General features: G+C 73.3%; 97 protein-coding genes and 1 riboswitch (2 of these 98 running past the window's edge). Of the genes, 50 read left to right on the top strand and 47 right to left on the bottom strand.

What is annotated here, in order from left to right; translation table 11 throughout:
- Together ACTG9Q_RS23975 and ACTG9Q_RS23980 are read left to right on the top strand one after the other, a co-directional pair.
- Positions 1-328: the 3' portion of a GNAT family N-acetyltransferase gene (locus tag ACTG9Q_RS23975; RefSeq protein ID WP_455575130.1), read on the top strand. The gene continues 227 nt to the left of window position 1, outside the view; only the last 328 of its 555 coding nucleotides appear in the window; its start codon lies beyond the left edge, outside the window; it ends in the stop codon at positions 326-328.
- 27 nt (positions 329-355) lie between these two features.
- On the top strand, positions 356-1,327 hold the full coding sequence (locus ACTG9Q_RS23980; RefSeq protein ID WP_455575131.1) for a phosphotransferase family protein: 972 nt from the start codon (positions 356-358) through the stop codon (positions 1,325-1,327).
- A gap of 130 nt (positions 1,328-1,457) precedes the next feature.
- On the opposite strand, the gene ACTG9Q_RS23985 is transcribed toward ACTG9Q_RS23980, so the two are convergent.
- From ACTG9Q_RS23985 to ACTG9Q_RS24010, 6 genes are read right to left on the bottom strand one after another with little or no spacing between them, the layout of a single operon-like run.
- Positions 1,458-2,738, bottom strand: coding sequence for an ABC transporter substrate-binding protein (locus tag ACTG9Q_RS23985; RefSeq protein ID WP_455575132.1), 1,281 nt, complete (start codon positions 2,736-2,738; stop codon positions 1,458-1,460).
- Between the two features lie 9 nt (positions 2,739-2,747).
- On the bottom strand, positions 2,748-3,845 hold the full coding sequence (locus tag ACTG9Q_RS23990; RefSeq protein WP_455575133.1) for a branched-chain amino acid ABC transporter permease: 1,098 nt from the start codon (positions 3,843-3,845) through the stop codon (positions 2,748-2,750).
- Positions 3,845-4,741, bottom strand: coding sequence for a branched-chain amino acid ABC transporter permease (locus ACTG9Q_RS23995; protein ID WP_455575134.1), 897 nt, complete (start codon positions 4,739-4,741; stop codon positions 3,845-3,847). Before ACTG9Q_RS23995 ends, ACTG9Q_RS23990 begins: the two co-directional genes overlap by 1 nt.
- A complete protein-coding gene (locus ACTG9Q_RS24000; RefSeq protein WP_455575135.1) occupies positions 4,738-6,552 on the bottom strand; it encodes an AMP-dependent synthetase/ligase in 1,815 nt (604 codons plus the stop codon). Before ACTG9Q_RS24000 ends, ACTG9Q_RS23995 begins: the two co-directional genes overlap by 4 nt.
- Positions 6,549-7,367, bottom strand: a complete 819-nt coding sequence (locus ACTG9Q_RS24005) for an ABC transporter ATP-binding protein (protein WP_455575136.1) — start codon at positions 7,365-7,367, stop codon at positions 6,549-6,551. Before ACTG9Q_RS24005 ends, ACTG9Q_RS24000 begins: the two co-directional genes overlap by 4 nt.
- Positions 7,355-8,146: an ABC transporter ATP-binding protein gene (locus ACTG9Q_RS24010; RefSeq protein WP_455575285.1), complete on the bottom strand. Its 792-nt coding sequence runs from the start codon at positions 8,144-8,146 to the stop codon at positions 7,355-7,357. The genes ACTG9Q_RS24005 and ACTG9Q_RS24010 overlap by 13 nt, the downstream gene beginning before the upstream one ends.
- 457 nt (positions 8,147-8,603) lie before the next feature.
- Here ACTG9Q_RS24010 and ACTG9Q_RS24015 point away from each other — a divergent pair, with 457 nt between their 5' ends.
- From ACTG9Q_RS24015 to ACTG9Q_RS24030, 4 genes are all read left to right on the top strand, one after another.
- On the top strand, positions 8,604-9,110 hold the full coding sequence (locus ACTG9Q_RS24015) for a hypothetical protein (RefSeq protein ID WP_455575137.1): 507 nt from the start codon (positions 8,604-8,606) through the stop codon (positions 9,108-9,110).
- On the top strand, positions 9,107-10,240 hold the full coding sequence (locus tag ACTG9Q_RS24020) for an MAB_1171c family putative transporter (RefSeq protein WP_455575138.1): 1,134 nt from the start codon (positions 9,107-9,109) through the stop codon (positions 10,238-10,240). The genes ACTG9Q_RS24015 and ACTG9Q_RS24020 overlap by 4 nt, the downstream gene beginning before the upstream one ends.
- Positions 10,240-11,130, top strand: a complete 891-nt coding sequence (locus tag ACTG9Q_RS24025) for a class I SAM-dependent methyltransferase (protein WP_455575139.1) — start codon at positions 10,240-10,242, stop codon at positions 11,128-11,130. Before ACTG9Q_RS24020 ends, ACTG9Q_RS24025 begins: the two co-directional genes overlap by 1 nt.
- A 74-nt stretch (positions 11,131-11,204) precedes the next feature.
- Positions 11,205-11,345 carry a hypothetical protein gene (locus tag ACTG9Q_RS24030; protein ID WP_455575140.1) on the top strand — a complete coding sequence of 47 codons (141 nt, stop codon included), beginning with the start codon at positions 11,205-11,207 and terminating at the stop codon, positions 11,343-11,345.
- Positions 11,346-11,374: 29 nt separating this feature from the next.
- Here ACTG9Q_RS24030 and ACTG9Q_RS24035 read toward each other — a convergent pair whose 3' ends face one another.
- Both ACTG9Q_RS24035 and ACTG9Q_RS24040 read right to left on the bottom strand, forming a co-directional pair.
- The gene (locus ACTG9Q_RS24035) at positions 11,375-12,715 is read right to left on the bottom strand and encodes an FAD-binding oxidoreductase (protein ID WP_455575141.1); all 1,341 of its coding nucleotides are present in this window, start codon (positions 12,713-12,715) and stop codon (positions 11,375-11,377) included.
- Between the two features lie 488 nt (positions 12,716-13,203).
- Positions 13,204-13,398 carry a hypothetical protein gene (locus ACTG9Q_RS24040; protein ID WP_455575142.1) on the bottom strand — a complete coding sequence of 65 codons (195 nt, stop codon included), beginning with the start codon at positions 13,396-13,398 and terminating at the stop codon, positions 13,204-13,206.
- Positions 13,399-13,515: 117 nt separating this feature from the next.
- On the opposite strand from ACTG9Q_RS24040, the gene ACTG9Q_RS24045 reads away from it, so the two are divergent.
- Both ACTG9Q_RS24045 and ACTG9Q_RS24050 read left to right on the top strand, forming a co-directional pair.
- Entirely contained in the window at positions 13,516-14,349 is an 834-nt protein-coding gene (locus tag ACTG9Q_RS24045) for a helix-turn-helix domain-containing protein (protein WP_455575143.1), read from the top strand.
- A gap of 5 nt (positions 14,350-14,354) precedes the next feature.
- Positions 14,355-14,537 (top strand): DUF397 domain-containing protein, encoded by a 183-nt coding sequence (locus ACTG9Q_RS24050; protein ID WP_455575144.1) that lies wholly within the window; start codon positions 14,355-14,357, stop codon positions 14,535-14,537.
- Here the strand turns inward: ACTG9Q_RS24050 and ACTG9Q_RS24055 are convergent.
- Positions 14,534-16,129 (bottom strand): amidohydrolase, encoded by a 1,596-nt coding sequence (locus tag ACTG9Q_RS24055; protein ID WP_455575145.1) that lies wholly within the window; start codon positions 16,127-16,129, stop codon positions 14,534-14,536. The two genes, ACTG9Q_RS24050 and ACTG9Q_RS24055, sit on opposite strands and share 4 nt — an antisense overlap.
- A 50-nt stretch (positions 16,130-16,179) precedes the next feature.
- On the opposite strand from ACTG9Q_RS24055, the gene ACTG9Q_RS24060 reads away from it, so the two are divergent.
- The 11 genes from ACTG9Q_RS24060 (at position 16,180) to ACTG9Q_RS24110 (ending at position 42,927) form a co-directional block, all read left to right on the top strand.
- Positions 16,180-16,665, top strand: a complete 486-nt coding sequence (locus ACTG9Q_RS24060; protein ID WP_455575146.1) for a RipA family octameric membrane protein — start codon at positions 16,180-16,182, stop codon at positions 16,663-16,665.
- Between the two features lies 1 nt (position 16,666).
- Positions 16,667-16,800: riboswitch (cobalamin riboswitch) on the top strand.
- A gap of 73 nt (positions 16,801-16,873) precedes the next feature.
- Positions 16,874-18,124: an LPXTG cell wall anchor domain-containing protein gene (locus ACTG9Q_RS24065; RefSeq protein WP_455575147.1), complete on the top strand. Its 1,251-nt coding sequence runs from the start codon at positions 16,874-16,876 to the stop codon at positions 18,122-18,124.
- A gap of 26 nt (positions 18,125-18,150) precedes the next feature.
- A complete protein-coding gene (locus ACTG9Q_RS24070) occupies positions 18,151-19,008 on the top strand; it encodes a hypothetical protein (RefSeq protein WP_455575148.1) in 858 nt (285 codons plus the stop codon).
- A complete protein-coding gene (locus ACTG9Q_RS24075; RefSeq protein ID WP_455575149.1) occupies positions 19,005-20,063 on the top strand; it encodes a CbiQ family ECF transporter T component in 1,059 nt (352 codons plus the stop codon). Before ACTG9Q_RS24070 ends, ACTG9Q_RS24075 begins: the two co-directional genes overlap by 4 nt.
- Complete coding sequence (locus ACTG9Q_RS24080; protein WP_455575150.1) at positions 20,060-21,661, top strand: ABC transporter ATP-binding protein; 1,602 nt, start codon at positions 20,060-20,062, stop codon at positions 21,659-21,661. The genes ACTG9Q_RS24075 and ACTG9Q_RS24080 overlap by 4 nt, the downstream gene beginning before the upstream one ends.
- On the top strand, positions 21,658-22,422 hold the full coding sequence (locus ACTG9Q_RS24085; protein ID WP_455575151.1) for an ECF transporter S component: 765 nt from the start codon (positions 21,658-21,660) through the stop codon (positions 22,420-22,422). Before ACTG9Q_RS24080 ends, ACTG9Q_RS24085 begins: the two co-directional genes overlap by 4 nt.
- A gap of 128 nt (positions 22,423-22,550) precedes the next feature.
- Positions 22,551-23,585 carry an iron-siderophore ABC transporter substrate-binding protein gene (locus tag ACTG9Q_RS24090; RefSeq protein WP_455575152.1) on the top strand — a complete coding sequence of 345 codons (1,035 nt, stop codon included), beginning with the start codon at positions 22,551-22,553 and terminating at the stop codon, positions 23,583-23,585.
- 25 nt (positions 23,586-23,610) lie between these two features.
- Positions 23,611-40,008 (top strand): amino acid adenylation domain-containing protein, encoded by a 16,398-nt coding sequence (locus tag ACTG9Q_RS24095; RefSeq protein ID WP_455575153.1) that lies wholly within the window; start codon positions 23,611-23,613, stop codon positions 40,006-40,008.
- A gap of 9 nt (positions 40,009-40,017) precedes the next feature.
- A complete protein-coding gene (locus ACTG9Q_RS24100; protein WP_455575154.1) occupies positions 40,018-41,040 on the top strand; it encodes a FecCD family ABC transporter permease in 1,023 nt (340 codons plus the stop codon).
- Positions 41,037-42,101 carry a FecCD family ABC transporter permease gene (locus tag ACTG9Q_RS24105; RefSeq protein WP_455575155.1) on the top strand — a complete coding sequence of 355 codons (1,065 nt, stop codon included), beginning with the start codon at positions 41,037-41,039 and terminating at the stop codon, positions 42,099-42,101. The genes ACTG9Q_RS24100 and ACTG9Q_RS24105 overlap by 4 nt, the downstream gene beginning before the upstream one ends.
- 22 nt (positions 42,102-42,123) lie before the next feature.
- Positions 42,124-42,927 carry an ABC transporter ATP-binding protein gene (locus tag ACTG9Q_RS24110; protein ID WP_455575156.1) on the top strand — a complete coding sequence of 268 codons (804 nt, stop codon included), beginning with the start codon at positions 42,124-42,126 and terminating at the stop codon, positions 42,925-42,927.
- Here ACTG9Q_RS24110 and ACTG9Q_RS24115 read toward each other — a convergent pair.
- The 3 genes from ACTG9Q_RS24115 to ACTG9Q_RS24125 form a co-directional block, all read right to left on the bottom strand.
- The gene (locus ACTG9Q_RS24115; RefSeq protein ID WP_455575157.1) at positions 42,907-43,767 is read right to left on the bottom strand and encodes a siderophore-interacting protein; all 861 of its coding nucleotides are present in this window, start codon (positions 43,765-43,767) and stop codon (positions 42,907-42,909) included. The genes ACTG9Q_RS24110 and ACTG9Q_RS24115 overlap by 21 nt on opposite strands.
- Before the next feature lie 128 nt (positions 43,768-43,895).
- A complete protein-coding gene (rox, locus tag ACTG9Q_RS24120) occupies positions 43,896-45,323 on the bottom strand; it encodes a rifampin monooxygenase (protein WP_455575158.1) in 1,428 nt (475 codons plus the stop codon).
- Positions 45,324-45,503: 180 nt separating this feature from the next.
- Complete coding sequence (locus ACTG9Q_RS24125; RefSeq protein ID WP_455575159.1) at positions 45,504-46,478, bottom strand: DMT family transporter; 975 nt, start codon at positions 46,476-46,478, stop codon at positions 45,504-45,506.
- A gap of 72 nt (positions 46,479-46,550) precedes the next feature.
- Between ACTG9Q_RS24125 and ACTG9Q_RS24130 the strand changes: the two genes are divergently transcribed.
- The 4 genes from ACTG9Q_RS24130 to ACTG9Q_RS24145 all read left to right on the top strand — a co-directional run bounded on the left by ACTG9Q_RS24130 (position 46,551) and on the right by ACTG9Q_RS24145 (position 48,982).
- Positions 46,551-47,465: a LysR substrate-binding domain-containing protein gene (locus ACTG9Q_RS24130; protein ID WP_455575160.1), complete on the top strand. Its 915-nt coding sequence runs from the start codon at positions 46,551-46,553 to the stop codon at positions 47,463-47,465.
- 275 nt (positions 47,466-47,740) lie between these two features.
- Complete coding sequence (locus ACTG9Q_RS24135; protein WP_455575161.1) at positions 47,741-48,094, top strand: ArsR/SmtB family transcription factor; 354 nt, start codon at positions 47,741-47,743, stop codon at positions 48,092-48,094.
- The gene (locus tag ACTG9Q_RS24140) at positions 48,078-48,572 is read left to right on the top strand and encodes an SRPBCC family protein (RefSeq protein ID WP_455575162.1); all 495 of its coding nucleotides are present in this window, start codon (positions 48,078-48,080) and stop codon (positions 48,570-48,572) included. The genes ACTG9Q_RS24135 and ACTG9Q_RS24140 overlap by 17 nt, the downstream gene beginning before the upstream one ends.
- A complete protein-coding gene (locus ACTG9Q_RS24145) occupies positions 48,569-48,982 on the top strand; it encodes a VOC family protein (RefSeq protein ID WP_455575163.1) in 414 nt (137 codons plus the stop codon). Before ACTG9Q_RS24140 ends, ACTG9Q_RS24145 begins: the two co-directional genes overlap by 4 nt.
- A 212-nt stretch (positions 48,983-49,194) precedes the next feature.
- Here the strand turns inward: ACTG9Q_RS24145 and ACTG9Q_RS24150 are convergent, their stop codons facing one another.
- On the bottom strand, positions 49,195-52,755 hold the full coding sequence (locus ACTG9Q_RS24150; RefSeq protein ID WP_455575164.1) for a discoidin domain-containing protein: 3,561 nt from the start codon (positions 52,753-52,755) through the stop codon (positions 49,195-49,197).
- A gap of 267 nt (positions 52,756-53,022) precedes the next feature.
- Between ACTG9Q_RS24150 and ACTG9Q_RS24155 the strand changes: the two genes are divergently transcribed.
- A complete protein-coding gene (locus ACTG9Q_RS24155; RefSeq protein ID WP_455575165.1) occupies positions 53,023-53,490 on the top strand; it encodes a hypothetical protein in 468 nt (155 codons plus the stop codon).
- A gap of 11 nt (positions 53,491-53,501) precedes the next feature.
- The gene (locus ACTG9Q_RS24160) at positions 53,502-54,257 is read left to right on the top strand and encodes a hypothetical protein (RefSeq protein WP_455575166.1); all 756 of its coding nucleotides are present in this window, start codon (positions 53,502-53,504) and stop codon (positions 54,255-54,257) included.
- Positions 54,258-54,373: 116 nt separating this feature from the next.
- Here ACTG9Q_RS24160 and ACTG9Q_RS24165 read toward each other — a convergent pair whose 3' ends face one another.
- Positions 54,374-54,856, bottom strand: a complete 483-nt coding sequence (locus ACTG9Q_RS24165) for a hypothetical protein (RefSeq protein ID WP_455575167.1) — start codon at positions 54,854-54,856, stop codon at positions 54,374-54,376.
- 267 nt (positions 54,857-55,123) lie between these two features.
- On the opposite strand from ACTG9Q_RS24165, the gene ACTG9Q_RS24170 reads away from it, so the two are divergent.
- The gene (locus ACTG9Q_RS24170; RefSeq protein WP_455575168.1) at positions 55,124-56,233 is read left to right on the top strand and encodes a M24 family metallopeptidase; all 1,110 of its coding nucleotides are present in this window, start codon (positions 55,124-55,126) and stop codon (positions 56,231-56,233) included.
- Positions 56,230-56,679, top strand: coding sequence for an Lrp/AsnC family transcriptional regulator (locus tag ACTG9Q_RS24175; RefSeq protein ID WP_455575169.1), 450 nt, complete (start codon positions 56,230-56,232; stop codon positions 56,677-56,679). Before ACTG9Q_RS24170 ends, ACTG9Q_RS24175 begins: the two co-directional genes overlap by 4 nt.
- On the opposite strand, the gene ACTG9Q_RS24180 is transcribed toward ACTG9Q_RS24175, so the two are convergent.
- Together ACTG9Q_RS24180 and ACTG9Q_RS24185 are read right to left on the bottom strand one after the other, a co-directional pair.
- Positions 56,665-57,111: a GNAT family N-acetyltransferase gene (locus tag ACTG9Q_RS24180; protein WP_455575170.1), complete on the bottom strand. Its 447-nt coding sequence runs from the start codon at positions 57,109-57,111 to the stop codon at positions 56,665-56,667. The genes ACTG9Q_RS24175 and ACTG9Q_RS24180 overlap by 15 nt on opposite strands.
- Positions 57,108-58,229, bottom strand: coding sequence for a DUF418 domain-containing protein (locus ACTG9Q_RS24185; protein WP_455575171.1), 1,122 nt, complete (start codon positions 58,227-58,229; stop codon positions 57,108-57,110). The genes ACTG9Q_RS24180 and ACTG9Q_RS24185 overlap by 4 nt, the downstream gene beginning before the upstream one ends.
- Before the next feature lie 102 nt (positions 58,230-58,331).
- On the opposite strand from ACTG9Q_RS24185, the gene ACTG9Q_RS24190 reads away from it, so the two are divergent.
- Positions 58,332-58,628, top strand: a complete 297-nt coding sequence (locus ACTG9Q_RS24190) for a DUF1232 domain-containing protein (RefSeq protein WP_455575172.1) — start codon at positions 58,332-58,334, stop codon at positions 58,626-58,628.
- 9 nt (positions 58,629-58,637) lie between these two features.
- Here ACTG9Q_RS24190 and ACTG9Q_RS24195 read toward each other — a convergent pair whose 3' ends face one another.
- The 4 genes from ACTG9Q_RS24195 to ACTG9Q_RS24210 all read right to left on the bottom strand — a co-directional run bounded on the left by ACTG9Q_RS24195 (position 58,638) and on the right by ACTG9Q_RS24210 (position 62,833).
- Positions 58,638-59,693 carry a GDSL-type esterase/lipase family protein gene (locus ACTG9Q_RS24195; RefSeq protein ID WP_455575173.1) on the bottom strand — a complete coding sequence of 352 codons (1,056 nt, stop codon included), beginning with the start codon at positions 59,691-59,693 and terminating at the stop codon, positions 58,638-58,640.
- A gap of 98 nt (positions 59,694-59,791) precedes the next feature.
- On the bottom strand, positions 59,792-60,919 hold the full coding sequence (locus tag ACTG9Q_RS24200; RefSeq protein ID WP_455575174.1) for a sensor histidine kinase: 1,128 nt from the start codon (positions 60,917-60,919) through the stop codon (positions 59,792-59,794).
- A complete protein-coding gene (locus ACTG9Q_RS24205; protein ID WP_455575175.1) occupies positions 60,916-62,079 on the bottom strand; it encodes a sensor histidine kinase in 1,164 nt (387 codons plus the stop codon). Before ACTG9Q_RS24205 ends, ACTG9Q_RS24200 begins: the two co-directional genes overlap by 4 nt.
- 37 nt (positions 62,080-62,116) lie before the next feature.
- Positions 62,117-62,833, bottom strand: a complete 717-nt coding sequence (locus tag ACTG9Q_RS24210; RefSeq protein ID WP_455575176.1) for a response regulator — start codon at positions 62,831-62,833, stop codon at positions 62,117-62,119.
- Positions 62,834-62,997: 164 nt separating this feature from the next.
- On the opposite strand from ACTG9Q_RS24210, the gene ACTG9Q_RS24215 reads away from it, so the two are divergent.
- Positions 62,998-63,558 (top strand): hypothetical protein, encoded by a 561-nt coding sequence (locus tag ACTG9Q_RS24215; protein ID WP_455575177.1) that lies wholly within the window; start codon positions 62,998-63,000, stop codon positions 63,556-63,558.
- A gap of 65 nt (positions 63,559-63,623) precedes the next feature.
- Here the strand turns inward: ACTG9Q_RS24215 and ACTG9Q_RS24220 are convergent, their stop codons facing one another.
- From ACTG9Q_RS24220 to ACTG9Q_RS24270, 11 genes are all read right to left on the bottom strand, one after another.
- Positions 63,624-64,454, bottom strand: a complete 831-nt coding sequence (locus tag ACTG9Q_RS24220; protein ID WP_455575178.1) for a DUF4429 domain-containing protein — start codon at positions 64,452-64,454, stop codon at positions 63,624-63,626.
- Positions 64,455-64,504: 50 nt separating this feature from the next.
- A complete protein-coding gene (locus ACTG9Q_RS24225) occupies positions 64,505-65,149 on the bottom strand; it encodes an ABC transporter ATP-binding protein (protein WP_455575179.1) in 645 nt (214 codons plus the stop codon).
- The gene (locus tag ACTG9Q_RS24230) at positions 65,146-65,841 is read right to left on the bottom strand and encodes an ABC transporter ATP-binding protein (RefSeq protein WP_455575286.1); all 696 of its coding nucleotides are present in this window, start codon (positions 65,839-65,841) and stop codon (positions 65,146-65,148) included. The genes ACTG9Q_RS24225 and ACTG9Q_RS24230 overlap by 4 nt, the downstream gene beginning before the upstream one ends.
- A gap of 1 nt (position 65,842) precedes the next feature.
- Positions 65,843-68,386: an ABC transporter permease gene (locus ACTG9Q_RS24235; protein WP_455575180.1), complete on the bottom strand. Its 2,544-nt coding sequence runs from the start codon at positions 68,384-68,386 to the stop codon at positions 65,843-65,845.
- Between the two features lie 148 nt (positions 68,387-68,534).
- Positions 68,535-69,932 carry an aminopeptidase gene (locus ACTG9Q_RS24240; protein ID WP_455575181.1) on the bottom strand — a complete coding sequence of 466 codons (1,398 nt, stop codon included), beginning with the start codon at positions 69,930-69,932 and terminating at the stop codon, positions 68,535-68,537.
- Positions 69,933-70,054: 122 nt separating this feature from the next.
- Positions 70,055-70,738 carry an RraA family protein gene (locus tag ACTG9Q_RS24245; RefSeq protein WP_455575182.1) on the bottom strand — a complete coding sequence of 228 codons (684 nt, stop codon included), beginning with the start codon at positions 70,736-70,738 and terminating at the stop codon, positions 70,055-70,057.
- A complete protein-coding gene (menC, locus tag ACTG9Q_RS24250; protein ID WP_455575183.1) occupies positions 70,735-71,847 on the bottom strand; it encodes an o-succinylbenzoate synthase in 1,113 nt (370 codons plus the stop codon). Before menC ends, ACTG9Q_RS24245 begins: the two co-directional genes overlap by 4 nt.
- Positions 71,825-73,168 carry a hypothetical protein gene (locus ACTG9Q_RS24255; RefSeq protein ID WP_455575184.1) on the bottom strand — a complete coding sequence of 448 codons (1,344 nt, stop codon included), beginning with the start codon at positions 73,166-73,168 and terminating at the stop codon, positions 71,825-71,827. The genes menC and ACTG9Q_RS24255 overlap by 23 nt, the downstream gene beginning before the upstream one ends.
- Positions 73,165-74,061, bottom strand: a complete 897-nt coding sequence (locus tag ACTG9Q_RS24260; protein WP_455575185.1) for an aminotransferase class IV — start codon at positions 74,059-74,061, stop codon at positions 73,165-73,167. Before ACTG9Q_RS24260 ends, ACTG9Q_RS24255 begins: the two co-directional genes overlap by 4 nt.
- On the bottom strand, positions 74,061-74,828 hold the full coding sequence (locus ACTG9Q_RS24265; protein ID WP_455575186.1) for a TenA family transcriptional regulator: 768 nt from the start codon (positions 74,826-74,828) through the stop codon (positions 74,061-74,063). The genes ACTG9Q_RS24260 and ACTG9Q_RS24265 overlap by 1 nt, the downstream gene beginning before the upstream one ends.
- A complete protein-coding gene (locus ACTG9Q_RS24270) occupies positions 74,825-75,730 on the bottom strand; it encodes a hypothetical protein (RefSeq protein ID WP_455575187.1) in 906 nt (301 codons plus the stop codon). Before ACTG9Q_RS24270 ends, ACTG9Q_RS24265 begins: the two co-directional genes overlap by 4 nt.
- Before the next feature lie 382 nt (positions 75,731-76,112).
- Between ACTG9Q_RS24270 and ACTG9Q_RS24275 the strand changes: the two genes are divergently transcribed.
- Positions 76,113-77,465, top strand: a complete 1,353-nt coding sequence (locus tag ACTG9Q_RS24275) for a glutamate-cysteine ligase family protein (RefSeq protein ID WP_455575188.1) — start codon at positions 76,113-76,115, stop codon at positions 77,463-77,465.
- Between the two features lie 19 nt (positions 77,466-77,484).
- Here the strand turns inward: ACTG9Q_RS24275 and ACTG9Q_RS24280 are convergent, their stop codons facing one another.
- Entirely contained in the window at positions 77,485-78,930 is a 1,446-nt protein-coding gene (locus ACTG9Q_RS24280) for a KamA family radical SAM protein (protein WP_455575189.1), read from the bottom strand.
- A gap of 79 nt (positions 78,931-79,009) precedes the next feature.
- On the opposite strand from ACTG9Q_RS24280, the gene kdd reads away from it, so the two are divergent.
- The 8 genes from kdd to ACTG9Q_RS24320 all read left to right on the top strand — a co-directional run bounded on the left by kdd (position 79,010) and on the right by ACTG9Q_RS24320 (position 89,293).
- Complete coding sequence (kdd, locus tag ACTG9Q_RS24285) at positions 79,010-80,035, top strand: L-erythro-3,5-diaminohexanoate dehydrogenase (RefSeq protein WP_455575190.1); 1,026 nt, start codon at positions 79,010-79,012, stop codon at positions 80,033-80,035.
- 16 nt (positions 80,036-80,051) lie between these two features.
- On the top strand, positions 80,052-81,674 hold the full coding sequence (locus tag ACTG9Q_RS24290; RefSeq protein ID WP_455575191.1) for an amidohydrolase: 1,623 nt from the start codon (positions 80,052-80,054) through the stop codon (positions 81,672-81,674).
- A complete protein-coding gene (kamD, locus tag ACTG9Q_RS24295; RefSeq protein ID WP_455575192.1) occupies positions 81,661-83,235 on the top strand; it encodes a lysine 5,6-aminomutase subunit alpha in 1,575 nt (524 codons plus the stop codon). The genes ACTG9Q_RS24290 and kamD overlap by 14 nt, the downstream gene beginning before the upstream one ends.
- Positions 83,232-83,975 (top strand): lysine 5,6-aminomutase subunit beta, encoded by a 744-nt coding sequence (kamE, locus tag ACTG9Q_RS24300; protein ID WP_455575193.1) that lies wholly within the window; start codon positions 83,232-83,234, stop codon positions 83,973-83,975. The genes kamD and kamE overlap by 4 nt, the downstream gene beginning before the upstream one ends.
- Complete coding sequence (kal, locus tag ACTG9Q_RS24305) at positions 83,972-84,364, top strand: 3-aminobutyryl-CoA ammonia lyase (protein WP_455575194.1); 393 nt, start codon at positions 83,972-83,974, stop codon at positions 84,362-84,364. Before kamE ends, kal begins: the two co-directional genes overlap by 4 nt.
- Positions 84,365-84,534: 170 nt before the next feature.
- Positions 84,535-86,604 carry an AMP-binding protein gene (locus ACTG9Q_RS24310; RefSeq protein ID WP_455575195.1) on the top strand — a complete coding sequence of 690 codons (2,070 nt, stop codon included), beginning with the start codon at positions 84,535-84,537 and terminating at the stop codon, positions 86,602-86,604.
- Between the two features lie 319 nt (positions 86,605-86,923).
- A complete protein-coding gene (gene lnt, locus ACTG9Q_RS24315; protein WP_455575196.1) occupies positions 86,924-88,465 on the top strand; it encodes an apolipoprotein N-acyltransferase in 1,542 nt (513 codons plus the stop codon).
- A 60-nt stretch (positions 88,466-88,525) separates the two neighbouring features.
- A complete protein-coding gene (locus ACTG9Q_RS24320; RefSeq protein WP_455575197.1) occupies positions 88,526-89,293 on the top strand; it encodes a polyprenol monophosphomannose synthase in 768 nt (255 codons plus the stop codon).
- A 122-nt stretch (positions 89,294-89,415) separates the two neighbouring features.
- Here ACTG9Q_RS24320 and ACTG9Q_RS24325 read toward each other — a convergent pair whose 3' ends face one another.
- The 5 genes from ACTG9Q_RS24325 to ACTG9Q_RS24345 form a co-directional block, all read right to left on the bottom strand.
- Positions 89,416-89,760, bottom strand: coding sequence for an RNA polymerase-binding protein RbpA (locus ACTG9Q_RS24325; protein ID WP_455575198.1), 345 nt, complete (start codon positions 89,758-89,760; stop codon positions 89,416-89,418).
- Between the two features lie 238 nt (positions 89,761-89,998).
- The gene (locus ACTG9Q_RS24330) at positions 89,999-90,736 is read right to left on the bottom strand and encodes a thymidine kinase (protein ID WP_455575199.1); all 738 of its coding nucleotides are present in this window, start codon (positions 90,734-90,736) and stop codon (positions 89,999-90,001) included.
- A gap of 37 nt (positions 90,737-90,773) precedes the next feature.
- Entirely contained in the window at positions 90,774-92,183 is a 1,410-nt protein-coding gene (locus tag ACTG9Q_RS24335) for an MFS transporter (RefSeq protein WP_455575287.1), read from the bottom strand.
- Between the two features lie 142 nt (positions 92,184-92,325).
- A complete protein-coding gene (locus tag ACTG9Q_RS24340) occupies positions 92,326-93,171 on the bottom strand; it encodes an arylamine N-acetyltransferase family protein (RefSeq protein WP_455575200.1) in 846 nt (281 codons plus the stop codon).
- Positions 93,172-93,204: 33 nt separating this feature from the next.
- Entirely contained in the window at positions 93,205-94,002 is a 798-nt protein-coding gene (locus ACTG9Q_RS24345; protein WP_455575201.1) for a glycerophosphodiester phosphodiesterase family protein, read from the bottom strand.
- A gap of 67 nt (positions 94,003-94,069) precedes the next feature.
- On the opposite strand from ACTG9Q_RS24345, the gene ACTG9Q_RS24350 reads away from it, so the two are divergent.
- Positions 94,070-94,420, top strand: coding sequence for a hypothetical protein (locus ACTG9Q_RS24350; protein ID WP_455575202.1), 351 nt, complete (start codon positions 94,070-94,072; stop codon positions 94,418-94,420).
- 61 nt (positions 94,421-94,481) lie between these two features.
- The gene (locus ACTG9Q_RS24355) at positions 94,482-96,158 is read left to right on the top strand and encodes a putative bifunctional diguanylate cyclase/phosphodiesterase (RefSeq protein ID WP_455575203.1); all 1,677 of its coding nucleotides are present in this window, start codon (positions 94,482-94,484) and stop codon (positions 96,156-96,158) included.
- A gap of 242 nt (positions 96,159-96,400) precedes the next feature.
- On the opposite strand, the gene ACTG9Q_RS24360 is transcribed toward ACTG9Q_RS24355, so the two are convergent.
- Both ACTG9Q_RS24360 and ACTG9Q_RS24365 read right to left on the bottom strand, forming a co-directional pair.
- Positions 96,401-97,633 (bottom strand): tyrosine-type recombinase/integrase, encoded by a 1,233-nt coding sequence (locus ACTG9Q_RS24360; protein ID WP_455575204.1) that lies wholly within the window; start codon positions 97,631-97,633, stop codon positions 96,401-96,403.
- Positions 97,634-97,665: 32 nt separating this feature from the next.
- Positions 97,666-98,886 (bottom strand): cytochrome P450 family protein, encoded by a 1,221-nt coding sequence (locus tag ACTG9Q_RS24365; protein WP_455575205.1) that lies wholly within the window; start codon positions 98,884-98,886, stop codon positions 97,666-97,668.
- Positions 98,887-99,395: 509 nt separating this feature from the next.
- Here ACTG9Q_RS24365 and ACTG9Q_RS24370 point away from each other — a divergent pair.
- The gene (locus ACTG9Q_RS24370) at positions 99,396-100,568 is read left to right on the top strand and encodes a hypothetical protein (RefSeq protein WP_455575206.1); all 1,173 of its coding nucleotides are present in this window, start codon (positions 99,396-99,398) and stop codon (positions 100,566-100,568) included.
- A gap of 79 nt (positions 100,569-100,647) precedes the next feature.
- Here ACTG9Q_RS24370 and ACTG9Q_RS24375 read toward each other — a convergent pair whose 3' ends face one another.
- The 4 genes from ACTG9Q_RS24375 to ACTG9Q_RS24390 all read right to left on the bottom strand — a co-directional run bounded on the left by ACTG9Q_RS24375 (position 100,648) and on the right by ACTG9Q_RS24390 (position 104,247).
- On the bottom strand, positions 100,648-101,091 hold the full coding sequence (locus tag ACTG9Q_RS24375) for a DUF4383 domain-containing protein (protein WP_455575207.1): 444 nt from the start codon (positions 101,089-101,091) through the stop codon (positions 100,648-100,650).
- A 79-nt stretch (positions 101,092-101,170) separates the two neighbouring features.
- The gene (locus ACTG9Q_RS24380) at positions 101,171-102,082 is read right to left on the bottom strand and encodes a pseudouridine synthase (protein ID WP_455575208.1); all 912 of its coding nucleotides are present in this window, start codon (positions 102,080-102,082) and stop codon (positions 101,171-101,173) included.
- Positions 102,082-103,077, bottom strand: coding sequence for a tyrosine-type recombinase/integrase (locus tag ACTG9Q_RS24385; protein WP_455575209.1), 996 nt, complete (start codon positions 103,075-103,077; stop codon positions 102,082-102,084). The genes ACTG9Q_RS24380 and ACTG9Q_RS24385 overlap by 1 nt, the downstream gene beginning before the upstream one ends.
- Before the next feature lie 768 nt (positions 103,078-103,845).
- A complete protein-coding gene (locus ACTG9Q_RS24390; RefSeq protein ID WP_455575210.1) occupies positions 103,846-104,247 on the bottom strand; it encodes an STAS domain-containing protein in 402 nt (133 codons plus the stop codon).
- Between the two features lie 86 nt (positions 104,248-104,333).
- Here ACTG9Q_RS24390 and add point away from each other — a divergent pair, with 86 nt between their 5' ends.
- Positions 104,334-105,308, top strand: coding sequence for an adenosine deaminase (gene add, locus ACTG9Q_RS24395; protein ID WP_455575211.1), 975 nt, complete (start codon positions 104,334-104,336; stop codon positions 105,306-105,308).
- A 310-nt stretch (positions 105,309-105,618) separates the two neighbouring features.
- Here the strand turns inward: add and ACTG9Q_RS24400 are convergent, their stop codons facing one another.
- On the bottom strand, positions 105,619-106,329 hold the full coding sequence (locus ACTG9Q_RS24400; protein ID WP_455575212.1) for a hypothetical protein: 711 nt from the start codon (positions 106,327-106,329) through the stop codon (positions 105,619-105,621).
- A gap of 239 nt (positions 106,330-106,568) precedes the next feature.
- Between ACTG9Q_RS24400 and ACTG9Q_RS24405 the strand changes: the two genes are divergently transcribed.
- From ACTG9Q_RS24405 to ACTG9Q_RS24430, 6 genes are all read left to right on the top strand, one after another.
- Positions 106,569-107,570 carry an aminotransferase class V-fold PLP-dependent enzyme gene (locus tag ACTG9Q_RS24405; RefSeq protein ID WP_455575288.1) on the top strand — a complete coding sequence of 334 codons (1,002 nt, stop codon included), beginning with the start codon at positions 106,569-106,571 and terminating at the stop codon, positions 107,568-107,570.
- Positions 107,571-107,729: 159 nt separating this feature from the next.
- The gene (locus ACTG9Q_RS24410; RefSeq protein ID WP_455575213.1) at positions 107,730-108,698 is read left to right on the top strand and encodes a helix-turn-helix transcriptional regulator; all 969 of its coding nucleotides are present in this window, start codon (positions 107,730-107,732) and stop codon (positions 108,696-108,698) included.
- A gap of 61 nt (positions 108,699-108,759) precedes the next feature.
- Positions 108,760-109,641, top strand: a complete 882-nt coding sequence (locus tag ACTG9Q_RS24415; protein WP_455575214.1) for a sucrase ferredoxin — start codon at positions 108,760-108,762, stop codon at positions 109,639-109,641.
- A 153-nt stretch (positions 109,642-109,794) separates the two neighbouring features.
- Entirely contained in the window at positions 109,795-110,889 is a 1,095-nt protein-coding gene (locus ACTG9Q_RS24420; protein WP_455575215.1) for a DNA glycosylase AlkZ-like family protein, read from the top strand.
- A 38-nt stretch (positions 110,890-110,927) separates the two neighbouring features.
- Positions 110,928-111,407 carry an RrF2 family transcriptional regulator gene (locus ACTG9Q_RS24425; protein WP_455575216.1) on the top strand — a complete coding sequence of 160 codons (480 nt, stop codon included), beginning with the start codon at positions 110,928-110,930 and terminating at the stop codon, positions 111,405-111,407.
- A 72-nt stretch (positions 111,408-111,479) separates the two neighbouring features.
- Positions 111,480-111,935 carry a carboxymuconolactone decarboxylase family protein gene (locus tag ACTG9Q_RS24430; RefSeq protein ID WP_455575217.1) on the top strand — a complete coding sequence of 152 codons (456 nt, stop codon included), beginning with the start codon at positions 111,480-111,482 and terminating at the stop codon, positions 111,933-111,935.
- Positions 111,936-111,992: 57 nt separating this feature from the next.
- On the opposite strand, the gene ACTG9Q_RS24435 is transcribed toward ACTG9Q_RS24430, so the two are convergent.
- The 3 genes from ACTG9Q_RS24435 to ACTG9Q_RS24445 form a co-directional block, all read right to left on the bottom strand.
- Positions 111,993-113,144, bottom strand: a complete 1,152-nt coding sequence (locus tag ACTG9Q_RS24435) for an SPFH domain-containing protein (RefSeq protein WP_455575218.1) — start codon at positions 113,142-113,144, stop codon at positions 111,993-111,995.
- Between the two features lie 52 nt (positions 113,145-113,196).
- Positions 113,197-113,622, bottom strand: a complete 426-nt coding sequence (locus ACTG9Q_RS24440; protein WP_455575219.1) for an NfeD family protein — start codon at positions 113,620-113,622, stop codon at positions 113,197-113,199.
- A 61-nt stretch (positions 113,623-113,683) separates the two neighbouring features.
- Positions 113,684-114,499, bottom strand: coding sequence for a DUF3097 domain-containing protein (locus ACTG9Q_RS24445; RefSeq protein ID WP_455575220.1), 816 nt, complete (start codon positions 114,497-114,499; stop codon positions 113,684-113,686).
- A 96-nt stretch (positions 114,500-114,595) separates the two neighbouring features.
- On the opposite strand from ACTG9Q_RS24445, the gene ACTG9Q_RS24450 reads away from it, so the two are divergent.
- Positions 114,596-115,108: an RNA polymerase sigma factor gene (locus ACTG9Q_RS24450; protein WP_455575221.1), complete on the top strand. Its 513-nt coding sequence runs from the start codon at positions 114,596-114,598 to the stop codon at positions 115,106-115,108.
- A protein-coding gene (locus tag ACTG9Q_RS24455; RefSeq protein WP_455575222.1) for a VOC family protein crosses the window boundary here: on the top strand, positions 115,105-115,343 show its start. Its footprint extends 661 nt past the window's final position; the window shows 239 of its 900 coding nt (coding positions 1-239); its start codon is at positions 115,105-115,107; the stop codon falls past the right edge of the window. Before ACTG9Q_RS24450 ends, ACTG9Q_RS24455 begins: the two co-directional genes overlap by 4 nt.

Consider the following 115,343-nt stretch of genomic DNA (forward strand, 5'->3'; position numbering starts at 1 on the left):
GCGCGACAAGCTCTACACCGGCTCCGGCGCCCGCCCGGACGACGACCGGCTCCTGGACCCGGCCACCGAACCCGCCCGGGTCCGCGCCATGTTCGTCCACGCCGACTGGACCCGCCGCGGCCTCGGCCGCGCCATCCTCACCGCCTGCGAGCAGGCCGCCCACGCCGAGGGCTTCCGCTCCCTGGTCCTCATGGCCACCCTCCCCGGCGTCCCCCTCTACCGGTCCTACGGCTTCCACGAGGTCCGGCGCGCCAGCATCCCCCTGCCTGACGGCGTCAGCCTCGGCGGCGTGGAGATGGCCCGCTCGCTTGACTTCATGTCGACCTGATGCGGTGATCGGGGAAGGGAGACCACCATGGGCGGACTGTCCCAGGTCGGGGAGTGGCGGACAGCGGTGGCCGCGGCGTTCGGGCTCGGTGACGTCCTCGGACCGGCGACACCGGTGGCGGGCGGGCGATCCCACCTGATGTGGCGTCTGCGCACGTCGCGCGGCACGTGGGCGGTCAAGCGGCTGAACCGCTCCCGCGAGGACTGGTGGCTGCGCGACTACGTGGTGTCCGCCCGGATCCAACTGGACGCGCACGCCCGCGGCTTCCCCATGCCCCGTCCGGTGCACCCGCTCGACCCGGCCGCGCCGCTGCTGGCGGATGTCCGAGTCGGTGGGCAGATCGCCAGTTACCTGGTGCACGAGTGGCGCGAGGGCGGCCCGTCGACCACGGACGTCTCGGCGTGGGTCGGCACCACCCTGGCGGCCCTCCACACCCTCCCCGCCGGTGGGGCGCCCGACTGGGAGCCGCACCCGGTCGAGGAGTGGCGGGAGTGGCTGGACGAGGCGCCGGACGACTTCACCCACGCCGTGCGGGCCTACCTCCCGGAGATCGCCGAGGCCAGGGCGATGGCTGCCGACCCTGGCGGTCTGACGCCGGTGAGCACGCACCGCGACGTGAAGCCGGACAACGTCGTGGAGACGTCGGCCGGTCCGTTGCTGGTGGATTGGGACGGCGCGGGGCCCGACTACGCGGAGTGGGAGCTGACCAGGGCGGCGCTGCACTTCAGCGGCCTGGGTGAGGACCAGGCCGCGTTCGACACCGTGATCAGGTCCTACGAGGCGGCGGGCGGCCGTCGTCCGCCCGCGTCCGCGCCCGCGTTCGCGGGCCTGCTGCGCACCTACCTCGGTGGCGCCGCGTGGATGGTGTGGCGCGCCCTCGGCCACCGCCCGGTGTCGGGTCCCGAACGCTCCGCCGCGCGAGCACACGCACTGGAGTTGCTGGCCGACCTGCGCACGTCCCTGCGCCGCCTGGACAACTGGGTTGCCCGCCTGCGCTGACCGTGCGGCACCACGACGACCTGGTCCTCGGCGGTCCGACCGGGGTCGGACCGCTCCACCCACGCACACGCCACCCGTGTGTGGCGAGGACCTCCGTCGACCCGCTTGACCGGAGTTGCTCGTCCCGGCGCTAGATGTCGGCTTTGACGAACTCGTACTCGCCCGCTGACTTGGAGGTGAAGTCGTACTTCACCTTGGCCAGGCCGAAGGGCTTGGCCGGGTCCACCTTGAAGATCGTCGTCGAGCGGGGCGGGTTGCGGCTCTCGGCGGGGCCGTACTCGTAGTTGCCGGTCAGGCCGTCGAACTCGACGGTGCCCAGTTCGCGGGAGGCGGTGAGGATGCCGTCGCGGGAGAGGTCGCCGCGTTCGACGGCCTTCTCCAGCAGCGCGGTCATCGCTCGGGCCTGGTTGTAGCCGAAGGCGAAGTAGTAGTCCGGCTGCTGCTGCGGTGCGAACTGCTCGGCGCGGGAGACCATGTCCTGCATCCCGGCGACGCTGGTGTCGCCCCATTCGGTGCCCTCGGCGGCGATCAGGACGTTGGCCTCCAGGTACGGCGCGAGCGGCGACTTGGCGAGCGCGCCCACCCACGACGGGGACTGCCCGTACCAGCGCGGGGCGAAGCGGCCCTGGGCGGCGGTGCCCCAGATCTTGCCCGCGTCGGACGGGGTGGCGACCAGGAACACCATCTGGCAGCCCGCGCCCGCCAGCGCCTGGATCTGCCCGGCGTAGTTCTCGGTGCCCGCCTTGAACTTCTGGGTGTTGGTCACGGTGAAGCCCGAGCGCTCCGCGGCGAAGTCGATGCCCGCCTGGCCCGCCTCGCCGTAGACGTCGTCCTGGACCATCGTGCAGATCTTGGACTGCGGGGTGCCGCCGCCCTCGGTGAGGTAGTGCTCCATCACGTTGATGGCCTGGATCTGGTACGGCGCGCCGGTCGGCAGCAGGTTTTCCTCGCGCACCCACAGCGCGTCCAGCGACGCGGGCGCGGCCATCATTTTGTCGGCGCGCAGCAGGGGCAGCACGGCCAGTGTCGGCGCGGTGCCCAGGACCTGGGTGAGCGCGACGACGTTGCCCTTGATCTTGTTGTACTGCTGGACGGTCACGTCCGGGGCGTACTGGGTGTCCTCCTGGACGAGTTCCACCTTGTACTTGCCCGCTATGCCGCCCTCGGCGTTGACCTGGTCGAACCAGACCTTGTTGCCGGTGGTCAGCGGCTGCCCGATGACCGCGACCGGCCCGGACAGCGGCGAGAGCACGCCCAGCCGGATGGTGGTGCCGTCGAAACCGGCGGTGGCCGCGGGGGCGCCCGCCTCCCCGCCCGCGCCCCCACCTCCTCCGCCGTTGTCCCCGGCCCCGCCGCAGGCCGCGGTCAGTGCCAGTGCGGCCAGGGCCGCGGTGAGTGCCACTCGAGTCATTCGGGGCTCCTAGTACGAGAACGGCCAGGTTCGGAAATAGGTCTTCACGCGCAGCCAGATCCCCGCCAGGCCCCGGGGTTCGAGCACGAGGAACAGCACGATCAGCACCCCGAAGATCGCCTGGTTCAGGGCGAACACGCTGATGAACCCGTCGCCGCCCACCGAGGTCTGCACCCCGGGGATGACGTCGCTGTAGCGGTCGATCAGCGCGGGCAGCGCGCCGACGAAGATCGCGCCGAGCACTGAGCCGAAGACCGTGCCCAGCCCGCCGACGATGACGATGGCGATGTACTGGATGGACAGCAGCAGGTTCCACTCGTCCGGGACGATGTACTGCTGGTACGCCCCGAACAGCGCCCCGGCCACCGCGGCGATCGCGCTGGAGACCATGAACGCGCCGATCTTGTAGCGCCCGGCCCGCACCCCGATCACCTCGGCGGCCTGGTCGCGGTCGCGCACCGCCTGCAGCGCGCGCCCCGGCCGGGTGCGCACCAAGTTCTTGGCCAGCAGCGCCACCACCGCGACCAGCGCCCACACCAGCCAGAACCAGCCCTGGTTGCGCGAGTACACCTCGCCCGCGAGTTCGATGCGCGAGAGGTCCACCGGCCCGAGCGAGGTCGACGCCGTCACCGACGTGCCGGAGTTGCCGCCGGTGACCGGCCGCAGGTTGCGCCACAGGTGCTCGCCGACGAACACCAGGCCGAGGGTGACGATGGCCAGGTAGTGCCCGCGCAGGCGCAGCGTGAACGGCCCGATCAGCCCGCCGAGCGCCGCGCCCACCGCCGCGGCGGCCAGTATCCACACCGGCAGCGGCAGCCCGAGCGTGCCGCCGACGACCGCCGTGCAGTAGGCGCCCGCGCCGATGAAGAACGCGTGGCCGAGCGAGATCTGCCCGCAGTAGCCGGTCAGCAGGTTCAGGCCGATCGCGCCGATGGCGGTGATGCCGACGTAGACCAGCACCGAGAGCCAGAAGTCGTCGCTGACCACCGTGGGCAGCACGGCGAACACCAGCGCCATCAGCACCAGTCCCACCCGGGCGCCGGGGGTGCCGAACAGCCGCAGGTCCTGGGCGTACCCGCGGACGAGGTTGCGGTGCGGGCGGGCCATCAGATGCGCCGCACGTCTTTGGTGCCGAGCAAGCCGTAAGGTCTGACCAGCAGAATCAGGATCATCAGCACATACGGCACGATCACCGACACGTTGTCTCCCGCCCACGTGAACAACTGGTCCTGATAACCCCTGGTCAGCGCCTCGGCCAAGCCGATGATCAGCCCGCCCAGCACGGCGCCGGTGGGGGAGTCCATGCCGCCGAGGATCATCGCCGGGAACGCCGCCAGCGCGATGAACCCGATCGACGGCGACAGCCCGCCCGGCCCGGCGGCCAGCGTGACCCCGGCCAGCGCGGCCAGCGCCGCGGCGATCGCCCAGGACACCGCGTAGACCCGCCGCGCGCTGATGCCCTGCGCCAGCGCGGCCTCGGGGTCGAACGCGGTGGCCCGCATCGCCAGCCCGAAGGAGGAGTAGCGGAAGAAGACGAAGAACGCGACCACGACCGCGGCGGTGAGCCCGATCGTCCACAGGTCCCGCACCCCGAGCACCAGCGCGCCCGCGTCGACGGTCTGGATGTTCCACGGATTGGTGACCTGCAGGGTGTCGAACCCCCAGATCGCGGTCAGGACCGGCTCGATGACGAACAGCAGCCCAATGGTGATCATGATGACCGCGAACGGCGGCTGCCCCACCATCCGCCGCAGCACGATCCGCTCCACCGCCGCCCCGGCCACCGCCGCCGCCAGGCAGGCGAACAGGATCGCCACCCCGAAGGCCAGCGCCAGGTTGGTGGAGAAGGTGTAGCCGAGGTAGGCGCCGAGGGCCAGCAGGCCGCCCTGGGCGAAGTTGATGACCCCGGTGGACTTGTAGATCACCACGAAGCCGAGGGCGACCAGGGCGTAGGTGCAGCCCAGCGCCAGTCCCGCGAACAGGTTCTGCATCAGCGCGGTCATCGGTACATCGCCTCGATCTCCGCGGCGAACCGCTCGGCGACGGCGCGGCGCTTGACCTTCTGGGTGGCGGTCAGGTCGCCGTCCTCGTGGTCGAGCTCCCGGGTGATCATCGTGAACCGCTTGACCCGCTCCACTTGGGACAGTTCCCCGTTCGCCGCGTCCACCGCCTGCTGCACCAGGGCGCGCACCTCGGGTTTGGCGGAGAGGTCGGCGTAGGTGGTGTAGGCGATGCCGCGGCGGGTCGCCCACGCGCCGACGGTGTCGCGCTCGATGCCGATGAGCGCGGTCAGGTACTTGCGGCGGTCGCCGACGACCACGGCCTCGCGCACGAACGGGGAGACCTTGAGCCGGTTCTCGATCTCCGACGGGGAGATGTTCTTGCCGCCCGCGGTGATGATGATGTCCTTCTTGCGGTCGGTGATGCGCAGGTACCCGTCGGCGTCGAGCTCGCCGACGTCGCCGGTGCGCAGCCAGCCCTCGGCGTCCACGGCGCGGCCGGTGGCCTCCTCGTCGTCGAGGTAGCCCTGGAAGACCCCCGCCGAGCGCGTCAGGATCTCCCCGTCCTCGCCGACGCGCACCTCGACGCCGGGCAGCGCCACGCCGACCGCGCCGAGGCGGACGTCGCCGACCGGGGTCAGGGTGCAGATCGCGGTGTTCTCGGTCTGGGCGTAGCCCTCGCGGACCGGGACGCCGATGGCCCACAGGAACTCCAGCACCTGCGGGGCGATCGGCGCGGCGCCGGAGATCGCCACCCGGACCCGGGACATGCCCAGCTTCTCCCGCAGCGCCCGGAAGACCAGCAGCTCGGCCAGCCGGAGCACCACCCGGTCGCCGATGGTGGCCGCCCCGGTCATCCGGCGCGGCGCGATCCGGCGGCCCTGGCGCAGGCACGCCCGGTAGACCGCGCGCTTGAGCGGGGAGGCATCGGCCATCCGGATCTCCACCCCCGCCATCAGCTTCTCCCACACCCGCGGCACGCCGAGGAACACCGTCGGCTGCACCTCGCGCAGGTCCTGCAGGAACGCCTGGCCGCCCTCGCCGAAGTTGACCACCAGCCCGGCCCACACCCCGTCGATCACCGTGAGCAGCCGCTCGGCGATGTGGCACAGGGGCAGGTAGCTCAGCACCTCGTCGTCGGTGGCCGCGCCCAGCGCGGAGATGAACGTGCTCCCGGCGGCGACGAGGTTGGCGTGGGAGATCATCGCGCCCTTGGGCGGGCCGGTCGTGCCGGAGGTGTAGACCAGGATCGCGGTGGAGCCCGGGTCGACGGCCTCGACCGCGCGGGCGTACGCCGACCGGTTGCCCTCCCTGTCGCCGCCGCCGGTCAGCTCGGCGAAGGTCAGGACCCCGTCGTGCTCGGCCACCCGCACGCCCTTGGGGTCGATCAGCACGATGTGGCGCAGGTGGGGGAGCTGGTCGCGGACCGCGACGGCCTTGTCGAACTGCTCCTCGTCCTCGGCGACGAGCACGCTCGCCTTGGAGTGGGCCAGCAGGTAGGCGACCTCGGCGGCGGGGGAGGTGGGGTAGACGCCCATGGTCTGCGCGCCGATGCCCTGCGCGGCCAGGTCGGCCACCACCCACTCCGGCCGGTTCTCCGCGTGCACGGCGACGCGGTCACCCGGGCCGACGCCCAGCTCCCGCAGCCCGGCCGCCGCGGCGGCGACCCAGTCGGCGTACTGCGCCCACGTCCACTCCTGCCAGACCCCGCGGCGCTTGTGCCGCAGCGCGACGTCGTCGGGGCGCTCGGCGGCCAGCCGCAGCAGCCGCGCGGGCAGCGAGGCCACCTCGGTGGCGTCCACGGTCGCGGTCACGCCCCACCGCCCAGGTACGCCTCGACGACGCGCGGGTCCTCCCGGACCTCGTCGGGGGTGCCCGAGGCGATGACCACCCCGAAGTCCAGGGCCACCACCCGGTCGGCCAGGTCCATGACCAGGCGCATGTCGTGCTCCACCAGGATCATCGCCAGGCCCAGCTCGCGGCGGACCTGCACCAGGTAGCGGGCCATGTCCTCGGTCTCCTCGACGTTCATGCCCGCCACCGGCTCGTCCAGCAGCAGCAGGCGCGGCTCCATCGCCAGCGCCCTGCCCAGCTCGGCGCGCTTGGCCACGCCGTAGGGGAGCAGGCCCGCCGGGGTCCGCCGGTACGCCTCCAGCTCCAGCAGCTCGACCACGTCCTCCACGGCGGCGCGGTGCTCGATCTCCTCGCGCTTGGCTCGGCCCCACCAGGCCATGCCGGTGAGGAAGCCGGTGCGCATCAGGTGGTGCCTGCCGAGCATCAGGTTGTCCACAAGGGACAGGTGCTGGAACAGGCCGAGGTTCTGGAACGTCCTGGCGACGCCCATCCCGGCGATGGCCGCCGGGGCGCGGCCCAGCAGCGAGGTCCCGTCGAGGCGGATGTCGCCGCTCTGTGGGCGGTAGACGCCGTTGAGGCAGTTGAACACCGAGGTCTTGCCCGCGCCGTTGGGCCCGATCACCGCCAGCAGCTCGCCCTGCCCGACGGTGAAGTCCACCCCGTCCAGCGCGCTCACCCCGCCGAAGCGCAGGGTCAGGCCGGAGACCGCCAGCAGCGGCGACGTGGCGGCCTGCTCTGGCGCGGGTGCCGGTGCGGGCGCGGTCAGGCGCTCCATCGCTTCTTCCTCCGGTAGCTCTTGACCTCGGCGAACGAGCGGCGCTCGCCGTCGGCGGGGGCGCCGAGGTAGAACTCGCGGATGTCGGCGTCGTCGAGCAGCTCGGCGGCCGGGCCGTCGCGCACGACCGAGCCCACCTCCAGGACGTAGCCGTGGTCGGCGATGGACAGCGCCATCACCGCGTTCTGCTCGACCAGCAGCACGCTGGTGCCCTGGGTGTTGATCTCGGCGACGATGTCGCGGACCTGCTCGACCAGCTTCGGGGCCAGGCCGAGCGACGGCTCGTCGAGCAGCAGCAGGCGCGGGGCGGCCATCAGCGCCCGGCCGATCGCCAGCATCTGCTGCTCGCCGCCGGAGAGGTAGCCCGCCGTCGACTTGCGGCGCCTGGCCAGCACGGGGAACAGGTCCAGCACCCGGGCCTCGGACTCGCGCGCGGCGCCCCTGGCCCGCCGGGTGTGCGCGCCGACGCGCAGGTTCTCCTCCACCGTCAGCTCGGCGAAGACCCGCCTGCCCTCCATGACCTGGGCGACGCCGTTGCGCACGACGTCGGCGGGGTCCGCGCCGGTCAGGTCGGCTCCGGCGACGGTGACGGTGCCCTTGGTGACGCGGCCCCGGTGCGGCCCGAGCAGCCCGGTGACCGCGCGCAGCAGGGTCGTCTTGCCCGCGCCGTTGGCCCCGAGCAGGGCGACGATGCCGCCGGTGGGCACCGCCAGGCTCAGCCCGCGCAGCACCAGCACGACGTCGTCGTAGACGACCTCCAGATTGGCCACCGAGAGGATCGGGTCCCTCGCCTCTGCCAAGACCCCTCCTGAAGTGAACCGGGTCACACGTCTTGGGACCGTAGACCGGTTTCGTCTTTGCCGACAAGAGGCCACGGCGGCGGTGTTCGGCGGTGTCCTGACCGTGACCTTCGGCGTCAGTGGCGGAACAGGATGGACCGGCGGGGGCCGCCCGCGGAGAACGGTGACGATCTTGCCGGGGTCGCGCGGACGGCTCCGCCGCCGGGCGCGACGCGGGCGGGTGTCCGGAAGCGGGGACGGCCTGGCCGCCCGCACTCGGTAGTTGACCATGCAACTGACGTCGCTTTTGCCGAACCCGCGCGACATCCTGTCCAGTTCGGTCCGGGGTGGACTGTCTATAAAGGACGATCCAGATAAGGGCTGGGCAGGGCGCTGGGTGAACGCTACGATGTACGCTCCGGCCCGGCGGACGCAGGGGGAGGGCTCGGCGAGAAGCATGGTCACTCGACGCGCGTACCGCCGGTGGCGGGCGCTGGTGGCGGACCTCCCGCTGCCCGACCCGTTCACCGTCGCGGGCCTGGTGCAGGCCATCGCCGCGCGCCGCGGGCGGCCCATCGACATCGGCACCCTGCCCGGCGGCGCGAGCGCGCAGACCTGCGGCGTCTGGTTCCAGCTCGTCGACCGCGACGTGATCCTCGTCGAGGAGAACACCAGCGCCTTCCACCGCGACCACATCGTCCTGCACGAGCTGGGCCACCTGCTCTGCGACCACAACGGCACCGGTGACCGCGCCACGGACCTGAGCCGCTTCCTGCCCGACCTCTCCCCGGACCTCGTGCGCCGCATGCTCAACCGCACCGCCTACACCAACGACGAGGAACAGGAGGCCGAACTGGTGGCCAGCCTCATCCGGATCACCGCGGAGGGCCGCGCGCCCGGGACCGAGCCCGGGGTGCTCGGCACCCTCACGGCCGCGCTCGGCCTCGGCCGGGGCACCCGGTGACCCCGCCGGACCTCAACGCGTTCGGCAAGCTGGTGGTGCTCTCCGGGTGCGTGGCGCTCTGGGTGGCGCTGCTGCTGCGCCTGCCGGGCGCGCGGCACTCCCAGCCCCAGCGGCGCCTGCTCATCGCCGTCGCGGGCCTGGCGGGCTCGGTCACCGCCTACCTCGACCCCATCACCGCGATCCTCAACCGCAACTACGTGTTCGGCTACAGCTGCGGCATCGCGATGAACATCTGGGGCGTCGTCAGCTCGGCGTTCATCCTCGACTTCGTCCTCGCCGCGCTCGCCCGGCGCAGGCCGCTGCTGGTCTACGGCGGCGCGGTCGTGGTCAGCGCCGCCCTGCTGGCCCTGGACACCGGGCCGGTCTCGCAGGCCGGGTGCGTCACCTCGATCGCGGTGCCCTGGTACAGCCCGTTCTGGTGGCTGCTCTCGATCGCGCACGTGGTCGCCGTCGCGCCGTGCGCGCTGCTGTGCGCCCGCTACGCCCGGCTGGCCGACACCCGGCCGCTGCGCGTGGGCCTGGGGCTGCTGGCCGCGGGCTTCGCGTCCTCGACGTTCTTCTGGTCGGCGGCCGTCCTCGGCTACCTGTTCACCGGCTGGTCCTGGCTGGGCTCGGCCTTCCCGCTCAACATCGGCGTCACCACCTGGCTGATGGTCGCCGGGGTGCTCGTGCCGGTCGCCGCCCGGACCGTGCGCGCCGTCCGCGAGGCCAGGGACCTGCGGGCGCTGGGCCCGCTCTGGGCCGACCTGACCAGCGTCGTCCCGCACGTGCGGCTGCCCGCCTCCGCCGTGCCGCGCCGCTCCATCGACTTCCGGCTCTACCGGCGGGTCATCGAGATCCGCGACGCGCTGATGGTGCTGCGCGACCACGCCGACCCGGCCGAGATCGCCGCCGCCAGGGCCAGGGCCGCCGCCGCCGACCCGGCCGAGCGTGACGCCCTGACCACCGCGTACTGGCTCTCCTCGGCCATCGCCGCCCGCGGCGCGGGCGCCCCGCCCGCCGAGAGCCCGACACCCGCCGACGACATCCCCTCCGACGACTGGGCCAGCGAGATCGCCTTCCTCCGCACGCTCGCCCGCCTGCGCGAGAGCGAGCTGGTCGGCGCGGGCGAGCCCGCCGAGCCGCGGTGATGGCCGCGCACCCCGCCGCCCAGCCACCCGCGCACTCCGCCACTCAGCCAGCCGCCCAGCCCGCTGCTCAGCCAGCCGTGCGCTCCGCCGCCCAGCCAGCCGTGCGGTCAGGCGCGCGGCTGGGTGCCATCGCCGCCAGCACCGACGGGTTCACCTTCGGCGTGCTTGACGCGCTCGGCCTGCGACCGGACGCGCACTGCCTCGACCTCGGGGCGGGCGCCGGTTCCGTCGCCGCGGGCCTGGTCGAGCGCTGCCCGGCGGGCCGCGTGGTGGCCGTGGACGTCGACACCTCCCACCTGGGCGGCTCGCCCGCCGAGGTCGTCCAGGCCGACATCACCGACCCGGCGTTCGCGCCCGGCGCCTTCGACCTGGTGCACGCCCGCTTCGTGCTCTGCCACCTGGCCGCGCGCGACGAGGTGCTGGCGCGGGCGGCGGGCTGGCTGCGTCCCGGCGGCTGGCTGGTGGTCACCGACCCGTTCCAACTGCCGGAGGAGACCGCGCCGTTCCCGGTGGTCGCCCGCATCATGGCGGCCTACCGGGCGACGCAGCCCGGCGCGGACCTGACGTGGGTGCGCGGCGTGCCGTCGCTGATGGGCGCCGCGGGGCTGGCCGACATCGAGTTCGCCGCGCGCCCGGCCTGCCTGGGCAACCTCGACCGCGACCGCTGGCGGCCGTTGATCGAGCACGCCGCCCCGGCCCTGCTGGCCGGGGGCATGGTCACCGAGACCGACCTGGCCGAGTTCCGCTCCCGGCTCGGGGAACCGGCCTTCGTGGACATTCCCCAGGTCAGCTTCACCGTCTGGGGCAGAAGACTTGCATCGCGACCGGAGTCGATCTTGTTACCGGATGAACCGGTTTCGCCCGAAAATCCGGCATCCGGTGTCGAATAGTGGAATCGCGCTCGCCCTGCGACCTCTTGTGTGGTCCCCTCAGAAGGGTCAACACCTGACGATCGGAGGGCACCATGACCACCACTGAGGCGGTGCCCGGCAGCAGCGAGACCCCCACTGACTGGGTCATCGGCGGCCGGGCGACCACCTGGCCACGTCCCCGCACCCCGGAGGACGACGACTACGAACCCACCATCGTTCGCGGTTTGGACTGAACAAGCGGTCCCCTGGGCGGCCCGACCGGTCACCCAGGGGCACTGAGCATGACATCGCCCGCGAAGACCCCATCAGGGTCCACGCGGGCGCGGACGGCGCCTGCCTGACGGGTCCGCGCGCTGTCGAGGTGCGCCTGCGGCTGGGTCGCGCTGGCGACCATGCTGGGCGCGGTGAGGCCGGTGTCCCACGGGGACAGGGCCGCCCGCACGACTGAGCAGTGCTCGACGGCCGTCGCGGTCGACGCGGCGTCGGTGGCCGCCCCGCGGCCGACGTAGGAGAACCGGGCGTCGAGGTGGTCGAGCAGGCCGCCCGCCGGGTCGGGCTCGGCCAGGGCCCCGCCGAGGTGGCGCAGCTCGGCCGACAGCAGCGGTGAGCCGGAGCCCTCGCCCGCCACCCGCAGGAACTCGGTCACCCCGTCGCGGCCGATCTCGTCGAGCAGCAGGTGGTCGCCGGTGATCCGCACCGGACCCGCCGGGTGCTCGTGGGCGAACAGGGCCGCGGCCGGGCCGTCGACCCGCCAGGTGTCGCGCAGGGGCGCGGCGATGGCCCGCAGCGGGTCGAGCAGTTCCGCGACGTCGCTTTCCGCGGTCGCGCCGCCGTGGATGACGCCCGCGACGCAGACCACCGGACCCGGCGCCCACGGCACGGCCGAGCCGGACAGGACGCGCAGCGTCGTGCACGCCTCGCGAGGCGCGTCGACGGTCCAGTCCCGCCAGAGGGTGACCAGCCGGTCGGCGTGCTCCAACGGCCAGTAGGCGGCGCCGGTGACCACGCCGGCGAGGGGAAACAGTGCCAGTTCGATGGCGGTGACCACCCCGAACCCGCCTCCGCCGCCGCGCAGGGCGTCCAGGAGGTCTCGGTCGGTGTCGGCGTCGGCGCGCCGGATCGCCCCGTCCGCGGTGACCAGCTCGATGGCCCGCACGGCGTTCGCGGCCAGCCCCTTGGACCGCCCGTGCAGGCCCACCCCGCCGCGCGTGAGGTAGCCGACGACCCCGACCGAGGGCGTCGTGGGGTGCACGGCCGCGAGCCCGTGCCGGGCGGCCTTGGTGACGACCTCCCGCCAGACCGCGCCCGCCGGGACGCGCGCCAGGAGGGTGTCGGGATCGATGGTGACCGGTTCGGCGAGCGCGGTGCGGATGAGCAGCGAGCCGGGCATGGGTCGCTGCGTCGCCGAGCCGTGCCCTGTGGTGTGCACGCGCACGGACATGCCCTGGCCGGTGGCGTAGGCGACGGCCGCGGCGGCCTGCTGGGCGGACCGGACGGTCACCGCCGCTGCCGGGTCGGGGGGCGCGGCCAGGTTGGCGGTGCGGACCGCCTCGGCGAACACGGCGTCGCCAGGACGCCCCAGCCCGCCGTCGAGCGTCGTCATCGGCGATCTCCTGTCCGGTCCGCGCCAGCGTGACCCCCGGGCTCCCAGGAGGTCATCCGCGATCGTGCGCAGTTGGGACGGAGGTGTCGAACGCACGTTCGAGCCCGTGATAAGGTCATGCCGCTCGGATCGAACGTCGTCGGGGAAGGGCGGCAGTTCGTCCATCCGGGCAACGGCCCGTCTTGGCGAGGGGACTGGACCACCCTCGCCAAGGCGGGTGCCGTTGTCTGTGGGAGTTTGAGCCCGACAGTGTCAGGTCATTCCAGTGGGTCATTCCATTGTGGAGCCCGGCCGGTGCGGGAGGGCTGGGGGAGTGTCCGCACCGGCCGGGGGCTGGGGTCGCCGGACGACGAGTCCGGTCAGGTCGAGGGGCAGGGCGCGTGCCTGCGCCGAGTGGCGGGTGGTGTGGGGGCGGCGTGGCGGGAGAGCGGGGCTGGCGTTCCAGCGGCGTCGGGTCTGGCGGCAGCGCAGCCAGCGGAGCGGGCCGGTCATGTGGTGGGGCCTTCGTGGTGGGCCAGCATCTCGCCGATCGCCAGGCCGATCTTGCGGCGCAGGTCCCGGGCCGCCTCCGGGTTCTTGGTGGTGAACACGCCCTCGGTCCACATGAACAGGTATCCCGACCTGACATCGATGGTGAGGACGTCGGTGTCATCGATGTCGTCCTGAACGGTCCACCGGCCCATGTGAGATCTCCTTGCCTGCTGTGTTGACGTCAACAGTTTGACTGATGACAGCAAGAGCGACAATTCCCCGATTGGGGGACAGGAAGCCCGTGCTGGTGGCCAACTAGGCTCTGATACATGTCCGTCAACGCCCGTGCCGCCGCTCGCGAACTGGGTGCCGAGCTGCGCATCGCCCGCGAGAACGTGGTCTTGTCGCAGCGGCAGTTCGCGGCGCGGCTTGGCGTGAACAACGCGACGGTCTCGCTGTGGGAAGCTGGGAAGCGCACGCCGTCCGAGCGGGACCTCCTGCGCGTGCTCGACGCGCTCGACGTCGTGGGCGACAGTCGGGAGCGGGTGCTGGGCAAGTGGCGCGTCGCCTCGGAGCGTTCCGGTGAGCTGGTCGCGAGTTCGTCCGGCCGTGCCCACCTGGATCAGCTCATCGACCAGGAGCGGGCGGCGCGGCGCATCACCACCGTGTCCCCGTTGGTGATCCCCGGCCTGTTGCAGACCAGCGACTATGCCCGCGCCACCCTTGGCTCCGGGCCTGGCGTGGAGAAGATGGTCGCGTTGCGGATGGGGCGCGCGGACGTTCTTCGCGGGCGGGAGCCGGTGCTGCTGCGAGCCCTGATCGCCGATGACGTGTTGACAACGCCGGTCGCGCCGCGCGATGTGATGGCTGACCAGCTTCGCCACCTGCTGAAGATGGCTGACCTGGCGAACGTCTCCATCCAGTTGATCGAGACCCATCGAGGCGGATTCTGGCCGCACCTGGCAGGCCCGTTCGTTCTGATCGAGTTCCCCAGTGCCTCCCCGATCGTCCATCTGGAACACCTGGCGGCGGCCGTGGAGCTGTGGGAGCCCGCCGACGTGCGCCGATTCGCGTCGGCTGCGGACAGGATGACGGAAATGGCGATGTCACCGACGCGGTCGGCCGAGGTCATCGCCGATCTTGTCGATGGAATGGAGGCATAGACCTGATGGGGTCCGCTCGAAGCGGTGCGCGGTGGCGGAAGTCCACCTTCTCGGACCACACGACGTGTGTTGAGCTGGCACACACGCTGAATGCGATGCGGGACAGCAAGAACCCGGCTGGACCCGTGCTCTCGGCCGACGCGTCCGCGCTGGTGCGGGCGGTGCGCGGCGGGTTCCTCACCCCCTAGCCCCAGATCCTGCGCCCCGCGAGCCAGGTGCCCAGCACCGCGATGCTCGCGGGGCGCTCGGCTGTCGTGGGGTCGGCGGACAGGTGGACCAGGTCGGCCTGCCTGCCCGGCGCGAGGGTTCCTCGGTCGCGCTCGGCGAATGCCTGGTAGGCCGGGCCGGAGGTGTAGGCGGCCAGGGCGGTCTCGGGGGTCAGGCGCTCACCTGGGGTCCAGCCGCCTGGCGGTTCACCGTTGAGGGTCTGGCGGGTGGTGGCCACTTGGATGCCGTCGAGGGGCTTGAGGGAGTCGACCGGCCAGTCGCTGCCGAAGGACAGGTGCGTGGTGGCGGCCAGCGTCCGCAGGGGGTACTGGGTGGCGGCGCGCTCCGGGCCCAGGCGGGGGATGGTCAGTTCGGTCTGGGCCGGGTCGAGCTGGGCCCAGAACGGCTGGACGTTCGCGATGACGCCCAGCCTCCTGAACCGGGGGAGGTCGGCGGGGTCGACCAGCTGGATGTGGGTGATCACGGGTCGGCGGTCGCGGGGCGGGTTGGTGTCGACCGCGTGCTCGATGGCGTCCAGGGCCAGCCGCACGGCCGCGTCGCCGATGGCGTGCAGGTGCAGCTGGAAGCCGTCGGCGTCGAAGGCGGCAGCCGCCGCAGGCAGCTCGGCGCGGGGCCAGACCGGGGCGCCGTGGGTGCACGAGTGGGCGTAGGGCGCCAGGAGGGCCGCTGTGTCGGTCTCGATCACGCCGTCGGTGAAGAACTTCACCGTGTTGGCGGTGACCAGCCCACAGGCCAGCCCGTTGACCCGGGCGCGTTCGGCCTGGAACAGGGGGCGCTGGTCGCGCCACGAGGCGGGGTCGGCGCGCAGGGCGAGGGCCACGCGGAGGCCGGGAGTGGACAGGTAGGCGTCGGTGAAGCCGGAGTCCAGGTCGACCCAGGCGTCTTGGACCCAGGTGACGCCCGCGGCGGCGTAGGACTCGGTCGCGTGGCGGACGGCGGCGCGCAGGTCCCGCCCGTCCGGGACCAGGCGGAGCACCAGGTCGCAGGCGGCCCACTCGCGCAGGGTGCCGAGCGGGTCGCGGACGATGCCCTCGACGTCGGAGTCGACCACCCCGGCGCGGTCCAGGGCGACCGAGTTGCACCAGAGGGCGTGGTAGTCGCCCGCGCGCAGGACCACCGGGCGGTCGGGGACGGCGGCGTCGAGCCAGCGGGCGTCGTAGACGCCGCCGGGGGCCAGGGTGGGGTTGTAGCCCGCCCCAACGATCCACGGAAGGTCGGGGTTGGCCGCGGCGTAGGCCCGCACGGCCTCGACGATCTCCGCGACGCTCGCGCAGTCGGCGACGAGCGGGCCTTGACGCTCCAGGCCGCCGAGGATGGGGTGGGCGTGGCCGTCGCCAAAGGCGGGCATGAGGACGCCGCCCGCCAGGTCCACGGTGAGCGCCGCACGACAGGCCAGCGCCGCGTCACCGAGCGCGTGGACGACCCCGTCGCGGACCGCCAAGGCCGTGGTCCTGCCGGTCCCCACGGTGCCGGTCCCCACGGTGCCGCCGATACCCATGGTGCCGCCGGTGAACACTGTGCCGCCGGAGAACACGATGTCGACATCGATCACCCCGATATAGTCCCCGGCGGGCAGGGACGGCGCGGTGGACGGGGTGGGGCATGGACGAGATCCGGCTGTGGAACGGCGAGGCGGAGTCGACCCCGGAGTACCGGACCCTCGTGTTGGAGCAGTACCGGATCTACGTGGAGATGGCCGACCGGATCGGCACCCGGCGCTCGATGGCCAACACCTTCTTCCTCACCCTCAACAGCTCGGTGTTCACCCTGTTCGGCGTGTTCTGGGCGGGCAAGCCCACCGACGGCGAGTGGTGGCTGGCCCTCCCGCTGCTGGCGCTGATCACCCAGTGCGCGGCCTGGTTCTACCTGGTGCGCTCCTACCGCCAGCTCAGCAAGGCCAAGTACCAGGTCGTGGGGATGCTGGAGGAGCGCCTGCCCGCCTCGCCGTACTGGAACGCCGAGTGGACGGCGTTGAAGCACGGCACGGACCGCTCGACGTACTGGCAGTTGACGCACCTGGAGCAGTGGGTCCCGCTCTCCTTCGGCGTGCTCTATGTCATGGGATTCATCGCCGCGATGTTCGCCTGAGCAAGTATCATCAGCGCTCGAGTAATCGCAAACCGCGTCCTGCGGGGGAAGTCCGGTCGAAGTCCGGCGCTGACCCGCAACGGTAGGCCACCACCGGTGGCGAGCCCGAACACCCGCCGGGCGCGGGCTGCTCCGGACACCGTCGAGGACAGCGGGTCGGAGTCCCGGGCACCGGGCTTCGTTCGCGCCTTGGGATGAGAGGCGTGAGATGAGCGGGCGTATCGCCGCTATCGCGTTGTTCCTGCTGGTGGGGGCCGCTCCGGTCGCCGTGGCCGACGACGGGCCCGCGCCCGCCGGGGCCGCCGCGGGCTGGCTGGCCCGCCAGCTCACGGGCGGCGACCACATGGAGACCGTCTTCGACGGCACCGCCTACCCCGACCACGGCCTCACCGCCGACGTCGTGCTCGCCCTCGACGCGGGCGGCGCCGCGCAGGACCACGCCGCCGCCGCGACCGAGTGGCTGGCAGGCAACGCCGCGGCCTACCTGGGCGACGGCACGACCGAGGCGTACGCGGGGGCGCACGCCAAGCTCGCCCTCGTCGCCCAGGCCCAGGGCGAGGACCCCGCCGCGTTCGCCGGGGTCGACCTGATCGCCCGGCTGACCGCGCTGCGGGCGCCGTCCGGGCGGTTCACCGACAAGTCCGCCTACGGCGACTTCAGCAACGGCATCACCCAGTCGCTGGCCGTGCTCGCCCTGCACCGGTCCGGCGGCGCGCCCGCCACCGCCGTCGACTACCTCGCGGGCAGCGCGTGCCCCGACGGCGGTTTCCCGCTGTACCTGGAGAAGGCGCCGTGCGCGTCCGATGTGGACACCACGGGGTACGCCGTGCAGGCGCTCGTCGCCGTGGGCCGGGAGCCCGCCGCGGCGCTGGACTGGCTGGCGGGCAAGCAGCAGGCCAACGGCGGCTTCCCCGGCAGCGGCCCGACGCCGGGCGTCAACGCCAACAGCACCGGCCTGGCCGCCACCGCGCTCGCCGCGGGCGGGCGCGCGGCGAGCGCGGACAAGGCCGTCGCGTACCTGCTGGGCCGCCAGGTCGGCTGCACGGGTGTCGCGGCCGACCGCGGCGCCATTGCCTACGACGCCAGCGGTTTCGCCGCCGCGACCGCCGCGCGGGCGACCTCGCAGGCCATCGCGGGCATCACCGGGGTGTCCCTCGACAAGGTCAGCGCGGACGGCGCGTCGGCCACGGCCCCGGTGCTCGCCTGCGCCGCCCCGCCGGTGACGACCACGGTGACCACCGCGCCCCCGGCGACGACCTCGACCACCGCCACGACCGCGACGACCGTGGCGCCGACGACCACCGCCGCGCCCACCACCACGACCACGGCCCCCATCGCCGACACCGACGACCTGGCGAACACCGGTGTCGAGGTGGGTCCCGCCGTGGGGGTCGGCGGGCTGCTCGTCCTCGGCGGCGCCGGTCTGCTGCTGCTCGGCCGACGCCGACGCCTCTCGTGAGCCGCCCGCTCGTGGGCCACTCTCTCGTGGGCCGGTCTTCCGCCGCGCTGGCCGTGCTGGCCGCGGCGGCGTCCACAGTGGTCTGGGCGCCTGCCGCGGCGGCTGCGGCCTGCTCGGGGACCACCGGGGTGACCGTGGTCGTCGACTTCGCCTCGCTCGGCGGGGGAGCGCAGGTGGGGTGCGCGCCGGGTGACCCGTCGAGTGGCCTGCGGGCCTTGAGCGGAGCGGGCTACGGGTACACGTTCGCGAGCAGGCAGCCGGGTCTGGTGTGCCGCGTTTCCGGCAAGCCCGCCAGCGACCCGTGCGTCAACCCGTCCCCGGCCACGGCGTACTGGTCGTACTGGTACGCCGTGCGGGGCGGGTCGTGGGTCTACAGCTCGACGGGCGCGGGCTCCCGCGACCCGGCGCCGGGCACGGTCGAGGGCTGGGCGTTCGGCGCGGGCAGGCCGCCCGCGACCCCGCCGCCCGCCGCGCCCCGGCCCCCGGCCCCCCAACCGCCGCCCCCGGCGCAGCCCGCGCCGAAACCGCCCACGCGGACCGCCGCGCCGCCTGCCCAGCCCGCCGGCACGGCGGAACCGACGCAGCGCCCCCCGGGTCAGCCGCCGATCTCCGGCCGGCCGGGCACACCGACGTCAACCGCGGTGTCCTCGACCAGCGCGACGGCGACCTCCGGAGCCCCAGCGACCGAGACAGCGACTGGGACGACCGAGACGACTGGGACGACCTCGACAGGCCCGGTGACCGCCGAGATCGAGCCCAGCGCTGGTGAAGCAGCCGGCGAAGGGAGCGGGATGGTCTCGTTCCTGGTCGGCGGCGGTGTGGTGGCGGTCCTCGCCGGGCTGGCCATCGGCGCGGCGCGCAGGCGGGCCAAGGCCGACCTGTGACCATCCACCCCGGGGCCTGGTGGCTGTGGGCGCTCGGCCTGGCCGCGGTGGCCGGGCGCACGACGAACCCGCTGCTGCTGGCGCTGGTCGCGGTGGTGGCGGCCTACGTCGTCATGCGCTGCCGGTCGAACGCGCCCTGGGCCTCGGCCTACGGGATGTTCCTCAAGCTGGGGCTGATCGTCATCGTGATCCGGGTGCTCGTCCACATCCTCGTCGGCGGCGTCACCGGGCCGACCGTGCTGTTCACCCTGCCCGAGGCGCCGCTGCCGGACTGGGCCAGCGGCATCCGGCTGGGCGGTCCGGTCAGCGCCGAGGGCGTGGCGCACGCGGTGTACCTGGGGTTGCAGTTGGCGGTGCTGCTCGGCTGCGTGGGCGCGGCCAACGCGCTGGCCAACCCGAAGCGGCTGCTCAAGACGCTGCCCGCGGCGCTCTACGAGGTGAGCGTGGCGGTGGTGGTGGCGCTGACGGTGGCCCCGCAATTGGCCGTGGCCGCGCGCGACGTCCGGCGGGCGCGGGCGCTGCGCGGCGACCCGGTGCGCGGGCGGCGGGCCATCCGGACGCTGCTGGTGCCGGTGCTGGAGGACGCCCTGGACCGCTCGCTCACCCTGGCCGCGTCGATGGACGCGCGCGGCTACGGGCGCACCGCCGGGCAGCCGCGGCGCACCCGGCTGCTCACCTCCGCGCTGGTGGTCGGCGGGCTGCTGGGCCTGTGCGTCGGGGCGTACGGCCTGCTCGACGCCAGCGCCCCGGGGTTCGTCGGGCTGCCGATGCTGCTGGTGGGCGTCGGGCTCGCGGTCGCGGGGCTGCGCGTCGGCGCGCGCCGGGTGCTGCGGACCCGCTACCGACCCGACCGCTGGACCGCGCCCGGCGTGCTGATCGCCGCGTCCGGGCTGGCCGCCACCGCCGCGACGGTGGCGGCGGAGATGCTGGGGGTGAACCTCGTGCCCGCGACGGTGCCGTTGGAGTTGCCGCAACTGCCAGTGCTGCCCGCCATCGGGGTGCTGGTCGGGCTGGCGCCGGTCGCCCTGTTCCGGCGCGCGGAGGTGCCCGCGTGATCCGGTTCGAGGACGTCTCCATCGCCTACGCCGACGCCACCGTCCTGTCCGGTGTGGACTTCGAGGTGCCCGAGGGCGAGCTGTGCCTGGTCGTCGGCGGGACCGGCGCGGGCAAGTCCACGCTGCTGCGCGCGGTCAACGGCCTGGTCCCGCACTTCACCGGCGGCACGCTGACCGGGCGGGTGCTGGTCGACGGGCGCAGCACGCGCGATCACCCGCCCCGCGAGCTGGCCGACGTGGTCGGGCTGGTGGGCCAGGACCCGTCGGCCGGGTTCGTCACCGACACCGTCGAGGAGGAGCTGGCCTACTCGATGGAGTCGCTGGCCGTGCCCGACGCCGTGATGCGCAAGCGCGTCGAGGAGACCCTGGACCTGCTGGGGCTGGCCGACCTGCGCTCCCGGACGCTGTCGACCCTGTCCGGCGGCCAGCAGCAGCGGGTGGCCATCGGCGCCGCGCTGACGGCGCACCCGCGCGTGCTCGTGCTGGACGAGCCCACCTCGGCCCTGGACCCCGGCGCGGCGGAGGACGTGCTCGCCGCCCTGCACCGGCTGGTGCACGACCTGGGGATGACCGTGCTCATCGCCGAGCACCGCCTGGAGCGGGTGGCCCAGTACGCCGACCGGGTCCTCTGGCTGCCCGGCGGCGGCGCGCCCCCGGTCATCGGCGACCCGGGGCCGGTGCTGGCCGGGGCCTCGGTCGCGCCGCCGGTGGTGCGGCTGGGCCAGCTGGCGGGCTGGGCCCCGCCGCCGGTGTCCATTCGGGACGCCCGCCGTAAGGCGGGCCCCCTGCGCGAGCGGCTGACCGAGCACCTTCCGCCCGTCGGCGCGGCCCCGGCGGGTCCGCTCATGGTGGCCGCCACGGACGTCAGCGTCTCCTACGGCGCGTTCACGGCGGTGCGCGGCGCCGGGCTGAGCGTGCGGGCGGGGGAGCGGGTGGCGCTGATGGGCCGCAACGGCTCGGGCAAGTCCAGCCTGCTGTGGGCGCTGCAGGGGACGGGGAAGCGCTCCGGCGGCACCGTCGAGGTGGCGGGCGTCGACCCGGCGACGCTCAAGCCCGCCCGCCGCCGCGCCCGGGTCGGCCTGGTGCCCCAGCGGCCCGCCGACCTGCTGTACCTGCCCACCGTCGCCGCCGAGTGCGCCCAGGCCGACCGGGAGTCCGCGCGCCCCGCGGGCACGTGCCGGGCCATCCTGGACGACCTGACGCCGGGCGTCCCCGACGACGCGCACCCGCGCGACCTCTCCGAGGGCCAGCGCCTGGCCCTCGTGCTCGCCATCGCCCTGGCCCCGGCGCCCGACGTCCTGCTGCTCGACGAGCCCACCCGCGGCCTGGACTACCCGTCCAAGACCCGCCTGGCCGCTGCCCTGCGCGCCCTGGCCGACTCCGGCCACGCGGTCGTGCTGGCGACCCACGACGTCGAGTTCGTCGCCGAGACCGCCACCCGGGTGGTGGTCATGGCCGAGGGCGAGGTGGTGGCCGACGGCCCGGCCGCCGAGGTGGTCACCGCCTCGCCGGTGTTCGCCCCGCAGGTGGCCAAGGTGCTCGCGCCGCAGCCGTGGCTGACCGTCGCCGACGTCCGCGCCGCCCTGGAGCCGGTGTGAACCCCGTGCGGATCGGGCCGCGCGGCGCGGTCGCCGTCGTGCTGTCGGGGGTGCTCGGCGTCGCGGCGTTCGCCTGGCCGCTGCTGATCGACCCCGGCTCGGGCCTGGCCCACGGCGGCGACGCGCCGCTGACCTTCGCGCTGCTGCTGCCGCTGGCGCTGGGCGTGGTGCTGGCCGAGGTCAGCGAGGGCGGGATGGACGCCAAGGCGGTGGCCATGCTCGGCGTGCTCAGCGCGCTGGGCGCCGCGGTGCGGACGGTGGGCGCGGGCACGGCCGGGGTGGAGACGGTGTTCTTCCTGATCGTGCTGGCCGGGCGGGTGTTCGGCCCGGGGTTCGGCTGGGTGCTGGGCAACACCACGCTGTTCGCCTCCGCGCTGCTGACCAGCGGGGTGGGGCCGTGGCTGCCGTACCAGATGCTGGGCGCGGCGTGGGTGGGCATGGCCGCCGGGCTGCTGCCGCGGGCGCGCGGCTGGGTGGAGCTGGTCCTGCTGGCGGTGTACGGGTTGGTCGCGTCCCTGGTCTACGGGATGCTGCTGAACCTCTCGTTCTGGCCGTTCGCCGTCGGCGCGGGGACCGCGGTGTCCTTCGTCCCCGGCGATCCGGTCGCCGACAACCTCGCCCGCCTGGTCACCTTCAGCCTCGCCACCTCCCTCGGCTGGGACATCGGCCGCGCGCTCACCACCGTCGTGTTGGTCCTGGCCACCGGCACGGTCCTGCTGCGCGTCTTCCGCCGGGCGGCCCGGCGTGCCACCTGGATCTGAGGGGTCTGGTGTGGCGTAGCCCGCTGTGACGGCTCTTTGGGACATCACCCGATTAGGTTATGTTAGGCACGCCTTACTAAGGCTTGCTTAACCGAGGCGTCGGGGCGTCGTTGTCCGAAGGGAAGTCCATGTCCAGCATGTCCACCATCCGGGGGGCGAGGCGGTCGCGCCTGGTCGCCGCCGTTGCCGCCGCGGGTCTGGCGCTCGCCGGATGTGGCGGTGGCGCCGCCGAGCCGCCCGCGGGCTCCAGCGCCGCCCAGCCGCCCGCCGCGGGCAGCGCGCTGCCGGTGACCGTCGAGCACAAGTACGGCAGCACGACGGTGACGAAGGCCGACAAGATCGTCACCCTCGGCCTGTCCGACCACGAGATCGTGCTGGCGCTGGGCGTGAAGCCGGTCGGCGCGGTGGACTGGTTCGGCGAGCGGCCCTTCGGCGTCTTCCCCTGGCAGAAGGAGAAGTGGGGCGAGACCGAGCCCGCCATCGTCGGCGTGCGCGACGAGTACGATGTCGAGAAGATCATCGAGCTGCAGCCCGACCTGATCGTCGCCCAGTACAGCGGCATGAACAAGGAGCAGTACGACACCCTGTCGAAGCTGTTCCCGGTGGTGGCCCAGCCCAAGGAGTTCGCCGACTACGCCGCCCCGTGGCAGACCATGACCCGCGCGGTGGGCACCGCGATGGGCAAGGCCGACGAGGCCGAGGCGCTGATCAAGGGCATCGACGACAAGTTCGCCGCGGTGCGCGCCGAGCACCCGGAGTTCGCCGACAAGACCGTCGTGGTCGCCGACGCCTTCCAGCCCGGCACCTACTCCGCCTTCGCCGCGCACGACCCGAAGGTCGTGTTCATGAACGAGATCGGCTTCGCGTCCCCGCAGGCGGTCAAGGACGCCCCCAAGGAGAAGAACGTCATCGACGTCGCCTCCGAGGGCCTGGACCCCCTCTTCGAGGCCGACCGGCTGATCTGGCTGACGTCGGACCCCGAGGCGGAGAAGCGGATCAAGGCCGACCCGCTCTACGGCAAGCTCAAGGTCGCCGCCGAGGGCCGCGACCTGTTCGTGCCGTACTCGGAGCCGCCGGTCGGCGCCGCGGTGTCGTTCAACACCGTGCTGAGCATCCCGTACGCCATCGACAACATGGTCCCGCTGCTCGCGGGCAGGTCCTGACCAAATCAGTCTGAAAGGGACAGTGGTGTCGATCTCCGCGGCCGGTTTCCCGTTCACCGGCGCCCAGCTGGGTGTCTGGCAAGCACAGCGCATCGACCCGGACAGCGCGGTGTTCCGCGTGTCCGTGGTGGCGGAGATCAGCGCCACGTCCACCCCGGTCGACGTCGACCGCCTGGCCGCCGCGGTGCGCCGGGCGGTCGACGAGACCGAGTGCCTGCACGTGCGTTTCGCCGAGGTCGACGGGCAGCCGCGGCAGTTCCCGGCCGACACAGGGGGCTGGCCGCTGCCGGTGGTCGACCTGCGCGGCGAGGCGGACCCGGAGGCCGCTGCCCGGCGGTGGCTGGCCGAGGACCGCGCCCGCCCGATGGACCTGGGCGCCGCGCCGCTGTTCCGCCACGCCCTGCTGCGCCTGGGCGACGATCGGGTGTGGTGGGGCATCGGCGGGCACCACCTGCTCTACGACGCCACCGCCACCGTCTTCATCGTCACCCGCGCCGGGGCGCACTACTCGGGCAGGCCGGTGCCGCCCGCGCCGTCGTTCACCGCGCTGCTGGAGTCCGAACAGGACTACCTGGCGAGCCCGGGGTTCGCCGCCGACGCCGAGTTCTGGGCCGAGCAGCTGGCGGGCGTGGGGGAGCCCGCCCGGCTGCTGGAGCGGGCGCCGACGCCCGCCGACAGCGCGCACCGCGAGACCCTGTGGCTCGACGTCGAGCGGTCCGAGGCGCTGCGCGCGGTCGCCGCCGCGGGCGGGGTCCGGCTCTCGCGGCTGCTGATCGCCGCCGTCGCCGCCTATGTCCACCGCGCCACCGGGAGCCAGGACGTCCTGCTCGGCTTCCCCGTCGCGGGCCGCACCGACCCGCTCGCCCGGGTGACGCCCGCGATGCTGGCCAACATCGTGCCGCTGCGGCTGCCGGTCACCCCCGGCGACACCGTCGCCGACCTGCTCGACCGCACCGCGGCGCGGGTCAAGGCCATCCTGGGCCACGCCCGCTTCCGCGGCGAGGAGGTCGCCCGCCGGGTCGACCCCGCCGCGGGCCTGCACGGCATCGTCGGGCCGTCGGTCAACGTGATCCCCCACCACCCGCCGCTGGAGTTCGGCGACCACCGGGTCGAGGTGATCCCGTTCTGGTACGGCCCGGTCAGCGACCTGAGCGTGGCGGTGTACGACTCGGCCGAGGGCCAGCCCACCCGCATCGACCTCGACGCCGACCCCGGCGTGTGCACGCCCACGGAGTTGGCCGCCCACGCCGCCCGCCTGGCCGCGGTGCTCGCCGCCCTCACCGACCCCGCGCGGACCTTGGCAAGCATCGATCTCGCCGCGCCCGAGGAGCGCGCGCAGGTGCTGGCCTTCGGCGCCGACGAGTGCGACTCGCCCGAGGTGACCTGGCCCGAGGCGTTCGAGCGGCAGGTCGCCGCGCGGCCCGACGCGGTCGCCGTGGTGTGCGAGGACACCGTGCTCACCTACGCCGAGTGCGACGCGCGGGCCAACCGCCTCGCCCGCCTGCTGGCCGCGCGCGGGGTGCGGCCGGAGGACGTCGTCGCGGTCGCCGTGCCGCGCTCGGCCGACCTGGTCGTGGCGCTGCTGGGCGTGCTCAAGGCCGGGGCGGCGTACCTGCCGCTGGACCTCGACCACCCGGCCGAGCGCCTGGCGTACATGGTCTCCGACTCCGGCGCGGTCGCCGTGCTCACCGGCGGCGGCGAGCTGCCCGACCTGGGCGTGCCCGTGGTGGACCTCGCCGACCTGGCCGGGCACGACCCGGCGCCGCTGGAGGTGGCGCTGTCCCTGGACTCCGCGGCTTACGTCATCTACACCTCCGGCTCGACCGGGCGGCCCAAGGGCGTGGTGGTCACCCACGACGGCGTCGGCAGCCTGATCACGACCGCTGTGGAGCGGCTGGGCGTGGACCGGGACAGCCGGGTCGCGCAGTTCGCCTCCGTCGGGTTCGACGTGGCCGTTTGGGACCTGGTCATGGCGCTGGGCACCGGCGCGCGGGTGATCGTGGTGCCCGCCGAGCGCCGCGTCGCCGGACCGGAGCTGACCGGCTACCTCACCGAGCACGGCGCCACCCACATGATCCTGCCGCCGTCGCTGGTCGCGGCGCTGCCGCCGGGGTGCGAGCTGCCCGAGGGCGGGGTGCTGGTGGTGGGCACCGAGATGGTGCCGAACGAGCTGGTGGCGCGCTGGTCGGGCCGGATGCGCGTGGTCGTCGCCTACGGGCTGACCGAGGCGACGGTCAACTCCACGCTGTGGCTGGCGCGCGCGGACTGGGAGGGCACGGTCCCGATCGGCGTGCCCGACCCGAACACCCGCTGCTACGTCCTGGACTCCGCGCTGCGCCCGGTCCCGGTGGGCGCGGTGGGGGAGCTGTACGTGGGCGGGCGCGGCCTGGCCCGCGGCTACCGCGGCAGGCCAGACCTGACCGCGGGGCGGTTCGTGGCCGACCCGTTCGGGCAGCCGGGCGCGCGGATGTACCGCACGGGGGACCGGGCGCGCTGGCGCGCCGACGGCAACATCGACTTCCTGGGCCGCTCCGACGGCCAGCTCAAGATCCGCGGCCACCGCGTCGAGCCGGGCGAGGTGGAGAACGCGCTGATGACGCACCCCGCGGTCGCCGCCGCGGCGATCGCGGTGCGTAAGGACCACCGGGGGACCGCCCGGCTGGTCGGCTACATCGTCGGCTCCGGGGACGTCACCCCCGCCGAGGTGCGCGCCCACGTCGGGGCGCTGCTGCCGGAGGCGATGGTGCCCACGGCCGTCGTGGTGCTCGACCGGCTCCCGCTGACCCCCAACGGCAAGACCGACACCGCCGCGCTGCCCGACCCGGACTGGACGGCCACCACCTCCGACGTCGCGCCGAGCACGCCCGCCGAGTCGGCGCTGGCCGGGTGCTTCGCCGCGGTGCTGGGGCTGGACGCCGTCGGCGCGCACGACGGGTTCTTCGACCTCGGCGGCGACAGCATCGTCGCGATGCAGCTGGTCAGCCGGGCCCGCGCGGCCGGGCTGGTGATCACCCCGCGGCAGGTGTTCCAGCACCGGACCGTCGCCGCGCTGGCCGCCGTGGCCACCCCGGTCGCCGCGGTCGAGGCCGAGTCCGGCGTGGGCACAATCCCGGTGACCCCGATCGTCGGGTGGCTGCGGGACCTGGGCGCGGCGTCGGTGGACCGGTTCCACCAGTCGGTCCGGGTGCGGGTGCCCGCCGCGCTGGACCTGGCCGGGCTCACCGCGGTGGTGCAGGCCGTCCTGGACCGCCACGACGCCCTGCGCGCTCGCCTGACCCCGGACTGGGAGCTGCGCGTCGCCCCGGTGGGCGCGGTCCGCGCCGCCGAGGTGATCGAGGTGTCCGACCCAGAATCCGACCCAGAATCCGACATCGAACCCGATGCCGTGGCCGCGCTCGACCCGGCGGCGGGGGTGATGCTGCGCGCGGTGTGGTCGCCCGCCCGGGGCACGCTGCTGCTCGCCGTGCACCACCTCGTCGTGGACGGCGTGTCCTGGCGGATTCTGCTGGAAGACCTGGCGACCGCGTGGTCCGCGGTGGCCGAGGGCCGCTCCCCGGAGCTGCCGCCGGTCGGCACGTCACTGCTGGGCTGGGCGAAGGCTCTCAACTCCGCGTCCTACGAAGGTGAACTGCCGTACTGGCGCTCTGTTGTGGACAGTCCTGACGCGACGATCGGCGCACGTGCGCTCGACCCCGCCGTCGACCTCGCCGTGACCGCGCGCAGCCGGGACATCGTCTTGGACGCCGTCACCACCCTGCCGCTGCTGACCACGCTGCCCGCCGCGTACCACCTGGGCGCTCACGAGGTGCTGCTGACCGCGTTCGCCGTCGCCGTGGCGCGGTGGCGGCGCGGGCGCGGCTCCCGGGTGCTGGTCGACGTGGAGGGCCACGGCCGCGAGCCCATCGCCGGGATCGGCGAGCTGGACACCACCCGCACCGTCGGCTGGTTCACCAGCGTGCACCCGGTCGCCCTCGACGCGGGCGCGGTCGACTGGACCGAGTTCGCCCAGGGCGGCCCGGTCGTGGGCCGCGCGCTGGCACGGGTCAAGGAGCAGGTGCGCGCGGTGCCCGGCCACGGCATCGGCCACGGCGTGCTGCGCCACCTCGACGGGCACGCCGAGCTGAACCACACCCCGCACTACCTGGTCAACTACCTGGGCCGCTTCCCCAGCCCCAGCGGCGACAACCCCAGCGGCGACTGGACCCCTGACGGCGCGCTGGGCGCCGGTCCCGACCCGGCCATGCCGCTGGGCCACGCCGTCGAGCTCAACGCCGTCGTCGCCGACGACCGCCTCACCGCGGCCCTGTCCTGGGCGGGCGGGGTGCTCACCGATGCCGACGCCACCGACCTGGCCGAGCACTGGCTGAGCGCCCTGCGCGGGCTGGCCGCGCACGCCGCCCGCCCCGGCATCGGCGGGCACACCCCGTCGGACTTCCCGCTCGCCGCCCTCGACCAGTCCACAGTGGACGAGATCGCCGCGGCCGTCCCCGGCCTGGTCGACGTCCTGCCGGTCACCGCCGCCCAGCGCGGCATCTACTTCCACTCGGTCACCACCGCGCAGGACCTCTACACCGTCCAGCAGGTCATCGAGCTGACCGCGCCCGCCGACCCGGCGCGCCTGGCCGAGGCCGTCACCGCGCTGGTCGCCCGGCACGCCGCCCTGCGCACCGGGTTCGTCCGCACCGAGGACGGCCGCGTCCGGCAGGTCGTCGTCTCGCCGACCGACATCGCGGTCACCGCCCTCGACGGCGACGCCACCGCCATCGCCGCCCGGGAGCGCGCCGCCGGGTTCGACCTGGCCACCCCGCCCCTGCTGCGCTGCGCGCTGGTCGGCGGCACCCGGGTCGTGCTGACCCTGCACCACCTCGTCGCCGACGGGTGGTCGGTGCCGCTGATGCTGCGCGACCTGCTGGCCCTGCTGCACGGGCGCCCCCTCGCCCCCGCCGCGCCGTACCGCGACCACATCGCCTGGCTCGCCGGGCAGGACCAGGAGAGCACCCGGGCCGCGTGGCGCGCCGCGCTCGACGGGGTCACCGAGCCCACCCGGCTCACCGCGCCGGGCGAGGCGTCCGGGCAGACCCGGCTCATCGACGTGCCGCTGTCGGCGGCGCACTCCGTCCTGGCCCGCGCGCGCGAGCGGGGGCTGACCGCGAGCACCGTCGTGCACGGGGCGTGGGGGCTGCTGCTGGCGGCCGAGACCGGCCGCGACGACGTCGTCCTCGGCAGCACCGTCTCCGGGCGCAACACCCCGGTCCCCGGGGTGCAGGACATGGTCGGGCTGTTCATCAACACCGTCCCGGTCCGCCTGCGGGCCACCGCCGCCGAGCCGGTCGCCGAGGTGCTGGCCCGGCTGCAGGACGCCCAGGTCGCGCTCCTCGACCACCAGCACCACGGCCTGGCCGACATCCAGCGCGAGGCGGGCGTCGGCGAGCTGTTCGACACCCTCGTCGTGGTCGAGAACTACCCGCTGGACCCCGCCGAGCTGCGCGCGGCCGGGATCGCCGACGTCCAGGTGCACGACGCCACGCACTACCCGGTGTCGCTGATGGCCGTCCCGCACCCCGGGCGCGGCCTGGCCCTGTCGCTCGAACACGACCCCGCCCGGGTCACCGCCGAGGCCGCCGACGCCCTCGCCCAGCGCCTGGGCCTGCTGCTCGACGCCTTCGCCGCCGACCCCGACACCCGGGTCGCCGCCGTCCCGCGCACCGCCGACCCGGCCACCGGCCGCCTCGACGGCGACACCGTCGCCCTGCCGGAAGCGTCCCTGGTGGACCTGTTCGAGCAGGCAGCCGCGCGCACGCCGGACGCCACCGCGGTCACCGCCGAGGACGGCGGCCTCACCTACGCCGAACTCGACCAGCGCGCCGAGGGCATCGCCCGCGCGCTGCGCGACCGGGGAGTCGTCCCCGGCGACGTGGTCGCCGTGGCCGCGCCGCGCTCGCCGGGCTGGGTCGCCGCCCTCGTGGGCGTGCTCAAGGCGGGTGCGGCGTACCTGCCGGTCGACCCCGACCTGCCCGCCGCGCGCCGCGACTTCCTGCTCGCCGACTCCCGGGCCAGGCTCGTCATCGCCGACGAGGACGTGCCCCGCGACATCGAGCGCGTCGGCTTGGGCGCCGACGGCACGGGCACCGGCCCCAAGCCCGGCCCGGACCACGGCGCGTACGTCATCTACACCTCCGGCTCCACCGGCACCCCCAAGGGCGTGGAGGTCACCCACCGGGCCGTGGTCAACCAGCTCGCCTGGATGGAGGGCGTGTTCGGCCTCGGCGCGGGCGACCGCGTGCTGCAGAAGGCCCCCGGCGGCTTCGACGTCGCCGTCTGGGAGCTGTTCTGGCCTCTGGTGCGGGGCGCGACCGTCGTGCTGGCCCGCCCCGGCGGGCACCGCGACCCGGCCTACCTCGCCGGGCTGATCCGCCGGGAGCGGATCGCCGCGGCGGAGTTCGTCCCGTCGATGCTGGGCGCCTTCCTCGACGTCAGCCCGGGTCCGCTGCCCGCGCTGCGGCTGGTGTTCAGCGGCGGCGAGGCGCTCTCCGGCGAGCTGGCCCGGCGCTGGGTGGAGACCACCGGTATCCCCCTGCACAACCTGTACGGGCCGACCGAGACCACCATCGGCGTCACCGGCCACACCTACGCCGACGACGAGCCCCAGGTCCCCATCGGCCACCCGGTGTGGAACACGACACTGCACGTCCTCGACCGCCACCTGCGCCCGGTCCCCGCCGACACCCCGGGCGAGCTGTACGTCGCGGGCGTGCAGCTCGCCCGCGGCTACCTCGGCCGCCCCGGCCTGACCGCCCAGCGGTTCGTGGCCAACCCCTTCGCCGCCGACGGCTCGCGCCTCTACCGCACCGGTGACGTCGTCATCCGCGGCGCGAACGGCGCGCTGACCTATCTGGGCCGCACCGACGACCAGGTCAAGATCCGCGGCAACCGGGTGGAGCTGGGCGAGGTGGAGGCCCGCGTGGCCGCGCTGCCCGGCGTCGCCCGCGCCGCCGCCGCCGTGCGCGGCGGGCGGCTCGTCGCCTGGGTCGTGCCCGAGCCAGGCCACACCCTCGACGCGCGCGGCCTGGCTGCCACCGCGGCCGAGACGCTGCCCTCGGCGCTGGTCCCGGCCGCCGTCACGGTGGTCGCGGACTTCCCGGTCACCACCGCGGGCAAGCTCGACCGCGCCGCCCTACCCGACCCGGCCGCCCACGCCGAAGCGCCGGTCGAGCGCGCGGACGGCCCGGCGGGGGTCCTGTGCGAGGTGTTCGCAGGCGTGCTCGGCGTGCCCTCGGTCGGCCCCGACGACGACTTCTTCGTCCTCGGCGGCGACAGCATCCTGTCGATCACCGTGTCCACCCAGGCCCGCCGCCGCGGCCTCGACGTCAGCCCGACCGACGTCTTCACCCACCGCACCCCTGCCGCCCTGGCCGCCTGGGTGCCCGCCGAACCGGCCGCCGCCCCGGTCGCCGACTCCGACGGGATCGGCGACGTCCCGCCGCTGCCGATCGTGCACCAGCTGCGCGAAGACGGCGGCGGCATCGACCGCTTCGCCCTGCCGGTCCTGGTCCGCACCCCCGCCGGAGCCACCCTGCCCGCGCTCACCACGGCGCTCGCCGCGCTGCTCGACACCCACGACGCCCTGCGCCTGCGGCTGACCCGGATCGCCTCGGTGCTCTGGACGCAGGAGACCACCCCGCCGGGCAGCGTGGAGGCCGCCGACCTGATCGTGCGCGTCCCCGCCGCCGGACTGGACGACGACGCCCTGCGCGCGGCCATCGCCACCGAGGCCGACGCCGCCGCGGACCGGCTCGCCCCGGACGCCGGGGTCGTGCTCCAGGCGGTGTGGTTCGACCGCGGCGCCGAGCCCGGCAGGCTCGCCATCATCGCCCACCACCTGGTGGTCGACGGCGTCTCCTGGCGCATCCTGCTCGGCGACCTCGCCCGCGCCTGGGCGGGCCTGCCCCTGGAGCCGGTGCCCACCTCGCTGCGCCGCTTCGCCCGCCTCGCCCACGAGCAGGCCGCAGCCCCGGCACGCCTCGGCGAACTCCAGCACTGGGCCGCCACCCTCGCCCCCGGCGCCGACCTGCTCGACGCCTCCCGGACGACCCCCGACACAGCACCGGCCCTCCTTGGTTCCGGCGCGGGCCTGTCCGGGACGACGGTTGCCGACGCCGCCGTCCACCGGGTCACCCTGTCCATCGCGCAGACCCGACCGCTGCTCACCGCCGTTCCCGCCGCGTCGGGAGCCGACGTCACCGAGGTGCTGCTGGCCGCGCTGCGCACCGCCGTGCACCGCTGGCAGTCCGCCCCCACGCCCGAGCTGCTGGTCGACCTGGAGCGCCACGGCCGGGAACCGCTCGACGGGGTCGACCTCTCCCGCACCGTGGGCTGGTTCACCAGCGTGCAGCCGGTGCGCCTGCCGGTCGCCGAGACCGCGGCGCGGACCCTGGCCGCCGTCCGCGACCGGGTCCGCCAGGCCCCCGACCGCGGCCTCGGCCACGGCCTGCTGCGCCACCTCAACGCCCAGGCCGCCCCGGTGCTGGCCCGCATGGCCCGCGCCCAGGTGCTGTTCAACTACTACGGCCGCTTCGCCGCGGGCCACGACGCGGACTTCAGCCCCGCGCCCGAGCCGCTGACCGTGCTCCCCGACGCCGACCTGGCCCTGCCCTACGCCCTGCAGATCGACGCCGTCTGCGACGACACCCCCGACGGCCCCGCCCTGAGCGCGACCTTCACCCACGGACCTACCCTGAGCGCCGCGGACGTCCAGGCACTCGCCGACGCCTGGACCCACGCGCTGGGTGAGCTGGCCGCACAGGTCACGCCCGCCCGGTACCCGGGGCTGCGACTGCTGGACCTGACCGACGCCGAGGTCGACCGGATCGAGTCCCGGGGTCCCGTCGAGGACATCTGGCCGCTGTCGCCGCTGCAGGAGGGCCTGTACTTCCACGCGGGCTACGACCAGGGCGACATCGACGTCTACACCGCCCAGGACTCCTACGACTTCACCGGCGGCATCGACACCGACCGGCTGCGCGCCGCCTTGCGCGCCCTGGCCCGCAGGCACCCCAGCGTCCGCGTCGGGTTCACCAGCGACGGGCTGTCGCGCCCGGTGCAGTTCGTCGCCGCCGACCCGCCGATCCCGGTCACCGAGGTCGACCTCACCGACCTGACCGCCGAGGCCCGCGCCGCCCGGGTCGACGAGCTGCTGGCCGCCGACCGCAACACCCGCTTCGACCTCGACACCCCGCCGCTGCTGCGGGTGCTCGTCCTGCGCCTCGGCGAGTGCGACCGCCTCGTCGTCAGCCACCACCTGCTGCTGTGGGACGGCTGGTCGGCGGGCATCTTCACCAGCCAGCTCCTGGCCCTCTACCGCGACCCCGACGCGACCCTGCCGCCCGCGGGCACCTACCGCGACTACCTCGCCTGGCTGTCCGAACAGGACGCGAGCGCCGCGCGAACGGCTTGGCGCACCGCGCTTTCCGGGCTGGAGGAGCCGACGCTGGTGGCGGCGTCGGCGGGTTCGCATCCCGCCATCCCGCGCCAGTGCCGCGCCGAGTTGTCCGAAGTGGACACCCAACGGCTCCGCGACGCCGCCCGCGCCGCCGGGGTCACGCTCAACACCGTGCTCAGCGCCGCGTGGGCGCTGGTGCTCACCGCGGCCACCGGCCGCGACGACGTCGTCTTCGGCACCACCGTGGCCGGGCGGCCCGCGGGCATCGACGCCGTCGAGTCCGTCATCGGCATGTTCCTCAACACCGTGGCGCACCGGGTCGCGCTGCGCCCGGCCGAGCCGGTGGCCGCCCTGCTGCGCAGGCTGCAGGACGAGCGGACCGCCCTGATGCCCCACGACTACCTCGGCCTCGGCGAGGTCCAGCGCGAAGCGGGCCACGAGCGCCTCTTCGACACCCTCTACGTGTTGCAGAACTTCGCCGACGAGGACGGCGCCGCCGCCCTCATGGCCGAGCACGGCATCGCCGCCGGGTCCGGTGTCGACGCCACGCACTACCCGCTGACCATCGTCATCACCCCCGGCGCCCGGCTCAAGGTCAAGCTCGACCACCGCCCCGACGTGATCGACGACGAGCACGCCGGGACCATCCTCACCCGCTTCCTCACCGTCGCCCGCGGGCTCGTGGACAACCCCGACGCGCTGGTCGGCACGCTCGACCTGCTCACGGCGGGGGAGCGGGCCGAACTGGCCGCCGAGTGGGACGCCAGCGCCAACCCCGTGGTCGAGCGCACCGTCGCCGAACTGCTCGCCGAGCAGGCCGCCCGCACCCCGGACGCCACCGCGCTCGTCTTCGGCGAGCAGCGCCTGACCTACGCCGAGCTCGACGCCCGCATCAACCGGCTCACCCGGCTGCTGCTGGCCAGGGGAGCGGGGCCGGAGAAGGTCGTCGCCCTGGCGCTGCCGCGCTCGGTGGAGATGGTGGTCGCGCTGTTCGCGGTGCTGCGCGCGGGCGCGGCATACCTGCCGCTGGACCTCGACCACCCCGTCGACCGGCTCCAGCTGATGATCGACGACACCGACCCGCTGTGCGTGCTGACCACCTCGGCCGTCGCCGCGGGCCTCACCGCCGAGGCCGTGTGCCTGGACCAGACGGATGTGGCGGCCTACGACGGCGCCCCGGTCGAGGTGGCGCCCTTCAGCCTGGACCACCCCGCCTACGTCATCTACACCTCCGGCTCCACCGGCCGCCCCAAGGGCGTCGTCACCCCCTACCGCGGGCTGACGAACATGCAGCTCAACCACCAGGAGGCCATCTTCGGCCCGGCCATCGCCGCGGCCGGGGACCGCAGACTGCGCATCGCCCACACCGTCTCCTTCGCCTTCGACATGTCCTGGGAGGAACTGCTCTGGCTGGTCGAGGGCCACGAGGTGCACGTCTGCGACGAGGACCTGCGCCGCGACGCCGAGGCGCTGGTCGCCTACTGCCAGGCGCACGAGATCGACGTCGTCAACGTGACCCCCACCTACGCCGCGCTGCTCATCGAGCAGGGCCTGCTGCGCGGGCACGTGCCGCCGCTGGTGCTGCTGGGCGGGGAAGCGGTGTCGGACTCGGTGTGGACGACCCTGCGGGACACCGAGGGCACCTACGGCTACAACCTGTACGGGCCCACCGAGTACACGATCAACACCCTCGGCGCCTCCACCGAGGACAGCGCCACCCCCGCGGTCGGGCGGGCCATCTGGAACACCCGCGCCTACGTGCTCGACCCGCACCTGCGCCCGGTCCCGCCCGGCACCCCCGGCGAGCTCTACATCGCGGGCATCGGCCTGGCCCGCGGCTACCACGACCGGCCCGCCCTGACCGCCGACCGCTTCGTCGCCGACCCCTTCGGCGCGCCCGGCACCCGGATGTACCGCACCGGCGACCTGGTGCGCGCCCGCCGCGACGGCATCCTGGACTTCCTCGGCCGCACCGACGACCAGGTCAAGATCCGCGGCTACCGGGTCGAGCTGGGCGAGGTCACCTCCGCGGTCAGCGCCTTCCCCGGCGTCGCCCACGCCGCGGTGATCGCCACCGGGCAGGTCAAGCGCTTGGTGGCGTACGTGGTGTGGTCCGGGCAGGAGCGGCCCGACGAGCTGCGCGCGCACCTGAAGACCCGGCTGCCGGACTACATGGTCCCGGCCGCGGTCATGGCCGTCGAGCGCATCCCGCTGACGGTCAACGGCAAGCTCGACGTCCGCGCCCTGCCCGCCCCGCGCATCGAGGCGGGCGCCGCCCGCAGGGAACCGGCCAGTGAAGCCGAGCGGGTGCTCTGCGAGCTGTTCGCCGAGGTCCTGGGCGTGCCCGGGGTCGGGCCGCTGGACAACTTCTTCGAGCTGGGCGGGCACTCGCTGCTGGCCACCCGGGTGATCAGCCGGGCCCGCACCGCGCTGGGCGCCGAACTGGCCATCCGCGACCTGTTCGACGCGCCCACCCCGGAGGAGCTGGCCCGCCGCGCCGCGCGGACCGGTCAGACCCGCCCGGCCCCGGTCGCCGGGGCCCGGCCCGCCCGGCTGCCGCTCTCACACGCCCAGCAGCGGCTGTGGCTGCTCCAGCAGTGGGAGGGCGGCTCCCCTGCCTACAACTTCCCGCTGTCGGTGCGGCTGCGCGGCCCGCTGCACGTGCCCGCCTTCCGCGCCGCCGTCCGCGACGTCGTGGGCAGGCACGAGGCGCTGCGCACGCGCATCGGCGTGCACGAGGGGGTGCCGTACCAGCACATCGTGCCCGCGGCCGACGCCGACCCGGCCTTCGAGCTGGCCACCGTCGCCGACCTCGCCGCCTTCGTCCAGGAGCGCGTCGAGCGGCCCTTCGACCTCGCCGCCGAACTGCCGATCCGGGTCTCGGTCGGCCGCATCGGCCCCGACGACCACGTGGTCGTCGTGCTGCTGCACCACATCACCACCGACGAGTGGTCCGACCTGCCGTTCCTGCGCGACCTGGGCACCGCCTACACCGCCCGCGCCGCCGGTCGGACCCCGCAGTGGGCACCGCTGCCGCTGCAGTACGCCGACTACACCCTCTGGCAGCACCGCCTGCTCGGCGACCCCGCCGACCCGGCGAGCCTGGCCGCGCGCCAGCTCGACCACTGGCACCGCGCCCTCGACGGCGCGCCGGAGGACCTGGAGCTGCCCGCCGACCGCGCCCGCCCCGCCCGGCCGACCTTCGCCGGTGGCGAGGTCGAGTTCGCGGTGGCCGCCGACGGGCTGCGGGCGGTGGCCGCCGACACCGGGGCCAGCATGTTCATGGTCCTGCACGCCGCCGTCGCCGCCCTGCTGCACCGCCTCGGCGCGGGCACCGACATCCCGCTCGGCGCCCCGGTCGCCGGTCGCACCGACGACGCCTTCGACGACCTGGTCGGGTTCTTCGTCAACACCCTCGTGCTGCGCGCCGACGTCTCCGGCGACCCGGCGTTCACCGAGCTGGTCGGCCGGGTCCGGGAGACGGCGCTGGCCGCGCTGGACAACCAGGACGTGCCCTTCGAGGCGGTCGTGGAACGGGTCAACCCGGCCCGCTCGCCCGCCCGCAACCCGCTGTTCCAGGTGATGGTCGGCTACCACTCCCGCACCGGCGACGGCCCGCGCCTGGGCGGCCTGCGCACCGAGTGGGTCGAGCACGAGACCAAGGCGGCGAAGTTCGACCTGGTCTTCAGCTTCACCGAGCACCTGGACACCGGGCGGCTCGCCTGCCGCCTGGAGTTCGCCCGCGACCGGTTCGACCCGGCCACCGCCGCCCGCCTCGGCGAGCGGCTGCGCGGCCTGCTCGCCGCCGCGGCGGCCGATCCCGGCGGCAAGGTCAGCGCCCTCGACGTGGTGACCGACGCCGAGCGCAAGCAGGTGGTCGACCAGTTCAACGCCACCGACCGGGCCGTGCCCGCGCTGACCCTGCCGGAGCTGTTCGCCCAGTGCGTGGCGGCCGGGCCGGGCAAGACGGCCGTGGTTGACGCCGCAGGGGTCACCGACTACGCCACGCTCAACGCCGACGCCGACCGGGTGGCGGCGCTGCTGGCCGCCGCCGGGGTGGGGGAGGGCTCGGTGGTCGCGGTCGCGGTGCCGCGCTCGGCGCGGATGGTCGCCGCCGTGCTCGGCGTGCTCAAGCTGGGGGCGGCGTACCTGCCGCTGGACCTGGCGCACCCGGCCGACCGGATCGCCTACATGCTGGCCGACTCCGGCTCGGTCGCCCTGGTCGCGACCGAGGAGGAGGCCGCGCGCGTGCCCTCGGTCGAGGGCGTGCGGCGGGTGCTGGTGGACGAGCTGCCCACCGCGCCCGCACCCGGGTACCCGGCGCTGACGCTGGAGCACCCGGCGTACGTGATCTACACCTCCGGGTCGACCGGGCGGCCCAAGGGCGTGGTGGTGCCGCACGACGGCATCGCCAGCCTGGCCGCGACCGCGGTCGACCGGATGCGGCTGACCCCGGACAGCCGGGTGCTGCAGTTCGCCTCGGTCGGGTTCGACGTGGCCGTCTTCGAGCTGACCATGGCGCTCACGGTCGGCGGCGCGCTCGTCTTCTGCCCGGCCGACGCCCGGGTGGCCGGGCCCGCGCTGACCGACTTCCTGGCCGCGCAGCGGATCACCCACATGATCCTGCCGCCGTCGCTGGTGGCCGCGCTGCCGCCGGACTGCGACCTGCCCTCGGGCTCCACGATCCTCGTCGGCACCGAGACCGTGCCGCCCGCGGTGATGGAGCGCTGGGCGGGCCGGGTCAACATCCTGTGCGCGTACGGGCTGACCGAGGCCACGGTCAACTCCACCCTGTGGCAGGCCGAGCCCGGCTGGACCGGCGCCATCCCGATCGGCGTCCCCGACCCGAACACCCGCTGCTACGTGCTCGACGAGTACCTGCGGCCGGTGCCGCCGGGGGTCGTCGGCGAGCTGTACGTGGCCGGGCGCGGCCTGGCGCTGGGCTACCTCGGCAAGCCGGGGATGACGGCGGGCCGGTTCGTGCCGTGCCCGTTCGGCCCGGCGGGCGCGCGGATGTACCGCACCGGCGACCGGGCGCGGTGGCGCGCCGACGGGAACATCGACTTCCTCGGCCGGGTGGACGACCAGGTCAAGGTGCGCGGGTTCCGCATCGAGCTGGGGGAGATCGAGACGGCCCTGGCCGCCCACCCCGCCGTGCGGCAGGCGGCCGTGGTCGCCGACCGCGACGGCGACATCGTGCGGCTGATCGGCTACGTCGTCCCCAGCACCGACAGCACCGCAGGCACGGATAACACCGGCAGCACGAACAGCGCTGTCGTCACCGGCAGCACGGCAGGCATCGACAGCACCGGTGGCACGGCAGACACGAACAGCACCGACAACACGGCTGGCACGGCGGGCGCCGACAGCACGGCAGGCACCGGCGGCACGGACAGCGCAGTCGGCGCGATCGGTGCTCTCGACCCGGTGGCGCTGCGGGCCCAGGTCGCCGAGACGCTGCCGGAGTACATGGTGCCGACGGTGGTCGTGGTGCTCGACGGGCCGCTGCCGCTGACGCCGAACGGCAAGCTCGACCGGCGCCGCCTGCCCAAGCCGGACTTCGCCGCGCTGGCCGGGTCCGAGCGGCCCGCCAGCGCCGCCGAGGAAGCGCTGGCCGCGCTGTTCGCCGAGGTGCTGGGGCTGCCCAGGGTCGGGGTGCGGGACGGGTTCTTCGAGCTGGGCGGGCACTCGATGGCCGCCATGCGGCTGCTCGGGCGGGTCCGCTCGGTGCTGGGTGTGGACCTGTCGATCCGCGACGTCTTCGACGCGCCCTCGGTCGCCGCGCTGGCCGCTCGCCTCGCCGGTGCCCGGCCAGGGCGCCCGCCGCTGCTGGCCACCGGCATCACCGGGCCGCGCCCGCTCGCCCCGGTCCAGCGGCTCTACGCGAACGGTGCTCGCTATGACCACTCCCTGCTGCTGCGAGCACCCGACACCTTCGAGATCACCGCTCTGAGAGCAGCGCTCTCGGATGTGGCCTGCCGTCACGAGCCACTGCGAACAGTGCTCTCCGACGCAGGTCAGACACCCGGCGACGGGCCGGAACTGGAGATCGCGCTGGGCGCCGACGTGTCCGAGGTGGCACGGGAGCCGGTGAGCACCCCGTGGCGAGCGGTCCTGGTCGCCGAGGACGCCGTCCTGCTGCTGCTGCGGTACGCGGTGGTGGACGAGTGGTCCGTGGTGCCGCTGGCGCGCGATCTCGGCACCGCCTACGCCGCCCGCTCGGCAGGCGTCGCGCCCTACTGGTCGCCTCTGCCGGTCTCCTATGGGGACTACACCGACTGGGCCCACCGCGTTCTCGCCGAAGGACAGGCGGCCCAACTGGCGTACTGGCGCGAGGAACTGGCCGGGCTGCCGGACGCGGGACTGTCCACCGCCCGCGGCTCCGGGACCGGCGACTCGGTCGCCTTCACCCTGGACGCCGACCTGCGGACCGGCCTCGACCAGCTGGCCTCGGCCACCGGGACCAGCCTGTTCATGCTGCTGCACACCGCCTTCGTCGCCCTCGCCGCCCGGCACGGCGCCGGGACCGACCTCGGCATCACCGCCCAGGTCGCCGGGCGCGGCGACGACCAGCTGGTCGACCTCGTCGGCGCGTTCGCCAACCAGGTCGTGCTGCGGGTCGACGCCGCGGGGGAGTTCCGCGACGTCCTCGCCCGGGTCCGGGCGGCGACTCTGCGCGCCCTGGACCACCAGGACGTGCCGCTGACCGACGTGCTCGACGCCGTCGGGCTGCCCAGGCCGCGGCTGGCGGTCGTGCACCACGAGCAGGCGGCGCTCGGCGGCGTCGGGGGCCGGGTGGACGCGGTGCCGACCGGCGTCGCGCACACCGACCTGACCCTCAGCGGCTACGAGACCCCGGCGGGCCAGCCGGTGCACTGCTACCTGGAGTACGCCGACGACCTGTTCGACCGGACGACCGTGGAGGGCTGGGCGGGGGCGCTGCTGGAGATCCTGCGCGCCAATGCCGTTGCAAGGCAAGGCTAGGCTTACCGCATGGCAGTCGAGTCCCCTCCGGTGAAGCGCGGGCCCGCGCGCGTCACCGGGCTGCTCGCCGCGCTCGGCGTGCTGGTGCTGGCCATCGCGCTGAGCACCTGGGTGGGGCTCAAGGACATCCCGTTCTCGACGGTGTTCACCGTCCTGCTCGACGGCGACGGCTCCACCGCGGCGGTGACCATCCGCGACGTCCGCCTGCCCCGGGCCCTGCTCGCCGTGCTGGTCGGCGCGGCGCTGGGCCTCTCCGGGGCGGTCATGCAGGCCCTCACCCGCAACCCGCTGGCCGACCCCGGCCTGCTCGGCGTGACGATGGGCGCCTCCACCGCGGTCGTGCTGGCGATCTCCTTCGCCGGGGTGGGCAGCGTGCTCGGACACGTGTGGTTCGGCATGGCGGGCGCCGCGCTGGCCGCGTTCGTGGTGTACGCGCTGGGGTCGGCGGGCAGGCAGGTCGCCACACCGGACCGGCTGGTGCTGGCCGGGGCCGCGGTCTCGGCGGTGCTGCTGGCGGTGAACTCGGCGGTGCTGCTGCTCAACCCCGCGGCGTTCAACCAGTTCCGCTTCTGGAACGTCGGCTCGTTGGCCGGGCGCGAGGTCGGGGTGCTGCCGACGGTGGTCTGGTTCCTCCTCCCCGGGATCGTCGTCGCGGCGCTGATGGGTCGCGCGCTCAACGCCCTGGCGCTGGGCGACGCGGCCGGGCGCGGCCTCGGCGCGAACGTCGGGCTGATCCGCGGGCTGGGCGCGGTCGCGATCACCGTGCTGTGCGGGGCGGCGACGGCGGCGGTGGGCCCGCTGGTGTTCGTCGGGCTGGTGGTGCCGCTGGTGGCCCGGCTCATCGTGGGCGCCGACCAGCGGTGGGTGCTGGCCTACTCCGCGGTGCTGGCGCCGACGCTGCTGGTGGTCGCGGACGTGGTGGGCAGGCTCGTGGTGCAGCCGGGGGAGCTGCAGGTCGGCATCGTCACGGCGGTCCTGGGCGCGCCGGTCTTCATCGCGCTGTGCCTGCGGAAGCGGGTGGGGAAGTGGTGACCGCCCAGGTGACCTCCGGCCGCGTGACCTCCGGCGTGCTCGTGCGCGGTTTCGGCGGGCGGGTCAGCTTCCGGGTGGACCCGCGCGTGCTCGTCGTGGCCGGTGTCCTGGTGGCGCTGGCCTGCGTCGTGTCGGTGCTGGCCATGACGATGGGACGGGTGTCGCTGAGCGTGGGGGAGGTGGTCGCCGCGCTGCTGGGCGGCGGCACCCCGGTCTCCGAGACGGTGGTGCTCAGCCTGCGGCTGCCGCGGGCGCTCACCGGGCTGCTGGCCGGGGCCGCGCTGGCCGCCAGCGGCGCCCTGCTGCAGAGCATCACCCGCAACGTCCTGGGCAGCCCGGACTTCGTCGGGATCACCACCGGGTCGGCGACCGGCGCCCTCGTCACGATCATCCTGCTCGGCGGCGGGCTCCACCAGACCTCGGTCGGCGCCCTGGTGGGCGGCCTGGCCACGGCCGCGGTCATGTACGCCCTCGTGCTGCGCCGCGGGCTGCAGGGGTTCCGGTTCGTCCTGGTCGGCGTCGGCCTCTCGGCGCTGCTGCTCGCGGTGAACGCCTACCTGATCACCCGCGCCACCCTGTACGACGCGCTCGCCGCGCAGGAGTGGCTCACCGGCAGCCTCAACCTGCGCACCTGGCCGCAGGTCATCGCGGTCGCGGTGGCGGTCGCGCTGCTGCTGCCCCTGGGCGCGCTGTGGTCGCGGCGGCTGACCGTGCTGGAGATGGGCGACCCCATCGCGGGCGCGCTCGGGGTGCCGAGGCAGAGCACGCGGCTGGTGCTCATCGCCGCGGCGACCGGGCTCGCCGCCGTGGCGACCGCGGCCACCGGCCCGATCGCCTTCGTCGCCCTCGCCGCCCCGCAACTGGCCCGCGCGCTGACCCGGGCCACCGGGCCCGCGCTGCTCACCTCCGCGCTGATGGGCGCGGTGCTGCTCGGCGCGAGCGACCTGGCCGTCCAGCGGATCTTCGGTTCGTCGCAGCTGCCCGTCGGCATCGTGACCAGTGCCGTCGGCGGGCTCTACCTGGCCTGGCTGCTGGCCGCGCGCTGGCGCGGCCGGTCATGACCCATCGGAAGAAGGCGGCATTGTGACCCGGTTGACCGCGGAGAACCTGACCCTCGCCTACGACCGCCGCATCGTGGCCAGCGCGCTGGACGTCGTCATCCCGGACGGCTCGTTCACCGTGATCATCGGCCCGAACGCCTGCGGCAAGTCGACCCTGCTCAACGCCTTCGCCCGGTTGCTGGCGCCCACGGTCGGCCACGTCCTGCTCGACGGCCGCATGATCTCCGACTACCGGTCCAAGGAGGTCGCCCGGCGCCTCGGGCTGCTGCCGCAGTCCTCCACCGCGCCCGGCGGGATCACCGTCGGCGACCTCGTCGCCCGCGGCCGGTACCCGCACCAGAAGCTGCTGCGGCAGTGGTCGCGGGCCGACGAGGACATCGTGCGCGAGGCGATGGTCCGCACCGGGGTGCTCGACCTCGCCAACCGCCCGGTCGACGAGCTCTCCGGCGGGCAGCGCCAGCGGGTGTGGCTGGCCCTGGTGCTCGCCCAGCAGACCGACATCCTGCTGCTGGACGAGCCCACGACGTTCCTCGACATCGCCCACCAGTTCGAGGTGCTCGACCTCTGCGCCGACCTCAACGAGCGCGAGGGCCACACCCTGGTGGCGGTGCTGCACGACATCAACCAGGCCTGCCGCTACGCCACGCACCTGATCGCGCTTCGGTCCGGCGGGGCCGTGGCCGCGGCGGGCAGGCCCGCCGACATCGTCGACGCCGACCTGATCGAGGACGTGTTCGGCATCAGGGCCAGGGTGCTGGACGACCCGGAGACCGGCACGCCGATGATCGTGCCGCTCGCGCGGACGTCAGCCCCGAGCCTGGCCTAGCTTCCAGTAGCCGGAGAACGACACCTGCCTGCGGTCCATGCCGCACTCGTGCAGCAGGTGCCTGCGCACCTTCGCGACCAGGCCCGCCTCGCCGCACAGCCAGGCGAAGTCGGCGTCGGCGGGGGGGTCGGCGGCGAGTGCTTTGAGGATCTGGTCGCCGTGCTCGCCTTCACGGCGGAGCACGACGGGCTGCACGGCGCTGGCGATCGGGTCGATGTCGAAGTCGGCGGCGACCTCGACGTAGACGCGCAGGTCGGGAACGTCGGCGGGCAGGGACTCCAGGATGGCCGAGAGCGCGGGCAGCGCGGCCTCGTCGGCGACCAGGACCTGCGGGTTCACCGTCGGCGCCTGGTAGCCGGAGCCGCCCGCGCGGAAGCCGACGACGTCGCCCTGCCGGGCGGTGGCCGCCCAGCGGGTGCCGGGACCGCCGTGTTCGTGGAGCACGACGTCGACGTCGATCTCGCTGACCGCCGGGCGGTGCGCGCGCACGGTGTACCAGCGCAGCTCGGGCCGCTCGTGCTCGGCGACCCGGTGCACGGCCTGCCGGGTGTTGAGCCGGTGCGGGTCGGGCATGACGAGGCCCGCGGCGGGGCGGGGGAGGAGCAGGCCGAAGTACTCGTCGGGCCCGGTGACCCGGAAGTCGGCGAACTCCGGGGCGTGGAGGGTGATCCGGCGCTGGTAGGCGCTCAGCTCCTCGGTCCCCCCGACCCGCGCGGTGAACTGCACCGGCGCGTCCCGCCTGCGGGCGGGCGCGGTGACCAGTGCGTTGACCTTGTCGACGAGCTTCATCTGCAGCCGATCCATCCCGTGCTGGCCGAGCATCCGGCTCTCCCTCCCCATGGCTTAGGTGAGCCTAACTTAAAAACCCGACCTCGACCACGCGCCACCGTGCCCGCTCTCGTCACACCGCCCAGGGCAAAGCGGCGGGCGCTGCCGGCAGATTCATGACGACAGCGCCCGCCGCGCGCTCAGTTGACCGGGCCGCCGAACCACGTGGGCAAGTGGTCGAGCAGGTCTTGCTGGTTGTCGCCGACCCAGGCCACGTGGCCGTCCGGTCGCAGCAGGACGGCGGGGGCGTCCAGTTCCTCGCTGACGTCGACGACGTGGTCGACGCGGTCCGACCAGCCCGCCACCGAGAGGGTGCCGGTCTGGTCGAGCAGGAGTCCGCGGCCGTCGCGCATCAGCTCGTAGAGGCGTCCTCGCTTCAAGTCCACGTCGCGCAGGCGCCTGCCGAGCAGGTCGTGGCCCTCGCCGAAGTCGTAGCGGACGCCGACCGCGGTGATCTTCTCGATCAGGTACCGGTTGACGTTCTCGAACCTCATCAGCTCAGCCAGCAGCCTGCGCACCGCCTGGGGGCCCGGCTCCAGGGACATCAGTTCCGCCTGCGCGCGGGTGCTGTCCAGCACCGAGGCGGCGACCGGGTGCCGTTCGGCGTGGTAGGAGTCCAGCAGGCCCTCCGGCGCCCAGCAGCCGATCTCGGCGGCCAGTTTCCAGCCCAGGTTGAACGCGTCCTGGATGCCGAGGTTGAGGCCCTGCCCGCCCAGCGGCGGGTGGACGTGCGCCGCGTCGCCCGCCAGCAGCACCCTGCCGACCCGGTAGCGCTCGGCCAGCCGCGTGGCGTCGCTGAAGCGGGACAGCCAGCGCGGGGAATGCACGCCGAAGTCGGTGCCCGCGAACACCTGGAGCTGCCGCTTCAGCTCATCGAGGGTCGGCGGGACCGAGCGGTCCTCGGCCACCCCCTCGGCGGGCACGACGATGCGGTACACCCCATCCCCGGACGGTCCCGCGCCGAACCCCTTCTGGGTCTCGCGGACCTTGGCCACCACGGCGGCCAGCGTCTCCGGGTGCTCGGTCACCTCCATCTCGCCCAGCAGCCACTCGGTCTTGGCGGCCTCGCCGGGGAAGCCGACACCGAGCAGCTTGCGCACCGTGCTGCGGCCGCCGTCGCAGCCGACGAGGTAGCGCGAGCGCACCCGCGTGCCGTCGGCCAGTTCGACGCTCACCCCGTCGTCGTCCTGGCTGAGGCCGACCAGCCCGCACCCGCGTCGAATCTCGGCGCCGAGCCCGGTGGCGTGCTCGGCCAGCAGGCGGTCGGTGGTGGGCTGCGGGATGCCCAGGACGTAGGAGTGCGCGGTGTCCATCCGCTCGGGCCACGGCTCCGCGATGCCCGCGAAGTACCCGCCGAACACGAACTTCGTGCCGTGCTCGAGGAACCGCTCCAGCAGACCGCGCTGGGCCATCACCTCGATGCTGCGCACGTGGAGGCCGAGCGACCGGACCTGCTTGCTCGGCTCCGCCTCCTTCTCCAGCACCAGCACACGCACGCCGTGCAGCCGCAACTCGCCCGCCAGCATCAAGCCGGTCGGTCCGCCGCCCACCACGATCACGTCGATCACGAATCCCCCACTCACCGAAGTATGCGTTCCAGCCAGCTGTCGCACGACAGGGCGCGGATGCGTTTCCGCAGGTCCTGGCTTCGGCCGGAGATTCTGCAGCACACCCTGGGCCTTGCCGCAAGACCCCCTGTGCGCTATAAGTTGAAGAGGGCAGGGGGCGGCCTTCGCCCACTGACCGACTCACGCGTCACTCGTCCGGCTGGCGGCGACCGGCTGCTTCGGACCGTCGGGCCGGGGTGAGCCTGCGTCCCGGTTCCCGGGCGGTGTCCGTCTCACCTGTACGACGGCTACGGACGACAGGATCAGCAGGCCACCGGCCAGCTGTACGGGGGTAAGGAACTCGCCGAGCGCGACCGTCGCCAGCACCGTGGTGACGACCGGCTCGAACGTGGACAGGATCGCCGTGGTCGAAGGCCCCGTGCGCTGCAGGCCCGCGAAGAAGGTCAGCATCGCCAGGACGGTGGACACGACCGCGATGCACACGAGCCAGAACCACCCCCGCGGCCCGAAGCCGAGATCGATCCCACCGGTCACGGCGGCGCGGGCGGCCAGGGCGAAGGTGGCCCCGGCCATCACCAGAGCGGACAGCGCCACCGGTGGCATCCGGTGCACGACGGTATCCGCGACCAGGATGTAGACGGTATAGGTGAGAGCGGAACCGAACGCCAAGATCGCCCCGAGCGGGTGGAACTGCATACCGCCGGTACCGACAAGGACGAGCAGCGTTCCGCAGCAGGTGGCCACCAGCGCGACGCACCGTCCGGGCGTCAGGCGGTCCCTGCCCGTCAACGCGGCCGTGAGGGTGACCAGCACCGGGTAGGTGTAGAAGACCAGCGACAGCAGCGAGGCGTCCATCAGTTCCAGGGCGGAGAAGTACAGGCTCGCCTGGGTGGCATACCCAAGCGCACCCAGCCCCAGGGCCAGTACCAGCAGACCCGGAGCCCTGCGTGCGGGACTCATCGCCCGGCCAGGGCTCGTCGGGTGGCGTCGCGGACCCGGTCGCGGAAGCAGCAGCATCGTCAGCAGGACGGCGGCCAAGCCGAAGCGCACCAGCAGCAGTGCACTGGGTGAGACGCCCGCGGCGTACGCGAGCTTGCCGAAGATTGCCATGGCGCCGAAGCACGCGGCTGACAGCAGGCACAGTGCGGGACCCATGCCTCCAGCATCAGCGCGTCCACCCGTCAGGTCCAGCGACGATTCACACACCTGATTGATTAGGATTCCCGCATGATTATCTGGGACCTCCGGCGACTGCGCCTGCTGCGCGAGCTCGAGCAACGAGGAACCCTCGGCGCGGTGGCCGTGGCCCTCGGATACAGCCCCTCCTCGGTGTCGCAGCAGCTGGGCATCCTGGAGAAAGAGGTCGGCACGCGCCTGCTGGAGAAATCCGGCCGCGGCGTGCGGCTCACCGACGCAGGGCACCTGCTCGCCCACCACGCCGGTGTCCTGCTGACAGCAGGCGAGGCCGCGTCGGCGGACCTTGCGGCACTGGCAGGGGAGACACGGGGCACCGTCCGCGCGGGCGGCCTGCAATCAGCGACTCGTCGACTACTGGTCCCCGCGGTCGCGCGCATGATGGTCGAGCACCCGCGGGTGCGCACCGAGGTTTCCGAGCTCGAGCTCGAACAGGCGCTGCCAGACCTGCGACTCGGAGCGCTCGACCTCGTGATCAGCGACGAATACGACGGTCACCCACGTCCCCGACCCGCGGGCCTGCGGTTCACGCTGCTGCACGAGGAACCGCTCAAGCTGGTCCTCTCACCCAGGCACCCGCTGGCCGAACGAGGGGGACCCGTCGCCTTGTCCGCACTGCGGAATGCGGCCTGGGTGGTTTCCGATCGCGGGACCGGCCATCACGACATGGTCGTGGGGAACTGCCGCACCCTCGGCGGCTACGAGCCCGACCTGCGACACCGCTCCAACGACGCCGACGTCCAGCTCGAACTCGTACGCACCACCGGAACCGTCGCGCTACTGCCTGCACTGACTCTCCCCACCTCGGACGCGGCTCTGACGATCCGTGACATCGCCGAACAAGAGCTCAAACGGCGACTCCTCGTCGTCCTCCGAGAAGGCCCCTCAGCTCCCGCGCTCAGGGCCTTCTTGACCGTCGTGGAAGACCAGGCTCGCAATCTCGCTTAGCACGCGATAATCTCCCGGCGGCCAGCATCATACTATTAACTATTCACTATCAAGATAAATTGATAGTTTCACAACGACTTCGCCAAGTAGGAGCGGCACGAACGAAAGTAAAGATCAAAAGCAGCACCTACAGGAGGGGGACTTGGGGCGGCAGCGTTGAGTGCGGTGGTGACGCTGGCTGTGGTGGACGCCTACGCGGGGATGTTCGACGAGGTTGACGGCGGGCCGGTGTGCAGGCTATAAAACCAAATGGTTATAGAACTGCGAGGTTATCAATGAGCGCAGACGTGTTGGACGCGACGTTCGCGGCGTTGGCCGACCCGACTCGGCGGGCGATCCTGGCCCGGTTGGCGGTGGGGGAGGCGACGGTGACGGAGCTGGCCGAGCCGTTCGCGATGAGTCAGCCCGCCGTGTCCAAGCACCTCAAGGTGCTGGAGCGGGCCGGGCTGGTGTCGCGGGGGCGGGACGCGCAGCGTCGGCCGTGCCGGTTGGAGGCGCGGCCGCTGCGGGTGGTGGCCGAGTGGCTGGAGAGCTACCGGGGGCGCTGGGAAGGGCGCTTCGGGCAGCTCGACGCGCTGCTCGCCGAGTTGGAGCAAGCAAAGGATGAGGGACATGTCGGTAATGCGTAACGTCGGCGAGGTGTCGCTGGCCACGCCGTCGGCCACCGAGATCGTGCTGACCAGGTCGTTCGCGGCGCGCCGGAGCACGGTGTTCGACGCGTGGACCAAGCCTGAGCTGCTGCGCCGCTGGTTCGGCGCGGACGGCTGGCACCTGGTCACCTGTGAGATCGACCTGCGGGTCGGCGGCGCCTGGCGGTTCGTCTCGCGGGGGCCTGGTGGTGAGGAGATGGGCCACGGCGGGGTGTACCTGGAGGTGGACGTGCCCGCGCGGCTGGCGCAGACGGAGTCCTATGACGACCAGTGGTTCCCGGGGGAGGCCAACCAGGCGCTCGACTTCACCGAGGCCGGCGGCGCCACGACGGTGACGATCACGATGTCGTTCCCGAGCCAGGAGGTGCGGGACGCGGTGATCGCCTCGCCGATGCGCGAGGGCGTTTCCCAGGGCATGGCGCGCCTGGACGCGGTGCTGGCGGGGGTGGCGGCGTGAACTGGACGCTGGAGGTCATCGTGGTGCCGGTCTCGGACGTGGCCAGGGCCAAGGATTTCTACGCTGGCACGCTCGGTTTCGCCGTCGACCACGACACCGTGGTCGGCGAGGGGCGGCGGATGGTGCAGCTGACCCCGCCCGGCTCGGGTTGCTCGATCGTGGTCAGCGACTTCCTGGTCGACACGCCGCCGGGGGCGCTCAGGGGGCTGCAGCTGGTGGTCAAGGACGTCCGCGCGGCGCGGGTGGTGCTGGTGGAGCGCGGGTTCGACCCGGGCGAGGTGATGCTGGTGGGTCAGGAGGGGATGCGCCCGGCGGCGGAGGGCGACGACCTGAACAACCAGGGCTTCCTGTTCTTCACGGACCCGGACGGCAACGGCTGGGCGGTCCAGCAGATCACCGCGCGTTCCTAGTGCCCCGACCCGGAACCTTCACCATGTCTCGACACGCCCACGACGCGCCTGGCCGCGTTGCCGCAACGCCTCCGTACAACCAGTACGACGCCGTCCCGGCGCCTTGCCAGCCACGCCGTGGACACGCCGATACACGGCCAAGGTTCCGGGTCGGGGCACTAGCGGGGCCGGGTGCCGCCGGACCGAGGGGGTCCGGCGGCACCCGCGCGCGGTCAGTTCACCGTGATGGTGAAGGTGGATGTGGTGTTCTTGATGTTGGTGTGGTTGTTGCTCATGCGCAGGTTGGTGAAGGTGACCGATCCGACGGCGGGGCCTTGGCCCGCTTCGGGCATCTCGTTGGCCCAGATGCCGAAGCCGGACTTGGCGTCCCAGGCGTCGCCGCTGCGCTGGGCGCCGCTGATGGAGATGTTGGTGAAGGTGGTGTCGCGGACGGGGAACTGGGGCTGTCCGCCGGAGTAGTTGGTCTGGAACATGATGCCGCTGTAGGTGGGGTCGATGATGTCGATGTCGGAGACGCGGATGCCCTGGAAGACCTTGGAGGCGGAGAACACCCAGATCGCGGGGAAGGTCTGGTTGCCCCAGAAGTGCCCGCCCGCGCGGACGATGGAGATGTTCTCGATGCGGGTGGGCGGGCTGGCCCCGAAGCCGTTCATGGGGTAGCCGAAGTCCAGGGAGCTGATGGTGATGCCGGAGTAGACCAGGGTGTCGGCGATGTGGATGTTGCGGAAGGTGTTGGCGTAGCCGCCGTAGACGGCGATGCCCGCGGCGCGCCAGGTCAGGATGGAGGTGAGGTTCTCGTAGACGTTGTCCTTCATGTCGGCGCCGCCCGCGTCGATGGCGGAGAACAGGGCGAAGCTGTCGTCGCCTGAGGCGCGGGACTCGTTGTTGACGACGTGGTTGTTGGTGGAGCCGTTGGTCATGTTGATGGCGTCGGCGAAGATGTTGCGGATGCGGCTGTTCTTGATGGTGACGTGGTCGGTGTTGGCGCCCCAGTAGAGGCAGATCTGGTGTTCGGCCCAGATGTCGTCGATGGTCATGTTGGCGACGTTGGCGAAGTCGAAGACCTTGCCGGGGCCGTCGATGCGGCTGGTGTAGTTGCCGAAGTAGGCGAATCCGGCGAAGGTGGAGCCGTTGGCGGTGGCGTCGGCGCGGAAGCCGACGTCGGTGTTGTCCTGGTTGGCGGGGGCGTGGAAGCGGGTGTACCAGGGTCCGGCGCCGATGATGCGGACGGCTTTGCCGTAGACCTGGAACTTGCTGCTGGTCTGGTAGTCGCCGCGGGGGAGGTAGACGCCGGTGAGGGTGCCGGTGGTGTCCATGCGGACGCGGTCGATGGCGTTCTGGACGTCTTGGTGGGTGGTGCCGGTGGGGACGGCGTAGCGGGCGGGGTCGGGGTTGGCGCGGGGGGTGGCGTTCTCGAGGCTGATGAAGTCGATGGCGTAGGTGCTGGTGTTGGCGGGGTCTTTCTGGAGCTTGATGGTGCTTCCGGCGGGAACGGTGGTGTCGAGCAGGAGGTTGGCTTCGTCGTAGATGTGGCGGGGGCCGCCGGAGCCGGGGTTGTTGTTGGGGCTGGCCTCGGCGCCGTAGAGCCAGGCGTAGCGGGAGGTCAGGGGGATGGTTTTGTGGAAGGTGTTGTTGATGTAGACGTTGAGGGTGGCGTTGGTTCCGCCGCCGCCGGGGGCGTCGGGGATGGAGAAGCGGGTGACGAGGGTGTTGGTGGTGGCGCGGGTGGTGAACTGGACGTAGGCGCCGGTGGTGTTGAGGGTGACGGCGCGGCGGCCGGAGGCTTCTCCGGCGAGGTCGCCGACGGTGCGGTTGGGGCCGACGCGGGTGGCGCCGCCGCCGGTGGTGGCGTCTTCGGCTTCGTACATGTCGTAGGGCATGTTGGCGCCGCGGCCGACGTAGAGGGGGTGGGTGGTGGTGTTGTTGGCGCGTTTGACGGGGAGTTCGTTGGTGTCGTCGGCGAGGACGGTGCGGATGGTGTGGCGGCCGTTGGCGGCGGTCCAGGTGCCGAGGGTGACGGGGGCGGTGGTGGCGCCGGGGGCGATGGCGCCGGTGTGGGCGGCGGTGAGGGTGCGGATGGTGGCGCCGGTGGCGTCGAGGATGGTGAGGGTGATGCCGTGGGTGCCCGCGGCGGTGGCGGTGGTGCCTTGGTTCTTGATGGCGACGGTGAAGGTGACGGTGTTCCCGGCGGCGGGGTTGGTCGGTGACCAGCTGACGGGGGCGGCGATGATGTCGGAGCTGGCGACGGGGGTGACGGTGACCGGGGTGCCGGTGTGGGAGTTGTTGGTCTCGTTCTGTTCGGTGACGGTGTTGGCGGGGTCGACGGTGGCGCTGAGCGGGTAGGTGCCCGCTTCGCGGGTGCCGATGCCGGTGGTGGCGGTGGTGGTGGCTCCGGCGGCGAGGGCGGGGACGGTGGCGGTGCCCGCTTGGGTGCCGCCGAGTTGGAAGGCGGTGGTGGTGGCGGGGGAGGCGACGGTCCCGGTGTTGCGGATGGTGGCCGTCAGGGTGATGGGGTTGCCTTCCACGGGGGTGGCGGGGCTGGCGGTGACGGCGGTGATGGTGAGGTCGGGGTTGGGGGCGGGGGCGCCGATGACCTGGAGTTCGGCGACCTGTCCCGCGGGGGCGCCGCTGTTGGCGGTGAAGCGCAGGCGGAGGTCGGCGGTGGTGGCGGCGATGGGGATGGTGACGAGGTTGCTGGCGGCGGGGTCGAAGGTGTGGGTGCGGGCGGGGGAGAGGGTGGTGAAGCCGGTGGCGGACTGCTCGCGGCCTTGGATTTCGATGGTCTGGGTGCGTCGGGCCCAGATGGGGTCGGGGTTGAGTCGGATGACGACGGAGCTGAGGCGGGCGTTGCTGCCCAGGGCGACGGTGAGGGTGGCGGGTTGGGTGTCGCCTTCCCAGTAGGTGGCGGTGTTGGCGTCGGTGGCGTTGGCGGCGACGAAGGTGTGGATGTGGCCTGAGGCGGTGATGGGTTTGCCGGGGGCGAGGTCGCGGTCGGTGGTGGAGCCGCCGCGGGTGACGGTGTTGCTGTTGGGGGACTGGTTGCCCGCGGCGTCCTTGGCGCGGACGAAGTAGGTGACGGCGGAGCCGGTGGGCTGGGTGTCGGTGTGGGTCAGGGTGGTGGCGGGGACGCTGGTGCGCAGTTCGTTGTTGGCGTAGATGTCGTAGCCGGTGACGCCGACGTTGTCGGTGGCGGCGGTCCAGGTGAGGCGGATCTGGCCGGTGGCGGGTTCGGTGTAGGCGAGGTTGGTGGGGGCGGTGGGGGCGGTGGTGTCGCCGCCGGTGGGGCCGTGGACTTCGAATTCGGCGAGTTGGGCGGCGGGCCAGGCGGTGTTGGCGGTGACGGTGACGCGGACGTAGCGGGTGCTGACGGCGGGGAAGGTGATGGTGACGGTGTTGGCGGTGGCGGGGGTGAAGGTGTGGCCGCGGGTGGCGGTGAGGTCGGTGAAGGTGGTGCCGGTGGTGCTGCCTTGGACGATGAGGGTTTGGGTGCGGGCTTCCCAGTGGGTGGGGAGTTTGAGCACGACGCGGTCGACGGGGACGGCGGCGCCGAGGTCGGCTTGGGCCCATTGGGGGAAGGCGTTGTTGCGGCTTTCCCAGTAGGTGGCCTGGTTGTTGTCGCCCGCGTTGGCGGCGAGGTAGGGGGTGGTGGCGCTGCTGGCGGTGATGGTGGCCGCGGCGGCGAGGTCGGGTTCGGCGGCGGCGGTGCCGCCGGGGGCGAGGACGGGGGTGAGGGCGACCGCGAGGACTGCGGCCAGCAGGTGACGCGCTCTCATCCATACTCCCTGAATTACGAGATCATGCTAGGAAGTTGCACCGCGCTGTAGGTTTCTTGCGGCAGGGTGCTCCAGGGTTACAGAAGCGTGACGAGCACGTCAATGACGGGTACGCCCGGTGATGACCGGGATGGTGATGGCAGCGGTGGGTAGCGGTTGCGCCCAATGGCCCAACCCCGGCCCCGCGCCGTTTCACCCCGCGATCGCGGGGGTAGCCCAGTTCACGACGTCAACACGCGACTTTTCCTTTCCGACCAAGGAGATCCGATGTCCACTGGAGCGATAATCGGCATCGTCGTCGCCGCGATCGTCGTGCTGGCCCTGTTGGTCCTTGCCGCCGTCCTCATGCGACGCAAGCGCTCGACCCTGGAGTTGAAGCCACTGCAGCCGCAGGCCAAGGCGCAGTTCGCCCAGCGGTGGGCGCTGGCTCAGGAGCAGTTCGTCGACCGGCCCGGCGCCGCGCTGGCCGAGGCGGAGCGCATCGTCACCGACGTGATGACCGAGCGCGGCTACCCGGCGACCGTCGACCACGACCGCCGCGAGGCCGACCTGGCCCGCGGCAGCAGCGTCGGGGAGAACTACCGCGCCGCGCACTCGGTCCTGGCGCGCAGCACCGATCACGACGGCGCGGTGTCCACCGAGGACATGCGCGAGGCGATGGTCCGCTACCGCACGCTGTTCCAGGACCTCATCGGCGAGAGCACCGGCCACAGCCCCGCCCGCGCGGGCCACTAGGAGGCGCCACCATGCCCAACACCACCGACCGCGACGGCGAGCGCGTGACGCCCTCCCCCCGCGAGCGCGCTGTCGACCCCCACCAGTCCGCTGACCCCCGCCAGGCCACTGACCCGAGGCAGGCCACTGACCCGAGGCAGGACGACTGGCGCCAGGCCGTCGACCCCCGCCAGGGCGTCGACCCCCGCCAGGGCGAGGGGCGCCAGGCCGTCGACCCGAGGCAGGGCGCCGAGGCGCGCCAAAGCGCTGAGGCGCGTCAAGCCGCCGACTCGCGGCAGACCGTCGACGGGCGCCAGGGTGCCGACCCGCGGCGGGGCGCCGACGGGCAGCAGACACCCGACCCGCGCCAGGCCGACGCCCGGCACAGCTCCGAACACCGCTCGGACGCCACCCACCAGGAGCCCGGCCGCGCCCGTTCCGACGAGCGCTCCACCCCGGGTGAGGCGGGCACCGACGCCCGCCACGCAGGCAACGGCACGCGTGAGGGCAAGTCCCCGGCTGCCGCCGCCGGGCAGCAGCGCAAGCAGCTGTTCACGCCCCAGGAGGCCGAGAGCTACCGCAGCCGCTGGCACCGGGTGCAGGGCGGTTTCGTCGACGACCCGGGCGAGGCCGTCGAGGAGGCCGACAAGCTGGTCGTGGACGCGCTCAAGTCCCTCGCCGAGCACAAGCGCACCCTGGAGGGCTGGCGCGAAGGCGCCGAGACCGAGGACCTGCGCCAGGCGCTGCGCAGCTACCGCGCGTTCCTCGAGCGCCTCCTGGAGGTCTGACCAGGACCGCCGAACACCCTCGAACACCGGCCGGGCCGCGGGCAACCGCGACCCGGCCTTTTCGCGTGCGGATCAGCGCACTGGGGTCCAGCGCACTGGGGTCAGCCGCAGTGGGGTCAGCCGCAGTGGCGGTCGGCCCACTTCTGGTGGGCGATCCAGCCGCCACTGTTGACCCGCGCGCCGAAACTGATGCAGGAGTTCGGCGCGTAGATGCGCACCGGGCCCGCGTAGTAGGCGAAGGAGTGGGCGCAGTCGGCCTTGCGCGTGGCGGTGTCGGTGAAGCCCGAGCACAGGCTGGTGCTGCCTGCGTTGGGGATGTCGGAGGCGGACTTCGAGACCGCCACCGCCATGCCCGCTGCCTGTCCCCATGAGCCGCCGCGGGTGCGGTTGACCACGCAGTTGGTGGTGCCGTTCTCCAGGTACACGTCGACCTGGGCGAAGCCGTTGCCGTAGGTGTACTCGCCCACGAGCGTGCCGTTGCAACCGTGCGCCGCCGCCGCGGGCGTGGCCCCGGCCACCGCGCCCGCCGCCATCAGCATCGCCGCCGCCACGGCGGCGAGCGGGCGAACGCCCCTGGTGCGGTTCTGTGCGCCGAACATCGGAATCCTCATCGCGACCTCTCTGTCGTTGTGCGCCGAAGGTGTCACGACCGTGTGCTGCCGCCCCGGCTTCCCAGGATGGTGCGCCCTCTCCACGCCCTGACGCCGACGTTCGGCGACTCGGTCACTCGAATGGGCGATCAGTCGGTGGTCTCACCCTCTACTTGAGGGTTGGCCTCACCCTCAACTTGATGTTGAGCATTGGCGTCGACCAGCGGTAACAGTCGAGACGACGAGCGATCCGGGCGCTGGGGATAAGGTGATCTCATGTCAAGCACCGACCCCGAGATGCTGCGCGGACGACTGGGGCGCGCCCGGCGGGCGGCCCAGGACGCCGGGGTGGACGCGCTGGTCATCGGGCCCGGCTCGGACCTGCGCTACCTGCTCGGCGAGCCCGGTTCGTCCTTCGAGCGGCTCACCTGCCTGGTCCTGCCCGTCGAGGGCGAGGCCGTGCTGGTGGTGCCGAAGTTGGAGGCCCCCGGCTACGCCGCGCTGCCCGGCCTCGGCGCGCGGCTGGCGACCTGGGTCGACGGCGAGGACCCGTACCGGCTGGCCGCCGAGGCCATGCCCGGCGCCGCCCGCGTCGCCCTGGGTGACGTGCTGCCCGCCCTGCACGTGCTCGGGCTGCGCGCCGCGCAACCGGCGGCCGAGCAGGTGTTGGCCGGGCCGGTGCTCGCCGAGCTGCGCATGCGCAAGGACGCCGCGGAGATCGCCGCCCTGCGCGAGGCCGGAGCGGCGATCGACCGGGTGCACGCGCGCATGGGCGAGTGGCTGCGGCCCGGGCGCACCGAGGCCGAGGTGGCCGCCGACATCGCCGCGGCGATCGTCGCCGAGGGCCACGCCCGCGCCGAGTTCGTCATCGTCGGCTCCGGCCCCAACGGCGCCAGCCCGCACCACGAGGTCTCCGAGCGGGTCGTCGAGGCCGGGGACGTGGTGGTCGTCGACATCGGCGGACCCACCGCGGCGGGCTACAACTCCGACAGCACCCGCACCTACAGCCTCGGCCCGCCCCGCGAGCCTGGCGTCGCCGAGGCTTATGCCGCGTTGCAGGCCGCGCAGGAGGCGGCGGTGGCCGCGGTGCGGCCCGGGGTCAGCGCCGAGTCCGTCGACGCCGCCGCCCGCGCCGTGCTCGAGGAGGCGGGGCTGGCGGAGTTCTTCATCCACCGCACCGGCCACGGCATCGGCCTGGACGTGCACGAGCACCCCTACATCGTCGCCGGGAACGGCCTGGCCCTGGCGGAGGGCATGGCCTTCAGCGTCGAGCCCGGGGTGTATTTGCCGGGGCGGTGGGGGGCGCGCATCGAGGACATCGTCGTGGTCACCGACGACGGGGTCGAGGCGCTCAACCGGCGCCCCCACGGGCTGGCGGTGCTGTGACCGAGCTGGAGCCCATCGACGCGGCCATCGTGCGGGTGCTCTCCGCCGACGGCCGGTGCAGCTTCACCGACCTGGCCGAGCGGGTCGGGCTGAGCGTGTCCGCGGTGCACCAGCGGGTGCGCAGGCTCGAGCAGCGCGGCGTGGTGCGCGGCTACACCACCCGCCTGGACACCGAGGCCATCGGGCTGCCGCTGACCGCGCTGATCTCGCTGACCCCCATCGACCCGGCCGCCCCCGACGACTACCCGCAGCGCCTGGAGCACATCTCCGAGATCGACTCCTGCTACTCGGTGGCCGGGGAGGAGTCCTACGTGCTGCTGGTGCGGGTGGCGACTCCGGCGGCGCTGGAGGAGTTGCTGCGCAAGATCCGCGAGGCGGCGAAGGTGTCCACGCGGACCACCGTGGTGCTCTCCACCCCGTACGAGGGCCGCTCACCGGCGCTCTAGGGCGAAGGTGGCCACCAGCAGCCCGGGTTCGGGTTCGACGGTGCCGGTGCGGGTGAACCCGAGCCGCTCGTAGAGGGTGACGGCGGGGGTGTTGGCCGCGCCCGTGGAGACCGTCACCGGGCCGGTGGTGGCCGCCAGCAGGGCGCGCAGCAGCGCGGTGCCCAGGCCGCGGCGGAAGAACCGCGGGTGCACGCACAGCCGGTCGATGTCCACCGGGTCGCCGTCGCCGCCGGTCCAGCCCAGCACCGCGTCCGGGGCGCCCACGCCGAGCCAGCGCAGCGGCAGGGCGCGCAGTTGCGGCAGGGTCTCGCGCAGCGCCGGGATCGCCTCCGAGCCGATCAGCGCGGCCTCGACCCGGTAGGCGGCCAGCACCACCTCGTGCGCGGTGGCGGCGGTGTCGTCGTCGGTCAGATCCAGCTCGCGGACGGTCACACCCGCGTTTCTACCCGCTGCGGGGCGAGGTAGGCGCGGTGCCAGAGCATCTCCACCGGGCCGCGGTCGAAGCGGCGCGTCCACCACGCCGCCCCCGCCATCAGCAGCGCCGAGACCAGCACCCACATCGCGGCGGTGAACCCCACCCCCAGGTGCCCGAACCGCTGCGCCAGCCCCAGCCCCCACGGGTAGCACAGCGCCGAGGCGATCAGGTTCTGCCCGATGTAGCCGCTGAGCGCGCAGCGCCCCACCGCCGTCACCCCGCGGCGCAGCGGCCCGGCCTGCGCCCGCATCCGGTGCACCAGCGCGGTGACCAGGCCCAGGATGCCGAACGCCACCAGCGGCGCGCACAGGTAGCGGTCGACGAGGAACCACTGCGGCCCGGCGGCGGCGCTCAGGGCGTTCAGCGGCACCCCCAGCCCCAGGCCCCAGCCCATCAGCCGGGCGCGGAGCACCCGGCCCGCGTCGGTGTCGGCCAGCGCCCCGGCCCGCCACAGCCGCGCGCCCGCCAGGAACAGCAGCGTCGACAGCGGCAGGATCAACAGCCCCTCCGAGCGCAGCGCCACCACGTGCTCCAGGCGCATGGCGACCTGGCCCCACCAGGTGTCCGGGCTGGGCAGCGCGCCGCCGCCGATGCCCGCGCCCGAGCCGACCAGGACCGCGGTCAGCAGGCCCACCAGCGCGAGGTGCGCGGTGGCGGTGGCGATCATCCAGGCGCGGAGCACCCGCGTGGAGCGGGCCAGCAGCGCGGCGACGATCACCGAGACGATGGCGTAGAAGACGAGCACGTCGCCTTCGAAGAGCAGCACGTAGTGCAGCGCGCCCTCGAGGAACAGCAGCGCCGCCCGCCACAGGTACCAGCCCGGCCAGCGGGCGCCCCTGCGCCGCGCGGAGTCGTGCTGGATGGCCAGGCCGACGCCGAACAGGATCGACAGCAGGGCCAGGAACTTGCCGTTGCTGAGCGTGCGCAGGACCGTCTCCAGCGCGCCGCTGTCGGCGGTGTCGGTGATGAACCCGGCGAAGCCGCGCGGGTTGGTGAAGATCCAGATGTTCATGCCCAGCGTGCCCAGGATCGCCACTCCGCGCAGCGTGTCCAGGGCTGTGACGCGTGCGTTCACTGCCCATCCCCCCTTGATGTGTCCCCGACGCTAGGGCGGCGCGGGGCGGGGGTCGTCCGTCGTTGGGTGGAGATACGGGTCGGCAGTAGGGATGATCGACGGGTGGATGACTTGTGGTCGACGCTGGGCGTGGTCGCGATCGTGCTGATCGCGGTGATGGTGGTGGTCGTGGTGGCGCTGGTGGTGGGGCTGGTGCGCAAGCACCGGGCGGTGCACCGGCCGGAGACGCCGTTCTCGGCGAAGTTCAGCTACTGGGCGTCCATCGTCTACACGGTGGTCCCGGTGGACCTGCTGCCCGACCCGATCCTGGTCGACGACATCGGCGTGCTGTCCGCGGCGTTGCTCTACGTCGGGCACGTGACCCGCAAGATCGCCCGCCGCGACCGCCGGATTCCCTAGCCGGATTCCCTAGATGCTCGGCGCCGGGTGCAGCTCGCCCGCGGCGTCGGGCAGGCACGCCGCCGCCGGGTGCTCGGTGCCCAGGAACTCGCCCAGGCACGCCCCGAACTGGGCGTGGCCCGCGGCGTTGGGGTGGAAGGACTCCTGCAGGGCGTGGTTGGCGCGGACCTCGTCGCGCAGGTCCTCCCAGCGCACCGCGAGGCGGGCGAACCATTCCTTCGCCGGGTCCAGGTGCGCGCACGCCTCGCGCCCGACCCCGGCGCGGGAGAGGTCGAGGAAGCGGGCCCCGCCCTCGTGGGCGGCGCGGCGGATGCCGTCGGTGATCTCGGGGACGACGTGCTCGCGGACCCAGGCGAGGTCCTCGGCGCGGAACGGGCAGCCGTTGAGGTTGCGCAGCTCGGGGAGCATGTCGGGGCTGACCGGGGCGGCGTAGGACTGCAGGACCAGGGCGTAGTCGTCGGGGGAGTAGCCTGCCTGGCGCATCACCGCGTGGATGTCGCGGAGCACCCCGACAGTCTTGGGCACCATCGCCGCGACCCGCTCGCGCCACTGCTCGCCCACCTCCTGGGCGCAGCCGGGCCGGTCGGGGTCGAACCAGGCCTGCACGCAGGCGTCGAGCACGCTGGAGAAGCGCGGCTCGTCGTTGGCGCCGACGGCCACGGCGATGGCGACCACCCGGTTCTCACGGGCGATGACGCCCAGGCGGCGGGCCTGCGAGGACTCGCCGTACTGCTCGCCGTCACCGAGCCCGACCTGGGTGGAGTTGGCGCCGGAGCAGGCGAGGTTGACCGCCGTGTCGACGCCGCGCAGGCCGGTGTGGTGGATGGAGGCGTTCGCCGAGCGGTGGCACCAGTTGTTGTCGCGGCCGTCGGTGCCCGCGACGTAGTCGCCCGCGGACTCCCCGGACAGGGTGCTGTCGCCCATGGCCACCACGACGCGGGGGACGTTGACCGGCGGCGCGGGCTCCGGGGGCAGCGGTGGGGCGGGGTCGTCGAGGAGGAAGAACGCGCCGATCAGGGCGGAGACCGACAACAGGACAGCGGGCCACAGAATCCGGCGGTTCATCACCGGCGAGTCTAAAGGGGGGAGGAACCGAATACGCCAGAAAGGGCCACAGCAGGGCATAAGCCCGCCGAGCCCACGTCCGGCTCCGCCTCCAAAAGCTAGTGATCTAGCTCATCGCTGCTCCTCTGTGGGGGAAGCGTCGCCTCGACCAACCATCCGCCGGACGCCGTGGGGCCTGCCTGGAGCCGGCCACCTCGCTGCCGGATTCGGTCCCGCAGGCCGGCCAGGCCCGACCCGGAACCGCCCAGGCTCAAGCGTTCCCGCGTCGATGGCCCGTTTTCCACGCGCACGGTGAGACCACCGCGCTCACCAGTGATGAGGACGCGTACCGCAGCGCCCTGTGCATAACGCAACGCGTTTGTCACGCTTTCCTGCACCACGCGAAAGGCGAGATGTACCGCCTGCGGCGCGGCCCCCTCATGATCGCCGTCGTATCGGCACGTCACGTCCAGTCCGCTGACCGCGGCGTGCGCGACAAGGTCCTCGACCAGCGCGAAGTCGGTGTCGCCGAGATCGGTGCCGCCCAACAGGTCGACGAGGCGTTGTAGGTCCATGCGACCTTGGCGCGCTGATCCGGCGATCGCGTCGAACACCTGCCGCGTGCGCACCGGGTCGCGGTCGGCGAGCCGCTGACCGGCCGCCGCTTGGATGATCATCACACTGATCGCATGTCCGACGATGTCGTGCAGTTCGGCCGCGATCCGGGCGCGTTCGTGCCGCAGCGTCAGGTCGGCGAACAGTTGCTGTTCTTCGGCCAGTTCCTGGGCGCGGCGGGCCAGTTCATCGGCGGCCTCCCGGCGCAGCCGCAACACGGTGCCCGCGACGAAGCCGGGCACGTTCAGCGTCAACAGCGCCACCGGACTGGTGTGCAGCACCAGCCACAGCGTCATCAGATACGCCGCCAGCACCAGGGCGACCCCCCAGGCGGCCCGTCCGCTCCAGGCCAGTGCCGCGACCGCGGCGAGTAGCGGCATGATGATCAAGGCGGAATCGGGGAAGAAGCCGTACTCCTGCAGCATCGCCGCCGCCAGCCATAGGGTCGCGCCGATGATGGCCACGGCCCGTTGATGACGGTGCCACAACAGCAATGTCAGGCCGCTGGCCAGCAGCGTCCCTGTGAAGGCGTTGCCCGCGAGGGTCGTCGGCCAGCCGTGTAGCGCGGTCTGCAGCGCGATGACAGCGACGAGCAGGACCGTTGCTGCCTGCTGCCACGGATGGCTCTTCACGCGCGTACCGGCAATTGCGCCATGACGTGGGCGTGACCGCGTGTCACCTTGACCTCGACGGAGCCACCGAGCAGCTTCGCGCGTTCGCGGGCGCGGGCGACCGCCGCCTTGAGGGAACCTGCCCGGCCCACCGAGCCATCGATCCGCAGTTCGACGGTGTCCTCGTCGAAGTGCACGTGTACCTCGGTGTGGTCGGTAAGCGCGGTGACCAGGTATTCGACAATCCGGTAAGCGGACAGCTCGACCGTCGCGGGCAATGCTCGCGGGTCCCCGCTGATGGTGAGCAGGCCCTGCGGCGCTTGGTGTCGGGTGAGCAGGGCGTCGAGATGCGCCACGGTCGGCGTCGGCGCCAGCTCGACCTCGCCGCCGCGCAGCAGGCCGACCAGCGCTCGCATATCGTGCATGGTCTGCCTGCTGTCATTCTCGATGGCCACGAGCAGTGCCTTCGCCTGGGCCGGTGGCAGCCCACGGGCTGATTCGGCGGCGGCGGTGAGCTGGTCGAGCCGTGTTTGCAGCAGTTCGTCGAGCTGCCGCACCAACTGCGCCCGGTCGTCGGCCACCGACAGCGCCGCCCGCTCAGCTCGCAATTGTCGTAGTTCCGCATCGCGTTGCTTGAGTTGCTGATTGAGCACGCCGCGCTGTCGGGTGGCCCGCCCGATGCCGAAGACGATGAGGATGACCGCCGCGGCGAACGGCAGGGCGCCGAAGCCCGCGGTCGCATCGACGATCAACACCGCGGCCGCCAGCACGCCGCTCAACCCGCACACCAGCCATGCGGTCGCCCGTTCGCAGGCGAGCGCGCCGAGAAATGCCAGCACGAACGCGATCGGCAGGCCGGCGCCACAGCGTGTGACCCAACCGAATATCAGATCGTGCAGGAACATCGCGGCGGTGATGAACACGCCGACCGCGAGTACGCTGCGGCGCCACCAGAGTAACGGCACCGTCGTCAGCGTGAACCCTGGAATGAGCCAGGCCGAGTGCGTAGTCATCGGATGCAACGCCTCGCCCGCGATGATCTCGAGCGCGAGTTCCGCGTCCGTAGTGAGTGCGTTGAGTGTCATCAGCGCCACGCCGAGGACGGTGAGGACGCCCGCGAGCACCCAGTCGTGTGGTTTGGCCCCGCGGAAGACCGCACCGAAGACCGCACCGACGCTCATGCTGCAACCTTCATTCGTGTGGATCAGGCCGCACCGCTCACCGGCGTCGTTGCTGCCATGGCGCTGCGGCGAATCCGGTTTGGTAGGCGACCACGACGGCCTGCACTCGATCACGGACGCTGAGCTTGCCGAGAATGTGTGCCACGTGCGTCTTCACCGTAGTCTCAGCGACCACCAATTCGGCCGCGATCTCGGCATTGGACAGGCCATGCGCTATGAGGCGGAGTACGTCCAGTTCGCGTTCGGTCAAGGAGGCGAGCGGCGCAGGCACCCCTTTTTGCCGTGGTGCGGCGACGAACCGCTCCACCAGCCGGCGGGTGATCGCGGGTTCGATCAGCGAGTCGCCGGTCGCGGCGGCCCGGACGGCAGCGATCAGCCGCGTTGACGGCGCGTCCTTGAGCAGGAATCCGGCCGCACCGGCGTGCAGCGCGCGGTACACGTACTCGGTTTGATCGAACGTGGTCAGCACGACGATGGTCGGCGCGTTTCGGTGGCGGCGGATCTCCTCGGTCGCGGCGAGGCCGTCCATGCCGGGCATGCGAATGTCCATCAGTATCACGTCCGGCCTGTGCAACTGCGCTTGCCGGATCGCCTCAGTGCCGGTGTCCGCCTCGGCGACGACCTCGATGTCGTCCTCTGCCTCCAGGATGACGCGGAACCCGGTGCGCACCAGGGTCTGGTCGTCGGCGACGAGCACGCGGATCTTCTCGGACACATTCCGATTGTGCCCGGTCCCGGGCACACGCGGGGTCATCCCCGCGGACGATGCGCGCGCCGAACATCGTCCATAGGAGGGACGAGGACGACACTCGCCGATCCCTACCGTCACACCAACACGACCCGCCGACGAAGGGGTAGCGCTCTGCGTCGAAAGCAGCGCCACCTCCAGGCTTCGGATGAGAAGAAAGTTGAATCATCATGGGATTTGTGATGGTTGTGTGCACGGGCATGATTTCATTCGGCGAGACCGACTACGACGGAGGCAGTGGATCGGACGAGATCTATCTCATCACGAATATCTTCACCAAAGAGGCGGGGCAATCGCGAGTTCGCACGCAGATGATCGGCGTCTTCGAACCGGTTGACGCCGGCGGCACGTTCCCGACCACCCGGATCTTGTACATGGGCGAGGCCAAAGACATGACCTTGACCGCGACCTGCATGGAGCAGGACTACGGGGACCCCGACGCATTGGCCGCCGAGACGCATCAGGTCGCCGAAGCGGCCGCCGCAGGCGCCAAAGCCGCTGGATACGACGTGCCGGACTGGGCGCCAGGCGTGCTCGCCGAAATCGCGAACGCTCTTTTCGGCACCGGTGACGACAATCTGGGAACGGCGAGCGAGTACCTCCCGGCCGCTCGCCTCGAACAAATGGTCAATGCCCCTGAGCTGGACGAGCGCGGAATCAAGTACAAGTTCTTCACGATGCACACCGGCGAGGGCTCGACGTACAAGTTCTACTTCAACGTGATCCGGTGAGTTCCAACCCAGGCTTGCCCGTCGGTCTCGTTCGCTGAAGACGCGGGGACGACGTGTGGGGCGTGTCAGAGCCTGCGGAGGAGCCTCTGCTTGGCCTCGGTGAACTCCTCCTCGGTGAGCACGCCGTCCTTGCGCAGCTCGCCGAGCTCGCGCAGCCTGCGCAGGACCACGTCGGCCTCGGCGGGCGGCAGCTCCGCGGGGTCCTCGGCGGCGAAGGGGTGCGGCAGCCGCGCGGCCACCGCCGCGGCCAGCAGCGCCGAGAGGCCGATGTCCTTCTTGAACCCCCACAGCCGCAGGCAGTTCACGTCGTGGGCGGGCTCGGGCACCGGCATCCCCCGCACCCGGAAGCGCACCATCGACGTCGTCCACTCCACCCCGACCAGGTCGCCCACCGGCAGTTCGCGGGGCCCGGCGGAGCGTTTCACCTTCTCCGCCGCCCACCCCCACTCGATGCGCACCCGCTCCCCGTCGAAGGAGGCGTTGCCGTCCTCGCCGTCCACGCTCAGCGGCACCCGCGGCGTGGGCAGCAGGTACTCCCCGACCGGCCCGTCGGCCATCCCCGCCACGGTGCGGGCGTCGCGCACCGCCTCCACCAGGGCCGCCGCGGTCGCGGTGGACTCCGGGCCCACGGCCAGGCGCAGCGGGTCGGCGGGCCCGGGCAGCCGCCCGCCGGTGACCTGCCGCAGCGCGTCGGCCCCCGGGCGGGGGTGCAGGCGCAGCGAGCCGCCCTTGCGCCCCGGTTCCCACCCCAGCGCCGCCACGGCGGTCAGCGGCACGCGCAGCTCGCCCAGGGCGCCGCGCAGCGGGTGCGCGCCCGCTGCCGGGGCGATCCGGATGGTGTCGAAGTCGAAGGTCCACGTGCCGTCCTTCGACGCCACCTCGATCGTGCCCAGCACCGTTGTCCGCCCCTCCCGAACCGTGGTCGGGGCCACGCTAGCGGAACCGCTCAGGCGGCGACGCGGCCTTCGACGAGGGCCAGGCGCCGGTCGGCGACGTGGTGCACCTGGTCGTGGTGGGTGGCGACCAGGACCGCGGTGCCGGACTCGGCGGTGCGGCGCAGCAGCCCGAGCACGGCCGGGACGCTGCCGTGGTCCAGGTGCGCGGTCGGCTCGTCGGCCAGCAGGACGGCGGGGCGCCCGACGACGGCGCGGGCCAGGGCGGCGCGCTGCTGCTGGCCGAAGGACACCTCGCCCGGGTAGCGCTCGCCCAGGGCGCCGATGCCCAGCTCGCCGAGGATCTCGGTGACGCGGGCGTCGACGTCGGCGGCGCCGGACAGGCGCAGCGGCAGGGCGACGTTCTCGGCCAGGGTGAGTTCGGCGGCCAGCCCGAGCGCCTGGGGCAGGACCGCGCAGTCGCGCCACGGCGGGGCGGCCTCGACCAGGCGCCCGCACACGGTCACGGTGCCGGTGTCGGGGCGGTCGAACCCGCACAGCACGGCGAACAGGGCGCTCTTGCCCGAGCCGGAGCGCCCGGAGACGGTGACGACCTCGCCCGCGGCGACGTCGAGGTCGACCCCGCGCAGCACCGGCAGCGGGCCGTCGGGGTGGGCGAAGGCGCGGGTCAGGCCGCGCGCGGTCAGCGGGGTGCTCACGCCGCCTCCTCGACGCGGCCCTCGCGCAGGCGGATGAGCAGGTCGGCGCGGGCGATCACCTCGTCGTCGTGGGAGGCCACCACGACCGGGACGCCGTCGGCGACCAGGCGGGCGATCACGTCGAGGACCAGGGTGGCCGAGGCGGCGTCGAGCTGGGAGGTCGGCTCGTCGGCCAGCACGACGCCGGGGCGGCGGGCCAGGGCGCAGCCGAAGGCCAGGCGCTGCTGCTGCCCGCCGGAGAGCGCCCCGATCCGCCAGTGCGCGGTGCCGGGGATGCCCAGCCAGGTCAGCGCCGACTCGGCGTCGTCGGCGGGCACCCCGGCCGACTCCGCGGCCGCGCGCAGGTTCTGCCCGACGCTGAGGTGGGCGATGAGGTTGTCCGGCGGGTTCTGGACGACCAGGGCGATGCGGTCGCGGCGCAAGCGCCTGCGCTGCTGGTGGCCGAGGCCGCCGACGTCGCGCCCGGAGACGGCCAGGCGCCCGGCGGTGGGGGTGTCGATCAGGCCCAGCACGCGCAGCAGGGTGGACTTGCCCGAGCCGGAGGGCCCGGCGAGCACGGTGAGCCCGGCGGCGGGCACCGCGGCGCTGACCTCCTCCAGGGCGGGCACCGGCCCGGCCGGGGTGGGGTACTCCACCCGCAGCCCGGTGACCTCGAACAGCGGGACGGGCCCGTCGTCGAACAGCGCCGCCAGCTCAGCCACGGATCAGCTCCCCCACTCGGGCGGTGGTCACCGACCGCACCGCCGACCAGCACACCAGGGCGACCACGACCAGCGCGGTGGCCAGGGTGGTCGAGACCAGTCCCACCAGGTCCGGGGCCGCGGCGAGGGGCCGCAGCCACGGCGAGGGGTCCAGCATGGGCGCCGAGACCGCGGTGCACGCCCACCCCGCGGCGCTGCCCGCCAGCACCGAGAGCCCGGCCAGCGACCCCAGCTCCAGCAGGTGCGAGGCCACCAGGGTGCGCGGGCGCAGCCCCATGCGGGTGGCCAGGGCCCCGGCCAGCGCGTTCTGCCGCCGCCGCACCTCCACCGCCAGCAGCAGCGCCGCGGCGGCGACCACGGCCAGCACGAACCCCAGGGCGGTGACGAAGTCGAAGGTCCAGCGCACGGTGAGGAACGGCAGCCCGTCGAGGGCCTCGGTCTTGGAGCGGGCGCGCAGGTGGTGGATGTCGGCGGCGTCCAGGCGGGCGACGAGGGCCCGCACCGGTTCCGGGGACCACACCTGCCAGACGTCGATGTCGCCGGGGTCGGGCACGGCGGTGGTGGCCACGACGTAGCCGCGGCCGGTGCCGATCAGCGGGAAGGACGGCAGGTGCCCGACCGGGCGGACGTCACCGACCCTGGGCAGGGTGGCGGGGGTGCCCGGGGCGGTGCCGACCCGCAGCGCGGGCACCGGGCCGCCTGCGCCTGCGCCGGTGAGCAGGGCCAGCTGGGCGGCGAGGTCATCGGGGTCGCCGTCGACCCAGGCCGAGCGGGTGAAAGTGGCCGGGTCCACGGCGATGATCACGTCGCGGCCGCTCTTGACCACGCCGACGACGGTGGCGCGGTCGGTGATGTCGGCGGGCAGCCCGGCGGGGTCGGTGGCCACCCGGGTGGGGATCTGGGCGGTGGACTCCGCGCCGACGAAGAGCCCGGACTTGGTGTCGAAGGCGTCGTCCTGGGCGGTGGCGATGCCCACCCCGACGGTGAGCGTGCCGACGGCGAGGACCCCGACCAGCAGGATGCCGATGGCGGAGCCGGTGGCGGCGGCGAGCCTGCGCACGGCCAGCTGCGCGGCGGGCACGCGCCACCACGCCAGCCGGTGCGAGGCGCCCAGCGCCCAGCGGGTCAGGCGCACCGCGACCAGCGCCACGGTCAGCACCACCAGCAGCGGGAACGCCAGCCCGACGGCGTCGGCGGTCTCCGGCAGCGGCTGCCCGAACGCCAGCCGGGTCGGGGTGGCGTCCAGGCGCGCCCACGCCAGGTAGGCCAGCACCGCGGTGCCCAGCTCCCACGGCAGGTGCCGCAGGCCGCAGCCGTGGCGGCGGCGCGCGGGGGCCTGCAGGGCGCGGTGGGTGTGGGCGCTGGTCACGGCGACGACGACGAGCAGCGCCGCGGCGAGCACCCCGGTGGCCACCACCGCCGAGAGCGCCGCGGTGCCGGGGGTCAGCGCGGGGGACGGGGCGTAGAAGGGCAGGGTCAGGCGGGCGATGAGCCAGCCCGCGACCGCCCCGAGCAGCAGCGGCGCGGCCAGCTCCAGCACCGCCCGCAGCCCCAGCGCCAGGGGCCCGGCCCCGCGCGACCACAGCAGCCGCAGTTCGGCGCGGCGGCGCTGGCACCACTGCACGGTGACCGCGGCGACCCCGGCCAGCCCGACGAGCAGGCTGATGACGGTCAGCGGCAGCACGGCCCCGCCGACGGTGGCGCCGGAGTCGCGGGCGGCCTGCACCGGCCGGGCGAAGTAGGTGTCGGTGCGGACCAGGGCCGCATCGGGCAGGTCGGCCTTCAGGGCGCTCAGCGCCGCCTCGCCGCGGGCGACGACGTCGGCGCCCTCCTCGACGGTCTCGGGCAGCCGCGGCAGCGGGAAGCGCACCGAGACGGTGACCGAGTTCCCGCTCAACGGGCCCATCGCGGCGAGGAAGCCCGCGCGGTCGGGGAAGAACACCACCGCGGCGTTGCCGCCCTCGGGGGCCAGCGGGTTGAGCACGACCTGCTCGCGCTCGGAGCACCAGTAGCCGGGGACCGGGTCGGTGATGTCGTCGTAGATCGCGGTCACCGGGGGCAGGGTCCCGCCGATGGGGCGCTCGCCGAGGGTGACCTGGCCGTTCTCGGCGACGCTGCGCGGCACCCACAGCCCGTCGCGGGAGCCGCCCTGCAGCACGGTCAGGTTGTCCATGGCGCCTTCGCGCCACCCGAACCGCGCCCACGGGTGCGGGCCGTTGAAGTCCCACTGGCGCACCGGGGAGTAGAGGGCGCCGACAGCGGTGGGGAAGCCGTGCTCGGCGCCGCGGCGGGCGGCGGTGTCGAGCACGGTGGCGCCCGCCGCGGCGGTGACCCGGTTGTTGTCGGCCACCGGGCCCACCGACTGCGGGCACAGCCTGCCCGCCTGGTAGCTCACCGCGGCGTTGCCCGCGGAGTCCGCGTGCAGCACCGCGGCCGCGCCCACGAAGGTCAGCAGCAGCGCCGCGACCACGGCGACGAGCACCGTCAGCGGGCTCGACAGCGCGGCGCGCGGCGCTGATCTCCAGGGCAGCTGCATGGCTGGGGACGCTACCCGGGGTTCCTCCGATCGGGTGGCGTCGCGATGATTTCGATATCCACCGAACTCCGTTCGGCCGCCCGCCGCTGGGCGCTCTGGCCCAGGCACCGTGCCCAGGTCAGAGCGCCCAGCCCACAGCGCGGGCGGGTTACGCGCGCGGGCGCAGGTTGCGGGGTTCGGCGCGGTCGAGGTCGCTCACCTCGAGGTCGGCCACCCCCGTGCCGGTGGCGGTGAGGGTGTCGACCCCGGCCCAGCGGCGCAGGGCGGCGGTGGCGGTCTCCCGGTCGGGGGCGGTCAGGGCGGCGATGTTGGCGCCGTGGTTGGCGCCGGGGGCGGTGAAGGTGTGGGAGTCGACGCGGCTGGGGGTGAACGCCTCGGCGCCCCACGGGTCGTTCTCGCCGTAGACGAAGAGCATCTGCGAGGAGCGGGTCCGCACCCAGTGGTCGATGTCGAGCATCGGGCGGGGCCGGTGGCGCGAGCGCAGCTCCTCGGGCAGGGCGGCGTTGGCCGAGTACAGGCCGGGGTGGTTGGTCAGGCCGTCGAGGTGGCGGAAGCGCAGCGACGCCCAGCCCAGCTCGGTGGCGGCCTGGTAGTAGTACGGGGTGTAGGGGGAGACGCCCTCGTCGGAGTAGAACGACCAGCCGGCGATCGAGTCGATCCACTCGTAGAGCTCGTCGGCGGTGGCGCCGGGGCCGGGCACGTCCGCGCAGGCGGCGGTGCCCGCGTACTGCCAGAACGCCCACACCGTGTCCAGCACGGTCATCTCGAAGGCGCGGTCGACGCTGCCGAGGATGGACTCGAAGGTCCAGCCGTTGGCGGCGGCGTCGGCGCGGTAGCGGGCGACCATGTGCTCGCGGTGGCGCAGGGCCTGGGCCTGCACCCCGTCGAGGCGGGCGCGGCACTCGGCGGTGCCGACGGTGGCGAAGAACCGGTCGTAGGCGCCGTCGGCGGGGTTGACCCGGTCGTTCGGGGCGACGTAGGCGACGACGCCGTCGACGTCGGCGGGGTAGTAGCGGCGGTGGTAGACCGAGGTCATGCCGCCCTTGCTGGCCCCGGTGGAGATCCAGTTGGCCGGGTAGATCCCGTCGAGGGCGCCGACGATGCGGTGGTGGTCGGTGGCGCCCTGCCAGATGGTGAGGGTGTCCCAGTCGGCCGGTTGCGGGCGTGAGGGGCTGAAGAAGCGCTGCTCGACGGAGATCTGGTTGCCGTCGAGCAGCCGGGTGGGCTCGGAGCGGAACGGGTTGGCGGGCATGTTGTAGCCGGTGGTGTGCAGCACCATCGGCGCGTCGGTGTCCCGGTGCAGCAGCTGGAAGCGCTGCTGGAAGGTGGCCCCGTCCGGTCGGGTGTGGTCGACGGGCTGGGTGTAGGTCAGCAGGAAGAACCGGTAGCCCGCGGGCGGGGTGGGTGACTCCGAGACCACGGTCAGGCCGGGTACGGCCCGCAGCCGCTCGGCGATGTCGGTCTCGGCGCGGGCCGGGACCGCGCCCAGGGTCATGACCGAGACCGCTGCCAGGCCCGCGGCCAGGGTTCTGGTGCGAGGGGACACGCCTGCTCCTTCTCGTGCGAGGGCGCCCCGGGCTCCGCCGGTCGGCGGTGGGGCGGGCGCCGAGTCTTCCCGCCCCACCGCCGGGGGCGAAAGGGGCCGACCCGCCCATCTTCGCACCCGGGTTACTCCGCGCGGGTGACGGCGATGGCGTGGTAGCCGTGGCGGCGGCGCGCCTCGGCCAGGCCGAGCCCGGCGGCCAGGCCCGCGCGGACCGCGTCCTCGGTGTCGAGCACGCGGCGTACGGTCTCACCCAGCCGCTCGATGAGCGCGGCGGGCACGACCAGGGCGCCGGAGCCGTCGGCGACGACGACGTCGCCGGGGCGGACCCGCACACCGGCGACGGTCACCGGGGTCTGGGTGGCGGCCATGCGGGCGCGGTTCTTGCCCGACTTCATGTAGGTCCCGCGCGCCCAGATCGAGTAGCCCAGGGCGGCGCTGGCGTCGATGTCGCGGCAGCAGCCGTCGATGACGGTCCCGGCGATGCCGGTGGCGGTGGCGGCGTGGGAGAGGATGTCGCCCCACACGGTGCAGGTGGTGATGCCGCTGTTGGCCAGCACCACCACCGACCCGGGCGGCACGTCGTCGATGTAGTCCGCGGCCGGGGCGGGGGTGCCGGGCTCGACGGGCTCGAACTGCACGGTGAACGCCGGGCCGAGCACCGTGCCGGTGCCGGATCGGCGGGCCAGGCCGGGCAGGCCGCCGTCGACCCCGGCGATGTCGAGGGCGTCGGAGACCCCGGCGGTGCCCGCCTCGGCGAGCAGCGCCCGCAGGTCGGGGTCCATCGGCCCAGGGTTCACGGGGGTCATCGGCTCAGCTCCGTCTCGCGCACGGTCACCAGGGCCCCGGTCGGGCGTACCCCCACCCCGGGGGCGTCCAGGGGGCGCACGCGGCGGTCGGTGGAGTAGGCCAGGGCGGTGTCGACGCCGTCCTCGGCGTAGTAGTGGGCGCTCGGGGCGCAGTCGCTGGCCCAGGTCATGTTCGGCAGGGTGGCCAGGGCCAGGTTGGTCCAGCGGCCGACGCCGAGGTCGTACTTGGCGCCGACGAAGGTCGGGATGCCCGCCTCGGCGCACAGGTCGTGCACCCGCAGCGCCTGCCCGATCCCGCCGACCCGCCCGACCTTGATGTTCATGGCGCGGCAGGCGTTCATCGCCACGGCCACCTCGGCCTCCTCGACGGAGCGCACCGACTCGTCCAGGCACACCGGCACCTCGACGCGGGCCTGCAGCTCGGCGTTGGCGGGCAGGTGCTCGCGGATGAAGGGCTGCTCGATGGCCAGCGGCCCGGCCGCGGCCACCTCGCACAGCAGGTCCACGTCGCCGGCGCGGTAGGCGGCGTTGGCGTCGGCGATGATCGGCACGTGCGGCAGGGCCGAGCGCAGCGCCCGCACCGGGACCACGTCCCAGCCGGGGCGGATCTTGACGCGCACGCGGGCGTCGCCGCGCTCGTGGTGGGCGGCGACGGCGGCGACGAGGCTGTCAACGTCCTCGGTGAGGCTGACGGTGCCGCCGGTGGGCACGTCGCGGAGCGCGCCGCCGATCACGGTGCACAGCGGGGCGCCGTCGAGGCGGGCGCGCAGGTCCCACAGCGCGCACTCCACCGCCGCCTTGGCCTCCTCGTGGCCGCTGATGTGCGCCCACAGCGCGCCCACGGTGCGCGGGTCGTGGTCCTCGGCGGCGAAGAGCAGCGGCGCCAGGTAGGTCTCGATGAGGTGCCAGGCGGTGTCGATGGTCTCGTAGCTGTAGTAGGGGGTCTGCATCGCGGTGCACTCCCCGTAGCCGGTCTCGCCGTCGGCCTCGGCGGCGACGACGAGCTTGGTCCACTCCCGGATGGTCTGCCACCGGTTGGAGAACGGCGCGGCCAGCTCCGCGCGCACCCACCGCAGCGTCAGCCGCTCAACCCGCACCGCTGCCCCCACCGACGCCGTCCTCTCCGAAACCGCGCACCGCGACCTTCACCCCGCCCTGGAACACGTTGACCTTCGCCTGCTGGCCTGCCTTGGCGCCGAAACCGTGAAAACGACCGGCGAACAGGAAGCTGTCCAGGCTCACCGCCATCGGCACCACCCGCCCGGTCGGGTCGGGCACCGGCACCCGGGCCGGGGGGACATAACGCTGCACCACCCAGCCCTCGCGCACGCCCTGGCCCAGGCGCTGCCGCCAGTGGGTGCCGCTGACGGCGTGGCCGATGGTGACCCCGTCGCCGCGGATGTCGTAGTGCTCCTTGATCACGTAGCGGCCGCGGTGGTCGGCGAGGTGGGCGAGCACGTCGGCCTCGACGTGCGGGTGGGTCATGTCCGGGGCCAGCTTCGCCGACCACGGCAGCAGCCGCGCCGCCACCGCCTGCTCCTCGGCGCTGAACTTCGCGGCGAAGGTCTGCACGCACGCCAGGGCCAGCTTGCTCTCGGCGACGAACCGCGCCGCGAACGGGTTGACGTGCACGAAGCGGGCGTCCAGCGCGGCGCGCCAGGTGCTCTCGCAGTCGGCGGCCAGGCGCCGCCACCCGGCGGTGTTGACCTTGTTCCAGGCCAGGGTGGCGCGCCGCCCGGCGAAGGAGACCCGCTCCCCGTCGACCTGGACATCGCGCGGGTCCGCCAGGAACGCCTCGACGCCGAGGCCCTGGCAGCGGGTGATGAGTTCCTCGGACTCGCGGTTGGGCGCCCCGCGGGGCTGCAGCACCGCCAGCACCACCTCGTCGCGGTCGAGGCCGCCCTCGGCGGCCGCGGCGAGCAGCGCGTGGACGAACACCCGGTCGTCGGCGAACCCGCCGGGCCGGTGGGCGGTGTCCAGCTCGCCGTAGACGGTGTCGACGAGGGCGTTGACCCGCGGGGTGAACAGCGTCCCGGCGGGGGCGTCGGCGTTGTTCTCCAGCACCACCGGGGCCAGGGTGTCCTCGGCCAGGTAGCCGTCGAGGCGGGCGATCCACACCCGCCCGGAGAGCCGCGCCGGGGCCAGGCACAGCGCCAGCTCCGCCGGGCGCAGCCGGAAGTACGCCTGGACCTGGCGGTCCTCGACGAACAGCGCCAGCAGCCTGCCCAGCAGCCGCGCGTAGCCCTCCACGTCGGCGGCGTGCCCGGGGACGCGGGCCCGCTCGACGAACAGCGGCAGCGGCGGCACCGCGAAGTCCTTGTTCGCGTGCACCGGGGAGACCGCGGCGACCGTGCGGGCGATGGCCTGCGCGCGGCCCGGGTCGGCGGCGACCAGCGCCAGCGCCCGGCCCTGGCGCACCCAGTCGATCATCCCTCGGTCCACCGCACCGCCGTGGCGGCGGCCTCGCCGCGCGCCTCGGTGAAGTAGCGGGCCACCAGCCGCGTGGTCACCGGGTTGTCCGGGCCGCACTCGACGCCGTCGATGGAGGCGACGGGGCCGAACTCCAGCCCGGTCCCGCACAGGAACGCCTCCGCGCAGCCGGTGACGTCCTCGGCGCTGAGCTTCACCGCGGCCACCTGCACCCCGAGGGCGGGCGCGGCGGCGAGCACCCAGGCCCTGGTGATGCTGGGCAGCACCTGATCGCGCAGCCGCGGCGTGCACAGCACGCCCTCGCGCAGGGCGAAGAACGTCGCCGTGGGGGCCTCGCTGAGGCTGCCGTCGGGGGCGCGCAGCAGGCAGTTGTCGTAGCCCTCGGCCTTGGCGCGCAGCAGCGCCACCCGCGGCCCGGCGTAGGCGGAGATGTTCTTCGCCGCCGCCGGGAACGCCTGCTCGGGCGGGCGCTGCCAGGAGCTGGTCGCCAGCCGCAGCCCCGTGCCCTGTGCCAGCCACGGTTTGCGGCCCATCGGCGCCACCGACACCGTCAGCAGCGGCTCGGCGGCCGCGCCGAGCAGGCCGGGGTTGCCCGCGCTGACCGCGATCCGCGCGTAGCAGTCCTCGGCCAGCCCGTTGACCTCGGTGAGCCGGTCGATGATGGCGGGCACCTCGGCGACGCCCGGGTCGGCGAGCAGCATCAGCTCCAGGGAGCCGCGCAGCCGCGCCAGGTGCTCTTGCAGCAGCCAGGGCCGCAGCCCGCCGCCGGTCTGGGTGTAGAGGCGCACGCCCTCGAACACCGAGACCCCGTAGCGCAGGCCGATGCTGTCCATGCGCAGCGTGGCCCGCTCGGCGGGCACGTACTCACCGCCGTGGTAGACCGTGCGCCCCATCAGGCGGCGGCGTGGCGGAACTGCGGCTCGGCCGGGTCGTAGTGCTCGTGCAGGATCATGTCGAAATGCCGGTGCCGCAGCTCCAGGGCGGTGGCCAGCGCCTGGCGGGCCTGCTCGCGCAGCTCGTCGGTGGCGCAGTAGCGGCGCAGCAGCTCGCGGGCGGCCTCGGCGTGCTCGTCCTCCAGGTCGCTGACCGCGCCGTCGGCGCCCGCGGCGGCGTCGGCGGAGGCGTGGTGGACGAAGAACTCCACCCCGTGTGGCGGCAGCCCGTAGACCTCGCGCATCACCGAGAGCATGCTCGCCCCGCCCGGGTTGACGATCGGCGGCTGGCCCTCCATCAGCAGCAGCACCGAGGCCACCCCGGCGGTGAAGTGCGCCGAGCCGTTGCAGACCGAGACGTTGTGGTCGATGACCGCCCGGGTCTCGGCGGCCACCGGCGCGGACTCCAGCTCCGCGCGGCTCACGCCCACGGCGGCGGCGAAGTCGGCGAAGGTGTCCAGGTGCCGGGAGGAGTTCGACAGCGCACCGGTCTCCTCCTCGTAGACGTTCTCCACCAGCAGCGCGCGCAGCCGGTAGTCCTCGACCTTGCTGGCGATGCCCAGGATGTTGCGGGTCCACATGCTCTTGATGGGCCAGCGGTGCAGGGCGAAGTGGCGCAGCAGCGCCTCGGTCGCCTTGCCCGCGAGGATGGTCTGGTAGAGCGGGCTGGTCATCTTCCGGCGCGCCCGGATCATCGCGTCCAGTTCACCGACGAAATCGTTGCTCACGTCAACCCTCGTTTGTGGTTCGCCAGTTGCCCGGCGCCGTCGAACAATTCCCGCAGGCCATTCGAGTCGTACTGGGAAATCTCATTCAGGTTCAGGTTCAGCAGCGCGCTGATCCGCGCGTCGGGCAGACCGTCGGCGAGGGCGGCGCACTCGGCCTCGATCGGCAGGGTGCCGTCGCACAGCGGCCACGGGTCGATCCCGGGCGCCCCGCCGGCTTTCAGATAGGACACGAACAGCTCGGTGCGCAGGTTTCCGCCGCCTTTGCCGATGCTGCGGATCGAGCCGTCGACATAGGACGCGCCATTGGCGAGCGCGGCGAGGGTGTTGGCGAAGGCCAACTCCAGGTTGTTGTGCGCGTGGAATCCCAGCGCCACCCCCGTCCCGCCGGAGACGGTGCGGTAGAGCCCGCCGACGTCGGCGGGCAGCATGCTGCCGTTGGAGTCGGCCAGGTAGACCACGTCGGCGCCGAGGCGCTCGGCGTGGGCGGCGGCCTCGCGCAGCCGGGCGGGGGCCTGCTCGCTGGCCCGGGTGAGGTTGACCGACACGGCGATGCCCGCCTCGCGCAGCGCCGCGACGTGCCCGGCGCAGGCGGCGACGTCCTCGACGGTGGTGACGAGGCGGACCATCGCCACCCCGTGGCGGGCCAGGGCGGGCAGCGCGGCGGGCGGGCAGCTCTGGGGGCGGGCCATCACGACCAGGCCCGCGGTGGTGGCCGCGGCGAGGGCGTCGAGGTAGGCGGGCGGGCAGCTCGCCGACGGCCGCTCGGCCGCGCCCGCGGCGGGGGTGAAGTAGCCGACCTCGATCAGCGGCAGCCCGGCGCGCCCGACCGCCTCGGCGACGCGCGCCGCGGCGGCCTCGGTCCAGGAGTGCCGGTTGAGGTAGCCGCCATCGCGCAGGGTCACATCACAGAATCGGACATCCCGGATAAGCGTCCCACTGATTTCCTCCCGCACGAGCCGACCCCCTGAAATACCGTGGTGGAGGCGGTCGGCAGGGAAAGGGTCGAGCCTTCCAACGGTCCGCCCCATTACCGTTGTGCGGTGTGTCCTTGTCGCGATCGTAACCAGGCCCGTTCGACAGGCGCAAGGAATGGAACCGGCCAGGTGGCGCAACGCCGACGGCCTTTCCTTGCCCGCTATTCACCCGTTCGGCGGGACCGGTGACTCCGATTGTGTGCATCGCCCGCACCCGGGCGTCTCCCGGTGTTGTCGAGCGGTAGGGTCCGGCGTCATCGGCGCGGCCCCCATCGTGTGTCGCCGATTCCGCAGAATGCGAGGAAATCCCATGAACGCCGACGCGGCGGTGCTCCACCGGACCGATCTGCGGGCGGTGTTCGCCAAGGACGAGCGCGCCGCCGAGCGCGTCGGGCTGGAGATCGAGAGCGCGGTCGTCGACCCCGGCACCGGCAAGGCCGCGCCCTACGACAGCGGCGTGCGCGGGGTGCTGGCCGCGGTGGCCGAGGAGTTCGGCGGCACCCGGGAGTTCGACGGCGAGCACCTCACCGGGGTGCGCGCCGACTCCGGGATGCTGATCACCCTGGAGCACGGCGGCGCCCTGGAGTACGCCTCCGCCCCGGCTGAGGACCTGGTCACCGCCGTGGAGGAGCTGCGCGAGACGATGGGCCGGGTGGCCGAGATCGCCCGGGGCCGGGGGCTGGCGATCCTGCCGGGGGCGGTGCTGCCGTTCAACAGCGTCGCCGACGTGCCGTGGGTGCCCAAGCCGCGCGGGGCGCTGATGCGCTCGCACTTCGCCGCCCTGGGCGCCGAGGGCGCCGGTGGCGCGCCGGTGATGGCGCTGACCCTGTCGACGCAGGCGACCCTGGACTACGTCTCCGAGGCCGACTTGGCCGAGAAGCTGCGGCTGGCGGTGGCCGCCTCCCCGGTGGCCGCGGCGCTGTTCGCGAACTCGCCGCTGGAGAACGGGCGCCCCACCGGGCTGCAGTCCGGGCGCTGCCGCCACTGGCTGAGCACCGACCCGGCGCGCTGCGGGGTCGTGGTGCCCGCGCTGCGCCCGGACATGGGTGTCGACGACTTCGTCGACTGGGCGCTGACCCTGCCGATGATCTTCCGCAAGACCCCGTCGGGGGAGTACGCGCCCGCCCCGGCCCGCCCGTTCGGGGAGCTGCTGGAGCACGGCTTCGGCGACGGCACCCACCCGGGCGGGGAGGACTGGTACTCGCTGCTGTGCCAGATCTGGACCGACGTGCGGGTCCGCCAGACCCTGGAGATGCGCGCCCCCGACGGCCCGGCCTACGCCGATGTCGCCGCGGTGCCCGCGTTCTGGGTGGGGCTGCTGTACTCGGCGACGGCGCGGGCCGCGGCGGGGGAGCTGCTGGCCGGTCTCACCGCCGAGGACGTGGCCGCGGCGAGCCGCCAGGTGCCCGAGCGCGGCCTCGACGCCACGCTGGCCGGGACGCCGGTGCTGGAGCTGGGCCGCGAACTGGTGCGCCTGGCCGGGGTGGGGCTGCGCGAGCGGGTCGAGGCGGGGCTGGAGTCCCCGGCGGCGCCGGGGTACCTGGCTCCGGTGGAGGAGGTCGCCGCGACCGGGGTGTCCTTCGCCGACCAGGTCGCGCGCCGCTGGGAGACCGAGTTCGGCCGCGACCCGGCCCGCTACGTCGCCGCCTACCGGGTGCCGTAGCGGGCCGGGCGCGGCTTCGTCAGCCCGCCTCGTGGTCGGGGTTGTCCTTCCAGAACTCCCGGCCCGAGTGCGCCAGGGTGCCGATCGGGTCGTAGTAGGGGTAGCGGCGGCTCAGGATGGCGTGCGCGTCGGCGGTCTCCATGCGCTCGGTCCCGGCCCGGTAGTTCTTCGTCCAGTAGGAGATGCCCAGCTCGCGGTCGTACTCGGCGATCTGGTGCACCCACCGCTTGCCCACGTAGGGCACGTCGCAGATGATCCGCGGGGTGGCGTAGCCCGGCAGGTAGCCCATGATCGCGTGCTGCAGCTCCTGGGCCTCCCACACCGCCAGCCGCCAGTGCTCGGCGTTGGGGATCATGTCGCACATGTAGAAGTAGTACGGGAGGATGTTGGCCTCCCCCTGCAGCGCGAAGCACAGGTCCAGCAGCGCCTCCGGCGTCGCGTTGACCCCGCGCATCAGCACGCCCTGGTTGCGCACGTCGCGCACCCCCACCTCCAGCGCCGTGCGGGCGGCCTCGGCCACCAGCGGCGTCACCGACTGGGCGTGGTTGACGTGGGTGTGGATGGCCAGGTTCACCCCGCGCCGCGCCGCGGTCCGCGCGACGCGCTCCAGGCCCTCGACGACGGCGGGCTGCAGCCAGTGCTGGGGCAGCCCGGCCAGGGCCTTGGTGGCCAGGCGGATGTCGCGGACGGTGTCGATGTCCAGCAGCCGCATCAGGAAGGACTCCAGCTGCTTCCACGGCACGTTGGCCACGTCGCCGCCGGAGACCACCACGTCGCGCACCCCGGGGGTGCGGCGCAGGTAGTCGATCATGGCGTCCTGGCGGTCGACCGGCTTGAGCAGCAGCTTGTGCTTGTCGACCTGGGCGGTGGAGTTGCCGACGAGGTCCATGCGGGTGCAGTGCCCGCAGTACTGCGGGCAGGTGGAGAGCAGCTCGGCGAGGACCTTGGTGGGGTAGCGGTGGGTCAGGCCCTCCACCACCCACATCTCCGCCTCGTGCAGGGAGTCCCGCGAGGAGTGCGGGTGGCTGGGCCACAGCGGGTCGCGGTCGGAGGCCACCGGCAGCATGTAGCGGCGGACCGGGTCGGCCAGGAAGGCGTCGGTGAACTCTCCCGGCGCGGCGTGCGGGGCCATGGTGTTGAGCATCTGCGGGGGCAGCAGCATCGACATGGTGGCCATGCGGGCCTGGTCGTCGGCGAGGTCGTCGTAGAAGGGCTCGGCGAGCAGCCCGCCGGTGACCGCGCGCAGCTGCTTGGCGTTCTTGACGCAGTTGACCCGCTGCCACTGCGCGTCGCGCCACTGGGCGTCGGTGACGTGCGCCCAGCCGGGGAAGCGGCGCCAGTCGGGCTCGACGAGCTCCTGGCGGACGTAGGTGTAGGGCTGGTCGCCCGCGGCCCGGTCCAGAGCCTCGGACACGCTGGTGACCGGGGTCCCCGGTTCGCCAGCTGCTTCACGCAGCGCAGTCATATGTACTCCTCGCCGGTCGGGTGGCGTAAAGATATGCTGCCAGATGACACTCCAGACGTAAATTTTCCAGGAGGCTGTGGTGACGGTGGCCCGGACGAGCTCGCCCTACGGGCTGCACAGGGTGCAGTCCCCTGCCGGGGTGCTGCCCCAGCAGGCGTGGCGGCTGGACCCCGACCCGACCCCGCGCGCCGACGAGGTCGTCGTCGCCGTCGAGCGGCTCAACCTCGACGCCGCCTCCTACCGGCAGCTGCGTGAGCAGCACCGCACCGGCGCGGCCGTGCGCGCCGCGGTGCTCGACATCGTCGCCGAGCGCGGCAAGATGCAGAACCCGGTCACCGGCTCCGGCGGCATGCTGCTGGGCACCGTCGCCGCCGTCGGCCCGGACTCCCCGCTCGGGCTCGCCGTCGGCGACCGCGTCGCCACCCTCGTCTCCCTGACCCTGACCCCGCTGCGCATCGACGACGGGCTCGCCGACTGGGACGGCGAGAGCGAGCAGGTGCCCTGCCGCGGCACGGCGGTCCTCTTCGGCCGCTCCATCGCCGCGGCCCTGCCCGCCGACCTGCCCGACGCCCTCGCCCTGGCCGTGCTCGACGTGTGCGGCGCCCCCGCCCTGACCGACCGCGTCGTGCGCGAGTACCGCGCCCCGTCGGTGTGCGTGCTCGGCGGCGGCGGCAAGTCCGGGTCGCTGTCGCTGGCCGCGGCGCGCCGCGCCGGGGCGCGCAGGCTGGTGGCGCTGGTGCCCACCGAGGCCGAGGCCGCCGCGGTGCGCCGCGCCGGGCTGGCCGACGAGGTCGTCCTCGCCGACGCCCGCGACCCCGTCGCCGTCGCCCAGGCCATCGGCACCCCCGTCGACGTCACCGTCGTGTGCGTCGACGTGCCCGGCTGCGAGCACGGCGCCGTGTTGGCCACCGCCGACGGCGGCACCGTCATCTTCTTCTCCATGGCCACCTCCTTCCCCGCCGCCGCCCTGGGCGCCGAGGGCCTGGCCGCGGACGTGCGGATGCTCATCGGCAACGGCTACGTGCCCGGCCACGCCGAGTTCGCCCTGGACCTGGTGCGCGCCGCGCCCGGGGTCCGGGCGCTGTTCGAGGCCCGCGCGCACTGAGCGCGACACTGTCACCGTGACCACCACCCTGCTGACCGGCGGCCGGATCCACTCACCCGCCGACCCGCACGCCACCGCGATGGCCGTCGCCGACGGCGTCGTCGTCTGGCTCGGCCAGGACTCCGTCGGCGCCACCCTGCACGGCGACGCCGACGAGACCATCCACCTCGACGGGGCCTTCGTCGCCCCGGCCTTCGTCGACGCCCACGTCCACGCCACCAGCGCCGGGCTGCTGCGCACCGGCCTGGACCTCACCACCGCCCCCACCCTCACCGCCGCGCTGGACACCCTGGCCGCCCACGTGCGCCGCCACGGCCACGCCGCGGTGTGGGGGCACGGCTGGGACGAGACCACCTGGCCGCAGCAGCGCCCCCCGACCCGCGCCGAACTCGACGCCGCCGCCGACGGCGCCCCGGTGTACCTCTCCCGCGTCGACGTGCACTCCGCCCTGGTGTCCACCGCCCTGCTCGAGCGCGTCCCCGACGCCAAGGCCGCCGACGGCTTCCACCCCGACGGGCCGCTGACCCGCGAGGCCCACCACCACGCCCGCCGCGCCGCCCGCGCCGCCATCACCGACACGCAGCGCGCCCACGCCCAGCGCGAGTTCCTGCGCCACGCCGCGGCCATGGGCATCGCCTGCGTCCACGAGTGCGCGGGCCCGGACATCTCCGGCGCCGAGGACCTCGCCGCCCTGCTCGCCCACGCCGAGGACACCGAGACCGCCCTGCCCGAGGTCATCGCCTACTGGGGCGAGCGCGGCCCCGCCGAGCTGGCCGCCACCCACCGCGTCCGCGGCCTGGCCGGGGACCTGTTCGTCGACGGCGCCCTCGGCTCCCGCACCGCCGCCCTGCGCGCCCCCTACACCGACGCCCCCGACACCCACGGCGCCCTCTACCTCGACGCCGCCGCCATCGGCGAGCACCTGCGGGTGTGCACCGAGGCGGGCATCCAGGCCGGGTTCCACGTCATCGGCGACGCCGCGGTCGACGCGCTCATCGAGGGCTTCGCCCGCGCCGAGCAGCACCTCGGGCGCCTGGCCGTCGCCGGGGCCCGCCACCGCGTCGAACACCTGGAGATGGTCACCCCCGGCCAGGCCCAGCAGCTGGCCCACTGGGGGGTCATCGCCTCGGTGCAGCCGCTGTTCGACGCCCACTGGGGCGGGCGCCACGGCATGTACGCCACGCGCCTGGGCGCCGAGCGCGGCACCACCCTCAACCCCTTCGCCCAGCTCGCCGCCGCCGGGGTCGTCCTGGCCCTGGGCTCCGACGCCCCCGTCACCGCCGTGGACCCGTGGGCCGCGGTGCGCGCCGCGGTGCACCACCGCACCGACGGGCACGGCCTCTCGCCCCGCGCGGCGTTCACCGCCCACACCCGCGGCGGCTGGCGCGCCGCCGGGGTCGACGACGGGCTCACCGGCACCCTGGTGCCCGGCGCGCCCGCCACCTACGCCGTCTGGGACGTCGACGAACTCGCCGTCGCCGCCCCCGACGCCCGCGTGCAGCGCTGGTCGACCGACCCGCGCTCGCGCGTGCCCGCACTGCCCCGCCTCGACCAGGACGCGGGCCTGCCCACCTGCCTGCGCACCGTGCTGGCGGGCCGGGTGCTCTACGACCGACAGGAGGACCATGGGGCTGCTTGACCTGGACCCGGCCGTGGTGGCCACCGCGCGGGAGCTGGCCGCCCGCGCCGCCGCCCCGGTGATCGACCTGGCCCGCGCGCACACCACCGTCGCGGTGGAGCGCGCCACGCTGCGCCTGGCCGGGATCACCGGCGCCGACACCACCCACCGCGCCGGTGACGTGCCGTGGGTCAACCGCGTCGTGGACACCGTGCGCGAGCACTGCGGCCTGGAGCACGGGGTGGCGCTGCCGGTGTTCCACGCCCTGCGCGAGCACAACCTGCCCAGCCTCACCGAGCTGGCCGAGGCCACCGCCGCCGGGCAGGTCACCTACCGGCTGCCACAAGGCCGCGACGCCACCCGCGCCGCCAAGGCCGCCCGCACCGCCGTCACCCGCGGCCTGCGCACCGTCGACCGCAACCGCGCCCAGCGCGACAAGCTCGTCACCCGCCTCGGCGACCCGCCCCAGCGGCCCTGGATCTACCTGATCGTGGCCACCGGCGACATCGACGAGGACGTCGTGCAGGCGGCCAACGCCGCCCGCGCCGGGGCCGACGTCATCGCCGTGATCCGCTCGACCGGGCAGTCGCTGCTGGACTACGTGCCCGAGGGCGCCACCCACCACGGCTTCGCGGGCACCTACGCCACGCAGGAGAACTTCCGCATCATGCGCGCGGCCATGGACGAGGTGTCCGCGGAGGTCGGGCGCTACGTGCGGGTCACCAACTACGCCTCCGGGCTGTGCATGCCCGAGATCGCCGTGCTCGCCGGGCTGCAGCGCCTGGACATGATGCTCAACGACTCCATGTACGGCATCCTCTTCCGCGACATCAACCCCATCCGCACCTTCGTCGACCAGCGCTTCTCCCGCCAGGTCCACGCCCGCGCGGGCATCATCATCAACACCGGCGAGGACAACTACCTCACCACCGACGACGCCGTCGACGCCGCCCACACCGTCACCGTCTCCCAGCTGCTCAACGAGCACTTCGCCCACGAGGCCGGGCTGCCCGACGAGCTGCTCGGCCTCGGGCACGCCTTCGAGATCAACCCGAAGGTCCCCGACTCCTTCCGCCTGGAGCTCGCCCACGCCCTGCTGGCCCGCGAGCTGTTCCCCGACGCGCCGCTGAAGTGGATGCCGCCGACCAAGCACATGACCGGCAACGTCTTCGACGGCTACCTGCTCGACGGGTTCTTCAACCTCGCCGGGGTCCTCACCGGCCAGTCGATCCTGCTCGTCGGGATGATGACCGAGGCGGTGGTCACCCCGTTCCTGTCCGACCGCGACCTCGCCCTGGCCAACGTGCGCTACGTGCTGCAAGCCGCCGGAAGCCTGCGCGAGGACTTCCGCCCCGCCCCCGACGGCCTCATCGTCAAACGCGCCCACCACGTCCTCGGCGAAGCCGTCGACCTGCTCGGGCGCATCGTCGAGGAGGGCCTGCTCCCCGCGATCGGCAAGGGCACCTTCGGGCTGATGAAACGCCCCGCCGACCTCGGCAAGGGCGCCGACGGCGTCATCGCCAAGGCCGAGGGCTACACCAACCCCGCCGCCGACCTGCTCGAAGAAGGTGCCCCCGCGTGAAGCGCCACGTCCGCCCCTACGGCGACACCACCGGCGACGGCATGGTCCAGGTGTCGTTCACCCTGCCCGTCCCGCACGGCCCCCGCGCCGAGGGCGCCGCCGCCCAGCTCGCCAACAAGATGGGCATCGACCCCGCCCTCGTCGTCCACAGCCACCCCATCGGCGGGGACTTCACCTTCTTCGTCGTCTACGGCTCGGTCTCCCACCTCGTCGACCTCGACGCCGTCACCATCGTCGAGCGCGAATACCCCCTGCTCACCCCCAGTGAGATCAACACCGCGGTGAAGAAGACCCTGCGCCGCAAACTCGTCGTCGTCGGCGCCTGCATCGGCACCGACGCCCACACCGTCGGCATCGACGCCATCCTCAACATCAAGGGCTTCGCCGGGGAGAAGGGCCTGGAGTACTACCGCGAACTGCGCGTCGTCAACCTCGGCGCCCAGGTCACCGTCCCCGAACTGGTCAAACGCGCCCGCGGGGAGAAAGCCGACGCCGTGCTGGTCTCCCAGGTCGTCACCCAGCGCGACGCCCACATCCTCAACACCCAGGAGATGTCGGCGGCCTTCCGCGAAGCCATGGGCGAGCGCAAACCCCTGCTCGTGGCGGGCGGGCCCCGCTTCGACCCGCTGATGGCGGGCGAACTCGGCGTCGACCGCGTCTTCAGCCGCGGCACCACCCCCGGCGAGGTGGCCAGCTACCTCGTCCACGCCCTCACCAGGAAGGACCCCGTCGGAGCATGAGCGCCCAGGTCGGCATGAGCGTCACCCACCGCCGCTACGTCCCCCACGGCCACGCCCACTACGGCGGCAGCCTCGTCGACGGCGCCTACGGGCTGGGCCTCTTCGGCGACGTCGCCACCGAGCTGTGCGTGCGCGCCGACGGCGACGAAGGGCTCTTCGCCGGGTACAGCGAGGTCACCTTCGCCGCGGCCGTGCAGGCCGGGGACGTCATCGAGGCCACCGCCACCCTCGTGCGCGTGGGCACCCGCTCCCGGGAAATGGACTTCGAGGCCCGCGTCCTGTGCCGCGCCGCCCCCGACCGCGGCCCCTCCGCCGCCGACGTCCTCGACCCGCCGCTGGTGGTCACCCGGGCCCGCGGAACCGTCGTCGTGCCCGCCCCCCAACCCTGACCCCACGACCCGCCGATCTTGCGCAATACCGGCATCACGGCTGCGCCGTGCGAGTGATCTTGGCCCGTACTGGGCCGAACGGACCACCGCGCGCTTGCCCCGGTCGGCCCTTCGCTGATAACAACCGGACCCACACCAACCAGTCAGACCCGGGGCCACAGCGGAGGACCATGCCCACCGAACTCGTCGAGATCGACCACATCCTGGACCACCTCCCGGCCCAGGTGTGGGACCTGCTCGGCGACCCCGTGCTCTACCCGCGGTTCGTCCGCGAGATCGCCGCCTGCGACCCCGCGGGCAGCGGCGCCCCGTCCGGGCGCGGCGCCCGCTACCGGGTCCGCTACGCCCTGCGCGGCGACGCCCCGGTCCTCGACGAGATGGCCGTCCTCGTCCACCGCCCCGGCGAGCACCTGGTGCTCGTCGGGCCCGCCTGGCAGGGCGGGCACCTCAGCGTCCGCCTCACCCCCGAGGGCCGCGCCCGCACCCGGGTGCAGGTCGTGCTGTCCCTGCCGGAGAACCTCACCGCGGGCACCGTCCTCACCGCGCCCTGGCTACGCAAACGCCTCCGCCGCGCCTTCACCCTCATCGACGACCACCTCGCCGGGCGCGCGCTCACCGTCTCCCCGACCCGCATCGACGCCACCGCCCGCGGCGGCTCGGCGGTCACCACCGCCCGCGTCCTGGCCCGCGCCGGGGTCATCAGCGCCGCGCGCCCCGACCTCCTCGCCCGCCAGCTGGGCACCGTCGCCCGCTGGGGCGCCACCCTCGTCGGCGGCTACCGCTCGGCCACCGTCGCCGCCCCCGCCACCCTGGCCATCATCGACGAACAGGGCGAACGCACCTACGCCGAGATCCAGGACCGCGCCACCCGCCTGGCCAACTCCCTGGCCGCGCGCGGCGTGCGCGCCGGGCGCCGCGTCGCGCTCATGTGCCGCAACCACGCGGGCATCGCCGAGGCCGCCGTCGCCTGCGGCACCCTCGGCGCCGACGTGCTCATGCTCAACACCGGCATGTCCGCCGACCAGGTCGCCGACGTCGTCGAGCGCCACCGCCCCGTCGCCCTGCTCGCCGACGACGAGTTCGCCCCCCTGTTCCACCACCTGCCCCCGACCCTGCGCTACATCTCCACCTGGAGCGCGGCCCCCTCCCAGAACACCCTGGCCAACCTCGTCGCCGCGGGCGAGCCCACACCGCTGCGCGCGCCCCGCCACGCCGGGCGCGTCATCGTCATGACCTCCGGCACCACCGGCACCCCCAAGGGCGCCCGCCGCCGCAACCCCTCGGGCCTGAGCGCCGCGGCGGCGATCCTCTCGCGCATCCCCCTGCGCGTGGGGGAGCGCATGTTCGTCGCCGCCCCGCTGTTCCACACCTGGGGGCTGGCCGCCCTGCAGCTGGGCACCCCCCTGCGGGCGACGGTCGTGGTGCGCCGCCGCTTCGACCCCGAGGGCACCCTCGCGGCCATCGCCGAGCTGCGCTGCACCTCCCTGATCGCCGTGCCGGTCATGCTCCAGCGCATCCTCGACCTGCCCCACCGCGTCCGCGCCCGCTACGACACCAGCAGCCTGCGCGTGGTCGCCACCAGCGGCGCCCCCCTGCCCGGCGCCCTGGCCACCGGGTTCATGGACGCCTTCGGCGACATCCTCTACAACCTCTACGGCTCCACCGAGGTGTCCTGGGCCAGCATCGCCGACCCCGCCGACCTGCGCGCGGCCCCCACCACCGCCGGGCGCACCCCCCTGGGCACCAAGGTCGGCATCCTCGACGCCGACGGCCACCCCCTGCCCCCCGGCGTCGTCGGGCGCATCGCCGTGGGCAACGACATGCTCTTCGAGGGCTACACCGACGGCGCCGGGGCGGAGATGCACGACGACCTGATGGTCACCGGCGACCGCGGCTACCTCGACGCCGACGGGCGCCTGTTCGTCGCGGGCCGCGACGACGACATGATCGTCTCCGGCGGGGAGAACGTCTTCCCCCGCCCGGTGGAGGAACTGCTGCTGAGCCTGGAGCAGGTCCAGGACGTCGCCGTGGTCGGCGTCCCCGACCCCGACCACGGCCAGCGCTTCGCCGCGTTCGTCGCCCTCAAGCCCGGCGCCCGCCTGCACGCGGGCGACATCCAGGACTTCGTCCAGGCCCACCTGGAGCGCTACTCGGTGCCCCGCGACGTGGTGTTCGTCCCGAAGGTGCCGCGCAACGCCACCGGCAAGGTCGTCAAGAACCTCCTCGCCGAACAGGTCTGAGCCCCCCCCCCCCCGGGGGGCCCGCGCCGTGCGTCGGCGCGAGCCCCCCGGGCACGGGATTGCGCGGCACCCGCGCCCGGCAGTTGGCCTTCACGGCCCCGACGCCGAGCACCGGAGGACCGGTGACCCTCCACGCCGACCCGCCCGCCGCCGGGGCGCTCCTGCGCCTGGGTGGGGTCGTCGACGCGCGAGCCTGCGCGGACGCTACGGCGGACCCCCCTGACATGACGACGCGGCTCCTCCCGGCCCCAGCGGGCCTCGACCCTCACCGGACGACACGGCCACCAGTGGCGCGCGCGACCGCCCGTAGGCTGTGCTCGTGGCCGCCCCCACCGTCGCTTCCGAGGTCGACCAGCCCCCAGCACCCGCGCCCCGCGCCCGCGTGCTGCTCGCGGGCCGCGTCGCCGCGGCCGTCGCCGGGGGGCTGCTGGTGTTCCTGGCGTTCCCGCCGCGGCCGACGTGGTGGCTGGCGCCCGTGGGGTTCGCCGTGCTCGGGCTGCTGCTGCGCCGCGCCCGCGCCCGCGCCGGGTTCGGCTACGGGTTCGCCTTCGGCATGGCCATGATGACCCCCCTGCTGGCCTGGACCGGCGAGTTCGTCGGCCTCGTCGCGTGGCTGCCGCTGGCGGGGGTGCAGGCGCTGATGGTGGCGGTGGCGTGCGCGGCGATCGCCGTGGTGGGCAGGCTCACCGGGTGGGCGCTGTGGGCGGCGCTGCTGTGGACGGCGGGGGAGACCCTGCGCGCGGTGTTCCCCTTCGGCGGGTTCCCGTGGGCCAAGGTCGCCTTCAGCCAGCCGGAGGGCTGGTACCTGCCGCTGGCCGCGCTCGGCGGCACCCCGCTGATCGCCTTCGCCGTCACCCTCACCGGCTTCGGCCTCGCCGAACTCCTCGGCAGCCGCAGGCCCGCCGCCGCCCTGGCCGTCGTCGTCCCCCTGCTGGCGGGCCTGGCCTACACCCCGCTCGTCGGCACCGACGCCCAGGACGGGCACCTCACCGTCGCCGCCGTGCAGGGCAACGTCCCGCGCGCCGGACTGGACTTCAACGCCCAACGCCGCGCCGTGCTCGACAACCACGTCGCGCGCACCGAGCAGCTCGCCGCCGACGTCGCCGCCGGTCGCCTCCCGCGCCCGGAGCTGGTGATCTGGCCGGAGAACGCCTCCGACATCGACCCCTACCGCAACCCCGACGCCCGCGCCGCCATCGACCGCGCCGCCCGCGCCATCGGCGCCCCGATCGCCGTGGGCTCGGTGCTCGTCGACCCCGACGGGCGGCCCCGCAACACCGTCATCCTCTGGACCCCGCGGGACGGCCCGGTCGCCGAGTACACCAAGCGCCAGCTGCAGCCCTTCGGCGAGACGATGCCCTGGCGCGGGTTCTTCCGCCTGTTCACCGACTACGTCGACCGCGCCAACAACTTCCGCGCGGGCACCGCCCCGCAGATCTTCACCGTCGGCGGGGTCCGCCTGGCGGTGGCCACCTGCTACGAGGTCGCCTTCGACGACGTGGTCCGCGAGAACGTCGCCCTGGGCGCCAACCTGATCGCGGTGCCCACCAACAACGCCACCTTCGGCCGCACCGAGATGACCTACCAGCAGCTGGCGATGGACCGCGTCCGCGCCGTCGAGCACGGCCGCGCGGTGATCGTCGCGGCCACCAGCGGGGTCAGCGCCATCCTCGCCCCGGACGGGTCGATCGTGCGCTCGACGGGCCTGTTCACCCCGGATGCCCTGGTCGAACGCGTCCCGCTGCGCACGGAGACTACGATGGCGGACCGACTGGGTGCCTGGCCCGAGCGGGTCATGGTGGTCGTGGGCCTGGCCGCGCTGGCGAGCGCCCTGATCGCGGGCAGGCGCGCACGACGCTGACCCACCCGGCACCGACCGACGCCGCCCGGGGAGAGCCGGGCGCGAGAGCAGAGGACATCCATGGCCGACCAGCGCCACGACCACGGCCCGCTCGACCCTGTGCTGGTGGTGATCCCCACCTACAACGAGCGCGAGAACATCGGGCCCATCGTCGAGCGGCTGCACGCGGCCCTGCCCGAGACCCACGTGCTCGTCGTCGACGACGGCAGCCCTGACGGCACCGGCGACCTCGCCGACGCGATGGCCGCCGCCGACCCCCGCGTCAACGTGCTGCACCGCACCGAGAAGGCCGGGCTGGGCGCGGCCTACATCGCCGGGTTCGCCTGGGCGCTGGAGCGCGACTACGCCGTCATCGTGGAGATGGACGCCGACGGCTCCCACGCCCCGGAGGACCTGCCGCGGCTGCTGGGCGCCCTGGACGGGGCCGACCTGGCGCTGGGCTCGCGGTACGTGCCCGGCGGCAAGGTGGTGAACTGGCCGCGCAGCCGGGAGGTCCTCTCCCGCGGCGGCAACCTGTACTCCCAGCTCGCCCTGGGCGCGAAGGTCCGCGACATCACCGGCGGCTACCGCGCGTTCCGCCGCGCGGTGCTGGAGAAGCTCAAGCTGCACAACGTGGCCTCGCAGGGCTACTGCTTCCAGATCGACCTGGCGTGGCGCACCATCGAGGCGGGGTTCACCGTGGCGGAGGTGCCGATCACCTTCGTCGAGCGCGAGCGCGGCGAGTCGAAGATGAGCGGCAACATCGTGCGCGAGGCGCTGTGGCGGGTCACCAAGTGGGGGCTGCGCCGCCGCGGCCGCCAGCTGCAGGCCCTGCTGCGCCGCCGCTGACCCCGGCCCGCCTCTCCCGCTCCAGGTCCCGGACGCGGGAGGGGCGGTCCGGCCCGTGAGACAGGGGACGGCCGCCCGGTGGGGGGAGGTCCGGGCGGCCGTCGTCTTCAGGGGAACGTGCTTTACGCCGAGCGGCTGCGCCGTCCCTTGAGCTCGGCGAGGCGCTCGGTGAGCAGCTCCTCCAGCTCGGGGATCGAGCGGCGCTCCAGCAGCATGTCCCAGTGGGTGCGCGGGGGCTTGGTCTTCTTCGGCTCGGGGCTGCTGCCGTCGATCATCTTCGATTCGAGGCCGTGCAGGCGGCACTCCCACACCGAGGGGACCTCGGCGTCGTCGGAGAAGGGGACTTCGAAGTCGTGGTTCTTCGGGCAGGCGTACCTGACCGTCCGGCGCGGGGCGAGGTCGTGATTGCGGTCAGTCTCGTAGCTGACCGCTCCCAGCCGGCTACCACGAAGCACACGGTCGGCCATGGCGGCGTCCTTTCACTCGGCTCAACAGCAGAGCCTGGGTGTTGCTCACCCTGTGCAACGAACGGTACGGGCAATAGATTCCCGAGTACGTATCACGATCGCACAGGGTGACATGTTTCACCCGTCAACAACTGCATCCACCCTAGGGATGCCCCGTGGTCGGGTCCATGACTCGTTATCGCCACCACGTCTTCAGTAGATCACCCCTACGGGGGATAGCTGTGACGGGGCTTGTCGGTCACGCGAAGGACAGCTGCCCCTGCACCCCGGGAGGCACACCCAGGTCACCCAGCCGAAAGTGACGCCTGCACAACACCTGGTAACGCACCGTAGCGGGGTCGTGGTCGGTGACGGAGTCACGGTGCGTGCCCGGGTGAGCGGTGTCGGCCACCAGGACGGTGTCCCCGGCGCGCAGCACCCGCCCCTCGGCGACGCGGGCGTTGAACCGGGCGGGCAGCCCGCACCAGCACAGCACGTCGACCTGGACCGGGCGCAGCTCGTCGGCCAGCTCCACCAGCCGCCGCGCCCCGGGGAACAGGTGGCTGCGGAAGTCGGTGGCGATGCCGAAGCAGTACACGTCGACCTGGGCGTCGTCGGCCAGCTCGGCGAGCTGGTCGACCTGGGCGGGGGTGAGGAACTGCGCCTCGTCGACGATCAGGTAGTCCACCCGTTCCCCCAGCGCCCACCGGGCCGACACCAGCTCCCGCAGGTCGGCGCCCGCGTCGAGCTCGATGGCCTGGGCGGCGATGCCGATGCGGCTGGTGATGCACGGGCGCCCCGAGCGGTCGCGGGAGACCAGCCGCAGCCCCTCACGGCCCTGCCGGGACTGGTTGTGGTCGACTTGCAGCGCCAGCGTCGACTTCCCGCAGTCCATCGGGCCGTAGTAGAAGCGCAGGTGCCCCACCACCGGCAGGGCGCGCCGCGGCACGGAGGACAGCGCGTCGGTCGGGTCGGGGTCGGCGGTCGTGGAGGTCACGGGCCCAAACCCTAGTGTCCCGGCCCGCGGCCGCCGATCACAGGACCTTCGGGACCGGGTTGCCCACCGCGGCGATGGCCCGGCGCACCGGCACGAAGTACAGCAGGACGAACCCGATGATGAAGAACCCCACCAGCGAGATGATCGCGTAGCGGTAGGAGCCGGTCGCCTCGGCGGTGACGGCGAAGACCAGCGGCCCCAGCCACGAGGTGGCGCGCTCGCCGACCTCGTAGACGGCGAAGTACTGGGCCTGCTTGCCCGGCGGGATCATCTGGCTGAACAGCGACCGCGACAGCGCGTTGGTCCCGCCCAGCACCAGCCCGATGCCCCCGGCGACGGCGTAGAACTGCAGCTGCTGCCCGGCCTGGACGAAGAACGCCGCCCCCAGCACCACGATCCACACCAGCAGGCTGCCCATGATGGTGCGCTTGGCCCCGTGCACCCGCGCCACCCGCCCGTGCAGCACGCCGCCGAAGTAGGCCACGAACTGCACGATCAGGATGGTGGTGATGAGCACGTTGGTGTCGAACTTCAGTTCCTCGCTGCCGTACTGGGCCGAGAGGTTGGCCACCGAGGCGATGCCGTCGGTGTAGATGAGGTAGGTGCCCAGGAACGCCAGGGTCAGCGGGTAGGTCCTGGCGTGGCGCAGGGTCTGGCCCAGCTCGCGGAACCCGGCGGTGATGACCGAGCCCTGGGCTGCGGTGATGGTGGAGCCCTGATCGTGCGGGGCGTGGGAGCGCAGCGCGCGCAGCGGGATGAGGGTGAACCCGGCCCACCACAGCCCGGAGGTGAGGAAGGCGATGCGCGCGGCGTCCCCGGAGCTGATGCCGATGTCCTCCCCGAAGATCACCAGCACCAGCTGCAGGGCCAGGGCGATCCCGCCGCCGAGGTAGCCGAAGGCCCAGCCGCGGGTGGACAGCGCGTCGCGCTCGTCGGCGGTGGCGATCTCGGGGATGAACGAGTAGTAGATGGCGATGGAGGTGCCGTAGCCGATGTTGGCCAGGATGAACAGGCCCGCCCCGAGTTCCCAGTTGGTACCGGTGACCAGGGCCATGGCGACGGTGGCGCCCGCCCCGCCGAAGGCGAACCCGGCCAGCAGCTTCTTCTTGTTCGGCGAGCGGTCGGCGATGGCGCCCATCAGCGGCACGATCAGCACCTGGATGACGGTGGCGAAGGAGAGCAGGTACCCCCACAGCGACCCGGTGGCGAACTCCAGGCCGAAGACGCTGATGTCGCAGTCGCGCAGCTTGTCCCCGCCGGGGCAGGGCTGCGGGCCGTTGCGGGCGGTGTCGGCGGCGGCGGCCTCCGCGGCGACGGCGGTGAGGTAGAGGGCGCCGAACACGGTGGTCACCGAGGTGGGGAACACCTGGTTGGCGAAGTCGTACCAGACCCAGCCGCGCTGTTCGCGCTTGCGCGCGCCCTCGTCCGCGGTGGTGCCCTCAACCATGCTCACTGCGCGCCTCCGGTCCCGCCCGTGCCGGAGATCACGCCCGGCCACGGCGGAGACTACTGTCCCGCCCGCCCGGGGCGGCCCGCCGAGTCCAAACAGTCACCAGCACCGCCCGGCCCCACCCGCCACGGCGCGCCGCTCAGCGCTTCTCCCACGTGCCGAGCACCACCGCCAGCTCGGCCTCGTCGAGCTCGACGCCCAGCTCACCCAGCAGGTCCCCCAGCTCCCCGGGCGCCACGACCCGGGTCTCGGTGTCCCCGTCGGCGTGGCGCACGGTCAGCTCCCGCCCGATGAGGCTGGTGGACATGCCCGGCCGCAGGTGCTTGACGATCAGCCTGCCCGGGAACGGCGAGTCCGGGCCGGTGGCGGTGTAGTGGTGCGCCAAGTCGACGTCGACCGGGCGCAGCGGCGCCTCCCCGGGGTCGAACTCGTGCTCGGCGCTCCAGCCGCTCTCCCCGTCGCGGGTCAGCACCCAGCGCCTGTCGGGCAGCGCCAGCAGCCGCGTGCGCCACCCGGCCTGGTCGACCTCGGCGCCGTCGACCAACGGCATCGGCACCCACATGCTCGCCCCGAACCCCACGTCCACCAGGTGGTCGACCCCGTCGACCTCGACCAGCAGCATCAGGTGCGTGCGCGCCCCGGAGCCCTGCGGGTGCACCCGGGCCAGGTGACGCCGCACCGTGAAGCCCAGGCGCTCCAGGGCGGCGGCGAACACCGTGGCGTGCTCGAAGCAGTAGCCGCCGCGGCGGCGCCCCACCAGCTTCGCCGCCGACTGCGCCAGCCCGACCCCGGGATGGGCGCCGGTGAGCACGTCGACGTTCTCGAACGGGATCGCCGCCACGTGCGCGACGTGCAGGCTCCGCAGCGCCGCCGCCGACGGCGCCAGGCGCGGCCTGCCGACACGGGTCAGGTAGGCGTCGAGGTCCAGCGCGTCGACGCCCCAGTCGGCGGCCGCGAGCGGGTCATAGTCCAATGCGAGTGTCACCGGGGCAGCTCAGCACCTCCACCGCGCTGGAGGTCAAGCACACGCCCACAGGCCGCGTTCGATCAGCACGTCCTTGAGCACCCGCGGCCGGTCGGTCATCAGCCCGTCGACCCCCAGGTCGAGCAACTGGCGCATCTCGGCGGGCTCGTCGATGGTCCACACGTGCACCTCCCCGCCACGGCGCCGCGCCGCGGCCACCAGCCGCCGGTCGACCACCGTCAGCGCCCCGTGGCGCACCGGGACCTGCGCCAGCGGCGGACGCCCGGGGGAGCGGCCCAGCGGCAGCGCGGGCAGCCGCCCCGACGCCCAGAACACCACCATCGCCCGCATCCCCATCGAGGTCAGCACCGCCGGACCCGCCAGGCGCCGCACCCGCGCCAGGCGCGCCTCGGAGAACGAGGCCACACACACCCGGTCGGCGGCGCCGGTCCGCTCGAGCACCCGCAGCAGCGGCCCGACCGCCGCGTCGACCTTCACGTCGATGTTGAGCCGCGCCTCGGGCAGCTCCTCCAGCAGGTCCTCCAGCCGGGCGATCGGCTCCCGCCCGCCGATGCGGGCCCGCCGCACCGCCGACCACGGCAGCGCGGCGACCTCGCCCCCGGTGTCGGTGGTGCGCTCCAGGCGCGGGTCGTGCTGCACCACCACCACACCGTCGCTGGTGACGTGCACGTCGGTCTCCAGGTAGTGGTAGCCCTCCGCGGCCGCCCGGCGGAACGCGGCCAGGGAGTTCTCCATGCCGTACATGTCCTGCCCGGGCACGGTGGAGTGCCAGCCCCGGTGGACGAAGGCCCGCGGGTGGGGGCCGGTGAGGAACCCGTGTGGTGTGGACACCCGCCGAGTCTGCCGCAGCGGCGTGGCGCTGGGGTACACGCGGGGTGTCGGGATAGCGTCTGCGCCCATGCTGGTGAACATCCCGCCGGAGCGGCGCGCCCAGGCGCGGCACTGCGGCTGGTGCGGGGCGCCGCTGCCCGGCGGCGCGGGCGCCGGGCGCCCCCGCCGCTACTGCGGGCAGCCCTGCCGCCAGCGCGCCTACGAGCGCCGCGGGGTGGTGCGCCGCGGCGGGCTGCCCGAGGACGCGGTGGTCCTCTCGGCCGCGGAACTGGCCGACCTGCAGGACCGGCTCTTCGCCCTGCGGTGCGCCGCGGAGGACGTGGTGAGCGCCGCCGCCGACGGCGCCACCCCCGCTGAGCTGGCCGAGCTGGCCGCGCGCATCGGTTTCGCGGCGAAAGCGGCCGAGCGTCTTCGCTGACCATCACCCGTCCACTACGCTACGTGCCCATGTCCCCACGTGAACGGGTGAGGGTGGCGGGGTGACGGATGACAAGGCCGCTCCGGCGGCGATACTCACGGCCACCGACACCGCCTACGCGCTGACCGACGAGCACGGCCGGGTGTTGTGGGTGAACCCGGCGATGGCCGCGCTGCTCGGGCTGGACTTTGCCCAGAGCAAGGGCCGGTCGCTGACCGCGCTGCTGGCGGGCGCCCCCGACGAGCCGCGCGCCGAGGACGTGGTGGTGCCGCTGCCGGGCCCCTCGGGCTACCGGTGGCTGGAGATCCGCTGCACCGCCGTCGAGGACGGCAACCTGCTCTACCGCGCCGTCGACGTGACCCACTGGCGGGCCCGCGAGCTGGAGATCGGCGGCCTCTCCGGCCGCCAGGACGAGCTGCTGCGCCTGGTCGACGAGGATCCGCTGACCGGGCTGCCCAACCGCCGCGCCCTGACCAGGGAACTGGAGCGCCAGCTCTCGCTCGGCGCGCGCGGGGCGTTCCTGCTGCTGGACCTCGACCACTTCAAGGACGTCAACGACCTGCACGGGCACCCCATGGGTGACAAGGTCATGTGCACGCTGGCCTCCCTGCTGCGCGACCGCATCGGCAGCCGCCAGGTGCTGGGCAGGCTCTCCGGCGACGAGTTCGCCGCGGTCCTCTCCGGCATCGACGCCCACGCCGCGGTCACGGTGGCCGACCGGCTGCGCAACGCCATCGCCGCGGTCCCGCTCACCGGCGTGGCCGGGGCGGGGCGGATCACCGTCAGCATCGGCATCGCCCCGTTCGACTCCGGGGTGTCCTGGCAGGAGGTGCTGGCCAACGCCGACATGGCCCTCTACGCCTCCAAGGCCGCGGGCCGCAACCGGGTCACCGTCTACGAACAGGGCCACTACAAGGACACCGCCCTGCGGGTGACGGTCATCGAACGCGTCCGCGCCGCCCTCAACGACGGCGGGTTCGTCCTGCACGCCATGCCGATGGTAAAGCTGACCAGCGGCCGCGTCATCGGCCACGAGCTGCTGCTGCGCCTGGAGGACGGCCGCGAACCCACCCTGGGCCCGGGGGAGTTCCTCCTCGCCGCCGAACGCAGCGACCTCGTCTGCGAGATCGACCGCTGGGTCGCCGGGCAGGCCATCCAGACCCTGGTCGAGCACCCCTACCCGGGGCTGCGGTTCAACGTCAACGTCTCCGGGCGCACCCTGGAGGACGAGGACTTCGGCGACTTCGTCCTCGACCGGCTCACCGCCGCCGGGGTGGCCCCGGGCCGGCTGGGCTTCGAGATCACCGAGACCGCCGCGGTCACCAACCTCGACGCCGCCCGCAGCCTCTCCCAGCAGCTGCGCGCCTCGGGCTGCCGCATCACCCTGGACGACTTCGGCTCGGGCTTCGGCTCGTTCGTGCACCTCAAAGAACTGCCCATCACCGGGTTGAAGATCGACGGGGAGTTCATCCACAGCATCGACTACGGCAGCCGCGACACCGTCCTGGTCCAGGGGCTGGTGGAGATCGCCCGCGGCCTGGGCCTGTCGGTGGTGGCCGAGTGGGTCGAGCGCGCCACCCAGGTCGAGGCGCTGTCCCGCCTCGGCGTGCGCGTCGCCCAAGGCTTCCACCTCGGCAAACCCGAACCGCTGGCCACGCTGCTGGCTCGCCCGCACGGCACCTGGATGCGCAGGCCCACCCTCATGCAGGACCTGCAGACCCTCGAATCGGGCAGCTGACACACCGCCGGCCCCCACGGGAGGTGAAACTCCCACGGGGGCCGGAACGGCGTTCGGTGCGCCTACCGCGCCATCACCGGGCAGCCCATCACTGGCGGCCCATCACTGGGCGGTCTGAGCGGTCTCCCACTCCCGATCACTGCGGATAGCCATGACACCATCCCCCATCCGTGTCCGCGCCGCACACACCCCCTGGCATCCGGGTCAGCCCACCGGCTTTCCCGGTGCGGCGCGTGACAATTCTACCGCGAACGCGGAGACGGCTGCGGCGATCCGGGTGAACCCGATCCGCTGATCGGGTGGGCGCCCAGGACATCCCCCACAAGATCAACCGCACTGCGGCCGGGGTCCCGCGCGGCGCTGTTGTACACCTGCTCGGTCGTATCGATGCTCGTGTGCCCCACATCGGCCTGCACGTGCACCAACTGCGCACCCGCCTCCACCGCCGTGGTCACATAGAAGTGGCGCAACGCGTGCGGGTGCATCGCCTCGGCCACATCCCGCAGCGGAGCACCCGCCGCCCCCGCCAACCGCCGCAACAACTGCCACACCGCCTGACGCTGATACCGCGCCCCCGTCCGCGTCCGCAGCAACGGACTCGGCGCCCGGCCCTGCTCACGCCGCGCGGGCAACGACGCCCCCGGCTCCGCCGCGTCACGCACCCGCAGGTAATCGGCCACCGCCTCCTCGGCCAACGCGTGCAGGTACACCACCCGCGTCTTGCCGCCCTTGCCCCGCACCCGCAGCGCCCGCCGCCCCCGCGTCACGTGCAGATCACCCCGGTCCAACCCGCAGATCTCACTGACCCGCAACCCCAACGTGAACAGCGCCACCACCGCCCGCGCCCGCGCGGTGTCCAACGGCCCCGCACCCCGCCGCGGCGCCGCCGCGGTGTCATAGAGCGCCCGCACCTGCGCGGTCGTCAACGTGACCGTCCCACTCGCACTGCCCGCGGGCACCGCCAACCCCAGCCTGCGCCGATCCAACGCCGCAGGATTCCCCTCCACCAACCCCACATCGGCCAGGTGCGTGTACAGCGCCTTCACCGTGGCCAACATCCGATCCCGCGTCGCCACCGCCGCCTCGGCCTCCTGCAACGCCGCCAACCACGCCTTCACATGCGCCGAGCGCGCCACACACGGGTCCACCCCCCGCGAGGCACACCACCGCAACCAGTGCAGCTCCCGCAACCGCCCCCGCGGCGCGGGCGGCGGACCGGCCCGCCGCGGAACATCGCGCACCCCCAGCGCCGCCGCGTACCGGGCCACGGCCACCGCCCACCCCTCGGGCTCGTCGCGCTGCCAGTCCCGCAGATCCGCGGCACTGACCGGCAACCCCAGCCCCTCGGCATACGTGCGGCGCGTGCCGAGGTTGCCGTACCCGGCCAACCACTCGGCGACCTCACCCAACAACCGCACCGGGTCACCCACCCCCGGCCACGGACCGCGCTGCGCGAGAAGAAGATCACCGGCCACCCCCGAACCCTATCCGGGCCCCCGACCCCCACTCACGGCCGCAACACCACCGGCAGGGACTCGTAGTTGGCCATCAGCGCACTGCTCGTGCGCCGCAACCCCCCGACGGGAACCGCCAGGCGCGCCCGCGGGAACCGCGCGGTCAGCTGCCCGATCGCGATCTGCACCTCCATGCGCCCCAACGCCGCACCCAAGCACTGGTGCGGCCCATACCCGAAGGCCAAGTGTCCGCGCAGCTCCCCGGCGGAGCGGTCACCGCGCAACGAGTCCGCCTCCGCCCACCGACACCGGTCCCGGTTGGCCGAGGACTGGGACACCAACACCACCTCCCCGGCCGGGATCGTGGTCTCCCCATAGGTGACCGCCTCGGTGCTGACCCGATAGGTCACGTGCTTGCCCGGCCCGTCCAAGCGCATCAGGTCCTCGACGACCGGGGCCACCAGCTCCGGACGCTCACCCAGCTCCGCCCACATCCGCGGCTCGCCCAGCAGCCAGCGCGCGGCGTTGCCGATCACACTGGTGGTCGTCTCGTGCCCGGCGACCAGCAGCAGCGCCGCGGTGCTCACCACCTCCCGCGCGCTGAGCCGGTCGCCACCGTCGGAAGCGGCGATCAACGCCGAAAGCAGGTCATCACCCGGACACCTCTGCCGCTCCTCGATCAACCCCGACAGGTAGGCGACCATCGCCCCCGACGCGTCACCGGCCTGCCCCGGCGGCGCGTCGATCAGCACGGTCGTCCACGCCCGCAGATCACCCCGGTCGGCCTCGGGGACCGCCAACAGCTCACAGATCACCGTCAGCGGCAGCGGGAACGCGAACTCCGCCACCAGGTCCACCGGCCCCGACACCCCGGCCATCCGATCCAACAACCGCGCGGTCACCGCCGACACCCGCGGCCGCAGCGCCTCCGTGCGCGCCGCGGTGAACGCCGCCCCCACCAGCTTGCGCAGCCGCCGGTGCCGCGCCCCGTCACTGAAGAGCATGCTCGGCCCGAACAGCACCCCCAGGTCGCTGCCCTGCCCGGTCACGGCCAACTGCCCGCCCATGACCCGGCCCACCACCTCGGAGTCCTTGCTCAACCGCGGATCGGCCAACGCCGCCCGCGCCTCGGCGTACCGCACGACCACCCACACCCGCACCCCGTTGGGCAAATGCGCCAAATGGACCGCACCCGTCTCCCGTAAGCGCTCGTGCACTTGGTGGAAGTCCTCGGAGTAATCGGCGCCGAACAGGCCATTGGTCACACTGGTCACGACTCGCCCTTTCCGAGGAACCCATACCGCCGAACAGCGCAAGAATCCACCCCACGCCGCACCCGAGCAGCCGTCACACACCCGCTGACCAGGCATGACGCTCGCCCCCGCCGTCGAGCGCCCTCTTCACGCTAGGGCGCGAACCCCCCAGTGTCATTCACCCTTTCGCCTTCCCTTGGCTCCCCGATTGCCCATTGCCGAAACGCCTCCCACTCGACGCCGGGAATGAAATTCACCGGCAATCGCAGCAGCCCGCAGACCAGGGGAGAGGGCAGGACTGCTGCCGCCCCGGCGACAGGGGTCCCTCCCAGTCCGCGCGAGTCCTCAGGGGGGGCTTCTTTTGCGGGCTCGCGCCGGCGCGGACCGGCTCATGCCGGCACTGGTTGCTCCGTTCGGACCCCTGCTGGTAGGTCAGCTACAAAAGGACTGTTCTGTAGCTGACCTGGGTTCGAGTTGTAAAACTCAAACCCTGTGTTGTGGTTAATGAATCAAAACCATAGGCTGGGGGAGTGATTGAGGCAGTGATCGACAAAACCCCCACCGGCCTCTGCGGCTTCAGCCGCTGCCGCGCACCCCTGCCCGCCCCCGGACCCCGCGGCGGACGCCCCGCCGAGTACTGCCCCGACCGCGACTGGCCCGGCGGACGCACCTGCCGACAACTCGCCGCCGCCGAAGACGCCCTCCGCGCCCTCGGCGACCACGACGCCCCCGGCACCGGAGCCCTCACCGCCACCGCCGCCGTCCTCGTCGACGCCCTCGACCGCGCCACCGACCCCCTGCGCGAACTCCTCACCGCCACCATCGACGTCCGCACCGCCGCCACCACCGCCCTCGCCGACGCCGACACCCGCGTCACCACCGCCGAAGCCACCGCCGCCGAAGAACGCGGCCTACGCCAAGCCGCCGACCAGCGCGCCACCCAAGCCCACACCGACGCCGAAACCGCCCGCCACCAAGCCCAACAAGCCCTCACCGAAGCCCACAACTGCCGCGAGGAAACCACCGCCGCCCTCGACCGCCTCCGCGCCGCCGACGCCGCCCGCACCCGCGCCGAACGCGACAAAGCCGCCGCCCAATCCGCCGCCACCGCCGAACACGACCACGCCCGCCACGCCCTCCACGAAGCCAAGACCGAACGCGCCCGCGCCGAAACCCTCCGCGCCGACCTCGCCACCGCCACCGCCCAACTCACCGCCACCACCACCGAACTCACCACCACCCGCGACACCGCCACCAAGGCCACCGCCCGCGCCGACGCCGCCCACACCGAACTCACCCACACCCAAGCCACCCTCACCCACACCCAGAACGCCCTCACCGACGCCCACACCACCCTCGCCGCCACCCGCGCCGAACTCACCGAAACCCGCACCCACGCCGCCGCCGAACGCGCCCGCGCCGAAACCGCCATCGCCACCGCCCGCGACGCCGCCACCACCGCCCACACCCGCGCCCAAGACGCCCACACCGAACGCGACACCGCCCGAACCGCCGCCCGCGACCTCGAAGACCGCCTCCGCGCCGACCTCGACCGCGCCCACACCGCCCACGACACCGCCCAAGCCGCCGAGGGGCGCCTCCGCACCCAACTCGACGCCATCCGCGACGCCCTGCTCAACCCCGACGACACCACCCTGCGCCCACGCCTGCTCGCCGCCCTCACCACACCAGCCCAACCCTGACCCCACCCCACACACGGCAAACGGGCCGCGACCCGCCCTAAGTCGAAGTCACGGCCCGTCGGCCACAACCACAGAACACCTACCGCCGAGCACCCCGCGGGCTGGCCACCAGCAGACCCAGCGCGATCATGCCCACGCCCAGGAACAGGTGCAGCCAGTTGTCCGCGCCATTCAGCGGCACGAAGTTCGCGGCACTGTGGTGATCGATGAACAAGCCGTACAGCCACAGCACCAGGTAGACGACACCGCCACCGATCAGGTACGCCCGCGCACCCGACAGCGTCCGCGCCATCGCCAGACCCGCGACACCGAAGAGCAGGTGCACCAGGTTGTGCAGAATCGACACCTGGAACACACCCAGCAACAGCGCCTCGGACTCATGGCCCGCGAAACCGAGGCTGTCATAGTTCGTCGTGATGCCAGGGATGAATCCCAGGACACCGACCAGCAGGAACACCGCCCCGACCGCCATGGCCGCGAGCTGGCCAGGGTGCCGGGTGCGGGTGGCGGACATGTCACTCATGAGGGTCCTCCTCGACGTGCCTAGGAACCCAGTGTGTACCCCCAATCGGGAGAAATCACCCATCCCAAAACACCGACAGTCACCCGGCAGGCCACGCCGACAACGACAACCCCGACACGAACCGCCGCTCCACCCCCGACACCGGATCGGTGAACTCCACCGACCGCGCCAACAACTGCATCGGCGCCGAGAAATCACCCGGCGCCCGCTCCGCCACCACCGGAAACAGGTCATCACCCAGGATCGGCACCCCCAACCCCGCCATGTGCACCCGCAGCTGATGCGTCCGCCCCGTCTCCGGCACCAACCCGTACAACCCCACATCCCCCCGCCGCGCCACCGACACCACCCGCGTCACCGCGTTCACCGGCCCCGCCACCTCCCGCGCCGCGTGCACCCCCCGCTCCTTCACGATCCGACTCCGCACCACCGTCCCCACCTCCGGCCCCACACCCCGCGCCACCGCCCAATACTCCTTGCGCACCAGACGATCCCGGAACAACGACTGGTACACACCCCGCATCTCCGGCCGCACCACGAACACCAGCAACCCCGCCGTCATCCGATCCAGCCGATGCGCGGGCGAGAGGTCCGGCACCCCCACCATCCGCCGCACCCGCACCAACGCCGTCTCCGCCACGTGCGACCCCCGCGGCGTCGTCGCCAGGAAATGCGGCTTGTCCACCACCACCAGGTCCTCGTCCCGGAACACCACCGACACCTCGAACGGCACCGGCACCTCCACCGGCAGGTCCCGGTGAAACCACACCGACCCACCCCGCACGAACGGCGCGCCCACCCCCACCGGACCCGACTCCGACCACACCTGCCCCTCGGCGAACATCGCGTCCACCCGCTCCGCGGGCACCGGCAACCGCTCCACCAGGTGATCCCGCACCGTCGCCCACGCGTCCGACACCGGCATCCGCACCCGCACCGCGTCCACCCCGCCGCGCTGGGGGAGAGGGGAGCGCACCTTCCGCCGCGCCATCACTCCTCCGATAACTCAGCCGACTCAGCCGGCCCGGTCAACTCGGTCAACACCCGGTACGTCCGATTCGACGCCGCCGCGGCCCGCCGCTGCGTCCCCGACGCCTCAATGTAGTTCTGACTCGTGTTCAGGCTCGCATGGCCCAGCAGCGCCATGATCTCCACCGCGTTCGCCCCGTCCTCGGCCAGCCGCGTCGCGAACGTGTGCCGCAGCGCGTGCAGGTTCGCCCCCGCCGGGACCCGGTCGCGCACCCCCGCCCCGGCGAAACACGACCGCACCAGGTAGTCCAGCGCGCCCCGCCCGATCCCGGCCCCGTCGGAGCCCAGTAGCAGCGGCGACTCGGGGGAGAAGGACACCGTCGGGAACCGGCGCTCACACGAGTCCAGGTACGACTCCAGCACCCGCTCCAGCGGCGCCTCGATCGGGATGGACCGCTCCCGGTTCGCCTTGCCCCGCACGAACAGCCGCTTCTCCCCGGCCCGCCCCACCACCGACGAGCGGCGCAGCGCCCGCAGCTCCGCCGAGCGCAACCCGGCCACCAGCCCCAGCGCCACCACCGCCAGGTCCCGCTCCGGCCACGGCTTGCGCGCGCGCCGCGCCCCCTGCGCCACCGCCGCCAGCAGCGCCTCCGGCGTGCCCTCACCGCGCAGCGGCTTGGGGGACAGGGGAGTGGGTCGCGGCCGCCCGATCGCGCCCATCGGGTTGCCCGCCATCAGGCCGTCGGCCACGCAGAACTGGAAGAACTGGTTCCAGGTCGACCAGGCGCGCGCCACCGAGCTGCGCGCGTGGTCGTCGGCGAAGGCCCCGAACGCCGCCCGCAGCGGCGCCGCGAGCACCTCGTCGAGCGCGATCTCCTCGACCGCCGCCCCCAGCTCCTCCGCCAGCCGGGCGTTCACCCCGGCCAGATCCCGCCGGTAGGCGGCGGTGGTGTGGGGGGAGTCCTTGCGGGGTTTGCGCGCCACGAAGAACGCGTCCTGCGCGTCGATCAACTTCACCGCACCTGAATACCGCGTCCCACCGACACCCGGCGAACCGCCACCCCGCGATCACCCGTCCGAGCACAACCAGTGTGCTGCATAATGACGGTTATGCACGACTCGACACTCGGAGAGCTGGGTCGGATCACCCGTGGCCGATACGTCACGGTGACGTTTTTATGGGTGCCGTCCGAGACGGCCAACCGGGGATGGCGTCGCCACGCACGCCGATCCGCCCCTCATGCGTGCCTCCTGAAGCCGCTCAGGCGACAGTGGGTCCGAAGATCATCGGCGAACATCGGGAAGTCGATGCGTACGCGCCATTCGGACGGTCGGCGGCCTGAGGCGGCCTGGCAAGCGAACGACGGCTCGGCGAGCCACTTCTGGACATCGTCCCAGGTCGCTGTAAGTTCGATAATCGACATTATGTTAAGTAGATGATTCGGAGAGGTCCCCTCAACCGCTCCCCGGCCTCCGGCTCGCCACAGAACTCCTGGTGCGACCAACCACGCACCACTTCATGCTGGAGGACTCGCTCTGGCGTCGGCCAGGCCGCCGACCACACGTCCACGCGTACTCGCCCGGCGCCCCAGGATGTCCACACCGCGATCGTCACCAGGACCATGTTCTGGCCCCCAGCGTCCCGAGCCGCACAGGGCCGCCGGCCGCGAATCGTGTCGCCGTTTCATGCCGGGCGCGCGTGCCGGCTGGTGCACGTGGGATCGCGGAGATGACCACCGGTCAGGTGTGGCAGGCGCGGCGGCTATGCGGCCTACTCCCCCGCGTTCAGGCGATCAGCCACTCCGAGCAGTTGTGGTTGTGGACCGGGCGGGTGCGCTGGGCGGCTGGGGTGATGGTGAAGACCTGGTCGAGGCGGGACAGGCGCAGGCCGGTGAGGATGGGTCCGCCCGCCAGGACGGTGAGGTGGCGGCCGCGGGCGGTGCAGGCGTGGTGGGCGCGAACCAGGGCGGCGGTGCTGGCCCAGCTGAGGTGGGTGACCTGGGTGAGGTCGACGACGAGGTGGGTGGTGGGGTCGGCGCTGGTGGCGGCGGTGATGAGGTGGTCGTGCCAGGGCGCCTCGGTGGCGAGGTCGATGTGGCCTTCGGCGTGGATGGTGCGCACGGTGCCGCTGCGGCGGGTGGTGACGCTCAGGTGGCGGGCGCGGGGGTGGGTGAAGCGCAGCGGCACGGCGGGGCCTTCCGGAGTGATTGGTGGCTGTTGTGTCCTTGATCCCGGTGGGGCCGGAAAGGTTGCCATGGGGTATTGGTTTCTGTGTGCGGGACTTGGTGGGGTTGCCGAAGGCTCATCTGCACGTGCATCTGGAGAGCACGGTGCGGGCGTCGACGTTGGCGGTGTTGGCGCGCCGGTACGGGGTGTCGGTGCCGCGGGTGCCGGAGGGCGGGTTCGGTGGGTTCCGGCAGTTCGCGGACCGCAACGCGGTGGTGCGGTCGTGTCTGCGGGAGCCGGAGGACTTCGCGCGGGTGGCGCGGGAGTTCTGTGCCGATGAGGCCGCTGATGGGGTGCGGTACGCGGAGGTGACGTTTTCGGCGTTGTCGCACGGGGAGCGGTTGGGGGCGCCGGGGATGCCGTTGGCCGCGGTGGTGGCGGGGTTGGCGCAGGGGTCGGCGGAGCACGGGATCGTGGTGCGGCTGATCCTGGATCATTCGCGGCGGCGGCCGGTGGCGCGGTTGGCGGCGACGGTGGAGGCGGCGTTGGGGTATCCGGGGGTGGTGGTGGCGGTGGGGTTGGCCGGTGAGGAGCGCTATCCGCTGGCGCCGTTCGCGTCGGTGTTGGCGCAGGCGCGGGCGGAGGGGTTGCGGATGGTGCACCACGCCGGGGAGATGTGTGGTGCGGAGAGCGTGCGGGAGGCGTTGCGGTTGGGTGCGGCTGAGCGGATCGGGCATGGATTTCGGGCGGTGGAGGACGAGTCGGTGGTGGCGGAGTTGCGGGAGCGGGGGGTGGCGTTGGAGGTGTGCCTGTCGTCGAACAACGTGTTGGGGTTGGTGGGGTCGTGGGCGGCGCACCCGCTGCCGCGGTTGATGGCGGCGGGGGTGGCGGTGTCGTTGAACACCGATATCCCGGATGTGGCGGAGACGTCGTTGAGTGGGGAGTTCGCGCGGGCGCGGGCGCGGTTCGGGTGGTCGGATGAGGTGGTGGCGGGGGTGGCGTTGGCGGCGGTGGACGCCTCGTTCGCGCCGGTGGAGGTGAAGGAGCGGGTGCGGGCGGAGATGGCGGCGTGGTGGGGCTGAGCGCCGGTGCCCGTAGTCGGGCATTGAGGGCGTCCACCGGTTCCCCGGTCACTGGGGACGTCACCGGGCACGTCATCGGAGCGACGGCGGGGCGCGCGCTGATCGCTGGCGCCTGTTCCTGAGGCAGATCGGGGACGGACTTCGTCGGCCCTGACCACAGTTCGCCAGCGAGGCGTCGGGATGCCACTCCCCTGGCCTGGGCCAAGGAGCGCACCGATCTCAACCCTGACCTCGGCGGCGGGCGTGCTGTCTCGGTTGACTGCGGCCTGTCGTTGACTGCAGCTTCGCGCCTGGAGCACGGGTGGGCCGGTCAGGGGATGGTGGCGCCGATGGTGCGTCGGTAGTGGTCTTCGAGGTCGGCGTCGGGGGCGCCGGGGGTGGGGCCCATGACGGTGGCGGCGAGGGCGCGGATGGCGGTGTGCCAGTGGGCGAGGGTGGCGGCGACGTGGTCGGTGGGGACGCCGTGGTGGTCGAGGGTGAGGTGGGTGCTGGCTGGTCCTGGGGTGAGGTGGAGGTGGGCCTCTCCCCCGTGGTCGGTGTGGAGGTGGCGGTGGGTGGGGTGGTGTTCGGTGTGGGCGGGTCCGAGGGTGTGGAGGTGGGGCCAGATGTCGGTGGGGGTGGCGGTGAGGTGGCGGTCGAAGTGGACGCGCCAGGTGGGGCCGTCGGGTTCCGCGGTGCCGCGGAGGAGGTCGAAGCGGGCGGTGTAGTGCTCGTGGAGGGTGGTGGGGTCGGGTGTGGGGATGCCCGCGGCGGTGGCGAGGCGGTGGTGCCAGTGGGTGGCGTGGGTGGCGGCGGCGGGTCGGTCGTCGAAGGTGTGGGTGAAGACGAGGAGGCTGCCGGTGCTGGTGGGGGTGAGGTGGAAGCGCAGGGTGTCGGTGGGGGTGGTGATGGTGAGGTCGGGGGCTGGTGGGAGCCAGTGGTCGAGGTTGAGGGTGTTCCAGGCGGTCTCGGGTGGTTGTGGGAGGTGGAGTTGCAGGCGCAGGACGCAGTGGCCCGCGGCGGTGTGCAGGGTGGCATCCATGGGTCGTTGTCCTCGTGTTCTGCGGTGGTGGTTCCCAGTGTGGCGCTGGTGGGGCCCGGGTGTGGATGTTGTGGGCCTGCGAATAGTCGAACAAGATCAGTTCGGCGGCAGGGCAGTTGGTGGAACCAACGATTGTGGCGCGACGTAGTACCAATGGCGTCTCGGGCGATTGGTCGGCGCCGTTCGCCCCGCGAGTCGAGTGGAAGGCGGTGGGAGTGGCCATCGATCTTGTCGATGCCGTGAAGTTCTGGGAGCCGGACCCTGGGTGGTTGAACACGGCGAGCCATGGCATCCCGCCCCGTCGAGCCTTGGACGCGCTCGTCGAACCCCTAGACGAGTGGCGTCGCGGGGCGCATGGGTGGGCGCCGTGGGATAAGTCAACGGGTCGTGCGCGTGAGGCATTCGCACAGCTGGTTGGGGCGGACGTGGCTGACATCTCGGTGGGCGCTTCCGCATCCCAGGTGATCGCCCCCGTAGCGGCGTCGCTCCCGCGCGGTGCGCGCGTGGTCGCCCCGGACATCGAGCAAACATCCAATTTGTTCCCTTGGCTCGCCAACGATCTCGACGTCCGGATGGTGCCGCCATGTGACATTCCCGAAGCGATCGACAAGAGAACGGACGTCGTGGCTTTCAGCGTCGTGCAGTCCGCGACGGGCGAGGTCGCGCCCGTCGCGGAGATTGTCGCGGCGGCGCGCGCCAACGATGCTCTTGTCGTCGGTGACGCCACTCAAGCGGCGGGGTGGCTGCCGTTGGACGCGAAGCAGTTCGACGTCCTCGCGGTTTCTGGTTACAAATGGCTGATGTGCCCCCGCGGGACAGCCTTCTGCTATTTCAATGCCCGAATCCGCGATCGTATTCGCCCAATCGCCGCCAATTGGTATGCGGGACAGGGGGACGCCTCTTATGGTCCTCCCCTGAGGTTGGCCCCGGACGCGCGCCGGTTCGACATCGCCGTGCCGTGGTTTTCTTACGTCGCCGCGGCGCCAACTCTCGAACTGCTGGTGGAGATTGGCGTCGAACCGGTTCATGAACACAATCTTCGTTTGGCGAACCTGTTCCGCTCAGGTCTTGGCATGGATCTTGGCGACACTGCGATTGTGTGCACATCCATCCAACACGCAGCCGAGAGGCTCGCGGCCGCCGGGATCCGGGTGTCGTCGCGCTTCGGTCGGACGCGGGTCGCTTTTCATTTGTACAACACAGACCGTGACGTCACCAGAGCCCTCAGGGCGTTGGCATGAGTTCTCCTGCCCGTGTGTGCCCGACCCCTTTGCCGTGAATCCCTGTCGGGGGGTCGCTACTGGTGCGTTGAGTGTGCGGTCGTTGAGGTCGGGGTCGGCGTGGGCGGGGCAGGGTTGTTGCGGACCGGTGTTGTCCGGATGGGGTGGGATGCTGGGGGCATGTTGGAGACGTCGGCGCGGTTGTTGCGGTTGTTGTCGCTGCTGCAGACGCGGCGGGAGTGGTCGGGTGGGGAGTTGGCGGGGCGGTTGGGGGTGACTGACCGGACGGTGCGCCGGGATGTGGACAAGCTGCGGTCGTTGGGGTATCCGGTGCATTCGGTGACGGGGACGGCGGGTGGGTACCGGTTGGGGGCGGGTGCGGCGCTGCCGCCGTTGTTGCTGGATGACGATGAGGCGGTGGCGGTGGCGGTGGGGTTGCGGACGGCGGCGAGTGGGTCGGTGGCGGGGATCGAGGAGACCTCGGTGCGGGCGTTGGCGAAGTTGGAGCAGGTGTTGCCGTCGCGGTTGCGGCATCGGGTGGCGGCGTTGCAGTGGGCGACGGTGGCGGTGCCGGGGCGGGGTCCGACGGTGTCGGCGGAGACGTTGACGGTGATCGCGGGCGCGTGTCGTGATCATCAGCGGTTGCGGTTCGACTATCGGTCCCACGATGGTGGGCGGACGGTGCGGGAGGTGGAGCCGTTGAAGCTGGTGCACGCGGGGCGGCGGTGGTACCTGGTGGGGTTTGACGTCGGCCGGGGTGATTGGCGGACGTTCCGGGTGGACCGGGTGGGGGTGCGGGAGCCGGTGGGGCCGCGGTTCGCGCCGCGGGAGCCGCCGGATGCCGATTTGGCGGCGTACACCGCGTTCGGGGTGACGAATCGGGCTTTCCGCCATCAGGCGGTGTTGCGGCTGGCGGTGTCGGTGGAGCGGGCCGGGGAGATCGTCACGGGGTCGACGGGGGTGTTGGAGCCGATCGATGGGGAGTCGTGCCTGTTGCGGGTGGGGGCGAATTCGCTGGAGGAGTTGGCGGTGTGGGTGTGGTTGTTGGGGTGTGAGTTCGTGGTGGTGGAGCCGGAGGGGTTGGTGGCGCGGATGCGGGTGTTGGCGGAGCGGATCACGCGGACCTGTGACCGCTCGGAGGTGGGGTAGTCACCCGGGTTCACTTGGGGTCCACCCGATCGGCGGTACCTGTCGTGAGAGTCTGTGCGCGATGAGCCTGCCCACTGATGCCTGTTCCCGTCGTGTCGAGCCGCCTGCGGGGACCGCCGCGGTCGCGGCGACGTGGCTGTGTCTCGAGCAGCCCGGTCCGTGGGGCGCTGAGGCCCTGACCGACAGCCATCTCGACGGCGGGTTGGCCGCGGAGTTGGCGGCCCGCGCGGCGGGCAGTGGGGTGCGGATCGTGTTGATCCGCCGTCCCGGCGCCCACCCGGACCGGCATCGTCCGGTCCCCCGCCGGGTGTACCTGGCCCATACGGTGCCGGGGCGGGCGCAGCTGCGGGTGGCGACGGTGGGTGATCCGAAGCAGTTGTTGGATCTGGACTTCGCCGCGGCGGGGGCGGGCAGTCCGGCGGGGTTCGGCGCTCCGGCGGCGGGGCGGCTGTTGTTGGTGTGCACCAATGGTCGTCGTGATGTGTGTTGCGCGGTCGGTGGTCGTCCGGTGGCGGCGGCGTTGGCGGCGGCCCATGGTGAGGCGGTGTGGGAGTCGACGCACCTGGGTGGGCATCGGTTCGCCCCGACCGCGCTGGTGCTGCCGACCGGCTACGCCTACGCCCGGGTCGATCCCGCCGTCGGGGAGGCGGTGTTGACGGCGCCGGGGGTGGTGCTGGCGGGGTGTCGGGGTCGGTCGACGTGGGCCGCGCCGGGGCAGGCCGCGGAGTTGGCGGTGCGGGAGCTGACCCACACCCTGGACCCGGACGCGCTGCTGGTGCGGGTGCCGGAGCGCGTCGACGGGCAGTGGCGGGTGGTGGTGGCCCATGAGGATGGCCGGGCGTGGCGGGTGACGGTGGCCGAGCAGGTCATCGCGGCTCGGCCCGCCAGTTGCGGTGCGGCGCCCACCGAGGGCACGGCGCACGTGGTCACGCGCATCGACTAGCGGCTCCGCCGGGGTTGGGTGTCTTGTCGTCGGTTGGGTAGTACTCGGTTCCCGGTGCGGCTTGCGGGAGGCCGGGTCGTCGGGAAACGCGCCGAACTCCCGGCGCGGGCACTGGCCCGGTGGTGTCGGGTTCGGCGACTAGGGTCGCCGGGTATGGACCTCACCCGGGGGCAGGTTCTGGCCCACCGCATCGCCCGCCACGGCCTGCACCGCGACACCGCCGAGGTCACCGCCCTGGACGTGCTCGCCTTGGGGGTGCAGGAGACGGGTGCGGGTTCGGCGCGGGTGGCGCTGGCCGCGCGGCTGCCGGAGGGGGTGGCCCTGGGGCACCCGGATCTGGCGGTGGTGTGGGCGCAGCGGGGCGCCCCGCACCTGCTGCGGCGGGCGGACATCGCCGCGCACGCCGCCGCGCTGTGGCCGCGGGGCGACGCCGACGCGGCGGCCCGGCTGGGTACGACGGCGATGAAGTCGCTGCGGGCGGCGGGGATCGCGGCCACGGCGGGGTTCGCGGCGGGGGCGGCGGCGTTGCGGTCGGTGGTGGGAGAGGAAATGCCGCGGGCGCGGGCCAGTGCGGAGATGACCGCCGCCCTGCCCCCGGCCTACTCCTATGACTGCCGCGCGTGTGCCTGCACCCACGTGTTCGGGAGCCTGTTCCAGCTGGTGGGTCTGCCCGCGGGGGTGGAGGTGGTGGCCGAGACCCGTCCGGCGCGGTTGCGTCCGCTGCCGGGGCGCCACCCGCTGCCCGAGCCCGGGGACCCGTCCGGGCTGGTGGCGGCGTATCTGCGCCTGCACGGTCCGGCGGCGCCCGGGGATCTGGCCGCCTATCTGGACACGACGAAGTCGGTGGTGGCCGGGATGTGGCCGTCGGGGCTGGTGCCGGTGCGGGTGGAGGGGCGGGCGGCGGCGCTGCCCGAGGAGGACGTCGAGGCTGTGCGCGCCGCGCCGGAGGCCGGGGCGCTGGTGCGGTTGCTGCCGCCGATGGACCCGCTGGCGCAGGGCCGTGACCGGGAGGTGCTGGTGCCCGACGCGCGGCGGCGCAAGGAGGTGTGGCGGGTCATCGGCAACCCGGGTGTGGTGTTGGCCGGTGGGGACATCGCGGGGACGTGGCGGACGCGGGTGGCGGGTTCGCGCCTGGACGTGGCGGTGACGTTCTTCGACGCGCCTGCCCGCTCGGTGGCCGCCGCGGTGGAGGTCGAGGCGCAGCGGGTGGCCGCGGCGCGGGGGCTCTCGGCGGCGCGGATCACTTGACCCCCTTATCCTGGATGAATAATATCCTGGATATGCGGATGAGCGAGGGCGTCGAGTGGGCGCTGCACACCTGCGCCAACCTCGCCTGGGTCGGGCCCGAGGACGCGGTGCCCGCCGCGCGCCTGGCCGCGGCGCACGGGCTGCCCGCGGCTTACCTCAACAAGCAGCTCCAGGCGTTGGCCAGGGCGGGCATCCTGGTCTCGACCTCCGGGCCGCGCGGCGGGTTCCGCCTGGCCAAGGCGCCGGAGCGGATCAGCGTGCTGGACGTCGTCGTCGCCATCGAGGGCGCCGAGGACGCCTTCCGCTGCGCGCAGATCGTGCGCGCCTCCCCCGGGGCGCGCGCCGACGTGGACTACCGCGAGAGCTGCGCGATCTCCCAGACCATGCGCCGCGCCGAGCTGGCCTGGCGCCGGGAGCTGGCCGGGCAGTCCATCGCCGACATCACCGCCACCGTCGAGCGCCGCAACCCCGGCACCCGGGCCCGTTTACGGGAGTGGCTGACCGCCGCCCGCGCGTGAGCCCCCACCCTTCGTGGGCACGGCCCCCGTGTCCGCTGATTCTGGATATCCACGACACACGATGGAGTGAATATGTCGCCGCGTCTGAACCCCGCCGCCCTGGCCCCCGAGGCCTACCGGGCGATGATCGCGCTGGAGAAGTACCTGCACGCCAGCCCGCTGCCCGAGACCACCCTGGGGTTGGTGAAGCTGCGGGCCAGCCAGATCAACGGCTGCGCCTACTGCGTGGACATGCACGCCCACGACGCCAAGACCGCCGGGGAGGCCGACGAGCGCCTCCACGCCGTGGCCGCCTGGCGCGAGGCCCCGTTCTTCACCGACGCCGAGCGCGCCGCCCTGGCCTTCACCGAGGCCGCGACCCGGATGGCCGACCACGGCCACGGCGTCTCGGACGAGGTGTGGGCGGCGGCCGCCGCCCACCACGACGAGGCGACCATGGCGGCGCTGGTGTTCGCGGTGTCGACGATCAACGCCTGGAACCGCATCGCGGTGTCCTGCCGCACCGTGGCGGGCTCGCACCGCGCGTGAGAGGAAAAAAACGGCGGGCGGCCCGGGACACTCCCGGGCCGCCCGCCGTGTGTGTTCCTACGCCTGTTCGGGCTCGACCCTGGCCGGGGTGGAGCCGGGGCCGACCTGCGGCATCCGCAGCGGGCTCTCGACCTCCTTGCGGGCGACCTCCTCCGCGGCGCGCACCGCGGCGGCCACACCCGGGTCCGGGGAGGTGTCGAACCAGCCCTCCACCGACTCCTCGTCCTGCTCCGGCGCCATCCCGGCGGTGTCGGTGGGCGCCTCGTAGCGGAACACCCCGTCCTCGCCGGGCGCGCCGAGCATCCGGGCGAAGCCCTCCAGCGCCTTGCCGTAGTCCGAGGGGATCAGCCACACCTTGTTCGCGTCGCCTTGGGCGATCGTCGGCAGGGTCTGCAGGTACTGGTAGGCCAGCACCTCCGGTGACGGGCGCGCGGCCTTGACCTTCTCGATCGCCTTGGCCTGGCCCTGGGCCTGCAGGTAGCGGGCGGCCCGGTCGCCCTGGGCGCGCAGGATGCGCGACTGGCGCTCGGCCTCCGCGGCCAGGATCGAGGCCTGCTTGGCGCCCTCGGCGGAGAGGATCAGGGCCTGCTTCTGGCCCTCGGCGGTCTTGATCGCCGACTCCCGCTGCCCCTCGGCGTTGAGGATCACCGCGCGCTTCTCCCGGTCGGCGCGCATCTGCTTCTCCATCGAGTCCTGGATGGAGGCGGGCGGGTCGATCGCCTTGAGCTCCACGCGCGCCACCCGGATGCCCCAGCGGCCGGTCTCCTGGTCCAGCACCCCGCGCAGCTGCTGGTTGATGTTGTCCCGGGAGGTCAGCGTCTGCTCCAGGCTCATCCCGCCGACCACGTTGCGCAGCGTGGTCGTGGTCAGCTGCTCCACGGCGATGATGTAGTTGGAGATCTCGTAGACCGCCGAGCGGGAGTCGGTGACCTGGAAGTAGACGACGGTGTCGATGCGCACCGTCAGGTTGTCCTGGGTGATCACCGGCTGCGGCGGGAAGGACACCACCTGCTCGCGCATGTCGATGCGCGCGCGCACCCGGTCCAGGAACGGCACCAGGAAGTTCAGCCCCGGCTGGCCCACCAGTTTGAACCGGCCCAGCCGCTCGATGACCACCGTCTGGGCCTGGGGGATCACCAGGACCGATTTGACGAGCAGGATCACCACGAACAGCGCCGCCACGATCGCGACGATCAACCCGACATCCACCTAGTCCTCCACTCACTGGGGCGGGAACCACAGTGGACCACGACCCCCGTGCTCACGCACCGTGGCCGTACACCACCGCCGTCGCCCCCTGGATCTCCACCACGGTCACGGTTGTGCCCGGTTCGAGCACCTGGCGGTCGTCGAGTGCCCTGGCCGACCAGTCCCCGCCGCGCAGGAGCACGGTCCCGCCGGAGCCGTCCACCGTGGTGGTGACCACCGCGGTCTCGCCGATCAGCCCGGCGACGTTGTCGGCCACCAGCCTGCCCTGCATCCGGCGCTTGAGCACCGGGCGGACCCCGCCCAGCAGGCCCAGCGACGCCGCGGCGAACACCCCCAGGGTCAGCACCGGCACCCCGAACAGGGCCTCGGCGCCCGCCCCGGCCAGCGCGGCCGCGCCGAGCATGAGCAGCACGAACTCCCCGGAGACCATCTCCGCCGCGATCAGCACGATCCCGGCGATGAGCCAGATCAGCGCCATGGGCCCATCCTCGCAGACAATGCCCGCTCGGCGGGGATGATCGTGACGACCAGTGGTCGGTTCAGTGGTCGGTGACGAAGTCGATGAGCCGCTCCACCGCGCCCACCAGCGGCGCCTCCAGGTCCCGGAACCCCGAGACCGCCGCCCGCACCCGCCGCCACCCCTGCGCGGGCTCGCCCCAGCCCAGCGCCGCGCACACCCCGTCCTTCCACGGCACCCCGCGCGGCACCACCGGCCACGCCCCGATGCCCAGCGCCGCCGGTTTCACCGCCTGCCACACGTCCACGAACGGGTGACCGGTCACCAGCACGTGCCCCCCGGCGACCGCCGCGGCGATGCGGGTCTCCTTGCTCCCGGCCACCAGGTGATCGACCAGCACGCCCAGGCGGCGGCCGGGGCCGGGCGCGAATTCCGCGACCCGCTCCCCCAGGTCGTCGATGCCGCCCAGCGGCTCCACCACCACCCCCTCCACGCGCAGGTCGTGGCCCCACACCAGTTCCACCAGCTCCGCGTCGTGCACCCCCTCGACCCAGATCCGCGACGCCGCCGCCGTGCGCGCCCGCAGCCCCTGCACCCGCACCGACCCCGACGCCGACACCTGCCGCGCCGTGGGCGCCGCGGCGGGCGGACGTATCAGCGTCACCGGGCGCCCGTCGAGCAGGAACCCCGCGGGCACCATCGGGAACACCCGGTGCCTGCCGTGGCGGTCCTCCAGCACCACCGCGTCGTGGCGGGTGGTGCCCCGCTCCAGGCGCACCACCGCCCCGCAGAACCCCGACCCGGGCTCCTCCACCACCAGTCCCGCCTCCGCGGGCACCTCCGGCGTCACCGGCCGCGCCCGCCCGCTCAGGGCGTCCCCATAGTCCTTCGATCGCACGCCGCCACCGTAGTGACGCCCACCCGAGCGCCGCGCCGGGGTGAGAAAGTCGCGCCCGGGGCGTCGGAGCGCACCGCCCCCGGACGACTATGGGGTGTGAGCCCCCAACCCCGGGCCCGACCCGATCCCGCCGTCGGCCTGCTCGAGCTCTACGACGAGGCGCTGCCCCACGTCTACGGCTACCTCATCGCCCGCGTCGGCGAGCCCGCCGTGGCCGAGGACCTCACCGCCGAGACGTTCCTGGCCGCCGTCGCCGCCGCCCGCAGACCCGACGCCGCCGCCGTGTCGGTCCCGTGGCTGATCGGGGTGGCCCGGCACAAGCTCGCCGACCACTGGCGCCGCGCCGCCCGCGACCGGCTGCGCGCCGTCGAGGAACCCGCCGACGTCAGCGACCCGTGGGACGGGGAGGTCGACGCCATCCTGGCGCGGCAGACCCTGGCCCGCCTCGGCCCGCACCACCGCGCCGCGCTGACCCTGCGCTACCTCGACGGGCTGGCGGTCCCCGAGGTCGCCGCCCACCTGGGCCGCACCGTCCACGCCACCGAGGCGCTGCTGGTCCGCGCCCGCGCCGCGTTCCGCCGCACCTACCCCGAGGGAGGGCAGCCGTGACCGACCCGCTCGAGGCCCTCCACACCCCCGCCACCCCCGTGGACCCCGACCCGGGGTTCGCCGACGACCTGCGCGAGCGCCTGCGCCGCGCCGTGCTGTCCTGGAAGGAACCCACTATGCCCACCCCCACCGAGGCCCTGCCGGAGTCCGCGCTGCCCACGGCCCCGGCCATCGCCCCCTACCTCGTCGTCGCCGACGCCCGCCGCGCCCTGCGCTGGTACCTCGACGTCTTCGA

The sequence above is a fragment of the Actinokineospora lacus genome (genome assembly GCF_053813445.1).

Excerpts from the sequence above, each read along its gene's own strand:
- ACTG9Q_RS23980 (WP_455575131.1), top strand. The coding sequence starts at position 356 with ATGGGCGGACTGTCCCAGGTCGGGGAGTGGCGGACAGCGGTGGCCGCG.
- ACTG9Q_RS23985 (WP_455575132.1), bottom strand. The coding sequence starts at position 2,738 with ATGACTCGAGTGGCACTCACCGCGGCCCTGGCCGCACTGGCACTGACC.
- ACTG9Q_RS23990 (WP_455575133.1), bottom strand. The coding sequence starts at position 3,845 with ATGGCCCGCCCGCACCGCAACCTCGTCCGCGGGTACGCCCAGGACCTG.
- ACTG9Q_RS23995 (WP_455575134.1), bottom strand. The coding sequence starts at position 4,741 with ATGACCGCGCTGATGCAGAACCTGTTCGCGGGACTGGCGCTGGGCTGC.
- ACTG9Q_RS24005 (WP_455575136.1), bottom strand. The coding sequence starts at position 7,367 with ATGGAGCGCCTGACCGCGCCCGCACCGGCACCCGCGCCAGAGCAGGCC.
- ACTG9Q_RS24015 (WP_455575137.1), top strand. The coding sequence starts at position 8,604 with ATGGTCACTCGACGCGCGTACCGCCGGTGGCGGGCGCTGGTGGCGGAC.
- ACTG9Q_RS24025 (WP_455575139.1), top strand. The coding sequence starts at position 10,240 with ATGGCCGCGCACCCCGCCGCCCAGCCACCCGCGCACTCCGCCACTCAG.
- ACTG9Q_RS24030 (WP_455575140.1), top strand. The coding sequence starts at position 11,205 with ATGACCACCACTGAGGCGGTGCCCGGCAGCAGCGAGACCCCCACTGAC.
- ACTG9Q_RS24035 (WP_455575141.1), bottom strand. The coding sequence starts at position 12,715 with ATGACGACGCTCGACGGCGGGCTGGGGCGTCCTGGCGACGCCGTGTTC.
- ACTG9Q_RS24040 (WP_455575142.1), bottom strand. The coding sequence starts at position 13,398 with ATGGGCCGGTGGACCGTTCAGGACGACATCGATGACACCGACGTCCTC.
- ACTG9Q_RS24045 (WP_455575143.1), top strand. The coding sequence starts at position 13,516 with ATGTCCGTCAACGCCCGTGCCGCCGCTCGCGAACTGGGTGCCGAGCTG.
- ACTG9Q_RS24050 (WP_455575144.1), top strand. The coding sequence starts at position 14,355 with ATGGGGTCCGCTCGAAGCGGTGCGCGGTGGCGGAAGTCCACCTTCTCG.
- ACTG9Q_RS24060 (WP_455575146.1), top strand. The coding sequence starts at position 16,180 with ATGGACGAGATCCGGCTGTGGAACGGCGAGGCGGAGTCGACCCCGGAG.
- ACTG9Q_RS24065 (WP_455575147.1), top strand. The coding sequence starts at position 16,874 with ATGAGCGGGCGTATCGCCGCTATCGCGTTGTTCCTGCTGGTGGGGGCC.
- ACTG9Q_RS24090 (WP_455575152.1), top strand. The coding sequence starts at position 22,551 with ATGTCCAGCATGTCCACCATCCGGGGGGCGAGGCGGTCGCGCCTGGTC.
- ACTG9Q_RS24100 (WP_455575154.1), top strand. The coding sequence starts at position 40,018 with ATGGCAGTCGAGTCCCCTCCGGTGAAGCGCGGGCCCGCGCGCGTCACC.
- ACTG9Q_RS24115 (WP_455575157.1), bottom strand. The coding sequence starts at position 43,767 with ATGGGGAGGGAGAGCCGGATGCTCGGCCAGCACGGGATGGATCGGCTG.
- ACTG9Q_RS24125 (WP_455575159.1), bottom strand. The coding sequence starts at position 46,478 with ATGGGTCCCGCACTGTGCCTGCTGTCAGCCGCGTGCTTCGGCGCCATG.
- ACTG9Q_RS24130 (WP_455575160.1), top strand. The coding sequence starts at position 46,551 with ATGATTATCTGGGACCTCCGGCGACTGCGCCTGCTGCGCGAGCTCGAG.
- ACTG9Q_RS24135 (WP_455575161.1), top strand. The coding sequence starts at position 47,741 with ATGAGCGCAGACGTGTTGGACGCGACGTTCGCGGCGTTGGCCGACCCG.
- ACTG9Q_RS24140 (WP_455575162.1), top strand. The coding sequence starts at position 48,078 with ATGTCGGTAATGCGTAACGTCGGCGAGGTGTCGCTGGCCACGCCGTCG.
- ACTG9Q_RS24150 (WP_455575164.1), bottom strand. The coding sequence starts at position 52,755 with ATGAGAGCGCGTCACCTGCTGGCCGCAGTCCTCGCGGTCGCCCTCACC.
- ACTG9Q_RS24155 (WP_455575165.1), top strand. The coding sequence starts at position 53,023 with ATGTCCACTGGAGCGATAATCGGCATCGTCGTCGCCGCGATCGTCGTG.
- ACTG9Q_RS24160 (WP_455575166.1), top strand. The coding sequence starts at position 53,502 with ATGCCCAACACCACCGACCGCGACGGCGAGCGCGTGACGCCCTCCCCC.
- ACTG9Q_RS24165 (WP_455575167.1), bottom strand. The coding sequence starts at position 54,856 with ATGTTCGGCGCACAGAACCGCACCAGGGGCGTTCGCCCGCTCGCCGCC.
- ACTG9Q_RS24170 (WP_455575168.1), top strand. The coding sequence starts at position 55,124 with ATGTCAAGCACCGACCCCGAGATGCTGCGCGGACGACTGGGGCGCGCC.
- ACTG9Q_RS24195 (WP_455575173.1), bottom strand. The coding sequence starts at position 59,693 with ATGAACCGCCGGATTCTGTGGCCCGCTGTCCTGTTGTCGGTCTCCGCC.
- ACTG9Q_RS24205 (WP_455575175.1), bottom strand. The coding sequence starts at position 62,079 with ATGAGCGTCGGTGCGGTCTTCGGTGCGGTCTTCCGCGGGGCCAAACCA.
- ACTG9Q_RS24210 (WP_455575176.1), bottom strand. The coding sequence starts at position 62,833 with ATGACCCCGCGTGTGCCCGGGACCGGGCACAATCGGAATGTGTCCGAG.
- ACTG9Q_RS24215 (WP_455575177.1), top strand. The coding sequence starts at position 62,998 with ATGGGATTTGTGATGGTTGTGTGCACGGGCATGATTTCATTCGGCGAG.
- ACTG9Q_RS24235 (WP_455575180.1), bottom strand. The coding sequence starts at position 68,386 with ATGCAGCTGCCCTGGAGATCAGCGCCGCGCGCCGCGCTGTCGAGCCCG.
- ACTG9Q_RS24245 (WP_455575182.1), bottom strand. The coding sequence starts at position 70,738 with ATGACCCCCGTGAACCCTGGGCCGATGGACCCCGACCTGCGGGCGCTG.
- ACTG9Q_RS24255 (WP_455575184.1), bottom strand. The coding sequence starts at position 73,168 with ATGATCGACTGGGTGCGCCAGGGCCGGGCGCTGGCGCTGGTCGCCGCC.
- ACTG9Q_RS24260 (WP_455575185.1), bottom strand. The coding sequence starts at position 74,061 with ATGGGGCGCACGGTCTACCACGGCGGTGAGTACGTGCCCGCCGAGCGG.
- ACTG9Q_RS24275 (WP_455575188.1), top strand. The coding sequence starts at position 76,113 with ATGAACGCCGACGCGGCGGTGCTCCACCGGACCGATCTGCGGGCGGTG.
- ACTG9Q_RS24280 (WP_455575189.1), bottom strand. The coding sequence starts at position 78,930 with ATGACTGCGCTGCGTGAAGCAGCTGGCGAACCGGGGACCCCGGTCACC.
- kamD (WP_455575192.1), top strand. The coding sequence starts at position 81,661 with ATGGGGCTGCTTGACCTGGACCCGGCCGTGGTGGCCACCGCGCGGGAG.
- kal (WP_455575194.1), top strand. The coding sequence starts at position 83,972 with ATGAGCGCCCAGGTCGGCATGAGCGTCACCCACCGCCGCTACGTCCCC.
- ACTG9Q_RS24310 (WP_455575195.1), top strand. The coding sequence starts at position 84,535 with ATGCCCACCGAACTCGTCGAGATCGACCACATCCTGGACCACCTCCCG.
- ACTG9Q_RS24320 (WP_455575197.1), top strand. The coding sequence starts at position 88,526 with ATGGCCGACCAGCGCCACGACCACGGCCCGCTCGACCCTGTGCTGGTG.
- ACTG9Q_RS24325 (WP_455575198.1), bottom strand. The coding sequence starts at position 89,760 with ATGGCCGACCGTGTGCTTCGTGGTAGCCGGCTGGGAGCGGTCAGCTAC.
- ACTG9Q_RS24335 (WP_455575287.1), bottom strand. The coding sequence starts at position 92,183 with ATGGTTGAGGGCACCACCGCGGACGAGGGCGCGCGCAAGCGCGAACAG.
- ACTG9Q_RS24350 (WP_455575202.1), top strand. The coding sequence starts at position 94,070 with ATGCTGGTGAACATCCCGCCGGAGCGGCGCGCCCAGGCGCGGCACTGC.
- ACTG9Q_RS24375 (WP_455575207.1), bottom strand. The coding sequence starts at position 101,091 with ATGAGTGACATGTCCGCCACCCGCACCCGGCACCCTGGCCAGCTCGCG.
- ACTG9Q_RS24380 (WP_455575208.1), bottom strand. The coding sequence starts at position 102,082 with ATGGCGCGGCGGAAGGTGCGCTCCCCTCTCCCCCAGCGCGGCGGGGTG.
- ACTG9Q_RS24400 (WP_455575212.1), bottom strand. The coding sequence starts at position 106,329 with ATGGATGCCACCCTGCACACCGCCGCGGGCCACTGCGTCCTGCGCCTG.
- ACTG9Q_RS24410 (WP_455575213.1), top strand. The coding sequence starts at position 107,730 with ATGTTGGAGACGTCGGCGCGGTTGTTGCGGTTGTTGTCGCTGCTGCAG.
- ACTG9Q_RS24415 (WP_455575214.1), top strand. The coding sequence starts at position 108,760 with ATGAGCCTGCCCACTGATGCCTGTTCCCGTCGTGTCGAGCCGCCTGCG.
- ACTG9Q_RS24420 (WP_455575215.1), top strand. The coding sequence starts at position 109,795 with ATGGACCTCACCCGGGGGCAGGTTCTGGCCCACCGCATCGCCCGCCAC.
- ACTG9Q_RS24425 (WP_455575216.1), top strand. The coding sequence starts at position 110,928 with ATGAGCGAGGGCGTCGAGTGGGCGCTGCACACCTGCGCCAACCTCGCC.
- ACTG9Q_RS24430 (WP_455575217.1), top strand. The coding sequence starts at position 111,480 with ATGTCGCCGCGTCTGAACCCCGCCGCCCTGGCCCCCGAGGCCTACCGG.
- ACTG9Q_RS24440 (WP_455575219.1), bottom strand. The coding sequence starts at position 113,622 with ATGGCGCTGATCTGGCTCATCGCCGGGATCGTGCTGATCGCGGCGGAG.